Source organism: Streptomyces sp. (assembly GCF_035645055.1).
In the GTDB taxonomy this organism is placed as follows: Bacteria; Actinomycetota; Actinomycetes; order Streptomycetales; family Streptomycetaceae; genus Streptomyces.
The window spans coordinates 55,737-168,470 of record NZ_DASQNH010000064.1 but is presented as its reverse complement, the minus strand read 5'-3'; the positions used below and the strand labels follow the sequence as shown (position 1 = coordinate 168,470).

Annotated in this window: 107 protein-coding genes and 1 riboswitch (1 of these 108 cut by a window edge); of the genes, 68 read left to right on the top strand and 39 right to left on the bottom strand. The window is 72.6% G+C overall.

Features of this window, described 5'->3' with window-relative positions:
- Positions 1-173, top strand: the end of a protein-coding gene (locus VE614_RS21530; RefSeq protein WP_043503454.1) for a cobalamin B12-binding domain-containing protein. 244 nt of this gene lie to the left of the window's left edge; 173 of the gene's 417 nt are visible here — the last part of the coding sequence; its start codon lies beyond the left edge, outside the window; it ends in the stop codon at positions 171-173.
- 154 nt (positions 174-327) lie between these two features.
- Here VE614_RS21530 and VE614_RS21525 read toward each other — a convergent pair whose 3' ends face one another.
- Together VE614_RS21525 and VE614_RS21520 are read right to left on the bottom strand one after the other, a co-directional pair.
- Positions 328-2,001, bottom strand: coding sequence for a DUF5691 domain-containing protein (locus VE614_RS21525; RefSeq protein WP_324939463.1), 1,674 nt, complete (start codon positions 1,999-2,001; stop codon positions 328-330).
- Between the two features lie 116 nt (positions 2,002-2,117).
- Positions 2,118-3,470, bottom strand: coding sequence for an SWIM zinc finger family protein (locus tag VE614_RS21520; RefSeq protein ID WP_324939460.1), 1,353 nt, complete (start codon positions 3,468-3,470; stop codon positions 2,118-2,120).
- A 144-nt stretch (positions 3,471-3,614) separates the two neighbouring features.
- Here VE614_RS21520 and VE614_RS21515 point away from each other — a divergent pair, with 144 nt between their 5' ends.
- The 8 genes from VE614_RS21515 to sucD all read left to right on the top strand — a co-directional run bounded on the left by VE614_RS21515 (position 3,615) and on the right by sucD (position 14,751).
- On the top strand, positions 3,615-4,736 hold the full coding sequence (locus VE614_RS21515) for an ATP-binding protein (RefSeq protein ID WP_324939585.1): 1,122 nt from the start codon (positions 3,615-3,617) through the stop codon (positions 4,734-4,736).
- Entirely contained in the window at positions 4,733-4,906 is a 174-nt protein-coding gene (locus VE614_RS21510) for a hypothetical protein (protein WP_324939457.1), read from the top strand. Before VE614_RS21515 ends, VE614_RS21510 begins: the two co-directional genes overlap by 4 nt.
- Entirely contained in the window at positions 4,884-7,301 is a 2,418-nt protein-coding gene (locus VE614_RS21505) for a DUF5682 family protein (RefSeq protein WP_324939453.1), read from the top strand. The genes VE614_RS21510 and VE614_RS21505 overlap by 23 nt, the downstream gene beginning before the upstream one ends.
- Before the next feature lie 209 nt (positions 7,302-7,510).
- Positions 7,511-8,749 carry a VWA domain-containing protein gene (locus VE614_RS21500; RefSeq protein WP_324939450.1) on the top strand — a complete coding sequence of 413 codons (1,239 nt, stop codon included), beginning with the start codon at positions 7,511-7,513 and terminating at the stop codon, positions 8,747-8,749.
- Positions 8,750-8,903: 154 nt separating this feature from the next.
- Complete coding sequence (locus tag VE614_RS21495) at positions 8,904-9,926, top strand: hypothetical protein (RefSeq protein ID WP_324939447.1); 1,023 nt, start codon at positions 8,904-8,906, stop codon at positions 9,924-9,926.
- A 150-nt stretch (positions 9,927-10,076) separates the two neighbouring features.
- The gene (locus VE614_RS21490; RefSeq protein WP_324939444.1) at positions 10,077-12,215 is read left to right on the top strand and encodes a hypothetical protein; all 2,139 of its coding nucleotides are present in this window, start codon (positions 10,077-10,079) and stop codon (positions 12,213-12,215) included.
- Positions 12,216-12,657: 442 nt separating this feature from the next.
- Positions 12,658-13,839, top strand: a complete 1,182-nt coding sequence (gene sucC / locus VE614_RS21485) for an ADP-forming succinate--CoA ligase subunit beta (RefSeq protein WP_324939441.1) — start codon at positions 12,658-12,660, stop codon at positions 13,837-13,839.
- A gap of 27 nt (positions 13,840-13,866) precedes the next feature.
- Positions 13,867-14,751: a succinate--CoA ligase subunit alpha gene (sucD, locus tag VE614_RS21480; RefSeq protein WP_324939438.1), complete on the top strand. Its 885-nt coding sequence runs from the start codon at positions 13,867-13,869 to the stop codon at positions 14,749-14,751.
- A 70-nt stretch (positions 14,752-14,821) separates the two neighbouring features.
- On the opposite strand, the gene VE614_RS21475 is transcribed toward sucD, so the two are convergent.
- On the bottom strand, positions 14,822-16,063 hold the full coding sequence (locus VE614_RS21475; RefSeq protein ID WP_324939435.1) for a helix-turn-helix domain-containing protein: 1,242 nt from the start codon (positions 16,061-16,063) through the stop codon (positions 14,822-14,824).
- Positions 16,064-16,159: 96 nt separating this feature from the next.
- On the opposite strand from VE614_RS21475, the gene VE614_RS21470 reads away from it, so the two are divergent.
- On the top strand, positions 16,160-18,253 hold the full coding sequence (locus VE614_RS21470; RefSeq protein ID WP_324939431.1) for a DUF6350 family protein: 2,094 nt from the start codon (positions 16,160-16,162) through the stop codon (positions 18,251-18,253).
- Between the two features lie 21 nt (positions 18,254-18,274).
- Here VE614_RS21470 and VE614_RS21465 read toward each other — a convergent pair whose 3' ends face one another.
- Positions 18,275-19,054 carry a hypothetical protein gene (locus tag VE614_RS21465; RefSeq protein WP_324939428.1) on the bottom strand — a complete coding sequence of 260 codons (780 nt, stop codon included), beginning with the start codon at positions 19,052-19,054 and terminating at the stop codon, positions 18,275-18,277.
- A gap of 317 nt (positions 19,055-19,371) precedes the next feature.
- On the opposite strand from VE614_RS21465, the gene purN reads away from it, so the two are divergent.
- Together purN and purH are read left to right on the top strand one after the other, a co-directional pair.
- Positions 19,372-20,001, top strand: coding sequence for a phosphoribosylglycinamide formyltransferase (gene purN, locus VE614_RS21460; RefSeq protein WP_324939425.1), 630 nt, complete (start codon positions 19,372-19,374; stop codon positions 19,999-20,001).
- A complete protein-coding gene (gene purH, locus VE614_RS21455) occupies positions 19,998-21,563 on the top strand; it encodes a bifunctional phosphoribosylaminoimidazolecarboxamide formyltransferase/IMP cyclohydrolase (protein WP_324939422.1) in 1,566 nt (521 codons plus the stop codon). The genes purN and purH overlap by 4 nt, the downstream gene beginning before the upstream one ends.
- A gap of 243 nt (positions 21,564-21,806) precedes the next feature.
- Here purH and VE614_RS21450 read toward each other — a convergent pair whose 3' ends face one another.
- Complete coding sequence (locus VE614_RS21450; protein ID WP_324939419.1) at positions 21,807-22,172, bottom strand: ATP-binding protein; 366 nt, start codon at positions 22,170-22,172, stop codon at positions 21,807-21,809.
- Positions 22,169-22,375 carry a hypothetical protein gene (locus VE614_RS21445; RefSeq protein WP_414719624.1) on the bottom strand — a complete coding sequence of 69 codons (207 nt, stop codon included), beginning with the start codon at positions 22,373-22,375 and terminating at the stop codon, positions 22,169-22,171. Before VE614_RS21445 ends, VE614_RS21450 begins: the two co-directional genes overlap by 4 nt.
- Before the next feature lie 123 nt (positions 22,376-22,498).
- Here VE614_RS21445 and VE614_RS21440 point away from each other — a divergent pair, with 123 nt between their 5' ends.
- Complete coding sequence (locus tag VE614_RS21440) at positions 22,499-23,353, top strand: helix-turn-helix transcriptional regulator (protein WP_324939413.1); 855 nt, start codon at positions 22,499-22,501, stop codon at positions 23,351-23,353.
- The gene (locus VE614_RS21435) at positions 23,331-23,528 is read left to right on the top strand and encodes a DUF397 domain-containing protein (protein WP_324939411.1); all 198 of its coding nucleotides are present in this window, start codon (positions 23,331-23,333) and stop codon (positions 23,526-23,528) included. Before VE614_RS21440 ends, VE614_RS21435 begins: the two co-directional genes overlap by 23 nt.
- Positions 23,529-23,631: 103 nt before the next feature.
- Here the strand turns inward: VE614_RS21435 and VE614_RS21430 are convergent, their stop codons facing one another.
- The 4 genes from VE614_RS21430 to VE614_RS21415 form a co-directional block, all read right to left on the bottom strand.
- A complete protein-coding gene (locus VE614_RS21430; RefSeq protein ID WP_324939408.1) occupies positions 23,632-23,991 on the bottom strand; it encodes a hypothetical protein in 360 nt (119 codons plus the stop codon).
- A 132-nt stretch (positions 23,992-24,123) separates the two neighbouring features.
- Complete coding sequence (locus tag VE614_RS21425) at positions 24,124-25,686, bottom strand: protein kinase domain-containing protein (RefSeq protein ID WP_324939405.1); 1,563 nt, start codon at positions 25,684-25,686, stop codon at positions 24,124-24,126.
- Positions 25,683-26,450, bottom strand: a complete 768-nt coding sequence (locus VE614_RS21420) for an FHA domain-containing protein (RefSeq protein ID WP_324939403.1) — start codon at positions 26,448-26,450, stop codon at positions 25,683-25,685. Before VE614_RS21420 ends, VE614_RS21425 begins: the two co-directional genes overlap by 4 nt.
- Positions 26,451-26,597: 147 nt before the next feature.
- Positions 26,598-27,227 carry a hypothetical protein gene (locus VE614_RS21415; protein WP_324939400.1) on the bottom strand — a complete coding sequence of 210 codons (630 nt, stop codon included), beginning with the start codon at positions 27,225-27,227 and terminating at the stop codon, positions 26,598-26,600.
- A gap of 240 nt (positions 27,228-27,467) precedes the next feature.
- Between VE614_RS21415 and VE614_RS21410 the strand changes: the two genes are divergently transcribed.
- The 4 genes from VE614_RS21410 to VE614_RS21395 all read left to right on the top strand — a co-directional run bounded on the left by VE614_RS21410 (position 27,468) and on the right by VE614_RS21395 (position 31,904).
- On the top strand, positions 27,468-28,322 hold the full coding sequence (locus VE614_RS21410; protein WP_324939397.1) for a bifunctional methylenetetrahydrofolate dehydrogenase/methenyltetrahydrofolate cyclohydrolase: 855 nt from the start codon (positions 27,468-27,470) through the stop codon (positions 28,320-28,322).
- Positions 28,323-28,425: 103 nt separating this feature from the next.
- A complete protein-coding gene (locus tag VE614_RS21405; protein WP_414719623.1) occupies positions 28,426-28,866 on the top strand; it encodes a DUF3017 domain-containing protein in 441 nt (146 codons plus the stop codon).
- A 461-nt stretch (positions 28,867-29,327) separates the two neighbouring features.
- On the top strand, positions 29,328-30,539 hold the full coding sequence (locus VE614_RS21400) for a helix-turn-helix domain-containing protein (protein WP_324939391.1): 1,212 nt from the start codon (positions 29,328-29,330) through the stop codon (positions 30,537-30,539).
- Positions 30,540-30,914: 375 nt separating this feature from the next.
- Positions 30,915-31,904 (top strand): malate dehydrogenase, encoded by a 990-nt coding sequence (locus VE614_RS21395; protein ID WP_324939388.1) that lies wholly within the window; start codon positions 30,915-30,917, stop codon positions 31,902-31,904.
- Positions 31,905-31,983: 79 nt separating this feature from the next.
- On the opposite strand, the gene VE614_RS21390 is transcribed toward VE614_RS21395, so the two are convergent.
- On the bottom strand, positions 31,984-32,775 hold the full coding sequence (locus VE614_RS21390) for a hypothetical protein (protein WP_324939386.1): 792 nt from the start codon (positions 32,773-32,775) through the stop codon (positions 31,984-31,986).
- Positions 32,776-32,969: 194 nt separating this feature from the next.
- On the opposite strand from VE614_RS21390, the gene VE614_RS21385 reads away from it, so the two are divergent.
- From VE614_RS21385 to VE614_RS21365, 5 genes are all read left to right on the top strand, one after another.
- Positions 32,970-34,496 carry an aldehyde dehydrogenase family protein gene (locus tag VE614_RS21385; protein WP_324939384.1) on the top strand — a complete coding sequence of 509 codons (1,527 nt, stop codon included), beginning with the start codon at positions 32,970-32,972 and terminating at the stop codon, positions 34,494-34,496.
- Between the two features lie 66 nt (positions 34,497-34,562).
- Entirely contained in the window at positions 34,563-36,095 is a 1,533-nt protein-coding gene (locus VE614_RS21380) for a GMC family oxidoreductase (protein ID WP_324939381.1), read from the top strand.
- Entirely contained in the window at positions 36,092-37,309 is a 1,218-nt protein-coding gene (locus VE614_RS21375) for a glycine betaine/L-proline ABC transporter ATP-binding protein (RefSeq protein WP_324939378.1), read from the top strand. The genes VE614_RS21380 and VE614_RS21375 overlap by 4 nt, the downstream gene beginning before the upstream one ends.
- The gene (locus tag VE614_RS21370; protein WP_324939375.1) at positions 37,309-39,255 is read left to right on the top strand and encodes an ABC transporter permease; all 1,947 of its coding nucleotides are present in this window, start codon (positions 37,309-37,311) and stop codon (positions 39,253-39,255) included. Before VE614_RS21375 ends, VE614_RS21370 begins: the two co-directional genes overlap by 1 nt.
- Position 39,256: 1 nt before the next feature.
- The gene (locus VE614_RS21365; protein ID WP_324939372.1) at positions 39,257-40,246 is read left to right on the top strand and encodes an ABC transporter substrate-binding protein; all 990 of its coding nucleotides are present in this window, start codon (positions 39,257-39,259) and stop codon (positions 40,244-40,246) included.
- Positions 40,247-40,256: 10 nt separating this feature from the next.
- Here VE614_RS21365 and VE614_RS21360 read toward each other — a convergent pair whose 3' ends face one another.
- The 3 genes from VE614_RS21360 to VE614_RS21350 are packed head-to-tail and all read right to left on the bottom strand — an operon-like array spanning position 40,257 to position 41,925.
- Complete coding sequence (locus VE614_RS21360) at positions 40,257-40,976, bottom strand: isocitrate lyase/phosphoenolpyruvate mutase family protein (RefSeq protein WP_324939370.1); 720 nt, start codon at positions 40,974-40,976, stop codon at positions 40,257-40,259.
- Positions 40,973-41,422, bottom strand: coding sequence for a carboxymuconolactone decarboxylase family protein (locus VE614_RS21355; RefSeq protein WP_324939366.1), 450 nt, complete (start codon positions 41,420-41,422; stop codon positions 40,973-40,975). Before VE614_RS21355 ends, VE614_RS21360 begins: the two co-directional genes overlap by 4 nt.
- Complete coding sequence (locus tag VE614_RS21350) at positions 41,419-41,925, bottom strand: carboxymuconolactone decarboxylase family protein (protein WP_324939363.1); 507 nt, start codon at positions 41,923-41,925, stop codon at positions 41,419-41,421. Before VE614_RS21350 ends, VE614_RS21355 begins: the two co-directional genes overlap by 4 nt.
- A 46-nt stretch (positions 41,926-41,971) precedes the next feature.
- Between VE614_RS21350 and VE614_RS21345 the strand changes: the two genes are divergently transcribed.
- From VE614_RS21345 to VE614_RS21335, 3 genes are all read left to right on the top strand, one after another.
- A complete protein-coding gene (locus VE614_RS21345) occupies positions 41,972-43,354 on the top strand; it encodes a PLP-dependent aminotransferase family protein (RefSeq protein ID WP_324939360.1) in 1,383 nt (460 codons plus the stop codon).
- A gap of 82 nt (positions 43,355-43,436) precedes the next feature.
- Positions 43,437-43,808, top strand: a complete 372-nt coding sequence (locus VE614_RS21340; protein WP_324939356.1) for a hypothetical protein — start codon at positions 43,437-43,439, stop codon at positions 43,806-43,808.
- A gap of 15 nt (positions 43,809-43,823) precedes the next feature.
- Complete coding sequence (locus VE614_RS21335) at positions 43,824-45,008, top strand: glutathionylspermidine synthase family protein (protein ID WP_324939353.1); 1,185 nt, start codon at positions 43,824-43,826, stop codon at positions 45,006-45,008.
- A gap of 16 nt (positions 45,009-45,024) precedes the next feature.
- On the opposite strand, the gene rocD is transcribed toward VE614_RS21335, so the two are convergent.
- Positions 45,025-46,230, bottom strand: coding sequence for an ornithine--oxo-acid transaminase (gene rocD / locus VE614_RS21330; RefSeq protein WP_324939350.1), 1,206 nt, complete (start codon positions 46,228-46,230; stop codon positions 45,025-45,027).
- Between the two features lie 101 nt (positions 46,231-46,331).
- A riboswitch (ZMP/ZTP riboswitch) is annotated at positions 46,332-46,421 on the top strand.
- Between the two features lie 32 nt (positions 46,422-46,453).
- On the opposite strand from rocD, the gene VE614_RS21325 reads away from it, so the two are divergent.
- Positions 46,454-47,908 (top strand): glycine hydroxymethyltransferase, encoded by a 1,455-nt coding sequence (locus tag VE614_RS21325; RefSeq protein WP_086168013.1) that lies wholly within the window; start codon positions 46,454-46,456, stop codon positions 47,906-47,908.
- A 12-nt stretch (positions 47,909-47,920) separates the two neighbouring features.
- Here the strand turns inward: VE614_RS21325 and VE614_RS21320 are convergent, their stop codons facing one another.
- From VE614_RS21320 to VE614_RS21310, 3 genes are all read right to left on the bottom strand, one after another.
- A complete protein-coding gene (locus tag VE614_RS21320; protein ID WP_324939346.1) occupies positions 47,921-48,667 on the bottom strand; it encodes a hypothetical protein in 747 nt (248 codons plus the stop codon).
- 127 nt (positions 48,668-48,794) lie between these two features.
- Positions 48,795-49,652 carry a hypothetical protein gene (locus tag VE614_RS21315; protein WP_324939343.1) on the bottom strand — a complete coding sequence of 286 codons (858 nt, stop codon included), beginning with the start codon at positions 49,650-49,652 and terminating at the stop codon, positions 48,795-48,797.
- A complete protein-coding gene (locus VE614_RS21310) occupies positions 49,645-50,205 on the bottom strand; it encodes an RNA polymerase sigma factor (RefSeq protein WP_324939340.1) in 561 nt (186 codons plus the stop codon). Before VE614_RS21310 ends, VE614_RS21315 begins: the two co-directional genes overlap by 8 nt.
- 131 nt (positions 50,206-50,336) lie before the next feature.
- Between VE614_RS21310 and trpS the strand changes: the two genes are divergently transcribed.
- Together trpS and VE614_RS21300 are read left to right on the top strand one after the other, a co-directional pair.
- Entirely contained in the window at positions 50,337-51,350 is a 1,014-nt protein-coding gene (trpS, locus tag VE614_RS21305) for a tryptophan--tRNA ligase (protein ID WP_324939337.1), read from the top strand.
- A gap of 242 nt (positions 51,351-51,592) precedes the next feature.
- Entirely contained in the window at positions 51,593-52,168 is a 576-nt protein-coding gene (locus VE614_RS21300) for a 2'-5' RNA ligase family protein (protein WP_324939334.1), read from the top strand.
- 40 nt (positions 52,169-52,208) lie between these two features.
- Here the strand turns inward: VE614_RS21300 and VE614_RS21295 are convergent, their stop codons facing one another.
- The gene (locus VE614_RS21295; protein WP_324939331.1) at positions 52,209-52,964 is read right to left on the bottom strand and encodes a decaprenylphospho-beta-D-erythro-pentofuranosid-2-ulose 2-reductase; all 756 of its coding nucleotides are present in this window, start codon (positions 52,962-52,964) and stop codon (positions 52,209-52,211) included.
- A gap of 8 nt (positions 52,965-52,972) precedes the next feature.
- Positions 52,973-54,328 (bottom strand): FAD-binding oxidoreductase, encoded by a 1,356-nt coding sequence (locus tag VE614_RS21290; protein WP_324939328.1) that lies wholly within the window; start codon positions 54,326-54,328, stop codon positions 52,973-52,975.
- 133 nt (positions 54,329-54,461) lie between these two features.
- On the opposite strand from VE614_RS21290, the gene VE614_RS21285 reads away from it, so the two are divergent.
- The 4 genes from VE614_RS21285 (at position 54,462) to VE614_RS21270 (ending at position 57,433) form a co-directional block, all read left to right on the top strand.
- Positions 54,462-55,025, top strand: a complete 564-nt coding sequence (locus tag VE614_RS21285; protein WP_324939326.1) for a phosphatase PAP2 family protein — start codon at positions 54,462-54,464, stop codon at positions 55,023-55,025.
- Positions 55,026-55,035: 10 nt separating this feature from the next.
- Entirely contained in the window at positions 55,036-56,028 is a 993-nt protein-coding gene (locus tag VE614_RS21280; protein WP_324939582.1) for a decaprenyl-phosphate phosphoribosyltransferase, read from the top strand.
- Positions 56,029-56,150: 122 nt separating this feature from the next.
- Positions 56,151-56,540, top strand: coding sequence for a GtrA family protein (locus VE614_RS21275; protein ID WP_324939578.1), 390 nt, complete (start codon positions 56,151-56,153; stop codon positions 56,538-56,540).
- Complete coding sequence (locus tag VE614_RS21270; protein ID WP_324939323.1) at positions 56,528-57,433, top strand: YihY/virulence factor BrkB family protein; 906 nt, start codon at positions 56,528-56,530, stop codon at positions 57,431-57,433. The genes VE614_RS21275 and VE614_RS21270 overlap by 13 nt, the downstream gene beginning before the upstream one ends.
- On the opposite strand, the gene VE614_RS21265 is transcribed toward VE614_RS21270, so the two are convergent.
- Positions 57,387-58,700, bottom strand: coding sequence for a D-alanyl-D-alanine carboxypeptidase (locus VE614_RS21265; protein WP_324939320.1), 1,314 nt, complete (start codon positions 58,698-58,700; stop codon positions 57,387-57,389). The genes VE614_RS21270 and VE614_RS21265 overlap by 47 nt on opposite strands.
- A gap of 91 nt (positions 58,701-58,791) precedes the next feature.
- Here VE614_RS21265 and VE614_RS21260 point away from each other — a divergent pair, with 91 nt between their 5' ends.
- The 3 genes from VE614_RS21260 to VE614_RS21250 all read left to right on the top strand — a co-directional run bounded on the left by VE614_RS21260 (position 58,792) and on the right by VE614_RS21250 (position 60,947).
- Positions 58,792-59,031 (top strand): SCO4848 family membrane protein, encoded by a 240-nt coding sequence (locus VE614_RS21260; protein ID WP_324939317.1) that lies wholly within the window; start codon positions 58,792-58,794, stop codon positions 59,029-59,031.
- 47 nt (positions 59,032-59,078) lie between these two features.
- Positions 59,079-60,368: a metallophosphoesterase gene (locus tag VE614_RS21255; RefSeq protein WP_324939315.1), complete on the top strand. Its 1,290-nt coding sequence runs from the start codon at positions 59,079-59,081 to the stop codon at positions 60,366-60,368.
- Between the two features lie 174 nt (positions 60,369-60,542).
- Positions 60,543-60,947: an ATP-binding protein gene (locus VE614_RS21250; protein ID WP_324939312.1), complete on the top strand. Its 405-nt coding sequence runs from the start codon at positions 60,543-60,545 to the stop codon at positions 60,945-60,947.
- A gap of 31 nt (positions 60,948-60,978) precedes the next feature.
- Here VE614_RS21250 and VE614_RS21245 read toward each other — a convergent pair whose 3' ends face one another.
- The 4 genes from VE614_RS21245 to VE614_RS21230 form a co-directional block, all read right to left on the bottom strand.
- Entirely contained in the window at positions 60,979-61,722 is a 744-nt protein-coding gene (locus VE614_RS21245; RefSeq protein WP_324939308.1) for a TetR/AcrR family transcriptional regulator, read from the bottom strand.
- A gap of 31 nt (positions 61,723-61,753) precedes the next feature.
- On the bottom strand, positions 61,754-62,263 hold the full coding sequence (locus VE614_RS21240; RefSeq protein WP_324939306.1) for a thiol-disulfide oxidoreductase DCC family protein: 510 nt from the start codon (positions 62,261-62,263) through the stop codon (positions 61,754-61,756).
- Between the two features lie 5 nt (positions 62,264-62,268).
- Positions 62,269-62,676, bottom strand: a complete 408-nt coding sequence (locus VE614_RS21235; RefSeq protein ID WP_324939303.1) for a hypothetical protein — start codon at positions 62,674-62,676, stop codon at positions 62,269-62,271.
- Positions 62,677-62,797: 121 nt separating this feature from the next.
- Positions 62,798-63,208 carry a VOC family protein gene (locus VE614_RS21230; protein ID WP_324939300.1) on the bottom strand — a complete coding sequence of 137 codons (411 nt, stop codon included), beginning with the start codon at positions 63,206-63,208 and terminating at the stop codon, positions 62,798-62,800.
- 68 nt (positions 63,209-63,276) lie between these two features.
- On the opposite strand from VE614_RS21230, the gene VE614_RS21225 reads away from it, so the two are divergent.
- The gene (locus VE614_RS21225) at positions 63,277-63,606 is read left to right on the top strand and encodes a hypothetical protein (RefSeq protein WP_324939297.1); all 330 of its coding nucleotides are present in this window, start codon (positions 63,277-63,279) and stop codon (positions 63,604-63,606) included.
- Positions 63,606-66,101 (top strand): DUF4132 domain-containing protein, encoded by a 2,496-nt coding sequence (locus VE614_RS21220; RefSeq protein WP_324939294.1) that lies wholly within the window; start codon positions 63,606-63,608, stop codon positions 66,099-66,101. The genes VE614_RS21225 and VE614_RS21220 overlap by 1 nt, the downstream gene beginning before the upstream one ends.
- Positions 66,102-66,191: 90 nt before the next feature.
- Here VE614_RS21220 and VE614_RS21215 read toward each other — a convergent pair whose 3' ends face one another.
- From VE614_RS21215 to VE614_RS21195, 5 genes are all read right to left on the bottom strand, one after another.
- Complete coding sequence (locus VE614_RS21215; RefSeq protein WP_324939291.1) at positions 66,192-66,953, bottom strand: succinate dehydrogenase iron-sulfur subunit; 762 nt, start codon at positions 66,951-66,953, stop codon at positions 66,192-66,194.
- Complete coding sequence (gene sdhA / locus VE614_RS21210) at positions 66,953-68,707, bottom strand: succinate dehydrogenase flavoprotein subunit (protein ID WP_324939288.1); 1,755 nt, start codon at positions 68,705-68,707, stop codon at positions 66,953-66,955. Before sdhA ends, VE614_RS21215 begins: the two co-directional genes overlap by 1 nt.
- A gap of 19 nt (positions 68,708-68,726) precedes the next feature.
- Complete coding sequence (locus VE614_RS21205; protein ID WP_324939286.1) at positions 68,727-69,203, bottom strand: succinate dehydrogenase hydrophobic membrane anchor subunit; 477 nt, start codon at positions 69,201-69,203, stop codon at positions 68,727-68,729.
- Between the two features lie 5 nt (positions 69,204-69,208).
- Positions 69,209-69,589, bottom strand: coding sequence for a succinate dehydrogenase, cytochrome b556 subunit (sdhC, locus tag VE614_RS21200; protein ID WP_324939283.1), 381 nt, complete (start codon positions 69,587-69,589; stop codon positions 69,209-69,211).
- 253 nt (positions 69,590-69,842) lie between these two features.
- On the bottom strand, positions 69,843-70,256 hold the full coding sequence (locus tag VE614_RS21195) for a 2-oxo-4-hydroxy-4-carboxy-5-ureidoimidazoline decarboxylase (RefSeq protein WP_414719622.1): 414 nt from the start codon (positions 70,254-70,256) through the stop codon (positions 69,843-69,845).
- A 333-nt stretch (positions 70,257-70,589) separates the two neighbouring features.
- On the opposite strand from VE614_RS21195, the gene VE614_RS21190 reads away from it, so the two are divergent.
- The 8 genes from VE614_RS21190 to VE614_RS21155 all read left to right on the top strand — a co-directional run bounded on the left by VE614_RS21190 (position 70,590) and on the right by VE614_RS21155 (position 78,381).
- Entirely contained in the window at positions 70,590-72,188 is a 1,599-nt protein-coding gene (locus VE614_RS21190; RefSeq protein ID WP_324939572.1) for a glycoside hydrolase family 20 protein, read from the top strand.
- Between the two features lie 315 nt (positions 72,189-72,503).
- Positions 72,504-73,070 carry a hypothetical protein gene (locus VE614_RS21185; protein WP_324939280.1) on the top strand — a complete coding sequence of 189 codons (567 nt, stop codon included), beginning with the start codon at positions 72,504-72,506 and terminating at the stop codon, positions 73,068-73,070.
- Between the two features lie 120 nt (positions 73,071-73,190).
- On the top strand, positions 73,191-73,589 hold the full coding sequence (locus VE614_RS21180) for a hypothetical protein (protein ID WP_324939277.1): 399 nt from the start codon (positions 73,191-73,193) through the stop codon (positions 73,587-73,589).
- A 235-nt stretch (positions 73,590-73,824) separates the two neighbouring features.
- A complete protein-coding gene (locus VE614_RS21175) occupies positions 73,825-74,217 on the top strand; it encodes a hypothetical protein (protein ID WP_324939274.1) in 393 nt (130 codons plus the stop codon).
- Between the two features lie 232 nt (positions 74,218-74,449).
- Complete coding sequence (locus VE614_RS21170; RefSeq protein WP_324939271.1) at positions 74,450-75,067, top strand: RNA polymerase sigma factor; 618 nt, start codon at positions 74,450-74,452, stop codon at positions 75,065-75,067.
- Between the two features lie 142 nt (positions 75,068-75,209).
- The gene (locus tag VE614_RS21165; RefSeq protein WP_324939268.1) at positions 75,210-76,139 is read left to right on the top strand and encodes a hypothetical protein; all 930 of its coding nucleotides are present in this window, start codon (positions 75,210-75,212) and stop codon (positions 76,137-76,139) included.
- Between the two features lie 386 nt (positions 76,140-76,525).
- The gene (locus VE614_RS21160; RefSeq protein WP_324939265.1) at positions 76,526-77,200 is read left to right on the top strand and encodes an RNA polymerase sigma factor; all 675 of its coding nucleotides are present in this window, start codon (positions 76,526-76,528) and stop codon (positions 77,198-77,200) included.
- The gene (locus VE614_RS21155) at positions 77,200-78,381 is read left to right on the top strand and encodes a hypothetical protein (RefSeq protein WP_324939262.1); all 1,182 of its coding nucleotides are present in this window, start codon (positions 77,200-77,202) and stop codon (positions 78,379-78,381) included. The genes VE614_RS21160 and VE614_RS21155 overlap by 1 nt, the downstream gene beginning before the upstream one ends.
- A gap of 216 nt (positions 78,382-78,597) precedes the next feature.
- Here the strand turns inward: VE614_RS21155 and VE614_RS21150 are convergent, their stop codons facing one another.
- Complete coding sequence (locus VE614_RS21150; RefSeq protein WP_324939259.1) at positions 78,598-79,506, bottom strand: L,D-transpeptidase family protein; 909 nt, start codon at positions 79,504-79,506, stop codon at positions 78,598-78,600.
- Positions 79,507-79,714: 208 nt separating this feature from the next.
- On the opposite strand from VE614_RS21150, the gene VE614_RS21145 reads away from it, so the two are divergent.
- Together VE614_RS21145 and leuE are read left to right on the top strand one after the other, a co-directional pair.
- Positions 79,715-81,295: an acyl-CoA mutase large subunit family protein gene (locus VE614_RS21145; RefSeq protein WP_324939256.1), complete on the top strand. Its 1,581-nt coding sequence runs from the start codon at positions 79,715-79,717 to the stop codon at positions 81,293-81,295.
- 51 nt (positions 81,296-81,346) lie between these two features.
- Positions 81,347-82,003: a leucine efflux protein LeuE gene (gene leuE, locus VE614_RS21140; RefSeq protein ID WP_324939253.1), complete on the top strand. Its 657-nt coding sequence runs from the start codon at positions 81,347-81,349 to the stop codon at positions 82,001-82,003.
- A gap of 74 nt (positions 82,004-82,077) precedes the next feature.
- Here leuE and VE614_RS21135 read toward each other — a convergent pair whose 3' ends face one another.
- A complete protein-coding gene (locus VE614_RS21135; protein WP_324939250.1) occupies positions 82,078-83,193 on the bottom strand; it encodes an acyltransferase in 1,116 nt (371 codons plus the stop codon).
- Between the two features lie 166 nt (positions 83,194-83,359).
- Here VE614_RS21135 and VE614_RS21130 point away from each other — a divergent pair, with 166 nt between their 5' ends.
- On the top strand, positions 83,360-84,868 hold the full coding sequence (locus VE614_RS21130) for a hypothetical protein (protein WP_324939247.1): 1,509 nt from the start codon (positions 83,360-83,362) through the stop codon (positions 84,866-84,868).
- Positions 84,865-87,198, top strand: coding sequence for a glycosyltransferase (locus VE614_RS21125; RefSeq protein ID WP_324939244.1), 2,334 nt, complete (start codon positions 84,865-84,867; stop codon positions 87,196-87,198). The genes VE614_RS21130 and VE614_RS21125 overlap by 4 nt, the downstream gene beginning before the upstream one ends.
- Positions 87,199-87,239: 41 nt before the next feature.
- On the opposite strand, the gene VE614_RS21120 is transcribed toward VE614_RS21125, so the two are convergent.
- The 3 genes from VE614_RS21120 to VE614_RS21110 form a co-directional block, all read right to left on the bottom strand.
- Positions 87,240-88,208, bottom strand: a complete 969-nt coding sequence (locus tag VE614_RS21120) for a hypothetical protein (RefSeq protein ID WP_324939241.1) — start codon at positions 88,206-88,208, stop codon at positions 87,240-87,242.
- A 136-nt stretch (positions 88,209-88,344) separates the two neighbouring features.
- Positions 88,345-89,670, bottom strand: coding sequence for an alpha-2,8-polysialyltransferase family protein (locus tag VE614_RS21115; RefSeq protein WP_324939238.1), 1,326 nt, complete (start codon positions 89,668-89,670; stop codon positions 88,345-88,347).
- The gene (locus tag VE614_RS21110) at positions 89,670-90,656 is read right to left on the bottom strand and encodes a glycosyltransferase family 2 protein (protein ID WP_324939236.1); all 987 of its coding nucleotides are present in this window, start codon (positions 90,654-90,656) and stop codon (positions 89,670-89,672) included. Before VE614_RS21110 ends, VE614_RS21115 begins: the two co-directional genes overlap by 1 nt.
- Before the next feature lie 198 nt (positions 90,657-90,854).
- On the opposite strand from VE614_RS21110, the gene VE614_RS21105 reads away from it, so the two are divergent.
- The 14 genes from VE614_RS21105 (at position 90,855) to VE614_RS21040 (ending at position 107,290) form a co-directional block, all read left to right on the top strand.
- Positions 90,855-92,198 carry a DUF6716 putative glycosyltransferase gene (locus tag VE614_RS21105; RefSeq protein WP_324939233.1) on the top strand — a complete coding sequence of 448 codons (1,344 nt, stop codon included), beginning with the start codon at positions 90,855-90,857 and terminating at the stop codon, positions 92,196-92,198.
- A gap of 32 nt (positions 92,199-92,230) precedes the next feature.
- Positions 92,231-93,478: an N-acylneuraminate cytidylyltransferase gene (locus VE614_RS21100; RefSeq protein ID WP_324939230.1), complete on the top strand. Its 1,248-nt coding sequence runs from the start codon at positions 92,231-92,233 to the stop codon at positions 93,476-93,478.
- A gap of 14 nt (positions 93,479-93,492) precedes the next feature.
- Positions 93,493-94,431: an N-acetylneuraminate synthase family protein gene (locus VE614_RS21095; protein WP_324939228.1), complete on the top strand. Its 939-nt coding sequence runs from the start codon at positions 93,493-93,495 to the stop codon at positions 94,429-94,431.
- 44 nt (positions 94,432-94,475) lie between these two features.
- Positions 94,476-95,561, top strand: coding sequence for a hypothetical protein (locus tag VE614_RS21090; RefSeq protein ID WP_324939225.1), 1,086 nt, complete (start codon positions 94,476-94,478; stop codon positions 95,559-95,561).
- A 90-nt stretch (positions 95,562-95,651) separates the two neighbouring features.
- Positions 95,652-95,993, top strand: a complete 342-nt coding sequence (locus VE614_RS21085) for a DUF1330 domain-containing protein (protein ID WP_324939222.1) — start codon at positions 95,652-95,654, stop codon at positions 95,991-95,993.
- Between the two features lie 244 nt (positions 95,994-96,237).
- On the top strand, positions 96,238-97,473 hold the full coding sequence (locus tag VE614_RS21080; RefSeq protein ID WP_324939569.1) for a M20 family metallopeptidase: 1,236 nt from the start codon (positions 96,238-96,240) through the stop codon (positions 97,471-97,473).
- An 831-nt stretch (positions 97,474-98,304) separates the two neighbouring features.
- On the top strand, positions 98,305-99,351 hold the full coding sequence (locus VE614_RS21075) for a BMP family ABC transporter substrate-binding protein (protein ID WP_324939219.1): 1,047 nt from the start codon (positions 98,305-98,307) through the stop codon (positions 99,349-99,351).
- Positions 99,352-99,648: 297 nt separating this feature from the next.
- Complete coding sequence (locus tag VE614_RS21070; protein ID WP_324939216.1) at positions 99,649-100,695, top strand: BMP family ABC transporter substrate-binding protein; 1,047 nt, start codon at positions 99,649-99,651, stop codon at positions 100,693-100,695.
- A gap of 163 nt (positions 100,696-100,858) precedes the next feature.
- A complete protein-coding gene (locus VE614_RS21065; RefSeq protein ID WP_324939566.1) occupies positions 100,859-102,472 on the top strand; it encodes an ABC transporter ATP-binding protein in 1,614 nt (537 codons plus the stop codon).
- On the top strand, positions 102,472-103,593 hold the full coding sequence (locus VE614_RS21060; RefSeq protein WP_324939213.1) for an ABC transporter permease: 1,122 nt from the start codon (positions 102,472-102,474) through the stop codon (positions 103,591-103,593). Before VE614_RS21065 ends, VE614_RS21060 begins: the two co-directional genes overlap by 1 nt.
- Positions 103,590-104,855, top strand: coding sequence for an ABC transporter permease (locus tag VE614_RS21055; protein ID WP_324939210.1), 1,266 nt, complete (start codon positions 103,590-103,592; stop codon positions 104,853-104,855). The genes VE614_RS21060 and VE614_RS21055 overlap by 4 nt, the downstream gene beginning before the upstream one ends.
- Positions 104,852-105,241, top strand: a complete 390-nt coding sequence (locus VE614_RS21050) for a cytidine deaminase (protein WP_324939207.1) — start codon at positions 104,852-104,854, stop codon at positions 105,239-105,241. Before VE614_RS21055 ends, VE614_RS21050 begins: the two co-directional genes overlap by 4 nt.
- Before the next feature lie 91 nt (positions 105,242-105,332).
- The gene (locus VE614_RS21045) at positions 105,333-106,610 is read left to right on the top strand and encodes a thymidine phosphorylase (RefSeq protein ID WP_324939204.1); all 1,278 of its coding nucleotides are present in this window, start codon (positions 105,333-105,335) and stop codon (positions 106,608-106,610) included.
- A 95-nt stretch (positions 106,611-106,705) separates the two neighbouring features.
- Complete coding sequence (locus VE614_RS21040; protein WP_324939201.1) at positions 106,706-107,290, top strand: Uma2 family endonuclease; 585 nt, start codon at positions 106,706-106,708, stop codon at positions 107,288-107,290.
- Between the two features lie 7 nt (positions 107,291-107,297).
- Here the strand turns inward: VE614_RS21040 and VE614_RS21035 are convergent, their stop codons facing one another.
- Positions 107,298-108,218, bottom strand: a complete 921-nt coding sequence (locus VE614_RS21035) for an AEC family transporter (protein WP_086741169.1) — start codon at positions 108,216-108,218, stop codon at positions 107,298-107,300.
- A 137-nt stretch (positions 108,219-108,355) separates the two neighbouring features.
- On the opposite strand from VE614_RS21035, the gene VE614_RS21030 reads away from it, so the two are divergent.
- A complete protein-coding gene (locus tag VE614_RS21030; RefSeq protein ID WP_324939196.1) occupies positions 108,356-108,742 on the top strand; it encodes an STAS domain-containing protein in 387 nt (128 codons plus the stop codon).
- On the opposite strand, the gene VE614_RS21025 is transcribed toward VE614_RS21030, so the two are convergent.
- The 3 genes from VE614_RS21025 to VE614_RS21015 form a co-directional block, all read right to left on the bottom strand.
- Positions 108,635-109,639 carry a sigma-70 family RNA polymerase sigma factor gene (locus tag VE614_RS21025; RefSeq protein WP_086168489.1) on the bottom strand — a complete coding sequence of 335 codons (1,005 nt, stop codon included), beginning with the start codon at positions 109,637-109,639 and terminating at the stop codon, positions 108,635-108,637. The two genes, VE614_RS21030 and VE614_RS21025, sit on opposite strands and share 108 nt — an antisense overlap.
- 272 nt (positions 109,640-109,911) lie before the next feature.
- Positions 109,912-110,157 (bottom strand): hypothetical protein, encoded by a 246-nt coding sequence (locus tag VE614_RS21020; RefSeq protein WP_324939191.1) that lies wholly within the window; start codon positions 110,155-110,157, stop codon positions 109,912-109,914.
- Positions 110,158-110,198: 41 nt separating this feature from the next.
- Positions 110,199-111,368: a helix-turn-helix domain-containing protein gene (locus tag VE614_RS21015; protein WP_324939188.1), complete on the bottom strand. Its 1,170-nt coding sequence runs from the start codon at positions 111,366-111,368 to the stop codon at positions 110,199-110,201.
- A gap of 155 nt (positions 111,369-111,523) precedes the next feature.
- Between VE614_RS21015 and VE614_RS21010 the strand changes: the two genes are divergently transcribed.
- The 3 genes from VE614_RS21010 to VE614_RS21000 all read left to right on the top strand — a co-directional run bounded on the left by VE614_RS21010 (position 111,524) and on the right by VE614_RS21000 (position 112,586).
- The gene (locus tag VE614_RS21010; RefSeq protein WP_324939185.1) at positions 111,524-111,766 is read left to right on the top strand and encodes a hypothetical protein; all 243 of its coding nucleotides are present in this window, start codon (positions 111,524-111,526) and stop codon (positions 111,764-111,766) included.
- Between the two features lie 41 nt (positions 111,767-111,807).
- Entirely contained in the window at positions 111,808-111,981 is a 174-nt protein-coding gene (locus VE614_RS21005; RefSeq protein WP_324939182.1) for a hypothetical protein, read from the top strand.
- A gap of 374 nt (positions 111,982-112,355) precedes the next feature.
- On the top strand, positions 112,356-112,586 hold the full coding sequence (locus tag VE614_RS21000; protein WP_324939179.1) for a hypothetical protein: 231 nt from the start codon (positions 112,356-112,358) through the stop codon (positions 112,584-112,586).
- Positions 112,587-112,734 lie beyond the last annotated feature (148 nt).

Below are 112,734 nucleotides of genomic sequence, written 5' to 3'. Positions count from 1 at the left end.
TCAAGGAGCGTGACGCGGCGGACATCCTGGTCTTCGGCGGCGGGATCATCCCGGAGGCCGACATCCCGCCGCTGAAGGAGAAGGGCGTCGCCGAGATCTTCACGCCCGGCGCGACGACCGCGTCGATCGTGGACTGGGTGCGGGCCAACGTGCGGCAGCCGGCCGGGGCATAGGGGCCCGGACGACCGGGGCGGGGCGATGGGTGTCGCCGTCGCCACCGTGGCCCGCCGCGGACGGCCCCCGCGCGTGTGGGGGGAGTGCGGCCGCTGTGACCCATGCGGCCAGGTGACCGCCGGTGTGACCGGGCTGTGCCGCGGGCCCGGTGGGCTAGGCCGCCGGGCCCAGGGCCGCCGCTGCCGCCCCGCCGGTGCCGGCGTCCGGTGCCCGTCTCAGCTCCTCGGCCATCGCCGCGCGCAACCGCAAGGTGGTCACCAGCCGCTGGAACGCCTCGGCCCAGTACCCGCCCGCCCCCGGTGACGCGTCCTCCGCTTCCTCCGGCGCTGCCAGCAAACCGTCGAGACGACCGGCCTCGGACGGGTCCAGGCAGCGCTCGGCCAGTCCCATCACCCCGCTGAAACTCCACGGATAACTCCCGGCGTCGCGAGCGATGTTGAGCGCGTCGACGACCGCCCGGCCCAGCGGCGGCGCCCACGGAACCGCGCACACCCCCAGCAACTGGAACGCCTCCGACAGGCCGTGCGCCGCGATGAACCCGGCCACCCACGCGGCCCGTTCCCCCGCGCCCAGCGTGCCCAGCAGCTTGGCCCGCTCGGCCAGCGACACCGCTCCCGGGCCGCCCGCCTCCGGTGACGAGGGCGTGCCGAGGAGCGCCCGCGCCCACTCCGCGTCCCGCTGCCGCACCGCCGCCCGGCACCAGGCCGCGTGCAGTTCGCTCCGCCAGTCGTCGGCCACCGGCAGGGCCAGGATCTCCCGCGGCGTACGGCCGCCCAGCCGGGCCGGCCAGGTCGCGAGCGGTGCCGCCTCCACCAGCTGACCGAACCACCAGGACCGTTCGCCCCGCCCCGCCGGGGCCTTGGCGATCACACCGTCGCGCGCCATGCCCGCGTCGCACTCGTGCGGCGCCTCGACGACGAGCCGCGGGCCGTCCCCGGTGTGGTCGACGGCGACGCAGGCCGCCGCCCGGACCGCCATCCGCCCGGCCAGTGCCGACCCCGGCAGCGCCGACAGCAGCTCGGCCGCCGTCGCCCGGACGTTGCGGCTGCGGTCGGCGAGCGCCTGCTCCAGGAAGGGCTCGTCTTCAGGGCTCAGCCCGGTGCGCAGCGAGTCCAGGAACATCAGCCGGTCCTCGGCGCGCTCCGCCGGCCAGCTGCCCGCCAGCAGCCCGCGGCCGGCGGCCGGATCGTGCGCGCGGACCGCCGCCAGCAGGGCGACCCGTTCCGCGAACAGGCCCTCCTGCCATAGCCGGCGCACGCGTTCCGCGTCCTCCGGCCGGGGCAGCGCGGCGTCGCCGCCCGGCGCGGAACGCAGCGCGAACCGCCAGTCCGGGTTGAACCGGGCGAGCCACAGGGCGCGCGGGCCGGCGAACGCCAGCGCGGCGGGCCGCAGATCGGTCCGCCCCCGGGCCGCGTCCAGCAGCGCGGGCAGCGCCTGCGGGGGCGCCGCGAAGCCATGGGCGTTGGCCATCGCCAGCCACTGGGGCAGCAGCTCCATCAGGTCCGGCGCGGTACCTCTGCGCCCGCCGCCCGCCGTGCCCGACCGGTCGGCCAGCAGCATCGCGAGCCTGCGGGCCGCCGCGGCGGGCAGCGCCGGCCGCGGATCCCCGGGCGCCGGGTCGGGGCGTCGCGCCGCGCGCGCGGGACGCAACCCCGCACGGCGCCGTACGGTCTCCGCCGCGGCCGCGTCCAGCAGCGCCGCCGGTGCCCGAGAGCCCGGCGGGACGCCGGGCGGCGTGCGCCGATCCGTGCCGAGCAGAGCGGCGGTGACGAGCTCCTCCCAGGCGCCCGGGGCGGGCGCACGCACAGGAGCGGAGGTCCTGGTCACGAGGTTCCTTTCCTCCGAGCGCTTGCCGGAGTGGTCGAAGGCTCATCGGTGGCGGGTGTCCCGTGGGGCGGGACGGACGCGCGTCGGACAGAGGGAAGCCGGGGGCCTCGTCGGGGTCAGTGCAGCGGCACCGCCTCGCCCTTGCCCTGCGGCCAGGCCGTCAGCGGGGTGAAGCCCTGGTGGCCGCACTCCCCGAAGACCGTGACGGGGGCCCCGCCCGACAGCGCGACCAGGCGCCACAGCCCCGGCCGTGAGCGGGCCGCGGGTGTCAGCGGCAGAGCCGTGTCCTCGTCGGCGTCCGCCAGTTGCCAGGAGTCGCCGTCCGGGGTGGGCACGACCCGGTCCAGCGTCACCGGGACCGCGTCCAGCCACGGGTCGTCCCGCAGCGCTTCGCCGTATCGGGCCGCCGCCTGGCTCGTCGTCACCCCGGGCGGCCGTATCGCCGTGGGTGCGGGGGGCGCGAACTGCTCGCCGAGAGCCGCTCGCTGCTGACCCGCGCCCGGGTAGGCGGCGACCTCCGCCTCCAGGGCCAGGCCGACCGGCAGCGCCAGATCCGGGGCGCGGCCTCCGGCGCCGTACGACAGGAGGAGCGCGGTGCGGTGCGACTCCGTGCCGTACAGCCAGATCCGGCGGGTGGTCAGACGGGGGTCCGTCAGGTCGTACTGGGCGAGGACCAGCCAGCGGTCACGCACGGGCGGGCCGTCCGCCGAGGCGGGCAGACCGACCCGGGAACGGACCGTCGCCGCCAGGGCGTCCGGCAGCCGCTCACGGCGCAGCCAGCCCTGGTCGAGCAGGTGCAGCAGCGCGCACTCCTCCAGCAGGCGCACCGGCCAGCCGGGACCCGACGCCGGGATCGCGCCCAGTTCCCGGACCCGCGAGGCGAGGCCCGGGGCCTGCGCGTCGACCATCCGGGCGGCCGTCTCCTCCCACAGGCCGTACCCCGCCCGCTCGGCCGTGGCCAGGCCGCCGCGCAGCAGGTCGGCCAGCCGCTGCTCCAGCTCCGTCGCGCCCGCGGTGATCCGCGCCGCCCGGCGCTCCGCCCGGCGGCGCGCCGCCTCCGGGCCGGCCGGACCCGGCGAGGAACCGCCCGCGTCCGCCGTCCGCTGCCGCGCCGCGCGCTCCTTCCTCTCCGCCAGCCATTCCCCCGCCCAGAGCGGCACCCGCTCCGGCGCCGCCGGGACCTCGCCGCCGGACCACAGCAGGAGCAGACCGAGCGCGTGCTTGCACGGGAACTTGCGGCTCGGACAACTGCACTTGTACGCGGGGCCGGACGCGTCCGCGACATCCACGACCGTCTGATACGGCTTGCTGCCGCTGCCCCTGCACAGTCCCCACACCGCCTCCTCGTCCGTCCCCGTCCCGGACCACGGCCCGGCCGCCGCGAGTTTGCCGCCCGCTTGGCGTGACGCGGCATCAGGCGCCAGTGCCAGCACCTGGTCCGCCGTCCAGCGCACCCCCTGCTGAGTCATGTCCCCGAAGGTAGATCCCCCCACTGACAATCGGTCCGGCGAACGCCGCCCGGAGCGCGTTCGCGCAGGTCGGAACGGATTGTCAGTGGGGTGGTGCACGGTTGGTGCCAGACCGAACCGGCCCAGCTGGAGGGGGACTTCGCCATGTCCGTGTCCGTGGAACCGACATCCGTGCAACCGACCGCGAGCGAGGCGTTGCGCCCGCACGCCGAGGACGCCTTCGCGGACGAACTCGCGGCGCTGGCGGCACAGGACGACCGTCCGCGTCCGGCCCGCTGGAAGCTGTCGCCGTGGGCCGTCGCGACGTATCTGCTCGGCGGCACCCTGCCGGACGGCACGGTGATCACACCGAAGTACGTGGGCCCGCGCCGCCTCGTCGAGGTCGCCGTCACCACCCTCGCCACCGACCGCGCCCTGCTCCTGCTCGGCGTGCCCGGCACCGCGAAGACCTGGGTCTCCGAGCATCTGGCCGCGGCGGTCAGCGGGGACTCCACCCTGCTGGTGCAGGGGACGGCCGGCACACCGGAGGAGGCGATCCGCTACGGCTGGAACTACGCGCAGTTGCTCGCCCACGGCCCGAGTCGCGACGCGCTGGTGCCCAGCCCCGTCATGCGGGCCATGGCCGAGGGGATGACCGCCCGCGTCGAGGAACTGACCCGGATCCCGGCCGATGTGCAGGACACCCTCATCACCATCCTGTCGGAGAAGACGCTGCCGATACCGGAGCTGGGCCAGGAGGTGCAGGCGGTCCGCGGTTTCAATTTGATCGCCACGGCCAACGACCGCGACCGCGGGGTCAACGACCTCTCCAGCGCCCTGCGCCGCCGGTTCAACACGGTGGTGCTGCCGCTGCCGGAGAGCGTCGAGGCCGAGGTCGACATCGTCTCGCGGCGCGTCGACCAGATCGGCCGGTCCCTCGACCTGCCGGCCGTGCCCGACGGGATCGACGAGATCCGCCGTGTCGTGACCGTCTTCCGCGAACTGCGCGACGGGGTGACCGCCGACGGCCGGACGAAGGTGAAGTCGCCGAGCGGCACGCTGTCCACCGCCGAGGCGATCTCGGTCGTGACCAACGGCCTCGCGCTCGCCGCCCACTTCGGCGACGGCGTGCTGCGGGCGGGCGACGTCGCCGCGGGCGTCCTCGGCGCCGTGGTCCGCGATCCGGCGGCGGACCGGGTCGTCTGGCAGGAGTACCTGGAGGCGGTGGTCCGCGAACGTGACGGCTGGACCGATTTCTACCGGGCGTGCCGGGAGGTGAGCGCGTGAACATCAAGGGCTACGGCAAGCGCAACGGCAACGGCGATGGCAGTGACAGCGGATGGAACGTGGTGGACGGTGGTCCGGGGGACGGGGTGATCGAGCGCGCGGGGTCCGACGACGACCTGGGGTGGCCGCGGCGGCGAGGGGGACGGGATGACCGGCGCCGGCAAGACTGAGCCCCGTGCCGGGGAGCCGCTGCTGCTCGGCGTACGGCATCACGGGCCGGGGTCGGCGCGGGCCGTGCGAGCGGCGCTGGACGCGGCGCTGCCCCGGGTGGTGCTGATCGAGGGCCCGCCCGAGGCCGACGCGCTGATCCCGCTGGCCGCCGACGAGGAGATGCGGCCGCCGGTCGCCCTCCTCGCCCACGCCGTGGACGAACCCGGACGGTCGGCGTTCTGGCCGCTGGCCGAGTTCTCCCCGGAGTGGGTGGCGCTCCGCTGGGCCCTGGACCACGGCGTCCCCGCCCGCTTCATCGATCTCCCGGCGACGCACACGCTGGTGTGGGGCTGGGCGGCCGCCGGACCCGGGGAGGAGGCAACCGAGGAGCCGGTGCCCGGTGCCGATGGGGACGAGCCGGTTCTCGGAGCCGGTGGGGAGGAGCAGGTATCCGGTGCCGATGTGCGGGTCGATCCGCTCGCGGTGCTCGCCGGGATCGCCGGATACGACGACCCCGAGCGCTGGTGGGAGGACGTGGTCGAGCACCGGGGCGCCGGCGCCGGGGACCCGTTCGCGCCGTTCGCCGCGCTGGAGGAGGCCATGGGGTCGCTGCGGGAGGTGTACGGCAGCGCAGGCCATGACCGGGATCTCGTGCGGGAGGCGTACATGCGGCTCCAGGTGCGCACCGCGCAGCGCGAGTTCGGGGGCGAGGTGGCCGTGGTCTGCGGGGCCTGGCACGTGCCGGCGCTGCGGCGGAAGGCCACCGTCGCCGCCGACCGGGCGACGCTGAGAGGGCTGCCCAGGACCAAGACGGACCTGACCTGGGTGCCGTGGACCTACCGTCGGCTCGCGAGAGCCGGGGGGTACGGGGCGGGCATCGAGTCGCCGGGGTGGTACGGGCATCTGTTCGCCGCGCCCGACCGGCCCGTCGAACGGTGGCTGACCAAGGTGGCCGGGCTGCTGCGGGACGAGGGCCGGATGGTCTCGGCGGCGCACGTCATCGAGGCGGTCCGGCTCGCGGACACGCTCGCCGCGCTGCGCGGGCGCCCGCTGCCCGGACTCGGCGAGACCACCGACGCCGTACGGGCGGTGATGTGCGACGGCTCGGATGTGCCGCTGGCGCTGGTGCGCGACCGGCTGGTGGTGGGGGACGCCATGGGCGAGGTGCCGCCTTCGGCGCCCGCGGTGCCGTTGCAGCGGGACCTCGCCCGGCTCCAGCGCCGGCTGCGGCTCAAGCCGGAAGCGCTGGAGCGCGAGCTGGAGCTGGACCTGCGCAAGGAGACCGACGCCGGGCGGAGCAGGCTGCTGCACCGGCTGCGGCTGCTGGGCGTGCCCTGGGGCGAGCCGGCCGTCTCGCGCGGCAGCACCGGTACGTTCCGGGAGACCTGGCGGCTGCGCTGGGAGCCGGAGCTGGCCGTGCGGGTCGCCGAGGCGGGCGGATGGGGGACGACGGTGCTCGGCGCGGCGGGCGCGAAGGCGCGGGCCGACGCCGTCGCCGCGCGGAGCCTCGCCGAGGTCACCGCGCTGGCCGAACACTGTCTGCTGGCCGACCTGCCGGACGCCCTGCCGACGGTGATGCGGGCCCTCGCCGACCGCGCGGCGCTCGACACCGACGTCGGCCATCTCGCGCAGGCGCTCCCGGCGCTGGTCCGTTCCCTGCGCTACGGCGATGTGCGCCGCACGGACACCGGGGCGCTGGCCGAGGTCGCCGCCGGGCTCGCCGAACGGGTCTTCGTCGGCCTGCCCCCGGCCTGCATCGCGCTCGACGCCGACGCGGCGGGGGAGATGCGGCGCCATCTGGACGCGGTGCACGGCGCGGTCGGCCTGCTCGGCGAGACGCGGGCACCGGCTCAGGGCGGACTGCGCGGTCGCTGGCAGGCCGTGCTGGGGGTGCTGTCCGCGCGGGACAGCGTGCCCGGTGTCCTCCGGGGCCGCTCGGCGCGGCTGCTGCTGGACGACGGGGTGCTGGACCAGGAGGAGGCGGCGCGGCTCATGGGACTCGCGCTGTCACCGGGGACACCGCCGGGTGACGCGGCGGCGTGGATCGAGGGCTTCGTCGGAGGCGGCGGTGGCGGAATGCTGCTGGTGCACGACGAGCGGCTGCTCGGCCTGGTCGACGGCTGGCTGACCCGGGTGCCGGCGGAGGCGTTCACGGATGTGCTGCCGCTGCTGCGGCGCACCTTCTCGGCGTACGAGCCGGGCGTGCGCAGAACCTTGGGCGAGCTGGTCCGGCGCGGTTCCGGGGCACGGGGGAGCGTGGCCGGGACGGGGGCCGGGCTCCCCGGCTTCGCCCCGGACCCGGACACCGAGCGGGCGGACGCCGTGCTGCCCGTGGTGCGGCTGCTGCTGGGACTGGACGAGGACGGCAGCCAGGCCGGCATCGAGGACAACCGGCGTGTGGAGGTGGGGACATGAGGACCGGGGCGGGGGACACCGGCCTGCCGGGGGAGACCAGGCTGCCCGGAGGCACCGGATTGCCCGGGGAGGCCGGGCTGTCAGGGGACACCGGCCTGCCGGGGGACAGCGGGCTGCCGGGGGACAGCGGGTTGCCGAGGGGTGTGGTCGAGCCGGAGGACACGGTTGATCCGGTGGGCGCGCCTGTTCTGAGGGGGGTGGTTGATCCGATGGACGCGACTGGTCCGAAGGACGCTGCTGATCCGAAGGACGCGGCTGATCCGGTGGGCGCCGCGGAGCCGGTGGACACGGCTGATCCGGCGGGCGTCGCTCAGGAGCGGCTGCGGCGCTGGCGGCTGGTGCTCGGCGGCGACGCGGCCGACGGCACCGGGCGCGCTCTCGCCGGGCGGGACGCCGCGATGGACGGCGCGCTGGCCGCGCTGTACGGCAAGGGGGACAAGCCGGCGGCCGGGAAGGAGCGGGCGGCCGGGCTCGGGGCGTCGGCGCCGGCCGTGGCGCGCTGGCTCGGGGACATCCGGACGTACTTCCCGTCCTCCGTCGTCCAGGTGATGCAGCGGGACGCCATCGACCGGCTCGGGCTGTCCACGCTGCTGCTGGAGCCGGAGATGCTGGAGGCGGTGCAGGCCGATGTGCACCTCGTCGGCACCCTGCTCTCGCTGAACAAGGCGATGCCCGAGACGACGAAGGAGACGGCACGGGCGGTCGTGCGCAAGGTCGTCGAGGACCTGGAGAAGCGGCTCGCCACCCGCACCCGGGCCACCCTGACCGGGGCGCTCGACCGCAGCGCGCGGGTCCACCGGCCGCGCCACCACGACATCGACTGGAACCGCACGATCGCGGCCAACCTCAAGCACTACCTGCCGGAGCACCGGACGGTCGTGCCCGAGCGGCTGATCGGGTACGGGCGGGCGTCGCGGTCCGTGAGGAAGGACGTCGTCCTGTGCGTCGACCAGTCGGGCTCGATGGCGGCGTCCGTCGTCCACGCCTCGGTGTTCGGGGCGGTGCTGGCGTCCATGCGGTCGATCAGCACCCGGCTCGTCGTCTTCGACACGGCGGTCGTCGACCTCACCGACCAGCTCGACGACCCGGTCGACGTGCTGTTCGGCACCCAGCTGGGCGGCGGCACGGACATCAACCGGGCGCTGGCCTACTGCCAGTCGCGGATCACCCGCCCCACGGAGACGGTGATGGTGCTGATCAGCGACCTCTACGAAGGGGGGATACGCGACGAGATGCTGAAGCGGGTCGCGGCGATGAAGGCGTCGGGGGTGCAGTTCGTGACGCTGCTCGCGCTGTCCGACGAGGGGACGCCCGCGTACGACCGGGACCACGCGGCGGCGCTCGCGGCGCTCGGCGCACCGGCCTTCGCCTGCACGCCCGATCTGTTCCCGGAGGTGATGGCGGCGGCGATCGAGAAGCGTCCGCTGCCGATACCGGACACGGCGTGACGTCCGGGAACTCCCGGAGGAGACCGGTTGTAAACGGGACATGACTACCCATCGGTAACAGGGGGCTTGCGTAACCTCCCGAGTCGCGTGCAAGGATCGACGCCGCTCACCCATGACATTGCCCAGTCCCCTCGCACGGAGGAACCGCCCCCTCTTGACTTGGTCAGCAGCCCTGCCCGGTGTACCCGGTGCCGCCGCGCGCGTGTTGCGCGCGGCGGCCGGGCGGCGTGCGCTGCAGCTGGCCCTGCTGGTGGGCGGGCTGTTCGTGCTCGGGGCGCTCTGCGGGGCGCGGGCGGAGGCGGCCGAGGGCTCCCCCGCAGGTGCCGGGAGGGTCACCGGGACACCCACGGAGGCCAGACCCGAGTCGGTGACTTCGGCGTCGGTGACTGCGAAGTCGGTGACTTCGGCGTCGGCGGCTCACAAGTCGAGTACGCCGGAGCCGCCGGCGTCCGACGCCGGGCCGGGGCCGGTCACCGAGTACGGCTCCGTCCCGCGGCCCCAGCCGATCGTCGAGGCCGTACGCGACCGGGTCGGCGGGCCGGTCGGGGACGCCGTGGAGTCGGTGACGCGGGGGCTGTCCGAGGACCCTTCGGCCGAACGGCCGCTGCCCTCGCTGCCCCCCTTGCCCTCATTCCCCGGCCTCCCGGACGGCGACTCGTCCCTCCCGGACCTTCCCGGCCTCCCGCCGAAGACCCTTCCGGCACCGGACGCCGCCACCCCGCTGCCCCTGCCCATGCCCCTGCCCCTCCCGGGGCCGGAGACGCGGCAGCCGGGGATGCCGGCCGGTCCCTCCCTCGGTGAGCCCGCGCAGGCGGACCCGCGCACGGCGGCCGACTCCGACGCCCAGGCCCCGCACGGGCCGCACCGCGTCACCCCGCTCACCCCGACCGCGGCCCACGCGACCACCGCGTCCGCCGCGACCCCCGCACCGGCCCACCTCACCACCCTCCGCACCGGCACCGGCCACGCCCCCGCCCACCCCGCACCCACGGGTGGCGACAGCGGCGTGCTCGGCAGCCGGACGGCCGCCGACAACGGCAGCTCGCGGCACGGTGACGCGTGCGCGGTGGCTGGGGAGCAGCGTGCTCCGCTGCGGCCCGTGCCCGGCGTCGCCGCCTGGGCCGCCACGGGCGAGACCCGGGACCGGTTCCGGGACATTCCCGTATTCCCCGGATAGGGCAGCCCTTTCCCCCGCCCGACCTGCCGCGCGGGGGCGGATCAGGTCTGCCCACCCACCCGGAGTTCCCACCTCCGGAATGTCCCCAAGCCCGGAGTCCCCCGACGGATTCCCCGGCGTCTCGGAACCCCAAAGGATCAGACGCACCCCATGAACAAGAACATCCGCCGATCGATCGTCATAGCCGCCGGCGTCACCGGCGCCTGGGCACTCGGCTCCACCTACGCCAGCGCCGACGAACTGCCCGCCTCCTCCCTCTCGGCGCCGGACGCGGCCGACGCCGAGGGCACGCTCGCCTCGGTCACCGGCGACCTCGCCGACACGGTGGAAGGCACCGTCTCCGGCGTCACCGGCGGCGGTGCCGTGCGCGGCGTGACCGCCACGGTCGCCGACACCCCGAACACGGCCGGCGACACGGTGGAGGGCACCCTCGCCCGGACCACCGGCACCGCCTCCCGGGCGGCCACCACGGTCACCACCGCCGGCACCGACCAGGTGCCGACCGCCTCCGCCGCCGACCAGGCCCGCCGGTACATCGACGCCAAGGTCTCCGTCCCGAAGACCGCCAAGGCCACCAAGGTCCGCGGCGCCCAGGCCATCCACGGCGCCCACGCCGCCCGCGCCACCGTGAAGGCCCAGGCGAGCGCCACCGTCGACGCGACCGCGGAAGTGGGCCGGGACGCGCTCCCGGACGCCCCCTCGTCCCCCCAGGACGTGATCGACTACCTCTTCGGCCCCCTCTCCGCCTTCGCGCCCGAGCTGGAGCAGGCCCTGGCCGCCGCCCAGACGCGGCTGCACGGCGCGCAGTCGGCGGCGCGTACCCAGGCGCAGGGCGTCGAGGGAGTCGTACGGACGAAGGCGCAGCACGCGGTCGCGGGCGCGGGCCGCACGGCCGCCGGGGCGCAGGGCGCCGGGCAGGCCACGCTCTCCGGCGCCCAGTCCCGGGCCGCCGGCGCGGCGGCCGTCGCCCAGGGCGAGGCGGGCACGGTGCGGACGGCCGCCGAGGCCTCCGTCTCGTCCGTGCCGGGCCATGTCACCGGGACCGCCGACGGTGTCGAGCAGCGGGTCGTCGGCACGGTCAGCACCGTCTCCGGCAAGGTGAGCACCGTCCGCGCGGCGGCGGCCGGCACCGTGGACGCGGCCTCCGGCACGGTCCAGGGCCTCCCCGGCCGCCTCGCCCCGGTCGTCGAGGAGACGGCCGCCGCCGCGGTGCCGCCGCTCGCCGCCTCCGCGGTCCGGGGCGCGCAGCCGGTCGTCGGTGACGCGGTGCACGGGGTCCACCCGGTCGTCACGGACGCGGTCCACGGTGTCGTCCCGGTCGCCGAGCGGGCCGTGGGCGGTGTGGCGCCGGTCGCCACGGGTGCGGTCGCCGGTCTCACCCCGGTCGCCGGTGAGGCCGTGGCCGGTGTCGCCGCCACCGCGGGGCACACCGTCGACGCCGCGACCGCCCTCGCGCACGGCGTCGTCGCCGATGTCCAGCCGGTCGCGTACGGGGTTGTGCAGGGGGTCCGGCCGGTCGCCGCCGACGCGGTGCACGGGGTCCACCCGGTCGTCACCGGAGCGGTGCGCGGAGTCGCGCCCGTCGCCGGGCAGGCCGTGAGCGGCGTGACGCCGGTCGCCGCCGGGGTCGTCGCGGACCTGCCGCCGTACGCCACCGGGCTGGCCGGCGAGGCGGTCGCGGACGCGACCGGCGCCGTGCTGCCGCCGGTCGCGCACACGGTCGTGCACGGGGTGGTGCCGGTCGCCGGGCAGGCCGTCGCGGACGCGGGCGGGCTGGCGTACGGCGTGACGGGCGATGTGCGCTCCTTCGGGGCGGGTGTCGCCGCCGACGTGGCGCCGTTCGGATACGGCGTGGCCGGGCAGGCCGGCGGCTTCGCGGAGGGCGTGGCGGACGAGGTGCCGCCGTTCGCCCAGGGCGTCACGGGCGCCGTCCAGCCGGTCGTGGACACCGTCTACCGGACCGTGCGGCCGGTCGTCGACGGCGTCGGCGGCAGCGCCGCCGGGCTGGCGTACGGCGTCACCGGCGAGGTCGCCCCGTTCGGGTACGGCGTGGCGGGCGAGGCGGTCCCGTTCGCGCACGGGGTGGCGGGCGACGTCGCCCCGTTCGCCGGGGACCTGGCCGGCACCGCGCACTCCACCGGCGGCTCCCTCGCCGGTCACGCGGTCACCGGTGCCGAGGGGGTGGCCGGATCGGTCACCCCGGGCTGGGCGCCGGACGCCGATGACCTGGACACCCCGCACACCCCGCACACCTGGCAGAACGGCTCGTACGGCCCGTACGGCGTGTGACCTTCGCGGGGCGCGGCCCGGACCGCCGAGAACCGTCGGCGGGTCCGGCCGTGTCCCCGCGGAGAGGGCCCGGCGGTCCCCATTGGGGTGAGGACCGCCGCGGCCCGGACCCCGGCGGGCGGCTCCCGGGACGCCCGTTCGCCCCCGTCGGGGCCGCACCAGGGACCTCATCGGGCCGACCCCAACCCGGTGAGGTTCCGCCCCGCTCGCACAGGTCCCGACACTGCGTGCCACGGATCCCGGCATCATGTGACAGGTATCACCGCTCGGGTGTGACCCGCGATTTAGAACGCCCCCGCAACCGGCGATAACCTGCGAGACGGACATGCCGCGCGCTCGGACACCGTGTGCGCCTCCCTTGTGACAGCGGACGTCACGTTGCCCTTCGCGGCACGCCCACGCATCCAACGAACCGCGAGATCACTGATAGGGACGGAAGCGCGTGGACCTGTTCGAGTACCAGGCGAGGGACCTCTTCGCCAAGCACGATGTACCGGTGCTGGCCGGTGAAGTCATCGACACGCCTGAGGCGGCGCGCGAGATCACCGAGCGGCTGGGCGGCAAGTCCGTCGTCAAGGCGCAGGTGAAGGTCGGTGGTCGCGGCAAGGCCGGTGGCGTGAAGCTGGCCGCCACTCCGGACGAGGCCGTCGCCCGTTCGACGGACATCCTCGGCATGGACATCAAGGGCCACACGGTCCACAAGGTCATGATCGCCGAGACCGCTCCGGAGATCGTCGAGGAGTACTACGTCTCCTTCCTCCTCGACCGTGCCAACCGGACCTTCCTGTCCATCGCCTCCGTCGAGGGCGGCATGGACATCGAGGAGGTGGCGGCCACCCGTCCGGAGGCCGTCGCCAAGACGCCGATCGACGCGATCGACGGCGTGACCGCCGAGAAGGCCCGCGAGATCGTCGAGGCCGCGAAGTTCCCGGCCGAGGTGGCCGACAAGGTCGCCGACGTGCTGGTCAAGCTGTGGGACGTCTTCATCAAGGAGGACGCCCTCCTCGTCGAGGTGAACCCGCTGGCCAAGGTCGCCTCCGGTGACGTCATCGCCCTCGACGGCAAGGTGTCGCTGGACGACAACGCCGAGTTCCGCCACCCGGACTTCGAGGAGCTGCACGACAAGGCTGCGGCCAACCCGCTCGAGGCCGCCGCCAAGGAGAAGAACCTCAACTACGTCAAGCTCGACGGCGAGGTCGGCATCATCGGCAACGGCGCGGGCCTGGTCATGTCGACCCTGGACGTCGTCGCGTACGCCGGTGAGAAGCACGGCAACGTCAAGCCGGCCAACTTCCTGGACATCGGCGGCGGCGCCTCCGCCCAGGTCATGGCCAACGGTCTGGAGATCATCCTCGGCGACCCGGACGTCAAGTCCGTCTTCGTCAACGTCTTCGGTGGCATCACCGCCTGTGACGAGGTCGCCAACGGCATCGTCCAGGCCCTGAAGCTGCTCGAGGACCGCGGCGAGCAGGTCACCAAGCCGCTGGTCGTCCGCCTCGACGGCAACAACGCCGAGCTGGGCCGCCAGATCCTCACCGACGCCGACCACCCGCTGGTCCAGCGCGTCGACACCATGGACGGCGCGGCCGACAAGGCCGCCGAGCTGGCCCACGCCGCCAAGTAAGCACCGAGGACGAGGACACCACACACCATGGCTATCTGGCTCAACAAGGACAGCAAGGTCATCGTCCAGGGCATGACCGGTGCCACCGGCATGAAGCACACCAAGCTCATGCTGGGTGACGGCACCAACGTCGTGGGCGGCGTGAACCCGCGCAAGGCGGGTCAGACCGTGGACTTCGACGGTACCGAGGTACCCGTCTTCGGCACCGTCAAGGAGGCCATCGAGAAGACCGGCGCCAACGTCTCCGTCATCTTCGTGCCGGAGAAGTTCACCAAGGACGCGGTCGTCGAGGCCATCGACGCCGAGATCCCGCTGGCCGTCGTGATCACCGAGGGCATCGCCGTGCACGACTCGGCGTCCTTCTGGGCGTACGCCGGCAAGAAGGGCAACAAGACCCGCATCATCGGCCCGAACTGCCCCGGCATCATCACCCCGGGCCAGTCCAACGTCGGCATCATCCCGGGCGACATCACCAAGCCGGGCCGCATCGGCCTGGTCTCGAAGTCCGGCACGCTGACGTACCAGATGATGTACGAGCTGCGCGACATCGGCTTCTCGACGGCCGTCGGCATCGGCGGTGACCCGATCATCGGCACCACGCACATCGACGCGCTCGCCGCGTTCGAGGCCGACCCCGAGACCGACCTGATCGTCATGATCGGCGAGATCGGCGGCGACGCCGAGGAGCGGGCCGCGGACTTCATCGCGAAGAACGTGACCAAGCCGGTCGTCGGCTACGTCGCGGGCTTCACGGCGCCCGAGGGCAAGACCATGGGCCACGCGGGCGCCATCGTCTCCGGCTCTTCCGGCACCGCGCAGGCCAAGAAGGAGGCCCTGGAGGCCGCCGGCGTCAAGGTCGGCAAGACGCCGACCGAGACGGCGAAGCTGGCCCGTGAGATCCTGGCCGGCTGACGGCTGACACCGGTCCGCAGTCATCGGAAGGGCCCGCACCCGCTCAGGGTGCGGGCCCTTCCGCGTACGCTCACTCCGGCTTCGGGACCAGTCGCGCGGGTCCGTTCACCATCTCCTCGCGCAGCTTCGCGCGCAGCTCCAGCTCCCGCTCCGACAGCGGCCCCGGCGCCGCCCGCGGCGGCACCCCGCGCACCGTCTCACCCGGCGGCACCGGCGGTTCGTACCGCGTGGGGGCCGTCCGCAGCGTCAGCGCGGTCGCGCCGATCAGGGTGACCGTGAAGGCGATGGCGGCCCGGGTCCAGAACCGTGCCCGGCGCTCGCTGCCGCCGCGCACCACCGGCGGCCGGGCGGCGCGCAGCCGCTCGGTGGACGCCAGCTCGGCGAGCCGCTGGTGCAGTACGGCCGGATCCGACAGCTCCGGCAGCCGCTCGGCCACCGCCTCGCGCGCGTGCAGCAGCCGGTTCGCCGCCGCCGGAGTGCTTGCCTCCGTCTCCGCCGCGGTCTCCGGCAGCCCGAGCCCGACCCCGTCGTACAGCACCAGCGTGCGGCGGTACGGCGGCGGAAGGGCCAGCAGGATGTCGAGCAGGGCCCGGTCGGAGGCGTCCGCGGGGGGCGGTTCGGGATGGCGGTAGCGGGGGCGGAAGCGGTGCCAGGGGGAGAGGGCGTACTCGTACGCCGCCGCCCGCACCCACCCCGCCGGATCGCGGTCGACGGCCACCTCCGGCCAGCGCTGCCAGGCCAGCTGGAAGGCCCGCTCCACGGACTCCCGGGCGAGTTCCCGCCGCCCGGTCAGAAGGTAGGCCTGACGGACGAGCGCGGGCGCGCAGAAGGCGTAGAGGGCGTCGAAGGCCTGGTCGGGGGTGAGCGGGGCGGGGACGCCGGCCTGTTCGGAGACTGCGGCGAGGGGCACCGGCTCCCCCTCCGGGACCTCCTGACTGTTGGTCAGCGCCGGTGGGGTGACGGCGATGTCCACAGGCTCGATGGCGGCCGGGCTCGTGACGACGGGGCTCGTGACGACGGGATCCCTGACGACGGGGTCGTTGGCGGGACGTTCCGTGGTGACGGGTGAGGGCTCGGGCGTGGCTCCCGGAGCCGGCTCGGACGTCGCCGGTTTCGCCAGCTGGGCCAGCAGTTTCGCGTACGCGTCGCGTCTGCGGTCGCGGGGAGTGGTGCGGCCGGACTCCCACGCCCGCACGGTCTCCCGGCTGACGCCCAGCCGGGAGGCGAGCTGAGCCTGCGTCAGGGAAGCGGCCTCCCGCAGCCGTCGGCGCTCCTTGGGCGGGGGAAGCGGGGTTGCAGGACGCTGCGTCACCGGTCGCCCCTCCGTACGAAAAAGCACATAAGCACATATTGAGCGACACAGCGGAGGTTCGCCTGTTACGACGGAAAAGCGCGTGTCGTTGGGAGCATGACGGGCGTGAACCGGATGACCGACCTCCGACCGTCGTTGTCGCCCCTGATCACCCCGCTGCGGGGCCGCTCGCCCGGACTCGCCGCGGGCCTGCTGAACGGCGCCCTCGCGGCCGGGCTGGGCCTCGGCTCGCTCACCGTCCTGGTGATGCTGCTGTGGATCAGCTCGCCCTACCCCGACAGCGGGCCCGGCGGCGCGCTGCATGTCGCCGCCGCCCTCTGGCTGCTGGCGCACGGCGCCGAACTGGTCCGTACCGACACCCTCTCCGGCGTCCCCGCCCCGGTCGGCGTCACCCCGCTGCTGCTGCTCCTGCTGCCGGCCTGGCTGCTGCACCGGGCGGCGCGCGACGCGGTGGAGGGCGAACCGGAGGAGGACGAGGGGCCGGTCGCGGGGGCGCGCACGGCGTGGGCCGGGGTGGTGCTGGGCTATCTGACCGTCGGCGCCGGAGTCGTGCTGTACGCGGCGGGCGGCGCGCTGCGGCCCTCGTGGCTGTGGACGGGAGTGAGCCTGCCGCTGGTCGCCGCGGTGGCGGCCGGGGCCGGGGTGTGGTCGGCGTACGGCCGTCCCCTCGGCGCGCTGGACGGCGCGCACGGCGCGTACCGGGTGCTGGCGCTGCTGCCGGGCGCCCCCCGCTTCCTCCGCGAGCCCGGGGCGGAGGCGCGCCGGGAACCAGGCCGGTCGCGGCTGGAGGTCGCGGCCCGGGCCGCCGCGGCCGGGACCGCCGCGTACGTCGGAGGCGGGGCGCTGCTGGTGGCGGTGTCGCTGGTGTGGCACGGCGGGGCGGCAAGGGTGGCGTTCGCGCAGCTCACGGAGGGCTGGTCGGGCCGGTTCGCGGTGCTGCTGCTCTGTCTCGCGCTGATGCCGAACGCGGCGGTGTGGGGTGCGGCCTACGCCCTCGGCCCCGGTTTCGCCCTCGGTGTCGGCCGGGTCACGGGCCCGCTGTCCGCCGCACCCGCCCCGTTGCTGCCGCCGTTCCCGCTGCTGGCGGCCGTGCCGGAGGCCGGGCCCGGGACACCGCTGCACTGGGCGGCGGGGGCGGTGCCGGTGGCGGCCGGGGTGATGGTGGGCTGGTTCGTGGCCCGGGCGGAGGACGGCTGGTCGTGGGGGCGGACCGCGCTGGGCGCGCTGCTCGCCGCCGGGCTGTGCGCGGTGGCGCTGGCCGTGCTGGCCGGGCTGGCGGGCGGCCCGCTCGGCGCCGGGAGGCTGGCCCGCTTCGGGCCGGTGTGGTGGCAGACCGGGATCGCCGGGCTGCTGTGGACGGCGGTCGTGGGGGTGCCGGTGGCGCTGGGGGCGCGGTGGTGGCGGAGGCGGGGCGCGCGGTCGCGGGACACCCGGGAGCCGGGGACCGGCGCGTCGGTGCCCGCGCCGTCCGCTCCCGTGTCCCCACCGCCCGCGCCGGCCCCCGACCAGCCTTCGGACCCGTCCTCCGACGAGCTGTACGACCAGGACGGCCCGGCCGCACTCCCGGCCGAGGACGGCCCGGCCCCTGCTTCCGGCAAGAGGGCCGCGCCCTGGTTCTCCGGCAGGGATCCCTCGGCCCGGTCCTCCGCGGAGGAGGCCCCGGCTCAGTCCTCCGGCGAGAAGGCCGCGCCCTGGTTCTCGGTCGAGGAACCTTCGGCCCGGTCCTCCGGCCAGGATGCCTCCGCTCAGTCCTCCGGCCAGGAGACCGCGCCCTGGTCCTCCGGCAAGGAGGCCGCGATCTGGTTCTCGGTCGAGGAAGCCGCAGCCTGGTTCTCCGACGAGGAGGCCCCAGCTCGGCCCTCCGGCAATGCCGCGCCCCGGTCCTCCGGCGAGGATGCCCCCGCCCGGTCCTCCGGCGAGGAGGCCTCGCCCCGGTCCTCCGGCGAGGATGACCCCGCTTCCGGTCGGCAGACCCCGGGCGGCGGTTCCCGCGTCGGCGAGATCACCCCCGGCCGGACCGCCGACGACGTCGACTTCGAGCCGTACGACTTCCCGCCCGCCGAAGCCTGGCGCGCCCGCGACGAGGGCACCGCGAGCGACTCCCACCGGGTGACCCTGCCGCACACTCCGGAGGCCCCGGCGAACCCGCCGGAAACAGAGCCGCCGGCGGTCTCACGGGCGCCCCGCTGACCCGGCTCCGTCGCGCCGGCCTCAGCCGTCGCCGTCGAGCACCCCGCGCAGCTCCTGCGGAAGGAGTTCGCCGCAGGCCTGCTTGGCCTGGTGGGTGAGGGCGTCGTTGGTGCAGGTGTAGTAGTCGCGGTAGACCAGCTGGGCGGTGAAGGACGCCGCGACCAGGGCGATGGCGAGGGACGCGGTGACGAGGCCGCTGATCGCGGCGGCGGTCTGCGGGCGGGCGTTCGACACGGGGGCCGGGGAGTCGGGGTCGGGGGTGCGGGGCTTGGCGCGCAGCGCGCTGATGCCCCAGTAGAGGGCGAGGGCGCCGAGCAGAAGGGCAACGTACGCCCAGGAGAAGAGCGCGAAGAAGAACGCCCACATACCGGACAGCAGGGCGTAGCGCGCGCGGCGCTGGGTCGGGTCCGTGGGGTCCCAGCGCATACCGCCGGGGCCGGGGCCGCCCTGCTTCTCTGGCCCGCCGCCGGGTCGCTCGCCGAAACCACCGGGGGAGCGGCCGGGCTGGCGGTCGCTCCACTGACGGCCCCAGCCGGGACGGCCGCCGCCCTCGCCCTGCCCGCCCTCGTCCTGCCCGCCGGCCGGCGGGCGCGGCTGCCAGGGCCGGTCCGGGGTGCCCTCGGGCGGCGGGGCGAACGGGTTGTCGTCCTGGCCGGCGCTTCCGCGCCCGCCGCCGTCGGGGCTGCCCGAGGGCGCGTCGGGCGGCGAGCTGGGGCGCTCCCGCAGCAGCACGCCGCTGCGCTGCCCTCCCTGCGCCGACTGCGGGGTGAGCGTGAGGAGTCGCAGGCTGCGGTCCGGCATCAAGTGAGCGTCTTCCCCTGGTGAGTACGGCTGACGGAATGCGTGACGGCGGGCGACGGCAAGCTGTCGAGGCCCGGGCCCGTCACTGTACGAACGTGCCGTGGCCGCGGTGCGTTCCCGGCCCGGCTTCCCCCAGACGCTACCTTCCGGCCCCGCCCCCGTCCCGTGGGGGCCGTCCGGAGTGCCGGTATCGTTGCTGACGGTCGGCCGCTTCGTAGGCTTCCCCGTATCCGGGGGCGTGAAGCATTCGTACGAACGCACATACGGCGGCGTACCCGGCCGACCGTACCGTCGTACCCCCGAGAAAGGGCCCCACCGTGGCCGCCAAGCCCGTGGCCAAGCGCCTCGTCGTGCTGGTCTCCGGATCCGGCACCAATCTGCAGGCGCTCCTCGACGCCATCGCAACCACCGGCGCCGAGGCGTACGGAGCCGAGATCGTGGCCGTCGGCGCCGACCGTGACGGCATCGAGGGGCTGGCGCGGGCCGAGCGCGCCGGGCTGCCCACCTTCGTGTGCAGGGTCAAGGACCACGACAGCCGCGAGGCGTGGGACGCCGCGCTCGCCGAGGCCGTCGCCGCGTACGAGCCCGACCTGGTGATCTCCGCCGGGTTCATGAAGATCGTGGGCAAGGAGTTCCTGGCCCGCTTCGGCGGGCGGTTCGTGAACACCCACCCCGCCCTGCTCCCCAGTTTTCCCGGCGCCCACGGCGTCCGTGACGCGCTCGCGTACGGCGCCAAGGTCACCGGCTGCACCGTCCACTTCGTCGACGACGGCGTCGACACCGGGCCGATCATCGCGCAGGGCGTGGTCGAGGTCCGGGACGAGGACGACGAGAGCGCGCTGCACGAGCGCATCAAGGAAGTCGAGCGAAGGCTGCTCGTCGAGGTCGTGGGGCGGCTCGCCCGCAACGGCTATCGCATTGAGGGACGAAAGGTAGTTATCCAGTGACCGCCGAGAGCAACAAGCGGCCCCTTCGCCGGGCGCTCGTCAGCGTCTACGACAAGACGGGCCTCGAAGACCTCGCGCGCGGCCTGCACGAGGCGGGCGTCGCCCTCGTCTCCACCGGGTCCACCGCCGCCCGCATCGCCGACGCCGGCGTCCCCGTCACCAAGGTCGAGGAGCTGACCGGCTTCCCCGAGTGCCTGGACGGCCGGGTCAAGACCCTGCACCCCCGGGTGCACGCGGGCATCCTCGCCGACCTGCGCCTGGAGGACCACCAGCGGCAGCTCGCCGAGCTGGGCGTGGAGCCGTTCGACCTGGTCGTGGTGAACCTCTACCCGTTCCGCGAGACCGTCGCCTCCGGCGCCTCGCCCGACGAGTGCGTCGAGCAGATCGACATCGGCGGCCCGTCCATGGTCCGCGCCGCCGCCAAGAACCACCCGTCGGTCGCCGTGGTCACCAGCCCGGCCCGCTACGCCGACGTCCTCGACGCGGCGAAGAACGGCGGCTTCGACCTGGCCACCCGCAAGCGGCTCGCCGCGGAGGCCTTCCAGCACACCGCCGCCTACGACGTGGCCGTGGCGAGCTGGTTCGCGAGCGAGTACGCCCCCGTCGACGACTCGGCGTTCCCCGACTTCCTGGGCGCCACCTGGGAGCGCAAGAGCACCCTGCGCTACGGCGAGAACCCGCACCAGCCCGCCGCGCTCTACGTCACCGGTGCCGGCGGCGGCCTCGCCGAGGCCGAGCAGCTGCACGGCAAGGAGATGTCGTACAACAACTACACGGACACGGACGCCGCCCGCCGTGCCGCGTACGACCACGACGAGCCGTGCGTCGCGATCATCAAGCACGCCAACCCGTGCGGCATCGCCGTCGGCGCGGACGTCGCCGAGGCGCACCGCAAGGCGCACGCCTGCGACCCGCTGTCCGCGTTCGGCGGTGTGATCGCCGTCAACCGCCCGGTGTCGAAGGAGATGGCCGAGCAGGTCGCCGAGATCTTCACCGAGGTCATCGTCGCGCCGGACTACGAGGAGGGCGCCCTCGAAGCGCTCACCAAGAAGAAGAACATCCGCGTCCTGCGCTGCCCCGAGGGCCCGGCGAACCCGGTCGAGGTCAAGCCGGTCGACGGCGGCGTCCTGCTCCAGGAGACCGACCGCCTCCAGGCCGCCGGCGACGACCCGGCGAGCTGGACCCTGGCGACCGGCGAGGCCCTGTCCGAGGACGAGCTGAAGGACCTGGCCTTCGCGTGGAAGGCGTGCCGCGCGGTCAAGTCCAACGCGATCCTGCTCGCCAAGGACGGCGCCTCCGTCGGCGTCGGCATGGGCCAGGTCAACCGCGTGGACTCCGCGAAGCTGGCCGTCGAGCGCGCGGGCGCCGAGCGCGCCCAGGGCTCGTACGCCGCCTCCGACGCCTTCTTCCCCTTCCCCGACGGCCTGGAGATCCTCACCGCGGCCGGGGTCAAGGCGGTCGTCCAGCCGGGCGGCTCGGTCCGCGACGAGCTGGTCGTGGAGGCCGCGCAGAAGGCGGGCGTCACCATGTACTTCACGGGGACGCGGCACTTCTTCCACTGACCTGTGCGTGAGGGCGCGGTGTTTCACGGCCACAGCGTGAAACACCGCGTCACCCGGCCACGTCAGGCGGCGTAGGAGCCCGACGCCGAGCCGGCGCTCCCGGAGCTTGCGGCAGACCTTCACGTAGCGGCCGGAGTCGCTCGTCCCGAGGTCGGTGTCGTCGCACCGGCGTGGGTTCCCCCCTGGGACTGGTTCGCGGGCACCAGACCGGGGCCGGCGAGGGAGGTGCGGTACCTCGAAGGTTCAGGGGCGCAGTTCGCACCACACGGTCTTGCCGCGCGCGCACTGTTCCACACCCCAGCGCACCGTGACCGCGTCGAGCAGGAGGAGGCCACGGCCCGTCTCGTCGTCCTCGCCCGGTCTGCGCAGGATGAGCCAGGTGTACGGGTCGGGATCGGTGACCTCCAGACGAGTACGGCCCGCCGCGCGGCTCAGGCGTACGGTCACGGGGGCGCACTCTCCGACATGCGCGATGACGTTGGTCAGCAACTCGCTGACGACCAGCTCGGCATCGGGGCACGGCCCGCCCAGGTGCTCGCGCACGGCCCGGCGGACCTCCGGGACGGCCTTGGGAAGGGCGAGAAGTTCCAGGATGAGCGGTCGGTTCACTCGCCGGCCGCCTTGCGCAGCGCCGTTGCCAGGGCACGGGCCGTCTCCATGGTGCAGTTCCCGAGCGCGATGAGGGGCGGGGCGTACGCGCCGACGGCCGAGGGCAGTTGGAGCCCGAGCGAGGGGAGCGTGATGCCGTTCGCGTCGAGGGCGGTGCGCAGCTCCTCGACGTAGGTGTCGGCCAGGTGGGTGTGGGGGTGCAGCACGGGCGTCCGCCTTTCTGTGTGTGCGGGCTGTGACGAATCGCTCACACAGTGGCGTGGATCGGCGTACCGTGGAAGGCGTTTGAGTTGCGCACGGTAACTGGCAAACGGTGGTGGTGAGTCGTGCCCGCACGCAAGGACCCCGACGCGTCGACGAGCGTCCCCAGCTTCTACGGCGCCGAGTTGCGCTTCAAGCGCGAGCAGGCGGGACTGACGCTGGAGCAGTTGGCGGAGGGGAGCTTCCGGGGGATCTCGTTCCTCAGCCAGATCGAGCGGGGCGAGCGGCGGATGCCGATGGATCTCGCCAGGCATGTGGACGAACGACTCGGGACGGACGGCTTCTTCCAGCGGCGCTGCGACGACGCGGCGAAGGCGCGGAACCTCGGGCATCCGCTGTACTTCCAGGATGTGCCGGACCTGGAGAAGCAGGCGGAGACGCTGGAGGAGTGGCAGCCCCATGTCATTCCGGGACTCCTGCAGACCGCGGAGTACATGCGGGGTCTCATTCGGTACGAAGCGCCGTTCACGCCGCCAGAGGTGGCCGAGCAGCGGGTCAGCGCCCGGATTGCGCGTGGCGACTTGTGGAAACGGGAGGACCGTCCTTCCTACTGGGCGATTCTGCGTGAGTCGCTCATCCGGAGAACACCGCTGCCACCGGCGGTGATGGCCGGGCAGTTGGAGCACATCGTCGAGGTGATCCGGTCCACGCAGAGCGTTCTGCAGATTGTTCCGGACACAACTCGCTGGCACCCGTTGCAGCACGGCATGGCCAAGATCATGACGTTCGCGGACGCTCCGCCGTTGGTGTGGTCCGACACCAACTTCAACGGACAGATCATCGACTTCCCGAGCCGTGTCAAGGAGTACCGCAGGGACTACGATCTGCTCAGGGCCGTCGCACTCCCACCGGAGACGTCCCTGGACCTGGTCGAAGAAGCAGCGAGGACCTATAGACATGAAGCCCAGCTGGAGGCTTGACCTGACCTCTGCCGCTTGGCGGAAGAGCAGCTACAGCGACGCGCAGGGCGCCGACTGCGTCGAAGTGGCCGACAGCCTCCCCGGCATCGTCCCTGTCCGCGACTCCAAGAACCCCACCGGCCCTGTCCTCCTCGTCCCCGCCCATGCCTGGGAGCCCTTCGTCCGGGCTCTCTAGACGCGGGCGGGACGAGCGGGTCCCGTGGCCGTGTGGCGGCCGGCACGGCGAGTCGGCCGCCCGCAGCATGTGCGAGCGGCCGATCAGCGCTCCCGGCGGTGGCTCAGCAGGACGGCAGCGGGTTCGTCTCCGAGGAGATGTCGTTGTCGCTCATCCAGCCCCACTGCCCGTTGTCCGCCTGGGTGTAGACCCAGCGGGTGGGGTGCGGGCCGCCGTGGTTCTGGCCGCCGTCGAACTTGCAGACGAAGAAGGACGGGTTGGAGTACATCCGGCCGACGACCTGGTTGCTGTTCGCACCCGCGTAGACCTTGGCGCCGGTGGCGTTGTTGCAGTACCAGACGGAGCCGTCCTGCCAGCAGGGCGCGGCGGCCTGGGCGCCGGCGGCCGAGGCCAGGGTGAGCGCGGCGCCGGCGGTGACGGTGGCGGCGCCGAGGGCGAGGGCCTTGCGAAGGGTGGTGCTCATGACTGTTCCCCCAGTCGTGTGCGGTGGTGCGGCGGGCCCCGGCTCTCCCCACGGGGGAGTCGGGGCACCGCCCTTGGTCGTGTTCCACCGTGCCGTCCGGCAGCCCGCGCCGGTACCTCGGACTTCAGAGGGTCACAGCAGCGCGGGGGCCGGGGTGTACTCCTGGAGGTAGCGGGCGACGCGGTCGGCGTAGGCGCGGTATGTCGCGGGCACCCCGCCCGTCCTGTTCACCGTCCCGTACGACGTCCGGTACGCGGCGGCGACCAGCAGGCGGCGGTCGCCCGGCAGGGACCGGTGCAGACGCGGTTCGATCGCGCAGAGGTAGCGGCCCATCGCCGGGATCGACTCGGCGGGGGTGAACGGCGGCTCGGGGATCTCGTCGGCGGGGAGGCCGTCCGCCCGGATCCACCAGCGCAGCACGCGCGGGGTCCAGCGGGCGATGCCGTACTCGTCCCGGGCGGGATCGGCGAGGCCGGGGTCGAAGTCGCTCTCCGCCTTCAGCATCGCCGCGATGAGCGCCGGGCTGATCAGCGGCCGGACACAGGCGTGCGCCGAGTCGACGATGAGCCGGCGGTAGGCGACCGGGATGCCCTTGTCGGTACGGAGTTCGTCGGCGCCGTAGGTGGCGGCCGACGCGGTGGCGGGCGAGGTGGCCGACGCGGTGGTCCCCGCGCGGCCCGGTCCGGCGGCGCCCTCGTCCCCCGTCCGGGCGGTGACGCCGTAGCCGAGCACCACCGCCGCCGTGGCGACCGCCGCGGTCAGGACGGCCGTACGGCGGCGCGGGCGGTGCGGTCCGGACTCGCCCGCCGCTTCCCGCACCCGCCGCAGCAGTGCCTCGGCGCCGATCCGCTCCTCGTGCGTACGGGTCAGGCAGGCCCGGACGATCTCCCGCCAGCGCTCCGGCAGTTCGGGGGAGAGGCGCAGCTCCTCCGTGCCCCGGGCGTACGCGGCGGCCGCGTCCCGGCGGGCCGTCGGGGTGCCGCCGGGCAGCGGGAAGGCGCCGGTGAGCGCGAGGTGGGCGAGGACGCCGAAGGCCCAGATGTCGGCGGACGGGCGGATCCGGCGCCCGCGTTCGCCGATCTCCGACCACAGCAGTTCGGGCGGGGTGTAGTCGGGGGTGGCGAAGGCGGACGTGTAGGCGTGGGTGCCCTCCAGCTCGGCGGCCATGTTGAAGTCGGCGAGGCGGGCCGAACCGTCGTCCATCAGCAGCACGTTGGCCGGTTTGAGGTCGCCGTGCACCCAGCCCGCGCCGTGCAGCTGGTGCAGGCCCTCGCAGATCTGCGCGAGCACGGCCGGACCGTGGGACGGGCGGGGCGCGCGGGCGAGCAGGGACGCCAGGGAGCCCTCCGCCTTCTCCAGGACGAGGACCGTGGCGCCGTCGAGGCCGGGGCGGCCCGGGTCGTCGACCGTCAGCGTCTCGTACATCCGGATCAGCCGGGACCGGGACACCCGGCGGTGCAGCTCGACCTCGCGGTCGGTCAGCTCGCGCAGATGGGCCAGGTGGCGCGGGGTGCTGGTGCCGGTGGGCAGGAACTTCAGGGCGGCGGTGCGGGGCAGCCCGTCACCGTCTCCGACACGGCGCCCTTCGTACACGCTTCCGAACGCGCCGGTCGCGATCGGCGCCCGCACCTCCCACGCGCCCACCCGGTACCCGCGCGGCACCGGTACCGCGTACGGCCCGTCCCGTCCGTTCACCCGGTCACCCGGTCCGTGGCCGGGCGCTCCGTGGCCGGCCGCTCCGGGGCGAGGACGCTCAGGTCTTCCTCCCGGACCAGGTCGAAGCGGAGCGCCAGCGACACCAGGGACTCCTTCTTGCCGTTGAGCCGGGGCCCGGCGTCGGCGCTCTCCGGGCCCGGCTTCAGCCGGAGCTTCACCGCCAGGTAGTCGATGTTCCACTGCACCGAGGTGCGTGACGCGGCCGGCCAGCCGGGACGCAACCGGTCGACGACCTGGTCCACCGTGGGCAGCGCGGCGTGCGGCGCGCCGCGCAGCCGGGGCTCGCACAGGGCGGCCAGCACCGCGAAGTAGCGCTTGGTGGGGTCCAGGGAGAAGGCGGGCGCGGTGGTGACGCCGTCGAGCCCGGACTCGGGGCGCAGGTAGTCGTGGCGCGGCGCCCACACCTCGACCGGCAGCAGGTCACCGGCGGCGGGCAGCACGATCCGGGAGAACTCGAAGGGCACGGGCGCGTCGAGGCGTCCCGGCGCGACCTTGATGTGCTCGCCGGCCCCCTCCGGGTTCTCCACGACGTACGTCTGTTCCCGGCTGAGGTTGCTCAGTATCCAGAAGGCGCCCTGCGCGGCGATCTCGCCCGCCCTGCGGGAGACCCCGTCGTGGGCGATCACGAGGCCGTTGCCGGCACCGCGTCCGAAGGCCAGCCGCTCACCGGGGGCGAGCCTGAGCTGAGGGCCGCGGGGTGCGTCCGCGCCGGCCGGCGGAGGTACCACGATGATGCTGTACAAGGTGCGTCTCCCGTGCCCGACCCGTGCCCGACGGCTCCTCGGGAACCGAGAGCTACCCAGCGGGGGCCGGGGCGACGCACCAGGGCCGTGTCCCCCCTCGATCGGGTGAGACACGGCCCTTGGGTGTGAACGGTGCCGGACGTGCGCTCAGTAGCGCGGGCGGGCGAACCAGGCGGTGCCGCTGGGGACGACCGGAGCCGCCGCGATGATGCCGCCGAAGACCAGCCACAGCAGCGGGCCGATGACCGACGAGGCCATACCGGTGTCCAGGCCGACGAACAGCCCGATCAGGCCCACGATCGCGCCGAGCGCGCCGTAGATCACCGTGGTGATGCGGATGCCCTGGCCGCCCCGGCCGAACTTGACGCCGAGGGTGATGGAGAGCGCTGCCAGCGCCGCGGCGATCAGGGCGAATATGGCGAAGACGCCGGCCGCCGCGTCACCGCCGTCGCCGACCGAGCCGAAGCCCAGCTCGTCCGCGCCGTCGGAGACGTCGCTCGCGAAGGCCGCGAAGTACAGGAACGCCAGCGCGCCCAGGATCTGCACCGCGGAGATGATGAAGAGGAAGACACGGGCGGTGACCAGCAGGCCCGGCATGGACTGCGGGAGCATCATGTTGCCGCCCGGGTAGCCGGGGTACGCCGGCTGCTGCGGGTAGCCGTAGTTCGCCTGCGGGGGAACGCCGGGGGGCTGCTGCGGGTAGCCGTAGCCGGGAGCGCCGGCCGGCGGCTGCTGGGGCGGCTGCCCGTAGGGGTTGTTCGGGTCGCCGAAACTCATGGCGGTCTTTCCTCCGTTTGCCTGGGGTGCGGGGACGACGCGGCGCGATGCGGAGGAAGGTTCTACAGATGCGGTTCGTCCCCCCGGTACTGCCCGCGGCACTGTGGCCTCAATCGTTCTTCAGCGACGGGCGGATTGTCCAGCCGGGTTTCCAGGTGTTGTGCAAGTGCAACAAGGTCACGGCTCGGGAACGGCGGCCCGGATTGGAACCGGGGGCCGGTCATCCGGGAGGATGGGGCCATGACCGCCCAGATTCTCGATGGCAAGGCCACCGCAGCCGCGATCAAGTCCGATCTGACCGCCCGCGTGGCGGCGCTGAAGGAGAAGGGCGTCACGCCCGGCCTCGGCACGATCCTCGTCGGGGACGACCCCGGCAGCCAGAAGTACGTCGCCGGCAAGCACCGCGACTGCGCCGAGGTCGGCATCGCCTCCATCCAGCGCGAACTGCCGGGCACCGCGACGCAGGAGGAGATCGAGGCGGTCGTCCGGGAGCTGAACGAGGACCCGGCCTGCACCGGTTACATCGTCCAGCTGCCGCTGCCCAAGGGCATCGACGAGAACCGGATCCTGGAACTCATGGACCCGGACAAGGACGCCGACGGCCTGCACCCGATGAACCTCGGCCGGCTGGTCCTGAACGAGCCCGCCCCGCTGCCCTGCACCCCCAACGGCGTGCTCACCCTGCTGCGCCGCTACGGCGTCGAGATCAAGGGCGCCGAGGTCGTGGTCGTCGGCCGCGGTGTGACCATCGGCCGCCCGATGCCGCTGCTGCTCACCCGGCGCAGCGAGAACGCGACGGTGACCCAGTGCCACACCGGCACCCGTGACCTCTCCGCGCACCTGCGCCGCGCGGACATCATCGTCGCCGCCGCCGGGTCCGCCCATCTGATCCGCCCGGAGGACGTCAAGCCGGGCGCGGCCGTCCTCGACGTCGGGGTCTCCCGCAACGCCGAGGGCAGGATCGTCGGGGATGTGCACCCCGGTGTCGCCGAGGTGGCCGGCTGGATCTCCCCGAACCCGGGCGGTGTCGGCCCGATGACCCGGGCCCAGCTGCTGGTCAACGTGGTCGAGGCGGCGGAGCGCGGTGTCGGCTGAGGACCACGAGGCGATCGGCACCGCGGCGGGCGCCGGGCCCCGCGACGCGCGGAACGCCGACGACGACGGCGAGCCGCGGGTCACGGGGACCACGCCGGAGACCATCGAGGTGCGGGACCCGGTCAGCGCGCCGGACGTCGACGGCGTACCGCGCCGGACCACCCGCCGCTTTCCGCTGTTCACCCGGGACACCGCCCGCCCGGAGGGCGGCGGCCGGGCCGCCTCGGGCGCCGCTCCGGCGCCCGCCCGGCAGTGGCCGACGCTCGCCGTGCTGGGCACGGTCGGCCTCGGGCTGCTGCTGACCGCGTTCGACCTGTTCCGGATCGGCACGCTGCTGGTGGGCGTCGCGCTGCTCGGCGGTGCGGTGCTGCGCTGGCTGCTGCCCGGCGTCGGGATGCTCGCGGTGCGGTCCCGGTTCACGGACATCGCGACGTACGGCATGCTCGGCACGGCGATCGTGCTGCTGGCGCTGATGGTGCAGCCGAATCCCTGGCTGGAGATCCCGTTCCTGAAGGACACCCTGCACTTCACGGTCAGCGGCTGACCGGCTGACCGGTTGACCGGCTGACCGGTTGACGGCTGACCGGAGGAGCGGCGGCCCGTCCTCACCCCCGTGAGAGGACGGGCCGCCGCCCACGACCAGCCTTCCGCACGTCGAACGGCCGGTTCAACGTCTGTCAGTTCGCTGTGGCACGGAAGTGACCGTTCCGCTACGGTGTCCGCGCGTTGTCGCGTATCGGCACGACGGTGTCGGTGAGCGATCGGAAAACGCCTGATACGGACGAGACAGTACATGTGTCCCCGTTGTGTCGAAGTGTTGACAAGCTCGGGGATGTGTAGCCAAGGCGCTGCACAGTGTGGCTAATGTGTCTCATCAGGCGGCAGACCGGGCAATCAGGACGATGCGGGGGTGCGCCGCCGCCGGGGGAACTGAGATCCTGACGACGCGCATCCCAGTGGGCGGGGGACCAGCAAGCACGTACCGGGGGGAAGAGGGGGGAAGCAATGCCTCGATGGAAGGCCTTGCCGGAGGAACTCGATCCGCAGATCAGGGAGTTCACCAGCCAGCTGCGGCGGCTCGTGGACCGCAGCGGCCTGAGCGTCGCCGCGGTCGCCGACCGCACCGGCTACAGCAAGACGTCCTGGGAGCGCTACCTGGGCGGCCGGCTGCTCGCGCCCAAGGGCGCGATCGTGGCCCTGGCCGAGGTCACCGGCACCAATCCGGTCCACCTGACCACCATGTGGGAGCTGGCCGAACGCGCCTGGAGCCGTTCGGAGATGCGCCACGACATGACCATGGAGGCCATCCGGATCTCCCAGGCGCGCGCCGCGCTCAGCGAGTTCGGCCCGCCGCCCGCGAACGCCAAGGGCAAGACCGCCCGCCGCGGCGGCAGCGCCACGGCGACGCCCGGCATCGCGGGCCCGGCCGGGGTGGCCCCCACGGTGCCGGCGCAGCCGACCGCGTCGGACGCGGACGCCCGGACCCCGTCGGCCGGTCAGCGTGCCACCGGCGGCAACTCCTGGGGTATGGCCGGATACGCCGGCCCGTCCCCGGCGGGCGGCCGCAGGCCGGGCGCCGCCGCGGGCGGTGCGGGAGCCCGGGGCGCGGGAGCCGGTGCCGTAACGGGAGGGGGCGCCGGTGCGGGAGCCGCCGGCGCGGGCTCGGGCGGCAGAGCGTCCGGGGGCGCGTCCACCGCGCCCGCCGCCCCCGCGGGCGGCGGCAAGCGCCGGACGGGCATGTTCCTCGCGGGTGTCGCCGGCGTGCTGGTCGTGGCCGCCGGGGCGTTCTGGGTCACCAACGGGGCCGGGGGTGACGGCGGGACCGGCGCGAAGGCCTCACCGTCGCCCACCGTCACCACCGACGCCGCGCTGCCGCCCGGCGTGAAGTGCAGCGGTGACGGCTGCACCGGCAAGGACGCGGAGAGCATGGGGTGCAGCGGCGAACTGGTGACCACCGCCCAGACCGCCCTCGTCGGCACCACGGTCGTCGAGGTCCGTTACAGCCGGACCTGCGGTGCCGCCTGGGGCCGGATCACCCAGGCCGCGCAGGGCGACCGGGTCGAGGTGTCCACGGGCAGGTCCCGGCAGCAGGGCTCCGTCACCGTGGCCGGCGACACCATCGCGTACACCCCGATGGTGGCCGTCGAGGACGCCGGAGAGGCGAACGCGTGCGTGACGCTGGCCTCGGGCGAGAAGGGCTGCACCCAGCAGCCGTAACCGGTCGGTTCCGGCATTTGCGAATCGCCCCGGAGGGGGAAGGCAGGCCCGGAAAAAACGGCCGCGGAAAAGACGTATGGCCGCCGGGATCCGGGGCAGGCGGACAGTACCCCCACGGGAGTCCGGCACAACTCGGTACCCCCGCACGGCGGCCGCCTCCGTCCCCCTCTCCCGGACGGGCGGCCGCCTTTTCTGCGTAGGGGGTGCGGAACGTGGCACTCGGGCGGTCTGTGGGCTGGGCCACACGGACCCGGACGTCCGTGATCCCGGATGCGCGATAGCCTGACCCGCGGATATCTCTTGACGCCGAGAGATCGATCATCCGAACCCCCGGGGCAGGGACGCCCCACCGCCAGCTGTCATACGGAGAACGCCATGACCCGCACTCCCGTGAACGTCACCGTCACCGGCGCGGCCGGCCAGATCGGTTACGCCCTGCTCTTCCGCATCGCCTCCGGCCAGCTGCTCGGCGCGGACGTGCCGGTCCGCCTGCGCCTCCTGGAGATCACCCCGGCCCTCAAGGCCGCCGAGGGCACCGCGATGGAGCTGGACGACTGCGCGTTCCCGCTGCTCCAGGGCATCGACATCACCGACGACCCGAACGTGGCCTTCGACGGCGCCAACGTCGCGCTGCTGGTGGGCGCCCGCCCGCGCACCAAGGGCATGGAGCGCGGTGACCTGCTGGAGGCCAACGGCGGCATCTTCAAGCCGCAGGGTCAGGCCATCAACGCCCACGCCGCGGACGACATCAAGGTCCTCGTCGTCGGCAACCCGGCCAACACCAACGCGCTCATCGCGCAGGCCGCCGCCCCGGACGTACCGGCCGAGCGCTTCACCGCGATGACCCGCCTGGACCACAACCGCGCGCTGACCCAGCTCGCGAAGAAGACGGGTTCGACGGTCTCCGACATCAAGCGCCTGACCATCTGGGGCAACCACTCCGCCACCCAGTACCCGGACATCTTCCACGCCACCATCGCCGGCAAGAACGCCGCCGAGGTCGTGAACGACGAGCAGTGGCTGGCCGACGACTTCATCCCGACCGTCGCCAAGCGCGGCGCCGCCATCATCGAGGCCCGCGGTGCCTCCTCGGCCGCCTCCGCCGCCAACGCCGCCATCGACCACGTCCACTCCTGGGTCAACGGCACCCCGGAGGGCGACTGGGTCTCCATGGGCATCCCGTCCGACGGCTCCTACGGCGTCCCGGAGGGCCTGATCTCCTCCTTCCCGGTCACCTGCAAGGACGGCAAGTACGAGATCGTCCAGGGCCTGGAGATCAACGAGTTCTCCCGCACCCGCATCGACGCCTCCGTCAAGGAGCTGGCGGAGGAGCGCGAGGCGGTCCGTTCCCTCGGCCTGATCTGAGCCACCCCGTTCCACCGGTGATCCCCGGGCCGCCCGCGCGGTCCGGGGATCACCGCGTTCCGGGGTCCGGCCCCGCGCCTCACACGTCCAGCAGCTCCTCCTCGAGCTTGCCGATGTCCACCGTCTCGGCCGGGCGCGGGGTGCCGGCCGGCACCGGCTTGTCGTAGTCCTCGAAGGTCAGCGTCAGGTCCGTGTCGTCGCCCCGCTGGTCCGCCTCGATCAGCCGGTGCGGGGCGTCGGCGGTGACGTACAGGGTCGTCCGCTCGCCGCCCTCCTCGCTCGTCAGCGGCACGACCGCGGTGTCCTGCCGGTTCGTCTCCTCGCCCTTGGTCAGGGCGGCGTCCCCGGAGCCGCCCGTGTCGATGTCCCGCTGGAACGCGGCCAGATCGCAGACGTCGGCCATGCCCTGGAGGGCGGGGTCGTCCGTGGTGCCGTGCAGATAGCGGCCCTTGAGCAGCTCGGCCACCGCCTCGCCCTCGCCGCCGGGTACCTGGGCCTTCCAGAACGCGGCGTCCGGTTTCATCCACACCTCTTCGCCGCGTTTGACGATCTCCACGCGGCCATCGCCCTCACCGCCCGTCTCGATCGTGCCGACGCAGTTGCCGTCCCGGTCCAGGGCGAGGTCCATCGCGGACGGCTCGGTCGCGGCGCCCTCGGCCTCGGCGATCCGGTCGGTCATGGTCATGCGGACCGAGTCGGCGTCGAGGAGGTTGTCCTCCGCCTGCTCGGCGAGTTCCGCGGCGGTGCGGCCGTCGGCGTCGCTCGCGACGGCCGGGACCGAGGAGAACGGAGAGACGGGGGAGAGCGGAGAGACGGCTGAGAGAAGCAGCACCGCGCTCGCCAGGGCACCGGTCAGCGCCTTCCGGGCCATGGCGTTACCTCCGTGGCCATGGCGTCACCTCCGTGGTGCGCATCACCTTTCAGCTTACGGTTTCGCCCCATATGCCCGCATGGTCAGTGACGCAGCGCACTTTCAGCCATCGATCACGCATGTATCGAGGGGGCAAGGGCAGGCGCTCCCGGTCCTGAACGGGGGACGCACAGGAACGGAAGGCAGCACCAGGCATGGCGGACAGTACGGAACTCCAGGCTCGGAAGAGCATCCACGTGGCGGGCGAATGGCGGCACGCCGTCTCCGGAGCCACGCGCGCGATCCTCGACCCCGCGGACGCCGCGCCGTTCGCCCTGGTCGCCGAGGGCGACGAGAAGGACACGGACCTCGCGGTCGAGGCGGCCCGCGCCGCCTTCGACGGCGGCGCCGGCGCCTGGCCGCGCACCCCCGCCGCCGAGCGCGCCGCCCTGCTGCGCCGCGTCGCCGACCTCCTCGTGCGCGACCGCGAGCGGCTGGGCCTGCTGGAGAGCCGCGACGCGGGCAAGACCGTGGAGGAGGGCCGGGTCGACATCGACTGCGTGGCCGACGCCTTCCGCTACTTCGCCGACCTCGTCGCCGCGGAGGCCCCCGGCCGGGTCGTCGACGCCGGCTCGCCGGACATCCACAGTGTCGTCGTGCACGAGCCGGTCGGCGTCTGCGCGCTGATCACCCCCTGGAATTACCCGCTGCTCCAGGCCAGTTGGAAGATCGCCCCGGCGCTCGCCGCCGGCAACACCTTCGTGGCCAAGCCGAGCGAGATCACCCCCATGACCACGATCGCGCTGCTCGACCTGCTGGCCGAGGCCGGGCTTCCCGCGGGCGTCGCCAACCTCGTCACCGGCCCCGGCCACACCGTCGGCGCCCGCCTCGCCGAGCACCCCGACGTCGACCTGGTCTCCTTCACCGGCGGCCTGGCCAGCGGCACCAAGGTGGCCCAGGCGGCGGCCCCCACCGTGAAGAAGGTGGCCCTGGAACTCGGCGGCAAGAACCCCAACGTGGTCTTCGCCGACGCCTGCGCCACCGAGGAGGGCTTCGACACCGCCGTCGACCAGGCGCTCAACGCCGCCTTCATCCACAGCGGCCAGGTCTGCTCGGCGGGCGCCCGGCTCATCGTCGAGGAGTCCGTCCGGGACCGCTTCGTCACCGAACTCGCCCGCCGGGCCGCCCGGATCCGCCTCGGCCGCGGCACCGCCGACGGCGTGGAGTGCGGTCCGCTCGTCTCCGAGCAGCACCGCGCGAAGGTCGAGGCCTACGTCGCCTCCGCGCTGGCGGAGGGCGCCGTGCTGCGGTGCGGCGGCAAGCGGCCCGAGCCCGCGCCGGAGCGCCCGGAGAGCGGCTGGTTCTACGAGCCGACCGTCCTCGACCACTGCCACCGCGAGATGCGGGTGGTGCGCGAGGAGGTCTTCGGCCCGGTCCTCACCGTCGAGACGTTCCGCACCGAGGACGAGGCCGTCGCCCTGGCCAACGACACCGAGTACGGTCTCGCGGGCGCCGTCTGGACCGCCGACGCGGGCCGGGCCCGCCGGGTCGCGGGCCGGCTGCGGCACGGCACCGTCTGGATCAACGACTTCCACCCCTACCTCCCGCAGGCGGAGTGGGGCGGCTTCGGAAAGAGCGGGACGGGCCGCGAACTCGGCCCCGCCGGGCTCGCCGAGTACCGCGAGACCAAGCACGTCTACCAGAACCTCGCCCCGAAGCCCGTCCGCTGGTTCGCCGGCTGACCCCCCTCACCCTCCCTCACCCTTCTTCGGCGCCTCTTCGCGCACAGCCCCACCTGGAGTACCCCCATGCCCGAGACCCACCACGTCTACGACTACGTCGTCATCGGCGGCGGCACGGCAGGCTCCGTCATCGCCTCCCGGCTGACCGAGAACCCCGACGTCACCGTCGCCGTCATCGAGGGCGGCCCCAGCGACGTCGGCCGCGACGACGTGCTCACCCTGCGCCGCTGGATGGGCCTGCTCGGCGGCGAACTGGACTACGACTACCCCACCGTGGAACAGCCCCGCGGCAACTCCCACATCCGGCACAGCCGCGCCCGCGTCCTCGGCGGCTGCTCCTCCCACAACACGCTGATCGCGTTCAAGCCGCTGCCGTCCGACTGGGACGAGTGGGAGGAGGCGGGCGCCAAGGGCTGGGGCTCGGTGCCCATGGAGGCGTACTTCGCGCGCCTGAAGAACAACATCGTCCCGGTCGACGAGAAGGACCGGAACGCCATCGCCCGCGACTTCGTCGACGCCGCGCAGGCCGCGCTCGGCGTGCCGCGCGTCGAGGGCTTCAACGAGCAGCCGTTCACCGAGGGCGCCGGCTTCTTCGACCTGGCCTACCACCCGGAGGACAACAAGCGGTCGTCCGCGTCCGTGGCGTACCTGCACCCCGTGATGGACGAGCGCCCCAACCTCCACCTCCTGCTGGAGACCTGGGCGTACCGGCTGGAGCTGGCCGGCACCCGCGCCGAGGGCGTCCACGTGCGCACCAAGGACGGCGAGGAACTGCTGATCCGGGCGCGCAACGAGGTCGTGCTGTGCGCGGGCGCGATCGACTCCCCGCGGCTGCTGCTGCACTCCGGCATCGGTCCCCAGGACGACCTCGCCGCGCTGGGCATACCCGTGGTCCACGACCTGCCGGGCGTCGGCGAGAACCTGCTCGACCACCCCGAATCGGTGATCGTCTGGGAGACCCACGGCCCCATCCCGGAGAACTCCGCGATGGACTCCGACGCGGGCCTGTTCGTGCGCCGCGACCCCGAACACCAGGGCCCCGACCTGATGTTCCACTTCTACCAGATCCCCTTCACGGACAACCCGGAGCGCCTGGGCTACGAGCGGCCGCCGTACGGGGTGTCCATGACCCCGAACATCCCCAAGCCGAAGAGCCGCGGCCGGCTGTACCTGACCAGCCCCGACCCGGCCGTGAAGCCCGCCCTCGACTTCCGCTACTTCACCGACGAGGACGACTACGACGGCCGCACCCTCGTCGACGGCATCCGCATCGCCCGCGAGATCGCCAAGACCGAGCCGCTGGCCGGCTGGCTCAAGCGCGAGGTGTGCCCCGGGCCCGAGGTCGTCGGCGACGCCGAGCTGAGCGAGTACGCCCGCAAGGCCGCCCACACCGTCTACCACCCGGCCGGCACCTGCAAGATGGGCGCGGCCGACGACGACACGGCCGTCGTCGACCCCGAGCTGCGCGTCCGCGGCCTGGAGGGCATCCGGATCGCCGACGCCTCCGTCTTCCCGACCATGACCGCCGTCAACCCGATGATCGGGGTGCTGATGGTCGGGGAGCGCGCCGCCGACCTGATCGGTGGTGAGGCCCGATGAGTACCGCCAGCCCCGCCCCCGAAACCCTCACGCCGCCCGTCTTCTCGGTCGACGGCCTGTGGAAGGTGTTCGGCCCCAAGGCCGACCGCGTCCCCGCCGACCCCGAGCTGGCCGCCCTCACCGCCGCCGAACTGCGTGCCCGCACCGGATGCACGGCGGCCGTCCGGGACGTCACCTTCGACGTCCGCAAGGGCGAGGTCTTCGTCGTCATGGGGCTGTCCGGCTCCGGCAAGTCCACACTGGTGCGCTGTCTGACCCGGCTGATCGAACCGACGGCCGGCACCATCGCCATCGACGGCGAGGACGTCCGCGCCATGGACAAGACGCGTTTGCGCGAGCTGCGCCGGCACCGGGCGGCAATGGTCTTCCAGCACTTCGGGCTGCTCCCGCACCGCACGGTCCTCGACAACGTGGCCTACGGTCTGGAGATCCAGGGCATGGGCAGGGCCGAGCGGCGCGCCAAGGCCGCCGAGGTCATCGCCAAGGTCGGCCTGGACGGCATGGAGCAGCGGCGGCCGGGCCAGCTCTCCGGCGGCCAGCAGCAGCGCGTCGGTCTGGCGCGGGCCCTGGCCGTGGACCCCGAGGTGCTGCTCTTCGACGAGCCGTTCAGCGCCCTCGACCCGCTGATCCGGCGGGACATGCAGGAGGAGGTCGTCCGGCTGCACCGCGAGGAGGGCCGCACGATGGTCTTCATCACCCATGACCTCAGCGAGGCGCTGAAGCTGGGCGACCGGATCGCGCTGATGCGCGACGGGCGGGTCGTGCAGCTCGGCACGCCCGAGGAGATCGTCGGCTCCCCGGCCGACGACTACGTCCGCGAGTTCGTCCGCGACGTGCCGCGCGAACAGGTCATGACCGTGCGCACGGCCATGCGGCCCGTGACCGCGGAGGAGGCGACGACGGGACCCGCGGTGTCCCCGCGCGCGACCGTGGCGGAGGCCATCGAGGCCGTCGCCCGCAGCGGCGAACCCGCGCGGGTGATGGACGGCCCGCGCTGCCTGGGGGTCGTGGACCACGAGGTGCTGCTGGACGTCGTCGCGGGCGTGGCCCCCGCCGGCCGCACCGACGTGGGCGCGGACGAGGGCGCCGGCCCTGTCGCCGACGCGGCCGCGGGCACCCGTGCCGCCAGGGCGGCACGGGTGGGCGCCGCGGCCCCCCGCCCGCGGGGGCAGGCGAAGCGCTCCGGCGCCAGCCCCCACCCGGAGGCGGTCTGATGGCGACGATCACCGCGGCCCCCGCCCGCACCCTTCCCGCGTTCCTGAGAAGCCGCGCCGCGGCCAAGCTGGCGACGCTCGCGCTCGCCGCGCTGGTCCTCGTCCCGCTGGCCCACGCCCGCTGGTCGAGCGGCAGCTGGCCCGCCGCGCTGACCGTCGACCTCACCGGCCCCCTCACGAGCGCCAGTGACTGGATCATCGACAACCGGGACAGCCACCCGCTGTTCCTGTACTTCTTCGGGCACGTCAGCAACGCGGTCGTGCTCTGCGTCCGCGCCGTCTACCTCGCGCTCCTCGCCGTGGGCTGGGCGGGCGTGACGGCGCTCGGCGCCTTCGTCGCCTGGCGGGTCGCGGGTCCGCGTCTGGCGCTGGGCACGGCGACCGCATTCCTCGCCTGCGGGCTGCTCGGCATGTGGGTGCCGACCATGCAGACGCTGGCCCTGATGGCGGTCGCGGTGCTCACGTCGGTCGCGGTGGGCGCCCTGCTGGGGCTCGCCGCCGGGCTGTCGGACCGGCTGGACCGGATGCTGCGGCCCGTCCTGGACACCATGCAGGTGCTCCCGGCGTTCGCCTACCTCCTGCCGGTCGTGCTGGTCTTCGGCATCGGCGTGCCCGCCGCCGTCCTCGCCACCGTCGTCTACGCCGCCCCGCCCATGGCCCGGCTCACCGCGCTCGGGCTGCGCGGCGCCGACCGGGGCGTCCTGGAGGCGGTGGAATCGCTGGGCGCGACCGCCCGGCAGCGGCTGCTGACCGCCCGCATCCCGCTGGCCCGCAAGGAACTGCTGCTCGGCGTCAACCAGACGATCATGATGGCGCTGTCCATGGCGGTGATCGCCTCGGTGATCGGCGCCGGCGGTCTCGGCGACCGCGTCTACCAGGCGCTGGCCTCGGTCGACGTGGGCGCCGCGCTGGCGGCGGGCATCCCGATCGTGCTGCTGGCGGTCGTGCTCGACCGGGTGACGGGCGCGGCGGGCGAGGGTGCGGGTGCGGGTGCCGCCTCGCCCGGCCGGAGGGTGTGGCCGTACGCGCTGGGCGCCGCCGCGGCCGTGGCCGTCGCCGGGCGCCTGGCGGGCCGTACCGAATGGCCCGACGCGTGGACGGTGAACATCGCCGGGCCGGTCAACCGGGCCGTCGACTGGATGACCGGGCACCTCTACACCGGGGTCCCCGTCATCGGCGGCACCGCCGACTGGGCGGGCCGCTTCACCACCTGGGTGCTCGACCCGCTCCGGGACGGCCTGCAGTGGCTGCCCTGGTGGTCGGTGCTGCTGGTGGTCGCCGCGCTGGCCTGGCTGATCGGCACCTGGCGCACCGCGCTGACCGCCGTGCTCGCGATGGCCGCGATCGGTGTCCTCGGGGTGTGGGAGCCGTCGCTGGACACGCTGTCGCAGGTGCTGGCCGCGGTCGCCGTCACCCTCGTGCTGGGCGTGGCGACCGGTGTCGCGGCGGCGCGCAGTGGCCGCGTCGAACGGCTGCTGCGGCCGGTCCTGGACGTCTGCCAGACGATGCCGCAGTTCGTGTACCTGATCCCGGTCGTCGCGCTCGCCGGTGTCGGCCGTGCCCCGGCCGTCGCCGCGGCCGTCGTCTACGCGCTGCCGGCCGTCGTCCGCATCACCGCGCAGGGCCTGCGCCAGGTCGACCCGGCCGCGCTGGAGTCGGCCCGCTCGCTCGGCGCGACCAGCGGCCAGCAGCTGCGGCAGGTGCAACTCCCGCTCGCCCGCCGCTCCTTGTTGCTCGCGGTCAACCAGGGTGTGGTGCTCGTCCTCGCCGTCGTCATCATCGGCGGCCTGGTCGGCGGTGGCGCGCTCGGCTACGACGTCGTCTTCGGTCTCGCCCAGGGCGACCTCGCGACCGGCCTGGTCGCCGGTGCCGCGATCGTCTGCCTGGGGCTGATGCTCGACCGGGTGACCCAGCCCACCGACCGCCGTACGACGAAGGGAGCGTGACATGTTCCGCCGTACGACCCGGCGAACGACCCGGCGAACGAACCGCCGTACGGCCCTGATCGCTTCGGCGGCCGTGCTGACGCTGGCCACCGGCTGCGGCGCCGCCGACATGACCAAGCAGGCCTCGCCGTTCGCGAACGCCCGGGGCACGAAGACCGTGACCCTGTCCGTGCAGTCCTGGGTGGGCGCGCAGGCCAATGTGGCCGTCGCCCAGTACCTGCTGGAGCACGAACTCGGCTACCGCGTCGACACCGTGCAGGTCGACGAGGTCCCCGCCTGGGACGCCCTCAGCCAGGGCCGCGTCGACGCGCTCCTGGAGGACTGGGGGCACCCCGAGCAGGAACAGCGGTACGTCAAGGACAAGAAGACCGTCACCCTGGCGGGCGAACTCGGGGTGACCGGGCACATCGGCTGGTACGTGCCCACGTACTTCGCCGAGCGGCACCCGGACATCAAGGACTGGCGGAACCTGAACAAGTACGCCGACGCGTTCCGCACCCCGGAGAGCGGCAGCAAGGGCCAGCTGATGGACGGCTCGCCGTCCTACGTCACCAACGACGAGGCACTGGTGAAGAACCTGGACCTGGACTACCAGGTCGTCTTCGCCGGCTCCGAGGCCGCGCAGATCACCCAGATCAAGCAGTTCGCCAAGGAGGAGAAGCCCTTCCTGACGTACTGGTACTCCCCGCAGTGGCTGTTCGAGAAGGTCCCGATGACCGAGGTGAAACTGCCGCCCCACAAGGCGGGCTGCGACGCGGAACCGGCGAAGGTCGCCTGCGCCTACCCGCACACCCCCCTGCGGAAGTACCTCAACACCGACTTCGCCGAGAACGGCGGCAAGGCGGCGGCCTTCCTGAAGAACTTCAGGTGGACCACCGAGGACCAGAACGAGGTCTCCCTGATGATCGCCGAGCAGAAGCTCAGCCCTGAGGAGGCGGCAAGGAAGTGGGTGGAACGGCACGAGCCGACGTGGCGGGCATGGCTGCCGTGACGTACCTCCGCTAGCGGCGCAAGGCTTCGGCGATCTCCCGCAGCGCGGCCGTCGCCCGCTGCTGGAGACCCGGCCCGAAGGTGATCCGGGTGGCCCCTCGCACACCGAGTTCGGCGGGCGAGGGGCCCTCGCCCACCTTCGCGATCGCGTTGAGCGGCCCCTCGATCCCGGCCCGCAGCAGCGGCAGCGCGTCCACCGGGGCGAGGATCGGGTACACGCAGTCGGCGCCCGCGGCGACGTAGAGCCGCGCCCGCTCGATCGTCTCCGCCACGTCCGGCACCCGTCGTACGAACGTGTCCACCCGCGCGTTGACGAACAGCAGGTCACCCGCCGCCGCCCGCACCTCGGCCAGCCGGCCGGCGTGCTCGTGCGGGTCCTTCAGCACCCCGTGCGCGGAGTCCTCCAGGTTGCAGCCCACGGCCCCCGCCTCCAGCAGCCGCTCCACCAGCTCCTTGGGCGCCAGCCCGTACCCGTCCTCCACATCCGCCGACACCGGCACGTCCACCGCCCGCGCGATCCGGGCGACCGCGGCGAACATCTCGTCGACCGGGGTCTGCCCGTCCGCGTAGCCGAGGGCGGCGGCCACCCCGGCGCTCGGTATGGCCATCGCCGGGAAACCGGCGTCGGCGAGGGCGCGGGCGGAGGCGGCGTCCCACGGCCCCGGCAGGACCAGGGGGTCGCCGGGGGCGCGGCCGTGGTGGAGGGCACGGAAGGTGCCGGCCTTGCTCACCAGGCCGTCCCTCCGGGCGGGATCCGCCGGCTCACCATCAGCCGGTTCCAGCTGTTGATGACGGTGATCAGGGCGATGAGGTGGGCGAGCCGGGCGTCCTCGAAGTGCTTGGCCGCCGTGGCGTACACCTCGTCCGGGACGAACCTGTCGGTCAGAACGGTCACCGCCTCCGTGAGCGCCAGCGCGGCCCGCTCCCGCTCGTCGAAGACATCGTCCCCCGCCTCCCGCCAGACGGCGAGCAGATCGAGCTGACGGTCACTCACCCCCTGCTCGCGGGCGATCACCAGATGCATGTCCAGGCAGAACGCGCACCGGTTGAGCTGCGAGGCGCGGATCTGGACCAGCTCGGCGAGGCCGGGGTCCCCGAGGCCGCGCTTGGCGGCGGCGCTCAGGGACTGCATCGCGGTGCGGACCTCGGGGGCGAGGAGGGTGGTGCGGGCGGTCACTTGTGGCCGTCCGGCTGGTAGTGGCCGGGCGTCATCCGGCAGGTCACGCCGAACCGGTTCCACGCGTTGATCACCGTGATCGCGGCGATCAGCTGGGCCAGCTCGGCTTCCTCGAAAAGCCTGGCGGCCTTCTCGTAGACCTCGTCCGGCACGAACCCGTCCGTCAGGACGGTCACCGCCTCCGTCAGCTCCAGCGCGGCGAGTTCCTTCTCCGTGTAGAAGTGCCGCGACTCGTCCCACGCGCTGAGCTGGATGATCCGCTCCACACTCTCACCGGCCGCGAGCGCGTCCTTGCTGTGCATGTCGATACACAGGGCGCAGTGGTTGATCTGGGAGGCACGGATCTTCACCAGCTCGTACAGCTTGTGGTCCAGTCCCTGCCGGGCGGCCGTGTCGAGCCTGATCATCGCCTTGTAGACGTCGGGGGCGAGCTTGGCCCACTCCAGCCGCGGGGTGGGCTCGGGGGCGTACGTGACGGTCTCGGTGGTGGTCTCTGCGGTCATGCCCCCGACCCTAGGGAGGAGCTGCCCAGGCGTATGGTCCATTTCCATGCCGAAACCGTGGGCCACTCCGGGTATCGACCTCCATCTGCAACCGGCCGGCGGCGGGGTGCGCCGCGGTCTCACCGACGCCCTGCGCGACGCCGTCCGCACCGGCCGGCTCGCCCCCGGCACCCGGCTGCCCTCCTCCCGCTCGCTCGCCACCGACCTCGGCCTCGCCCGCAACACCGTCGCCGGCGCCTACGCCGATCTGGTCGCCGAGGGCTGGCTCACCGCCCGCCAAGGCTCCGGCACCCGGGTCGCCGACCGCCCCGTACCACCGCCCGCCCGGCGCCCGGCCCCCACCCCGAGCCGCACCGGCCGCCCCGCGTACAGCCTGGTCCCCGGCAGTCCCGACCTCGCCTCCTTTCCGCGCACCCAGTGGCTCAAGGCCGCCCGCAAGGCCCTGACCGCCGCCCCGAACGACGCCCTCGACTACGGCGACCACCGCGGCCGCGTCGAACTGCGCACCGCCCTCGCCGACTACCTCGCCCGCGCCCGGGGCGTGCGCACCGACCCGGACCGGATCGTGGTCAGCGCCGGCTTCTCCCACGCGCTGGGCCTGCTCGCCCAGGTCCTGCGCGCCCGCGGCCTGCACACCCTGGCCGTCGAGTCCTACGGCCTCGACGCGCACTGGGGGCTGGCCGAACGGGCGGGCCTGCGGACCCGGCCGCTGCCGTTCGACGTGTCCGGCACCGACCCGGACGGCCTCGCCGACGCCCGCGCCGTCCTGCTGACCCCCTCCCACCAGTTCCCCATGGGGGTGTCCCTGCGTCCCGAGCGGCGGGCGGCGGTCGTCGACTGGGCCCGCCGCACCGGCGGACTGATCCTGGAGGACGACTACGACGGCGAGTTCCGCTACGACCGCCAGCCCGTCGGCGCCCTCCAGGACCTCGACCCCGAGCACGTCGTCTACCTGGGCACCGCCAGCAAGTCCCTCGCCCCCGGGCTCCGGCTCGGCTGGATGGTGCTGCCGCCGTCGCTGGTGGACGAGGTGCGCGGGCCCGGCAGCTCCTCCGTGGCCGTCCTCGACCAGCTCACCCTCGCCGAGTTCCTCACCTCCGGCGCCTACGACCGGCATGTCCGCGCCGCCCGGCAGCGCTACCGGCGCCGCCGGGACGCCCTGGTCGCCGCCGTCACCGCCCGCGCCCCCGAGGTGACCGTCACCGGCATCGCGGCCGGACTGCACCTGCTGCTCCAACTCCCGCCCGGCACCGAGGAGTCCGTGGTCCGCGCGGCCACCTGGCAGGGCCTCGCCGTGCACGGCCTCGCCCGCTACCGCCATCCCCGGGCCACCACCCGCCCGGTCGACGCCCTGGTCGTCGGCTACGGCACCCCACCCGACCACGCGTGGGCGGGAACCCTGGAGGCCCTGTGCAACGTCCTGCCCTAGTGTGACCGGTCCCTGTCAGCCCCGTATGATCGCGGCCGACGCCACGGACACGCAGCACACGGGCAACGGGGAGAAGAACGGCATGGCAGAGAACCGGCGACGGCTGCGCTCCAGCACCGTCGTGCTCGGCGGGATGGGCGTGGTCGCCGCGGCCCTCACGTCCTGCGGCTCCGACCCCGACCGCCGCTGTGTCGACCGCGACAGCTACGACTACATCAACGGCTACAAGATCATCGCCGACAGGAACTGCAAGTCCGGCTCCTCCTCGTCCACCGGCAAGGGCGGCAAGTCCGGCAAGGGCAGGAACACCGGCAGCGGCGACCGCGCCGACGCCGCCTGGTACTACGACGCCGAAGTCAGCGGCGGCTACGCCGACCACGGCACCTTCAGCCGCGACGAGGCCGTCGACCGCGGCGGCTTCGGCTGCTCCGGCTCCGGCAGCGGCGGCGGCTGAGCGGAACCCCCTGCCATGGAACGCCGCACCATCGACCCCCGCCCCGGCTGGCAGCAGACCGTCGAGGAGCAGGGCCTGATCTACCCGCTCACCCGCTACCCCGACGATTCCCTGCGCCCCTACTGGGACGAGAGCGCCTACTACGTCTTCTCCCTGGAGGAGATCGAGGCCCTCGAAGAGGTCGTCGAGGAACTGCACCGCATGTGCCTGGCGGCCGCCGACCACATCGTCACCGCCGGCCGCTTCGCCGACCTCGGCATCACCGACCCGCGCCTCGCCCGCGCCGTCGCCGAGGCCTGGCACCGCCGCGCCGAACTCCCCTCCGTCTACGGCCGCTTCGACCTGCGCTACGACGGACGCGGCCCCGCCAAGCTGCTCGAATACAACGCCGACACCCCCACCTCCCTCGTCGAGGCCGCCTCCCCCCAGTGGTTCTGGATGGAGGAGCGCTTCCCCGGCGCCGACCAGTGGAACTCCCTCCACGAACGCCTCGTCGACGCCTGGCGCGAGCAGGCCCGCCTCCTCCCGCCCGGCAGCCCCCTCTACTTCGCCCACTCCAGCGCCGACGAACTCGGCGAGGACCTGATGACGGTCGCCTACCTCAAGGAGACCGCCGAACAGGCCGGCCTCGACACCGACTGGATCTCCATGGAGGAGATCGGCTGGGACCGTCTCTCCGGCCGCTTCGTCGACCAGCGGCTCCGCTTCATCCGCAGCTGCTTCAAGCTCTACCCCTGGGAATGGCTCACCACCGACCGCTTCGCCGACCACGTCCTCGACACCCTCGACAACGGCGGCGGCACCGGCACCACCCTGTGGATCGAGCCCGCCTGGAAGATGCTGCTCAGCAACAAGGCCCTCCTCGCCATCCTCTGGGAGCTGTACCCCGGCCACCCCAACCTCCTCCCCTCCTACCTCGACGGCCCCCGCGACCTGGCCACCACCACCGGCTATGTCGCCAAGCCCCTGCTCGGCCGGGAAGGCGCCGGCGTCACCGTCCACGCCCCCGGCACCGCCCCCGCCGGCCGCGACGAGTCCTGCTGCTACCAGCAACTCGCCCCCCTGCCCGACTTCGACGGCAACCACGTCGTCCTCGGCGCCTGGGTCGTCGACGGCGCGTCCGCGGGTCTCGGCATCCGCGAGTCGTCCGGCCTGATCACGGACGAGTACGCCCGCTTCCTGCCGCACGTGATCCTCTAGGGCCCGCACACACCCCCTAGACGTCCAGCACCGCCCGCAGCTGCGCCAGCCCCCAGCCCAGGTCCTCCTCCGAGACGACCAGCGGCGGCGCGATCCGGAGCGTCGTGCCGTGGGTGTCCTTCACCAGCACACCCCGGTCCATCAGCCTCTCGGACAGCTCCCGCCCCGTGCCGTACCGCGGATGCACATCCACCCCCGCCCACAGGCCCCGCCCGCGCACCCCGGTCACCCGGCCCGTCCCGGCCAGCTCCGCCAGCTCCCGGTGCAGCAGCCCGCCCAGCTCCGCCGCCCGCGCCTGGTACTCGCCCGACCGCAGCATCGCGATGACCTCCAGCGCCACCGCGCACGCCAGCGGATTCCCGCCGAACGTCGACCCGTGCTCCCCGGGCCGGAACACCCCCAGCACCTCGGCCGACGACACCACCGCCGACACCGGCACGATCCCGCCGCCCAGCGCCTTGCCCAGCACATACGCGTCCGGCACCACCCCCTCGTGCTCACAGGCGAACGTCCGCCCCGTCCGCCCCAGCCCCGACTGGATCTCGTCCGCGACGAGCAGCACATTCCGCTCCCGCGTCAGCTCCCGCACCCCCGGCAGATAACCGGCCGGCGGCACCACCACCCCCGCCTCGCCCTGGATGGGCTCGATCAGCACCGCGACCGTGTTCTCCGTCAGCGCCTGGCGCATCGCCGTCAGATCGCCGTACGGCACGATCTCGAATCCCGGCGTGTACGGGCCGTAGTCCGCCCGGGCCTCCGGATCGGTGGAGAAGCTGATGACCGTCGTCGTCCGCCCGTGGAAGTTGCCGCCCGCGACCACGATCTTCGCCATCTCCGCGGGCACCCCCTTCACCCGGTACCCCCACTTGCGCGCGGTCTTCACCGCCGTCTCCACCGCCTCCGCGCCGGTGTTCATCGGCAGCACCATCTCCATCCCGCACAGCTCCGCAAGCTGAGCGCAGAAGGCACCGAACCGGTCGTGGTGGAACGCCCGGGACGTCAGCGTCACCCGCTCCAGCTGCGCCTTCGCCGCATCGATCAGCCGCCGGTTGCCGTGCCCGAAGTTGAGCGCCGAGTAACCGGCCAGCAGATCCAGATAGCGACGGCCCTCCACGTCCGTCATCCACGCCCCTTCGGCGCTCGCCACCACCACCGGCAGCGGGTGATAGGTGTGCGCGCTGTGGGCCTCGGCGGTGGCGATCAGGTCGTCGGTGGTGGTCATGGCACCTCCAGAAGGTGAACCAGATGAGGGCGCCCCCCTTCCTATCCCCGCTCGGATCCCGGACGCGGGATCTTCGCTCCCCGGCGCGCCCGGTAGGCTGAGGGCCGGGTCGTGACTGGCGCGCTTGGGATGGGACCGACCATCGGGGAGCGGCCCGAGGGGAAACTGTGCCGTGCGCCTGGGCCGAACCGTGTACGCCGAACGCCACGTCCGGAGGTCCCTGATGACTGACACGCCTGCGCCCCTTTCCACCGAGTCCACCGCCTTCCGAGCCGCCCTCGACGTGATCCGCGCCGTCGAGCCGCGCGTGGCCGACGCCATCGGCCAGGAGGTCGCCGACCAGCGCGAGATGCTCAAGCTGATCGCCTCCGAGAACTACGCCTCCCCGGCCACCCTGCTGGCCATGGGCAACTGGTTCAGCGACAAGTACGCCGAGGGCACCGTCGGCCGCCGCTTCTACGCCGGCTGCCGCAACGTCGACACCGTCGAGTCGCTGGCCGCCGAGCACGCCAAGGAACTCTTCGGCGCCCGCCACGCGTACGTCCAGCCGCACTCCGGCATCGACGCCAACCTCGTCGCCTTCTGGTCCGTCCTCGCCCAGCGCGTCGAGGTCCCCGCCCTGGAGAAGGCGGGCGTCCGCCAGGTCAACGACCTCTCCGACGCCGACTGGGCCGAGCTGCGCCAGGCCTTCGGCAACCAGCGCATGCTCGGCATGTCCCTGGACGCCGGCGGCCACCTCACCCACGGCTTCCGCCCCAACATCTCCGGCAAGATGTTCGACCAGCGGTCCTACGGCACCGACCCCGCCACCGGCCTCCTCGACTACGAGGCACTGCGCGCCACCGCCCGCGAGTTCAAGCCGCTGATCATCGTCGCCGGCTACTCCGCCTACCCCCGTCTGGTGAACTTCCGCATCATGCGGGAGATCGCCGACGAGGTCGGCGCGACCCTGATGGTCGACATGGCCCACTTCGCCGGTCTCGTCGCCGGCAAGGTCCTCACCGGCGACTTCGACCCGGTCCCGCACGCCCAGATCGTCACCACCACCACCCACAAGTCGCTGCGCGGCCCGCGCGGCGGCATGGTCCTGTGCGACGACTCCCTCAAGGACCAGGTCGACCGCGGCTGCCCGATGGTCCTCGGCGGCCCGCTCCCGCACGTCATGGCCGCCAAGGCCGTCGCCTTCGCCGAGGCCCGCCAGCCCTCCTTCCGCGACTACGCCCAGCGCATCGTGGACAACTCCCGCGCCCTCGCCGAGGGCCTGATGCGCCGCGGCGCCACCCTGGTCACCGGCGGCACCGACAACCACCTCAACCTGATCGACGTCGCCTCCTCCTACGGCCTCACCGGCCGCCAGGCCGAGGCCGCCCTGCTGGAGTCGGGCATCGTCACCAACCGCAACGCCATCCCGGCCGACCCCAACGGTGCCTGGTACACCTCCGGCATTCGCATCGGCACCCCCGCCCTGACCACCCGCGGTCTGGGCACCGCCGAGATGGACGAGGTCGCCGCCCTCATCGACCGCGTCCTCACCACCACCGAGCCCGGCACCACCAAGTCCGGCGCGCCCTCCAAGGCCGCCCACGTGCTCGACCCGAAGATCGCGGACGAGATCTCCCGCCGTGCCACCGACCTCGTGGCCGGCTTCCCGCTGTACCCGGAGGTCGACCTCGGCTGACCCGGCCCCGGTTCAGAGGTCGATCAGCTCCTGACGCGGCTCCCCGTGCGGCGGCCCGGCTTCGCGCCGGGCCGCCGCACGGCGTATCAGCACCGAGCCGCCCGCCCCGAGGGCCAGCCCGGCGGCCAGCCCCGCCGTCGCCCGGCTCCAGCCGCTGTCGCCGTCCGGCGAGGGGGACGCTGCGGCCGCCTCGGCCCGGGAGGGGCCGGGTCCGGCGTCGGGCCGGGCGTCGGGCCGGGCGTCGGGACCGGCCGTGCCGGCTTCCGCGGGTGTGCGCGTCAGGGAGCGCCCCATCACTCCCAGCTCCTTCAACAGGGCGCGCAGCGCGGTCGGCTGCTCGGCTCGATGCCAGTAGCCGTTCCTCGACCGCGGCAGGTCCGTCGCCGTGTGGATCCAGACCGCCGTGGAGTCGGTGTCCACATAGACCTGGTTCAGGCGCCAGGGGTCCACATCGTGCAGCAGCCAGGTGACGTTGATCTGCCGTGCGCCGACCAGACCGGTCTCCGGCGCCTTGGTGCGGCTGCCCACGCCCGGCCGGCCGAGCAGCCGCTCCAGGTCGTCGTACTTATCGTCGAAGTAGGTCAGTCCGGCCGCCTCCGACGTGGCCGTGGCGACCACCAGCACGCTCGTCGGCCCTCCGGCCGAAGCGGACGGCGCGTCCCACAGCAACAGCGTCAGCGCCATCACCGTCCCCAGCCCCGCCGCCGACGCCACCCGGCCGCGACAGCCGCCCTTGCCCCGCTCGATCTCCGTGCGCATCCGAACCCCCAGCCCAGTGATCTCCGTGCGGCCCGTCCCCGAGCCGCGTGTCACTTCTGGTACACCGCCCGGCCCGCCGGGGTTCCCGCTTTCCGCGCACTTTTCCCGAGATCTCCGGCGGCTTCGATCACCGCCCCGGCGACCGGGCGATCCCCACCGCCCGCTCCTTCTCCGCCACCCCCTCCAGCCGCAGCGTCACCGTGCTCCGGCCGGTTCCGAGGGTCCACAGCAGCGTCGGCCCGGCCGTGCGCTGCTCGCGGGTGAAACGGATGCCGTCCGCGTCCACCAGCCACAGCTCCAGCAGATGCGGCTCCGCGAACCACAGCGCCGGATCCGGCACCCCGTCCCGGCCCGGGGCTCGCAGCGGCACCCACTCCGGCTGCCGCGGCACGGTCTTCACGAAGCCGACGTCCAGCCGAGCCGGATACTCGTCCAGCCGTATCGTCCCGCCGTCCGCCCGCCAGCACAGGCTCACCAGGAAACGGCCCCGCGGCTCGGCGGTCACCGTCACCGCGTCCGGGCTGCCCAGAGCCGTCGGCACCAGCGGCCGGAAACCCGCTCGCCGCTCCGCCTGCGCGAGCGACACCAGGTCGCGACCGCAGCCCGGGACACGGGCGCCGGCCGAGGGGGTCGCCGACGGGTCGTACCGCACCTCCACCCCGCCGAAGCCGAACCAGTCGACGACCGCGGCGCGCACCGGGGGCGTGAGCGCGAGTACCGCCAGCAGCCCGCACAGCGTCGCGGTCAGCGCCCGCCACCGAGCCCGCGCCCAGCGGCGCACCGCCCGCAGCCGCCCGGCGGCGCCCGGCGGCTCGGGCACGGGCACCGGCAACCGCTCGGCCAGTATCTGCCCCAGCACCCGCTCGACCATGGTCTCGGCGCCGTCCGCCGCGCCGGACGCGTCCAGCGAACGCCCGAGGGCCCGCAGCTCGTCGGGCAGCCGCCCGGCACGGGCGTCCTCGGCCGGCTCCCGTCCCTCACGCACGCTCCTCACCCCCTTCCCGAGGCCGAAAATCCGGCAGCAGCCGGCCCAGCTTCCGCAGCGCCCGACTGAGCCGGGACTTCACCGTCCCCCGGGGCCAGCCCAGCGCCTGGGCGGTCTCCGGTTCGTCCATCTCCAGCAGATAGCGGTAGGTGACGACCAGGCGGTGCTCCTCGCTCAGCTTCTCCAGGGCGGCCAGCAGGGCCGCGCGGCGCTCGCTCTCCAGCGTCGCCACCGCGGGGTCCGCCGATTCCGGTATCGAAGGCTCGGCCTCGGCGAACGCCGCCTCCCGGCCGGCGAGCGTCCGCTGGCGCGCCGCCGTCCGCACTGTGTTCCTCGTCTCATTGGCGACGATCGACAGCAGCCACGGCTTGAACGCCGAGCCCTCCTTGAAGCGGCCCAGCGCGCAGTACGCCTTCACGAAGGCCTGCTGCACCACGTCCTCCGCGTCCGCACCGGCGCCCAGCGCGGCGGCCGCCCGCAGGGCGATGCCCGTGTGGGCCCGCACCAGCTCCGCGTACGCCTCCGGCTCTCCGGCGCGTACGCGTGCGATCACCGCGGACTCATCGACGATGCGGCCCCCCTCCCGCGTCCTCACACCTTTGTTACACCGCCGGGGACGGATCGGTTCCCACCTGTTTCCCGCCAGTTCCGGACCGCCTCCGGTGACCTGAGAGAATGGGGGGCATGGCCTCTGATCGACCCCGCGTGCTCTCCGGAATCCAGCCCACCGCAGGCTCGTTCCACCTCGGCAACTACCTCGGCGCCGTCCGCCAGTGGGTGGCCCTGCAGGAGTCCCACGACGCGTTCTACATGGTCGTCGACCTGCACGCGATCACGGTCCCGCAGGACCCGAAGGAGCTGCGCGCCAACACCCGGCTCGCCGCCGCGCAGCTGCTCGCGGCCGGGCTCGACCCGGATCGCTGCACGCTGTTCGTCCAGAGCCACGTCCCCGAGCACGCGCAGCTCGGCTGGGTCATGAACTGCCTCACCGGCTTCGGCGAGGCGTCCCGTATGACGCAGTTCAAGGACAAGTCCGCGAAGCAGGGCGCCGACCGGGCCTCCGTCGGCCTGTTCACGTACCCGGTCCTCCAGGTCGCGGACATCCTGCTCTACCAGGCGCACGAGGTGCCGGTCGGCGAGGACCAGCGCCAGCACATCGAGCTGACCCGCGACCTGGCGGAGCGTTTCAACGGCCGCTTCGGCCAGACGTTCACGGTCCCGAAGCCGTACATCCTCAAGGAGACGGCGAAGATCTACGACCTTCAGGACCCGGCGATCAAGATGAGCAAGTCGGCGTCCACGCCGAAGGGCCTGATCAACCTGCTCGACGAGCCGAAGACCACCGCCAAGAAGGTCAAGAGCGCGGTCACCGACACCGACACCGTCGTCCGCTTCGACGCGGAGAACAAGCCGGGTGTCAGCAACCTCCTCACCATCTACTCGACCCTCACCGGGGCGGGAATCGGGGAACTGGAGGAGAAGTACGCCGGCAAGGGCTACGGTGCGCTCAAGACCGACCTCGCCGAGGTCATGGTCGAGTTCGTGACGCCGTTCCGGGAGCGCACCCAGCAGTACCTGGACGACCCGGAGACGCTCGACTCGATCCTGGCCAAGGGCGCGGAGAAGGCCCGCGCCGTCGCCGCGGAGACGCTGGCGCAGGCCTACGACCGGGTGGGTTTCCTGCCGGCCAAGCACTGAACCGGGACACCGAGCCGGGTGCGGGGGCGCGTAGTGCGCCGCGTACATGGCGGAGTGCCGCGCCGCGTGCGGGCCGTGCACGGAAGATCCGGTTCGGTCCGCACCACGCACAGCGCTGCACATCACTACGGCTGCGCCTGCCCACGGCCCGGCCGTGGTCGTACAGTCGATAGCCGGACGGCCGCACGCGCAGCCGTCCGCGCACTCGCAGACGACGTACCGACACGACGACAGGAGACGACGTGGGGACCGTAACGATCGGAGTGTCGATCGCGGTCCCGGAGCCCCACGGCAGCCTGCTCCAGGAGCGGCGCGCGGGCTTCGGCGACGCCGCGGCTCACGGCATCCCCACGCATGTCACCCTGCTGCCGCCGACCGAGGTGGACGACGCGCTGCTGCCCGCGATCGAGACGCATCTCGCGGAGGTCGCGGCGGCGGGGCGGCCGTTCCCCATGCGGCTGTCCGGCACGGGGACGTTCCGCCCGCTGTCGCCCGTCGTCTTCGTCCGGGTGGCCGAGGGGGCGGAAGCGTGCACCTGGCTGCAGAAGCAGGTCCGCGACGCCTCCGGCCCGGTGGCCCGCGAACTGCAGTTCCCGTACCACCCGCATGTCACCGTCGCGCACGGCATCGACGAGGCGGCGATGGACCGGGCCTTCGAGGAGCTGGCCGACTACGAGGCCGAGTGGCCGTGCACCGGGTTCGCGCTCTACGAGCAGGGCGCGGACGGGGTCTGGCGCAAGCTGCGGGAGTTCGCCTTCGGCAGCACCGTGGTGCCGCCGCAGGCGTCGGCCCCGGCGCAGCAGGGCACGCTGCACTGAGCGAGCCCCCGCGCGGTCATCGCCCCCGCGAGGGCGCGGCTCAGATCGGCAGCCTGCGGAACACCGCCCTGGGCACATGCCGCATCGCCGACATGACCAGGCGCAGCGCCCCCGGCACCCACACCGTCTCCGAGCGGCGGCGCAGGCCCCCCTCGACGGCCGCCGCGACCGCTTCGGGCGTCGTCGCGAGCGGGGCCTCGTCCAGGCCCGCCGTCATCCGCGAGCGGACGAAGCCCGGGCGTACGACCATGACGTGGACGCCCGTGCCGTGCAGCGCATCGCCGAGGCCCTGCGCGAAGGCGTCCAGGCCCGCCTTGCTGGAGCCGTAGATGAAGTTCGAGCGGCGGGCGCGTTCGCCGGCGACCGAGGAGAGCACCACCAGCGAGCCATGGCCCTGGGCTTGCAGCGCGCGGGCGCTGACCAGGCCCGCCGACACCGCGCCGGTGTAGTTGGTCTGCGCCACGCGCACCGCGCTCACCGGCTCCCGCTCGTCGCGGGCCTGGTCGCCGAGGACGCCGAAGGCGAGCAGCACCATGTCGATGTCGCCCTCGGCGAAGACCTTGCCGAGGACCGTCTCGTGCGACTCGGGGTCGAGCGCGTCGAAGGCGACGGTGTGCACGTCGGCGCCGCGGGCGCGCAGGTCCTCGGCGGCCTGCTCCAGGCGGGGCGAGGGGCGGCCCGCCAGCCAGACGGCGCGGGTGCGACGGGTGATCAGCCGGCGGGCGGTGGCCAGGGCGATCTCGGACGTACCGCCGAGGATCAGCAGGGACTGGGGGAGGCCGAAGGCGTCCTTCACAGTGGCTCCTAGAGGGTGAGTCGACGGGCGAGATCGGAGACGAACACCCCGTGCGGGTCGAGTTCGGCGCGCAGCGCGCGGAAGTCGTCCAGGCGCGGGTACATCGCGGAGAGCAGGTCGGGCCGCAGCCGGGAGTCCTTGGCGAGGTAGACGCGTCCGCCCGCCGCGGCGACCTCCTCGTCCAGTTCGTCGAGGAAGGCGTCGAGGCCGGGCAGCGCGGCCGGGATGTCCAGGGCCAGCGTCCAGCCGGGCGCCGGGAAGGAGAGCCAGCCCGGGTCGGCTTCCCCGAAGCGCTTGAGGACGGCCAGGAAGGACGGGCAGCGGCGCTCGGAGATCCGGTGCACGATCCGGCGCAGGGCCTCCTCCTGGCCGTACCCGACGACGAACTGGTACTGCACGAAGCCGCCGCGGCCGTAGATCCGGTTCCAGTGCGGCACTCCGTCCAGCGGGTGGAAGAAGGTGGAGATCTTCTGCAGTTCACCGGTACGCGCGCGTGGGGCCCTGCGGTACCAGAGTTCGTTGAACAGGCCGACGGTCCGCCGGGTGAGCAGGCCCTCGGGGAGGAACGCCGGGGCGGCCGGCAGCCGGGAGGGGCGGAAGGCGAGCGGGTCCCTGCGCGCGCGTGTGCCTCCCGGCAGCGCCTCCAGGGGCGCGTGGTCGCCGCGGGTGAGCACCGCGCGGCCGGTCGCCGCGCCGCGCGCCAGCAGGTCGATCCAGGCGACCGAGTAGCGGTAGCGGTGGTCGGTGGCGGTCAGCCGGGCCATCAGGTCGTCGAGGTCGGCCGCGCGTTCGGTGTCGACGGACATCAACGCGGTCTCGACCGGGTGGAGCTGGATCGTCGCGGTCAGGATCACCCCGGTGAGGCCCATGCCGCCCGCGGTCGCGTCGAACAGCGGGGTGCCACGGCTGACGCTGTGCACGCCGCCGTCGGCGGTGAGGAGTTCCAGGGACAGCACGTGGCGGGAGAAGGACCCGGAGACGTGGTGGTTCTTGCCGTGGATGTCGGCGCCGATCGCGCCGCCGACGGTCACATAGCGGGTCCCGGGGGTCACCGGCACGAACCAGCCGAGCGGCAGCAGGATCTGCATCAGCCGGTGCAGGGAGACGCCCGCGTCGCACAGCACGGTGCCGTCCACGGCGTCGATCGCGTGGATCCGGTCCAGGCCGGTCATGTCGAGGACCGCGCCGCCCGCGTTCTGCGCCGCGTCCCCGTACGCCCGTCCCAGGCCCCGCGGAATGCCCCCGCGGGCCCCGCAGTCCCGGACGGCGGCCACGGCCTCCTCGTACGTCCGTGGGCGGATCAGACGGGCGGTGGTGGGGGCGGTGCGGCCCCACCCCGTGACGGAAACGGTCTCGGCAGGCATGTCGGTGACCGTATCGCCCTTATGCAAGCGATTGGTTTGGGAACATCCCACCCCTCCCCGAAATGGGTGATTAATGGGATGTCGCTCAATATTGCCGGTGTTCCAGCGGTGTCGGCGTGAACAGTGAGTCCACATGGACGACCTCGACGACATGGACCACCGAATCCTTTCGGCGCTCCGGGCCTACGGCTCCGACCCGCGCGTCGCGGCCGGCGCGCGCGCCCTGTCCTGGGCCGGCGAGCACGGGGCGCTGTGGCTCGCGGCGGGTCTCGTGGGAGCCGCCGCGGATCGTGCGCGGCGCGACGCCTGGTTGCGCGGAACGGCGCTCATCGCGGGCGCGCACCTCACCAGCATGGGTGTGAAACGGATCGTGCGCCGTCCGCGCCCCGCACATGTCGAACCCCTGGTGCGCACCGCTGGGCGGCACTCCTTCCCCAGCTCCCACGCCACCTCCGCCGCCGCCGCGGCCGTCGCCTACAGCGCGCTCGGCCCCCTCGGCGCGCAGGCGGTCCCGCCGCTCGCCGCCGCGATGTGCCTCTCACGCCTGGTCGTGGGCGTCCACTACCCCTCCGACGTGGCGGCCGGCGCGGCGCTGGGGGCGCTGACGGCGTGCGCCGGAGCGCGCTGGGTCCGGCAGGGCGTGCGCAGCGGCGTACCCGGGGGTGCTCGCGACGTGACGAGGGGCGCTCATGACTGAGGCCGCACCCATGACGAACGGCACCCGCCACGAGGAAGCGGCCAACGGCCCCCGCTCCCCGGAGACCGCCCTCCTGGAGCAGCGCCCGCCCCGTCCCCGGCCCCCCGAGCAGCCACGCGAAGGCACCCTCCTGGGTGGCCTGGTCCGGACCGCGCGGCCCAAGCAGTGGGTCAAGAACATCCTGGTCGTCGCCGCCCCGGCCGCCGCCGGCCAGCTCTTCTCCCGGCACGCCCTCGGCCAGCTGGCGCTCGTCTTCGCGCTGTTCACCGCGTGCGCGGCCGCCGTCTACCTGATCAACGACGCGCGCGACGCCGACGCCGACCGCGCGCACCCGACCAAGCGGCACCGCCCGGTCGCCGCCGGACAGGTCCCCGTGCCGGTCGCCTACGCGGCCGGCGGCTCGCTCGCCGTCCTCGCCCCGGCCACCGCGGCATGGCTGACATCACCGTCGGTCGCGGCGCTGCTGACCGCGTACCTCGGCATGCAACTGGCGTACTGCGTCAGCCTCAAGCACATCCTGGTCGTCGACCTCGCCGTCGTCACGACCGGGTTCCTGATGCGGGCGATGGCCGGCGGGCTCGCGCTCGGCATTCCGCTGTCACGCTGGTTCCTGATCACAACCGGGTTCGGGGCGCTGTTCATGGTCTCGGCGAAGCGGTACTCCGAGGCCGTGCAGATGGCCGGAAAGGGCGGCGCCACGCGCGCGTTGCTCACCGAGTACACCACCGGCTACCTGCGCTTCGTGTGGCAGCTGGCCGCCGGGGTCGCCGTGCTGGCGTACTGCTTGTGGGCGCTGGAGGAGGGCGGCGACCCGCACACGGGACTGCTGCCCTGGCGGCAGCTGTCGATGGTCGCGTTCATCCTGGCGATCCTGCGCTACGCCGTGTTCGCCGACCGGGGCACCGCGGGCGAACCCGAGGAGGTGGTGCTGCGCGACCGCGCACTCGCCCTCATCGGGCTGGTCTGGCTCGCGATGTACGGCCTGGCGGTGGCCGATTGGTGATCCGGGCGACCTCCCGCGCGGGCACCCGGCTCCCGCCCCGCACCCGGGACGCCCTCCGCACCCGGGACGCCCTCCGCTCCCGGGCATCCCCACGCTCCCGGGAACTCCTCTCCTTCGCCGCCGTGGGCCTGCTCGCCTACGCCACCGACCTGGCCCTGTTCACCTGGCTGCGCGGCCCCGCGGCCCTGGACCCCCTCACCGCCAAGGCGCTCTCCTTCGTGGTCGGCTGCACGGTGGCCTACGCGGGCAACGCGCTCGGCACCTACCGGGACCGCGCGGGAGGCACCTCCTGGCGCCGGTACGCGGCGTTCTTCGCGGTGAACGTCGCCGGTGCCCTCGTCCAGCTCCTCTGCCTCGCCGTCAGCCACTACGGCCTCGGCTTCACCTCGCAGCGCGCGGACACGGTCTCCGGCGCGGGAATCGGCATGGCGCTGGCCACGATCCTCCGGTTCTGGGGCACTAGAACATGGGTGTTCCCCAGCGAGGGCAAGGTCGGATCATGGACTGGCTGAAGAACCTCCCGGTCGTCGGGCCGTGGGCGGCCCGGCTGATGACCACGCACGCCTGGCGCTCCTACGAGCGCCTGGACCGCGTGCACTGGTCCCGGCTGGCCGCGGCGATGACGTTCACCAGCTTCGTGGCGCTGTTCCCGCTGCTGACCGTGGCCGCCGTGACCGGCGCCGCCGCGCTCAGCGCCGGCCGGCAGAAGGAGCTGGAGGACCGGATCGCCGAGCAGATCCCCGGCATCTCCGACCAGCTGGACATCGCCGGTCTGGTCGACAACGCCGGCACCGTCGGGATCATCGCCGGTGCCGTGCTGCTGTTCACCGGCATCGGCTGGGTCGGCTCCATGCGGGAGTGCCTGCGCGCGGTGTGGGAGCTGCCGGACGACGAGGAGAACCCGATCCTGCGCAAGGTCAAGGACGGCGGTGTCCTGATCGGCCTCGGCGGCGCGGTCCTGGTCACCCTCGTCGCCTCCACGGTCGCCTCGGCGGCGGTCGGCTGGACCGCCCGCCACCTCGGCCTGGACGAACAGGGCTGGAGCAGCGCGCTGTTGCGGATCGCCGCGCTCGCCGTGGCGGTCCTCGCCGACTTCATGGTGCTGCTGTACGTCCTGACGCTGCTGCCCGGCGTCGAGCCGACCAGGCACCGTCTGGTGGTCGGCGCGCTGGTCGGCGCCCTCGGGTTCGAGCTGCTGAAGCTGCTGCTGAGCGGCTATATGCAGGGCGTGGCGGCGAAGAGCATGTACGGCGCCTTCGGCGTGCCGGTCGCCCTGCTGCTGTGGATCAACCTCACCTGCAGGCTGGTGCTGTTCTGCGCCGCCTGGACGGCGACGCCCAGCAAGGAGGCGGACGGGGTCACCGTCGGCGGCGTACCAGATCCGGCAGCGGCCAGCGGCGGTTGACCAGGAACCCGGCCCCGCCGAGCAGCACCAGCAGCCCGCCCGCGATCCCCAGGGCGATCCCCATGCCGGTGGAGCCGCTCTCGGTCGTGGCGCTCGCCACCGGTGCCTCGGAGGTACCGCCGACCGCGGCGCCCCCGGCCTCACCCGCGTCCGCGGCGGCGGAGGCCGTGGCACCGGGCTGGGCGCCGGGCCGGCCGGCGCCCTTGGGCGGCACCAGCTCGCCGACCGGCTCGACCTTCCCGGCCGCCTGGAAGCCCCAGTCGAAGAGCCGCGCGGTCTCCTTGTAGACCTCGTTGTGGTCGTCCTTCTGCGGATTCATGACCGTGACGAGCAGCACCTTGCCGTCGCGTTCGGCGACCCCCGTGAAGGTGGCTCCCGCGTTGGTGGTGTTGCCGTTCTTGACGCCCGCGATGCCCTGGTACTGGGAGATGTCGTAGTCGCCGGTGAGCAGCCGGTTGGTGTTCTGGATCTCGAAGGTCTCGCGGACCGTCCTGCCCTTCTTGTTCTTCTTCGTCTCGCCGGGGAACTTCGCGCTCAGCGTCGAGCAGTACTCCCGGAAGTCCTTCTTCTGCAGCCCGGAGCGGGCGATCAGGGTCAGGTCGTACGCGGAGGAGACCTGGCCGGGAGCGTCGTAGCCGTCGGGGCTGACCACATGGGTGTCGAGGGCCTGCAGCTCCTCGGCGTGCGCGTTCATCTCCCGGACCGTCTTGGCGACGCCGTCGTTCATCGCGGACAGCACGTGCACCGCGTCGTTGCCGGACCGCAGGAAGACGCCGAGCCAGAGGTCGTGGACGGTGTAGGTCTCGTCCTCCTTTATGCCGACCATGCTGGAGCCGGTGCCGACGTCCGCCAGGTCCTCGGTCGCGACCTTGTACTTCATGGTCCTGGGGAACTTCGGCAGCAGGGTGTCGGCGAACAGCATCTTCAGCGTGCTGGCCGGGGCGAGCCGCCAGTGCGCGTTGTGCGCGGCCAGCACCTCGCCGGATTCGGCGTCGGCGACGATCCACGACCGCGCGGTGACGTCCTTCGGCAGCACCGGGACCCCGCCCGCCAGGTTCACCTGGGTGCCCGGCTGCCCGAGCCGCGCCCCGCCGACGGTCGACATGTTCGCCGGGGGAGTGGCCGACGGACTGGCACTGGCACCGGCGCTCGCCGACGGGCTGGGGACCGGGGCCGCGAGGGCCGCGGGAGCGGTCAGCGAGAGGGACAACAGGGTCGCGGAAACGACCAGCAGGGATCGCCTGGCGGTCTTCTTGGGTGCGGGCACGAGCGAGAAAGTACAGGGCAGCCGCGCGGAAGTCCCGCCCTCCTCCCCACCCCGTCCGGGGAACCGGACCCCGGGCGGCGATACTGAACGCATGAAACTCAGCCGCCCGATCTCCTGGTTCCTGCTCGCCTTCGGGGTATGGAGCTGGGTCATCTGGGTCACTTTCGTCAAAAACCTGATCAAGGACGGCAGCGGGCTCGCGTTCGACGACGGTGACCCGACGGCGTATTTCTGGGTGCACCTGCTGCTCGCGGTCGTCTCCTTCGTATTGGGGACGGTCATCGGGGTCATCGGGTTGCGCGGACTGCGCGCACTGCGCCGTACGTCATAGCGGCCGCCGGACCGCGACCGCCCCCGCCTCCTGGAGAGAGCATCGGCATGGTGATCGTCTTCCTGCTCGTCACGGTGAGCGTCCTCGTGGCGGCCAACTGGTACGTGTGGCGCCGCCTGTTCCGCGACACCACCCGCACCCCGGGTGCCGTGCGCCGCGCGGGCGCGGTGCTGATCGCCGGCGGCTGGGTGCTGGCGGTGGGCGCGCTGGTCGCCGAACGCGCCGGCGCCCCGTTCTGGCTCCAGCGCACCCTGGCCTGGCCGGGCTTCCTCTGGATGGCCCTGTCGATCTACCTGCTGCTCGCCCTGGTGGTGGGTGAGGCCGTACGGCCGCTGCTGCGCCGCCACCTGGAGCGCCGGGACCGCGCGCGGACGCCCGCCGCGGCCGAGGTGCGGCAGCCGGAGCCGATACCGGCCGGCGCGCCGCCCAGGGAGGCGGACTCCGCCGGGACGCCGGACGAGATCGAGCGGACAGAGGAGACCGAGGGGCCGCGGCAGCCCGCCCCCGCGGGTCCCTCCCGCCGGCTCTTCGTCTCCCGCGTGGTGGCCGGTACCGCCGCCGCGGCGGCCGTCGGCACGGTCGGCTACGGCTCCTACGGCGTGCTGCGCGGCCCGCGGGTGAAGCGGGTCACCGTCCCGCTGGCCAAGCTCCCGCGCGGGGCGCACGGTTTCCGGATCGCGGTCGTCAGCGACATCCACCTGGGCCCGGTGCTCGGCCGCGGCTTCGCGCAGAGGGTCGTCGACACGATCAACGCGACCCAGCCCGACCTCATCGCGGTCGTCGGCGACCTCGTCGACGGCAGTGTGAAGGACCTCGGGCCCGCGGCGGCCCCGCTGGCCCAGCTGAAGGCCCGTCACGGGGCGTACTTCGTCACCGGCAACCACGAGTACTTCTCCGGCGCCGGGCAGTGGGTCGAGGAGGTACGGCGGCTGGGCCTGCGCCCGCTGGAGAACGCCCGGACGGAGCTGCCCTTCTTCGACCTCGCGGGCGTCAACGACGTGGCGGGCGAGGACGAGGGGCAGGGCCCCGACTTCGGCAAGGCGCTCGGCGACCGGGACACCGCACGCGCGTGCGTGCTGCTCGCCCACCAGCCGGTGCAGATCCACGACGCCGTCGAGCACGGCGTCGACCTCCAGCTCTCCGGCCACACCCACGGCGGCCAGCTCTGGCCCGGCAGCCTCCTGGCGGCCGCCGCGAACCCGACCGTGGCGGGCCTGGAGCGGTACGGCGACACCCAGCTGTACGTCAGCCGGGGCGCGGGCGCGTGGGGGCCGCCCACCCGGGTGGGGGCACCGTCGGACATCACCGTCGTGGAACTGGCCTCCCGCCAGGCGTGAACGGCGCGCGTTCTCCCGCGCGGTCCGCGGCCCCTCGCGCGCGGCAGTAGCCGAGCCGTGGCCTGATCTCGCTGTCCGGCCCGCCCCCCGCACGCCGCATCCGTCCAACCGGCACCAGGCGACCGCTCCGCACCGCACCATGTGTCTGAGGTGTGCGGGGGGTGAGGAGCAGCAGTGGTGAGGCGCTACGCGTTCCGGCTGCCCCGGCACCCGGCGTCCGTCGGTCTCGCCCGGCGGCGGGTGCGGGACCATCTGGCCGCCTGGGGGCACGGCCCGGACGACCCGGCGCTCGCGGACGCCGCGCTGCTGGTGTCCGAACTCGCCACCAACGCGCTGCGCCACGGCCCGCGCGCGGAGAGCGAGTTCGAGGTCGCGGTCACCGCGCTGGCCGACGGCTCCTGTCTCCTGGAGGTCTCCGACGAGGGACGGGCGGCCCCCCGGACGCGGGCCCCGGAGCCCTGGGAGGAGAGCGGCCGGGGCCTGCACCTGGTGGAGCACCTCGCCACCGCGTGGGGCGTGTGGAGCCGGGGCGGCCACGGGAAGACGGTGTGGGCCCTGGTCGCCCCCGCCCGCTCCTGAGGAGGGACCGGTGTGCGCGGGCGTACGCCGGTCAGGAACCCGCCGTCTTGCGGCCGGGGTCGGGGAGCGCCCGGGTCATGCCCGGGAGGAAGTCCGTGAACAGCTCGTGCACCTCCCGCACCAGCGGGCGCAGCACCCGGAACCGGGCCAGCGACACTCCCCGCGCGGTGAGCCGGGCACCGCGCTCGGCGAGCCGGTAGCTGCGCTCCCGGCCCTCGGTGCGGTCGAAGATCCAGTACAGGCAGAGGCCCATCTGGGACAGCCACATCAGCTCGGGCAGGATGTCCCGCAACTCCTCGGGGACCTTGGTCTTCGTCGCCCCGGCCAGCACGTCCCGGTGGACGCTGATGGCCTCCGCGCGCGCGTGCTCCGACTCCGGGGAGAACGGGCTGAGCGGGCTGTCGGGGTCGGCGGCGTTCTTGAAGAACTGCACCGCGAACTCGTGGTACGGCGAGGCCACGTCCAGCCACGCCTTCAGCACGCCCGCGAGACGCGCCTCCAGGTCGTTCTCCCTGGCCAGGATCTCCCGGACCGCCGCCTGGTGATCGGCGGCGATCCGGTCGTAGAAGCCCTGGATCAGGTGCTCCTTGCCGGCGAAGTAGTAGTAGGCGTTGCCGACCGAGACCCCGGCCTCCTGGGCGATGGCCCGCATGGTCGTCTTGTCGTAGCCGCGCTCCTGGAACAGCCGCATGGCCGTCTCCAGGATCAGCGCACGGGTCTGCTCGGACTTGCTGGGCGCGTCGCCCGCACCGGGGGTGTCGTTCATCGCAGGCACGGTAGGAGAGCCTAGTCAGTGGGCGAGCGGCCTATGGACCGGTGGGGCGGGCCCCGCCGGCGCAGCCGGGAGGGTGGTACGTCCAGCCGAAGCCGGGGTCGTACACCCACCCGTCCGCGCGGCGGTCGGCCCGCCCGCCCCGCTGCGCACCCCGCCACTTCGCGGCGGCCAGCGTCGCTCCCCTGGCCAGCCGCGCCCCGGTCGGGGTGCTGAGGCGATGCGCGAGTCCCCTGTGCTCGCGCAGCGCCCACAACGTCACGATCCACGCGGCCGTCCCCTGATACACCTGCCCGGCGTCTCCGACGACGGTGATCTCGTCGAGGGTGGCGCCGTGGTCCAGGCCGGGGAAGCGCCGCCGGGCCTCGGCGGAGGCCGCGGGCAGCAGTTCCAGGGGGACCAGCTGCGGCTGCCGGACCAGCCAGTCGCGCAGGAAGGAGCACAGGCCGCACTCGGCGTCGTACAGGACGGTGAGCCGGCGGACGGGGACGCGCGAGGCGTCCCGGTCGGCGGCGGTCGCCGTTCCCCCCACGGCGGTGTTCACCGCGCTCACACCCCGGCCGTCGGAGCGGCCCAGCCCTGCGGCGGGACGGGCGGGAGCTGCTCGCGCTCCATCACCCCGCGCCGCCGGATGCGGTTGAGCACGTACACGTTGCCCAGGTGCATGACCCCCAGCACCAGCAGCACCACGCCCAGCTTGGTCGACAGCGCCTCGAAGATCCCGCGCGTGTCGGTGAGGGTCTCCTCGTCACCCAGGTAGAGGGCCACGAAGCCCAGGTTGACCAGGTAGAAGCCGACCACGAGCAGGTGGTTGACGGCGTCGGCGAGCTTCTCGTCGCCGTGCAGCACGTCGCCGAGGAAGACCCGCCCGTTGCGGCTCAGCGTGCGGGCCACCCAGACGGTCAGGGCGATGCTCACCAGCAGGTAGATGACGTAGGCGACGACCGTACGGTCCATGTCCCCCCACCTTTCTTGAACGCGTTCAAAACGCTGACGAGGGAGACTGTAGACCTATTTTTGAACACGTTCAACCGAGTGGGGGCTCCTTGCCGGTGTGCCCCCGCCTCGGGGGTGGCGTTCAGGGTCTGCGGCCCAGCTCCGGCCGTTTGCTGTAGTCCGTGAACCCGAGGACGTTGCCCCACGGATCGGCGATCTCCACCGTCCATCCCGTGACCACGGAGCAGGGCTCGTCGAGCAGTGCGATGCCCGCGCGGGCCAGCGCCCGCGCCGCGACCCGCGCGTCCGGCACCTCCAGCCACACCCGCGGCGACGGCCACGGCGGCGGCCGGTGCCCGAACTCCTCCTCCCGGCGCAGCAGCAGGCCGGGCGTCTCGCCCCCGACCTTCAGCAGCGCGATCCCGGCCTCGTCGAGCCGGAAGGCGGTGGTGAACCCGGCGCGCTCGTAGAACGCCACCGCCTCGGCGAGGTCGCCGACGGGCAGCAGCACGTTGTCGAAACCGAGCAGCTCGTACGACTGGTCATCTGACATACCGTCAGAATAAGTCGGGCGGCGGCCGGATCCCGGCATTGTCAGTGGCGGCCCGTACTGTCGTCGGCATGGCAGTGGTGACGTTCGTCGACGAGACGACAACGGGAGAGCGAAGCGCCGTCCGGGCGCTCGGCATCGCCGAGGAGCGGCTGACCGTGCGGGCGCTGATCGGGCGCCGGGTGGCCGCGGAGACGGCCGCGCACAACGCGCGTACGACCCGCGAGGAGGACCGCCTGGACCCCGCGCACCGGACCGAGCTGGCCCTGCGCGCCTTCGCGGGGAACGGGCTGCTCGTGCTGGTGGGCGACCGTCAGGTCACCGACCCCGACGAGGAGATAGACCTGGCGCCCGGCATCGAGGTCACCTTCCTGAAGCTCGTCCCGCTGGTGGGTGGCTGATGATCACCTCACCCGCCGAGTACGCCCGGCTCATGCGCGACGTGGTCGCGCTGATCGCCGCCGAGGACACCGAGCCGCTGGTGCCCGAGCTGGTCACCCTCGGCGAGATGATCGGCGGAATCTGGGGCAGCCCGGAGGGCAGCAGGGCCGTCGAGGCCCTGCGCACCACGTCCGTCCCCTTCCGGACCGCGCTGCTGCGTGCCCTCCTCGACCGCTGCGACGCGCCGGACACGGCCCCGGCCGCCCGCCGGGCCCTCGTCGTCCTGCTCGGCAACATCGCGAACATGACACCGGCCACGGGCGGATCGCCCGAGACCCGTGCCGCCCTGATCGCCCTGTACTCCCGGCAGGACTCGGTGTACGACACCCGGCAGCTGGTCCACCTCGCCGAGCGGGAACTCGCCGACGGCCGCGACCTGCCGGGCGAGTTCGTCGCCGTGCTGCGCCGCACGCGGATGCTGGTCTGGCAGAAGTCGAGCGAACTGGACGACCTCCTCCAGCGGATCCCGGCACCCGTCGTGAATCCCGGCGAGGCCTGGGCCGACCGGGCGCTGGCCGACCTGGCCGGGCTCGGCCCGGACTGGCGGCGGCTGCTCGCCCACGCCGCCACCGCCACCGCCTCACGGCCGTCCGCGACGTGGGAGCGGACCGGCCGCGCGCTGATCGACGCCCTCGGCGCCGACACGGTGCGCGAGCGGCTGCTCTCCTGGCTGCCCCTGGTGGGCCGCCCGCGCACCTTCCCCCTGCTGGTGGCGTTCGAGGGCTCGACCCTCAACGACACCTTCGACGCGTTCAACGCCACGGCCCTGCGCGGTCTGGCCTGGCTGCTGTCGTTCCTGCCCGCGCACCCCGGCACCGCCCGCGCGCTCGGCGCCCTGGCCGAGACGACCCTGCGCAAGGTCCCCGGCCACGGCCCGGTCAACCCCAAGGCCGCCAACGCCGCCGTCACCGCCCTCGCCCGCATCGACGCCGAGCCGGCCCTCGCCGAACTGGCCCGCCTCGCCGCCCGCGTCACCTACAAGGGCACCCTCAAGCTGCTCGACAAGGCGCTGGAGGACCGCGCGCGGGCGCTGGGCCTGAGCCGGGAGGAGATCGAGGAGCTGGCCGTGCCGACGTACGGCCTGACCGAGGTCGGCCGCGCAGAGCACCGGCTCGGCGAGACGACCGCCCGCCTGGAGGTGCGCGGCACCAAGGCCGTCCTCACCTGGACCAACTCCGCCGGAAAGCCGGTCAGGACCGTGCCCGCCACCGTCCGCCGCGACCACCCGGACGAGCTGAAGGAACTGAAGGCGGCCGTCAAGGACATCGAGAAGATGCTCGCCGCCCAGAGCGAGCGCCTGGACCGCCAGTTCCTCGCCCGCCGCACCTGGCCGTACGCGGCCTGGCGCGAGCGCTGTCTGGACCACCCCCTGGTCGGCACCCTCGCCCGCCGCCTGCTGTGGACGGTCGACGGCACCCCGGTCGGGTACGCGGACGGCGCCCTGCGCGCTCTCGACGGCACCCCCGTCACCGACGGCCGCGAGGTGGAGCTGTGGCACCCCGTCGGCCGTGAGCCCGCCGAGATCGCCGCCTGGCGGGACCGGCTGGAGGAGCACGGCATCACCCAGCCGTTCAAGCAGGCCCACCGCGAGGTGTACGTCCTCACGGACGCCGAGCGCGCCACCGGCACCTACTCCAACCGGTTCGCGGCCCACATCCTGCGCCAGCACCAGTTCCACGCCCTCGCCGCGGTCCGCGGCTGGCGCAACAAGCTCCGCCTGTACGTCGACGACGAGGCCCCGCCGGCCACCCGTGAGCTGCCCGAGTGGGGCCTGCGCGCCGAGTTCTGGATCCAGGGGGAGGGCTCGTCGGAGACCTACGACACCGACTTCACCGGCAGCGGAAGCTATCTGCGGCTGAGCACCGACCAGGTCCGCTTCTACCCGATCGACGCTCCGGAGAACTCCGCGCACGTCTGCGGCGGCCCGTACCGCATGTGGCCGCGCGACGGGACGGCCCCGGCCGACCCGCTGCCCCTCACCGGCATCCCGCCCCTCGTCCTCTCCGAAGTCCTCCGCGATGTCGATCTGTTCGTCGGCGTGACCAGCGTCGGCAACGACCCGGCCTGGCAGGACGGCGGCCCCGCCGGCCGCTACCGGGAGTACTGGACGTCGTACGGCTTCGGCGAGCTGAGCCAGAGCGCCGAGACCCGGCGCGCGCTGCTGGAACGGCTCGTGCCGAGGCTCGCGACAGCGGATCGCTGTACCGTCGACGGCCGCTTCCTCCAGGTCAGGGGCGACCGGCACACCTACCGGATCCACCTGGGCTCGGGCAACGTCCTGCGCACGCCCAACGACCAGTACGTGTGCATCGTCCCGAAGGCGGACCCGGCCGCCCCGCGGGCCGGCCATCTGCCCTTCGAGGGCGACCGGATGCTGGCGGTGATCCTCAGCAAGGCGCTGCTGCTGGCGAACGACACGAAGATCACGGATCCGGCCATCCTCAGCCAGCTCTGACCGGCCGGCCGGGACACGGCGCGGACACGACGCGGGCCCCGCACTCCCCGAGGGGAGACGGGGCCCGTGGAAGGCGGTCCGGCCGGAGGGTCAGTAGCGGCGCGTGATCAGCGCGCGCTTCACTTCCTGGATCGCCTTGGTGACCTCGATACCGCGCGGGCAGGCGTCCGTGCAGTTGAAGGTCGTACGGCAGCGCCAGACGCCGTCCTTGTCGTTCAGGATCTCCAGGCGCTGCTCGCCGGCCTCGTCACGCGAGTCGAAGATGAAGCGGTGCGCGTTGACGATGGCGGCCGGGCCGAAGTACTGGCCGTCGTTCCAGAACACCGGGCACGAGGAGGTGCAGGCGGCGCACAGGATGCACTTCGTGGTGTCGTCGAATCGCTCGCGGTCCTCGGCCGACTGCAGCCGCTCACGGGTCGGCTCGTTGGTGTCCTTCGTGATCAGGAAGGGCATCACGTCCCGGTACGCCTGGAAGAACGGCTCCATGTCGACGACCAGGTCCTTCAGGACCGTCAGGCCCTTGATGGGCTCGACCGTGATCGGCTTCTCCGGGTTGATGTCCTTGATCAGCGTCTTGCAGGCCAGCCGGTTCTTGCCGTTGATCCGCATGGCGTCCGAGCCGCAGATGCCGTGGGCGCAGGAGCGGCGGAAGGTGAGCGTGCCGTCCAGGTCCCACTTGATCTTGTGCAGCCCGTCGAGGACGCGCTCCTTGGGGTCGATCTCCAGCTGGAAGTCTTCCCAGGCCGCCTCCGCCGAGATCTCCGGGTTGAACCGGCGGACCCGGAAGGTGACGGTGATGTACGGGGAGGCGGCGGAGTCCGCCTCGACCTTGTCCAGAACAGGGGTAGCCATCAGTACTTACGCTCCATCGGCTGGTAGCGGGTCTGGACGACCGGCTTGTAGTCGAGACGGACGGTTTCGGACCCGTCGGCGCCGACCTCGCGGTACGCCATGGTGTGGCGCATGAAGTTGACGTCGTCACGGTTCGGGTAGTCCTCGCGGTAGTGACCGCCGCGGGACTCCTTGCGGGCCAGGGCGGAGACCGCCATGACCTCGGCCAGGTCGAGCAGGTTGCCCAGCTCGATGGCCTCCAGCAGGTCCGTGTTGAACCGCTTGCCCTTGTCCTGGATCGCCACGTTCTTGTAGCGCTCGCGCAGCTCGGCGATCTTCTCGACCGCCGTCTTGATCGTCTGCTCGGTGCGGAACACCATGACGTTGGCGTCCATCGTCTCCTGCAGCTCGCGGCGCAGCTCGGCCACCCGCTCGTTGCCGGTGGAGCTGCGCAGCCGCTCGATCTGCTCGACGACGAACGACTCCGGGTTCTCCGGCAGCTCGACGAAGTCCGCCTTCTGCGAGTACTCCGCCGCCGCGATGCCGGCCCGCTTGCCGAACACGTTGATGTCCAGCAGCGAGTTGGTGCCCAGACGGTTGGCGCCGTGCACCGACACGCAGGCGACCTCGCCGGCGGCGTACAGGCCCGGGACGACGGTGGTGTTGTCGGCCAGGACCTCACCCTCGACGTTGGTGGGGATGCCGCCCATGGCGTAGTGCGCGGTCGGCTGGATCGGGATCGGGTCCGTGTAGGGCTCGATGCCGAGGTAGGTCCGCGCGAACTCGGTGATGTCCGGGAGCTTGGCGTCCAGCTGCTCCGGCGGCAGGTGGGTGAGGTCCAGGTAGACGTGGTCGCCCTCGGGACCGCAGCCGCGGCCCTCCCGGATCTCGGTGTAGATGGAGCGGGACACGACGTCACGGGACGCCAGGTCCTTCATGACGGGCGCGTACTTCTCCATGAAGCGCTCGCCGTCCTTGTTGCGGAGGATGCCGCCCTCACCTCGGGCGCCCTCCGTGAGGAGGATGCCCATGCGCCAGATGCCGGTCGGGTGGAACTGGAAGAACTCCATGTCCTCCAGCGGGATGCCCCGCCGGTACACGGCCGCCTGGCCGTCACCGGTCAGCGTGTGCGCGTTGGAGGTCACCTTGAAGAACTTGCCGCAGCCGCCGGAGGCGTAGATCACGGACTTCGCCTGGAAGACGTGGATCTCACCGGTCGCCAGCTCGTAGGCGACGACACCGGCGGACTTCTTGACGCCGTTCACCTCGGTGATCAGCTGGTCCAGGACGTAGAACTCGTTGAAGAACTCCACGCCGTGCTTGACGCAGTTCTGGTACAGCGTCTGGAGGATCATGTGGCCGGTGCGGTCGGCCGCGTAGCAGGACCGGCGGACCGGGGCCTCGCCGTGGTTGCGGCTGTGACCGCCGAAGCGGCGCTGGTCGATGGTGCCGTTCGGGGTCCGGTTGAACGGCAGGCCCATCTTCTCCAGGTCGAGGACCGAGTCGATGGCCTCCTTCGCCAGGATCTCGGCGGCGTCCTGGTCGACCAGGTAGTCACCGCCCTTGACCGTGTCGAAGGTGTGCCACTCCCAGTTGTCCTCCTCCACGTTGGCCAGCGCGGCGGCCATGCCGCCCTGCGCGGCGCCCGTGTGGGAGCGGGTGGGGTAGAGCTTGGTGAGCACGGCGGTGCGGCTGCGCTTCGTCGACTCGATGGCCGCGCGCATACCGGCGCCACCGGCGCCGACGATGACGGTGTCGTACTTGTGGATCTTCATGATTCTCGCAGCCCCGTGCCTAGCGGATGTTCGGGTCGAAGGTGAAGATCACCAGCGTGCCCAGCAGGATGGTGAACACCGTGGCGGTGTAGAGCAGGCCCTTGAGCCACAGCCGGGTGTTCGCGCGTTCCGCGTAGTCGTTGATGACCGTGCGCAGGCCGTTGGCGCCGTGCAGCATCGCCAGCCACAGCATGAGCAGGTCCCAGACCTGCCAGAACGGGGAGGCCCAGCGGCCGGCCACGAAGGCGAAGCCGATCTTGGAGACACCGCCGTCGAGCACGAGCTGGATCAGCAGGTGGCCGAGGACCAGGACGACCAGCACCACGCCGGACAGGCGCATGAAGAGCCAGGCCGCCATCTCGAAGTTGCCCCGGGTCGGCTTCGGGGTCTTCTTGGTGCGCTGGCGCGGGGCCTCGATGTAGGGCGCGGGGTTGTCGACGCTGTAGCCGCCCTCGACGGGGCCAACGCCGGAAGCGGTGGTCTCAGTGGTGGACATGGGCGTCAGCTCCCGAACAGTTCACGAGCGGCGTGGCCGAGGACGGGGTAGATCGCCCCGAGCATCAGCACGACCCAGATGCCAACGACGGTCCAGAGCATCTGCTTCTGGTAGCGCGGGCCGTTCGACCAGAAGTCGACGGCGATGACGCGGAGGCCGTTGAGCGCGTGGAAGAGGATGGCGGCGACGAGGCCGTACTCCAGCACGGCGACGATCGGCGTCTTGTAGGTGGCTACGACCTTGTCGTACGCCTCGGGGGAGACACGGACGAGTGCAGTGTCCAGCACGTGCACGAACAGGAAGAAGAAAATGAGGACGCCGGTGACTCGGTGAGCCACCCAGGACCACATTCCTTCCCGTCCGCGGTACAGCGTTCCAGCCGGCACGGAAGAACCCTCCGGGAGCGGGATTGGGGCCTGCCGGCTTCGGTGTCGGACGGGCCCGGCCGGGTACGGTCCACCGGCCCCCAGCATCGTAGCGACGGTTGCCTGCGGCGCTTACACGGGGCCTATCGGTGTGATCAAACTGGCACGCGTATGGGTGAGGATTTGCGGCATCTGCGGTGGGATGTGTCGTTCCGTGCCGGGTGCGGTGCCGTTGCGGCCGGTCGCGCCCGGCACGGCGGTAGCCGCGGGCCGGTCACGGCCCCGCGCCCCTGAGCAGCTCCATCAGGCGTCCCTTCGCCAGCCGCCGGAGTTCCTCCGCCGTCACCTGACGTTCGTCTTCCGGATCGTTGGTCAATCGTGACCGGATGGCCGTCAGTACGTGATCGAGGGCTTCGTCCGGAGATGTGTCGTTCACGTGGATGACGAAGACATGCCCGAACCTGGCCTCGTACGCGGCATAGGCCGCGTTCAGTGCTGTGTGGGCGACCTCGTACGTGCCGTCGGGAAGTTCCGGCAGGGACTCCTGCGTCAGCGCCTCCGTCACGTCCCCCGGGGTCAGGTCGTACGCCGCCTCGTCGGCCGCGGCCAGGAGTGAGGGGAGGTCGGGGTAGGGGCGGTGGGCCTCGATCCGGGCCGCCCAGCGGAGGCTGTGCAGGCATCCGAGCAGGGTCTGCCGGGCGGATTCCGCGGAGGCGGTGTTGAAGGCGTCCAGCGGGGCACAGGTGCCGCGGGACTGTCCCGGTATGGCGAGCCGGCCGGGGAGGTCGGGGAGACGGTGCGCGGGCAGCGTGGATCCTCGAAGAAAGGTGTGAAAGTTGTGCCCTCACGTTATCGAGAGTGGTCACGGTGTGTCCGACGGATGCCTGAATTTCACTCGAACGGGGAGGTTTAAGGACCTCTCGCGGACGTACGCCGTCCGTTCCGGGCGTACGTTGACGGCGTGAGCCAGCACAGGCGCCGCGCGTCGGCGACTCAGGCGGGACGGAGGCGGGCGGCCGCGATGGCCGCCGGGGTCGCCGCCGTGGTCGTCGCGGCCGGAGTGGGTCTGGGACTGTGGGCCGGCGGAGGCGACGGGGGCGGCGGTGAGCCGGTGGGCTCCGCGCGGCGGACCCCGGCCGGGGAGTCCGCCCTCCGGGCGCCCACCTCGCCGGAGCCGACGCCCAGCCGGAGCTACCCGCTCTCCTCCGCGCCGCGCACCATCCCCGCCGTCCGGGCGCACACTCCGGCGCGCGGGCCCGGATGGCGGCCCGAGCCCGGGCACCGGGTGGTGGTCAGCGACGCGGACCTCGCCGACGAGGGGCGGCTGATCGCCGGTGAGCTGGGGATGACGTACGGCGGGCAGAACGGGGAGGTGCGGGCCGGGGACGTCCGGCTGGCGCTGGGCGACGACGAGGGCGCGGACCCGGAGTCGTACACCATGACCGTGCGCGGCGGGCGGGTCACCATCAGCGCCTCCGACGACGCGGGCGTCTTCTACGGCACCCGCACCCTGAAGCAGGCCGTGCGTGGCGGTGGCAGCGCCCCGGAGGGCGTGGTGCGCGACGACCCCGCCAAACCGCAGCGCGGGTTCATGCTGGACATCGCGCGCAAGCACTTCGACGCGGGCTGGATCGAGGACCGGGTGCGGGAGCTGGGGGACCTGAAGTTCAACCAGCTGGGCCTGCACTTCTCCGACGACCAGGGGTTCCGGATCGAGTCCGACACGCATCCGGAGATCGTGTCGAAGGACCATCTGACCAAGGCGCAGGTGCGTCGGATCGTCGAGCTGGCCGAGAGCCGGCACATCACCGTGGTGCCGGAGATCGACTCGCCGGGGCACCTCGGGGCCGTCATCGCCGCCCACCCCGATCTCCAGCTGCGCAACGCGCAGGGCGTCGCGGCGAGCGGCGCCGTCGACATCTCCGACCCGAACGCCGCCGAGATCGTCGACGACCTGCTGAACGAGTACGCCGATCTCTTCCCCGGTGCCCCGTGGCATCTGGGCGGCGACGAGTACCGGGCGCTCACCGTCGCCGACCCCGAGGCGTCGTATCCGCAGCTGGCCACCGCCGCGCGGAAGGCGTACGGCGCGGGCGGCACCGTCGCCGACCTCGCCACCGGGTGGCTCAACGACCGCGCGGAGACCGTCCGCGCGCAGCGCAAGATCCCGCGCGCGTGGAACGACGGTTTCTACGAGGGCGCCTCCGTGCGGGCCGACGAACGGATCCAGGTCGCGTACTGGACCGGCAAGGAGATCGGGGCCCGGCAGCCGGAGGAGTATCTGAGCGCCGGACGCCAGGTGATCAACTACAACGACGAGTTCCTCTACTACGTGCTCGGCGAACCGCAGACCTTCGTCTACCCGACCGGGCAGCGGATCTACGAGCAGTGGACGCCCCGGGTGCTGCGCGGGACGGAGGCCGTGCCCGCGCGGTACGACGGGCAGATCCTCGGCGGCACGTTCGCCGTCTGGTGCGACCTGGCCGGCGCGCAGACCCAGCAGCAGGTCGCGGCGGGCATCCGCATGCCCCTGCGCGCCACCGCGCAGAAGCTCTGGAATCCGGGCGAACCGTCGCTTTCCTGGCCGGAGTTCAGGACACTGGCGGACAAGCTGGGCTGACACGGGACGGGGCGGCCGGACATGGGCTACTGGGGGTACGTCGTCGTGGGCCGCGCCGATCCCGGGACGCCGCCGAACGGGCGGTCGCCTGGGCGGCGGCGGCCGGCCGGACCGTCCCCGTGGAACCGCTGTACGACGTCCTGTCCGCCGACCCGGATCCCTGGCCGAAAACCTTCTGTTCCGCCTCCTCGAGCGACTGGGTGTCGTCCCGCTGTGACAGAACTCGGCGGTCGCACGCAGTAGGGGGAAGTGCGGGCTCCGTCAAGGTCGGCGCCCATTGCAGGCCTCAGAACAGGCCCGGACAGGGAGACGTGGATGAGCCTGGTGGAACTGATCGCACAGGCCGATGAACGCGGACTGGCCGCCAGCGGACTGGCTTGTTTGGATCGGTGCGTGCCGCTGCTGGGCGGTGACGACGAGGTGCTGCGCCCGCTGTGGGCGAACCTCGTCGACGGCGGTGACGCCGGTGCCTGGGGCGGTCTGCTGGACCAGGTGCGCGCCCGGCTGGGCGGCGCGGACGTCATGGCCGCGGAGGACGTCGAGGACGAGGCCGCCCTGCTCGTCCGGCGGATGCTGGCCGCCGCCCCGGCCCTCCGGTCCGCCCCGGAGACCCGGGTGTGGGCCGACGCCTGCTCCGTCGCCGCGCTCCAGATCCACCGGCTGCTCGACCTGGCCGACGACGCCGACTCCGTCGAAGCCCGCCGCACCGGCCGCACCGAGGGCATGTCCCCGCTGGTCGCCGCCGAGCTGCGCCGTCAGATCACCGTCCTGGAACTCCTCGCCGAGCACGGCACCGGCGGCCTGCGCCGCGCCCTCGACGTCTCCACCGAGGGACGCCGGGTGCTGCGCGCGGTCGTGTCGCGACGGGCCCGGCAGGCGTAAACCCCCGGCGGGGCGGAAATCCTGTGACCGTTCCGGGGGCGAGTGGGGCGGTCCTGCGCCGGTTGCGGGAAGCCACCGGATCCGGGTGACGGATCGCCCGCCCGGAGCGCTCTTGACGATGTGACGACGACACAGCAGGAGATCAGGCCCTCCGCCGCGGCCAAGCCGGTGCGATGGGCGGCGGACGCGGTCGCGGCGATGCGGGAGGGGGCGCGGATCCGCCTCGACTACTCCGCGCAGAGCCTGTGGCGCGTCGACCGGTTCATCGACGAGCTGCGCCGCGAGGGCACCCCGTACGCCGCCGCGCAGACGGTGCTGCGCGGATTCGGCGCGTACGCCGGTGAGGTGATCGTCCGGCAGACCGGCGCCGAGTGGTGGGCGAGCGGCGGCGACCACTGGGTGCGCACCCCGGACGGCCGCCTCTGGGACCCCGTCGACGAGGCCCGCCGCTGCTTCACCGGCGACGGCTCGCTGCGGCTGCTCTGCCGGGACGCGACCACGGGCGCGCCCCGGAGTTAGGCACCACGGCCGGAGCCCGGCGCCTGTCGCGGGCCAGAACGACGCGCGAGAGGCGAAAAGGTTGTACGGGGGCTGTGAGGTGCCTGTGTGTGAAGGGACACGTCCGCCACCCGTGATGTTCGTGACGGACCGTCCGCTTGGTCATCCGGGAGAGCCGGAGGGGAATCTCCCACCTGGGCGAAGGGACGGGCTCATGGACCGGGCGGACCACACCACACGACCGTGCGCGAGAGGGATGCGCCCGTACACCACCGCCTTCGTGGCGCGCGTCACCGCCCGCAACCGGCTGCCGCTGGACTTCTCCGTGGCCAGCCTGCGGGTGGTCGACTTCCTCATCGACGGCATGCGCAAGGGCGGGGCCGAACGGGAACGGGTGGCCGAGACGCTGTTCGGGCTCGGCGCCTACGTCGGCGAGGTGCTGGTGCGCCGCGCGGGCGCGGTGTGGGTGGACTTCGACGCCCACCAGCGCGCGTACTTCGGGCAGCAGGTCGGCGTCCGGATGCCGGACGGCCGGGTCTGGAACCCGCTCGGCAAGGTCCACAACCGCTTCGACACCGGCGGTCCCGAGGAGTCCCTCCAGACCTTCTACCTGACACTGCACGGCCGGGCGCGGAAGGCCGTGGCCTGAACCCGTCGCCCGGTCCGGCCCCGCGCCGTGGGCGACAGCGAGGAACTGGTCCTCCAGGGGCAGCGCAGCGCCCGACCCGGCTTCGCGGAGCGGGCCGAGGCCCCGGTCACCGCCTGACCCGCTGTGACATTTCTGTGCGGACCGGCGCTGATGACCGTGGGGGATGTGGGCAAGGGCGGTCGTGTCTCCCGGTTCGGATCCGCCACAGACCGGTTAAGGGCGAGGACAGTTCTTGGGCCAGGGAGGGGAACCCCGCCGCGCGCAGGCGTACGACGGGGAACTGGGCGCGGCCGTCGCGCGGGCCCAGGAGGGTGACGAGGCCGCCTTCGCGGTCGCCTACCGGCTGGTGCAGCCCGGGCTGCTCGGCTATGTGCGCGGACTGGTCGGCGACGACGCCGAGGACGTGACGTCCGACGCCTGGCTGGAGATCGCCCGCGACCTCGGGCGGTTCAAGGGGGACGGAGCGGGCTTCCGCGGCTGGACCGCCACCATCGCCCGGCACCGGGCACTGGACCATCTGCGCCGGCAGCGGGTACGGCCCCGCTCGTCGGCGCTGGAGCAGGACGTCCTCGACCTGCCCGGCCGGCACAGCACGCACGACCAGGCCCTGGAGTCCCTCTCCACCAGGCAGGCCCTGGAGCTGGTGCGGGCGCTGCCCCGGGACCAGGCCGAGGCGGTGCTGCTGAGGGTCGTCGTCGGCCTCGACGGCCCGGCCGCCGCCCGCGTCCTCGGCAAGCGCCCCGGCGCGGTGCGCACCGCCGCGTACCGGGGACTGAAGCGGCTGGCCCGGCAACTGGGCGACCGGGGTGTGACGGATGGCGGGCCCGGGACGCTGGGGGAGTCGAAATGAACGTCGACGGGCACGTCGGCTTGGACATGTGAGAAGAACGGCGAAGTGAACCATGAACGCCGAATTGAACAGTGACGACGACAGCGAGGACGACAGATCCGGCCGAGGGCGGGGCAGTGGTCGGACGGGACGGGAAGCGGACATGGGTGAACGGCTGAACGGCGACGGAGCGCCCGCCCGCCACCCCGAGCCCCCCGCGCACCCCGACGCGGCGACTCCGGACGGTGCCTCTCCCGCCTCTCCGGCCTCTCCCGCCTCTCCGGTCACCCCCGTCTCCGCCGCCTCGTCGGCCCCGGCCGGGATCCTCGACGAAGCCGGGGTACGGGCACTGCTCGCCGCCGCGGTCCGCGTGGAGCCGGTGGACGCCGAGGGCGAGCTGCGGGCCGTGACCGCCTTCCGGGCCGCGCGGGACGCCGGGGCGCACCGGGCCCGTACCCGGCGCCGGGACGACTGGCGGCCCCGCGGGCAGCGCTGGTCGGCGCGCCCGGTGAAGACCGCGCTGTCCCTGTTCGCCGCGAGCCTCACCCTGGGCGGCGTCGCGGTCGCCGCGATCGGCTCGGGCGGCTCCGCCCCGGAGGATTCCGCCGAGGACCGCCGCCGCACCGCCCCGTCCGGCGTCGCCTCGTCCGGCACCGCCTCGTCCGGCAGCGCCCCGGCCCCGGCCACCGACGGGCCGACCGCCCAGGCCCCCGGCACCGGCTCAACGCGGTCGGACCGCCCGCTCACCGCCGCGGACGCCGACGCCCACTGCCGCGCCTTGGAGCGGGTCGAGGGCCATGGCCGGGCAATGGCGGCGACGGCCTGGCAGCGACTGATCGCGGCGGCGGGCGGCGCGGACGAGGTCGCCGGGTACTGCGCGCGGCGCCGGACGGACGACCGGGCGGACCCGGAGAACCCGGCGAGCCCCGCGAATCCGGGTGACCCGGAGAACCCGCAGGACGCGGGCAAGCAGGAGAGTCCGTCCAAGCCGGAGGCGCCGGTCACCCCGCCGGCCCGCCCGGCGGACCCCGGCGGCCGGGCGGAGGAGCACGGGCCGGAACGGGACACCGGCAAGCGGCAGGAGCGGAACTGAGAGGGCAGGCGAACCGTCGCCGCGTGTGTCGCGTCAGCCTCACGGGCCCGGCGAACGCCGCCAAGGCAACGGCCGGGGCCGCCACCCCCCACAGGAGAGGCCCCGGCCGTCGCGCGGCACGGGCCGCGCGGCGACCCGTACTTCCTACAGCGCCAGGGGCGCGGTTCGTGTCACACCCCGGCTTCCGCCCACCCTGCCCCGGCTCCGCCGGGGAAACGTTGCGTCACGAGTTAGTTGCAGCTTCTGGGTATCTCCCGTGGACGTGGACGGGGAGCGGTTTCAGGTCGTAACGTGCCATTCGCACCGGACCGCGGCCAGTGGAAGACAGAACGAACGTGGCAGACGCCCGCGCGAAAGCGGCGCCGGTGAGGCGCAGAGGGAGTGCGGTGCTGGGGGACGACGCCGAGCTGACGGCAGCGGTGCTTGCGGCACAGGACGGGGACGAGACCGCGTTCCGTACTGTGTACCGCGCGGTGCACCCGCGCCTCCTCGGATACGTACGGACGCTGGTCGGCGAACCCGACGCCGAGGACGTGGCGTCCGAGGCCTGGCTGCAGATAGCCCGGGACCTCGAACGGTTCAGCGGCGACGCGGACCGCTTCCGCGGCTGGGCCGCCCGGATCGCCCGCAACCGCGCCCTGGACCACATACGCATGCGCGGCCGCCGTCCCGCCATCGGCGGCGACGAGACCGAACTGACCGGCAGGCCCGCCGAGTCCGACACCGCGGGCGAGGCCATCGAGGCGCTGGCCACCGACCGCACCCTCTCCCTGATCGCCCGGCTCCCGCAGGACCAGGCCGAGGCCGTCGTACTGCGCGTGGTCGTCGGCCTCGACGCCAAGACCGCCGCCGAGACGCTCGGCAAGCGGGCCGGCGCGGTCCGCACGGCGGCGCACCGCGGGCTCAAGCGGCTCGCCGAACTCCTCGGCGAACCCGGCGGCGGCGATCCGGAATCGGCCGGGGTGCTCGACGCCCTGCCACCCCCGCGAGAACCGCGCGGACGCGCGGTGACGTCCGCGAGTGTGACGCATACGCGCGCGCGGACGCAGAAGGACATGTGATGGCCGACGAGCAGTACAGGTGGCTGGACCGTGAGACAGCGGAGCGTTTGCTGCGCGGCGAGTCACCGGACGCCGTCGACCCCGCCGCCCGGGACCAGGCCGAACAACTCGCCGAAGCGCTCGGCGCGCTCTCCACGACACCCCCGCTGACCAGCGAGGAACTCCCCGGCGAGGCCGCCGCGCTGGCCGCCTTCCGCAAGGTCCGCGCGGAGCGGGACGAGGAACGCGCGGCGCTCTCCGACCCCGCCCGCTCCCGTCCGGCCGACGCCGGGCTGATCCGTATCGGCGCCCGCGCGGGCGACCGCGCGACGGACGGCCGCCGCCCGCGACGGCCCCGCGCGCTGCGCCTCGGACTGGCCGCCGCGCTGGCCGCCGGCATGGTCGGCGGAGTCGCCTTCGCGGCCGGAACCGGAGCGCTGCCGTCGCCCTTCGACGACTCCCGGCCGCGTCCCGGCGCCTCGGTGTCGGCCGCACCCTCGGGCCGCCCGCTCGCCACCCCGTCCCCGGAGGGCGCCCACGGTGGCGGCTCCGCCGGGCCCGACGGCGGCCGGCCCTCGCGCGACGTGGCCGAGGAGGACGCCCAGGGCCGGGACCCCGAGGACCGGGCCGCCCCGTCCGGCGGGGCCGGCCGCTCGTGGACCGAGGTCGCCTCGTCCTGCCGGGCCGTGCGGGACGGTCGCGGCCTGGACGCCGACCGCCGCCGCGCCCTGGAGGGAGCGGCGGGCGGTTCCACGCGGGTGGACCGGTACTGCGACGGCGTGCTGCGGAACACGAACACCAACTCCGGGTCCACCGGCGGATCCGCAGCGTCCGGCCTGGGGCAGAGCCAGGGCAAGGGCGAGGGCAAGGGCGACAACGACAACGCCAACGGCACCACCGGCGACGGCGCGGGCGGCGACGGCAAGGGCAACGACGGCCAGGGGGACGACGGCAAGGGGGACGGCAACGGCAATGGCGCCGACGACGGCCACGGCATAGGCCGCCCCGGCGGCCACGGCCACGGACAGGGCCACCCCGACGGCAACGGCGGTGGCGGCAACGACGGTGGCGGCAACGGCGGTGGCAAGGGCCACGGTGAGGGGCACGCCGCCGGGCAGGACGCTTCCGACCACGCGCACCGTGAGGTCCGGACCTCCCCGTCGCCTGAGCCCTCCTTCACCCCGCCGTACACAACGCGCTGACCTGCGGTTTTTTCATGCGCTCAAGATTTTTCCGGCTGGGTGTGACGTTTTCGGCCCCCGGGGCGCAGTACAGAGTGAGCCGACTGGTCATCGGCCGTCGCATGGAGCCGGGGTTCCCCCCGTACCCACGGCTCGTGCACACGGCGCGGGCGGGACACGTTCCCCCGGTCCCGCCCGCGCCCCGCATCCCCCCAGTTCGCCGCGCCGCCGCGCGCCTCACCAGTGGACGACGACCTTGTCCCCGGTGCGCACCTGGGCGAACACCTCCGCGATCGCCGTCTCGTCCCGGACGTTGACACAGCCGTGCGAGGCGCCCGCGTAACCGCGCGCCGCGAAGTCCGCCGAGTAGTGCACCGCCTGGCCGCCGCTGAAGAACATCGCGTACGGCATCGGCGCGTCGTACAGCGTGGAGTGGTGGTGGCGGGACTTCCAGTAGACCTGGAACTCGCCCTCGCGGGTCGGGGTGTACTCCGACCCGAAGCGGACCGGCAGGGTCGTCACCGTCCGCGCGTCGACCATCCAGCGCAGCGTCCGGCTCGACTTGCTGACGCAGAGCACCCGCCCGGTCAGACAGCGCGGGTCGGGCGCGTCGGCGGGCTGGCCGCCCATCAGATACAGCTCCCACCGCCCCGGTTCACGGGTCATCCCCAGCAGCCGCTGCCAGGTCACGGTGTCCGTCTCGCCGGTTGGCGGGAGCCCGCGCTTGCCCTGGAAGCCCCGGACGGCCCGTTCGGTCAGATCGTCGTACGTCCCGGTCGGGCCGTCGAACAGCCAGGCGACCTGCCGCAGCCGGGCCTGGAGTTCCCGGACGTCACGGCCGGTGTCGCCGCGGGACCACAGGACGAGCGGCGGCACGCTCGGCTTGTCGTCGGCCGGGGTGGAGGCAGCGGGGGCGGAGGCAGCGGGCGCCGAGGGGGCCGGGGCGGCCGGGGCCGGGGTGGCGGGAGCGGCCGGTGCCGTGCTGGTGATCTCGATGTGCACCGGGCCGCGCGGCTCGCCGTCCGCGTCGACCGCCTGGGCCGTGCAGCCGCAGACCGCCGCCAGCGTCAGCGCCGCCAGCACCACCAGTGTCTTCGGCGCCTTCGGTGTCCCCGTCGCCCGTCCCGCGTCCTTCGCCGTCCGCATGACCGCCCCCTCGTCGCCGCACCGCGGCCGTCGCGCCGCGCCGGTGTCATCCGGGAGTGTTCCCCGCGCGTGACGGGTCGCGAACGGCGCGGCATCGTTGTGAGGAAGGTCCCAGCGTGGGGGCCTCCACCGGGCGCACGGCCGTCGCTACAGTCCGTGGCGAGGGTTGGTTGTACTGGCGAGTAAAGAAGTAGTGCGGAGGCACACCATGGCACGCGAGTCGGAGTCCGGACTGCCCATCGAGCCGGTGTACGGGCCGGAGGCGCTGGAGGGCTGGGACCCGGCGGAAAAGCTGGGTGAGCCGGGCACGTATCCCTTCACCCGGGGCGTGTACCCGACGATGTACACCGGCCGCCCCTGGACCATGCGCCAGTACGCCGGCTTCGGAACGGCCACCGAGTCCAACGCCCGCTACAAGCAGCTGATCGCCAACGGCACCATGGGCCTGTCGGTCGCCTTCGACCTGCCCACCCAGATGGGCCACGACTCGGACGCGCCCATCGCGCACGGCGAGGTCGGCAAGGTCGGCGTGGCGATCGACTCGGTCGACGACATGCGGGTGCTGTTCGGCGGGATCCCGCTGGACAAGGTGTCGACGTCGATGACGATCAACGCCCCGGCCGCCCTGCTGCTGCTCCTCTACCAACTCGTCGCCGAGGAGCAGGGCGTCAGCGCCGACAAGCTCACGGGCACCATCCAGAACGACGTGCTGAAGGAGTACATCGCGCGCGGGACGTACATCTTCCCGCCCAAGCCCTCGCTGCGCCTGATCGCCGACATCTTCAAGTACTGCAAGGCCGAGATCCCGAAGTGGAACACCATCTCGATCTCCGGCTACCACATGGCGGAGGCGGGCGCGTCCCCCGCGCAGGAGATCGCCTTCACCCTCGCCGACGGCATCGAGTACGTCCGTACGGCCGTCGCGGCCGGCATGGACGTCGACGACTTCGCCCCCCGCCTGTCCTTCTTCTTCGTCGCCCGGACGACGATCCTGGAGGAGGTCGCCAAGTTCCGCGCCGCCCGCCGGATCTGGGCGAAGGTGATGAGGGAGGAGTTCGGCGCGAAGAACCCCAAGTCGATGATGCTGCGCTTCCACACCCAGACCGCGGGCGTGCAGCTGACCGCCCAGCAGCCCGAGGTGAACCTGGTGCGGGTCGCGGTGCAGGGCCTGGCCGCGGTGCTCGGCGGCACCCAGTCGCTGCACACCAACTCCTTCGACGAGGCGATCGCCCTGCCGACGGACAAGTCCGCGCGGCTCGCCCTGCGCACCCAGCAGGTGCTGGCGTACGAGACGGACGTGACGGCGACGGTCGACCCGTTCGCCGGCTCCTACGTCATCGAGCAGATGACCGACGAGGTCGAGGCGGCGGCCGTCGAGCTGATGCGGAAGGTCGAGGACCTCGGCGGCGCGGTCTCCGCGATCGAACGCGGCTTCCAGAAGAACGAGATCGAGCGCAACGCCTACCGGATCGCCCAGGAGACCGACTCCGGCGAGCGGGTCGTGGTCGGCGTCAACCGCTTCCAGCTCGACGAGGAGGAGCCGTACGAGCCGCTGCGCGTCGACCCCGCGATCGAGGCGCAGCAGGCGGAGCGCCTGGCCAGGCTGCGCGCGGAGCGCGACCAGGCGGCGGTGGACTCGGCCCTGGCCGAGCTGAAGAAGGCCGCCGAGGGCGAGGACAACGTCCTGTACCCGATGAAGGACGCCCTGCGGGCCCGGGCCACGGTCGGCGAGGTGTGCAACGCGCTGCGCGAGGTCTGGGGGACGTACGTCCCGTCGGACGCGTTCTGACCTTCGAGACGCCGGCGAGGAGTGTCGTACCCCCGTGCGACACTCCTCTCCATGCTCGGCGTCATCGACCTCCCCACCTACCTGGCAGGCCTCGTCCTGATCGTCCTGCTCCCCGGGCCCAACTCGCTGTACGTCCTGTCCGTGGCCGCCCGCAAGGGCATCCGGACCGGGTACGCGGCGGCGGCCGGGGTCTTCACCGGTGACACGATCCTGATGACGCTGGCGGCGCTCGGCGCGGCCAGCGTGCTGACCACGACGCCGCTGTTGTTCCTGGTGGTGAAGTACGCCGGTGCCGCCTATCTGGCGTGGATGGCCTACGGCATGCTGCGCTCGGCGTGGGCGCTGTGGAAGGCGCGCGGCGAGGAGCGGACGGCGGCCGCGGCGCCGGCCGTCGCGCAGTCCGCCGAGGAGCGCCCGTACCGCCGGGCCCTGGTGGTCTCCCTGCTCAACCCGAAGGCGATCCTGTTCCTGATCTCCTTCTTCGTGCAGTTCGTCGACCCGGACTACGCCTATCCGGCGCTCTCCTTCCTCGTCCTGGGCGCGCTGCTGCAGACGGCGAGCTTCCTCTACCTGTCGCTGCTGATATTCGGCGGCACCCGCCTGGCCGACGCGTTCCGTCGCAGGCGGCGCCTCGCCGCGGGCGCCACGTCCGTCGCGGGCGGACTGTTCCTCGGCTTCGCGGTGAAGCTGTCCCTGGCGGGCACCTGACCGGTCCCGCCCCGGGACACCGGCGCGGGTGACACGGCCGGACGCGCGCCGTGCGGGTGAGAGACCGCCAGGGGTCAGCCCAGCGCGCGCCGCAGCCGCGGTGTCGCCCACCGCTCCACGTACCGGTTGAACAGCCGCGCCAGCACCAGCATCGTCACCAGCGTGGCCGTCAGCGTCAGCCACGACGGCAGCGCCAGGTCCTGGTGGAAGACCTCGACGGCGACCCAGCCCAGATGCTCGTGGACGAGGTAGAAGGGGTACGTCAGCGCGCCCGCGGTGGTCAGCCACGGCCAGTCGGCCCGACGCAGCCAGCCCAGCGCGACCGCCAGGACGGCGAGGAAGCCCGCGGTGACGATCAGGATGATCACGGAGGCCGAGCGGTAGGAGAAGTGGCCGGGGCCGGGGCTGTGCCACAGGTCGGCGACCGCGTAGTGCTGCCCGGTCAGCCAGCTCACCGCGACGATGCCCCACGCGATGGCGTCCCGCCGGTCGCGGTGCAGCAGATACAGGCCGATACCGCCGATGAAGAACGGCGCGTACTCCGGCATCAGCACCAGGTCGAGCAGCGGCTCGCCGGCGGCGTCGGCGATCGCCGCCGCCAGCGTCCACACCGCGCAGAACAGCACCACCCGCCGCCGGCTCGCGCCCGGCAGCACGACGCACAGGGCGAACAGCGCGTAGAAGCGGATCTCCACCCACAGCGTCCAGCACACGCCGAGCACCCGGTCGGCGCCCAGCGGCTGCTGAAGCAGGGTCAGGTTCACCAGCGCGTCACTCGGCGAGACCGCCGCGAACGCCACGCCCGGCAGCGCGAACACCGCCGTCACCAGCACCACGGCCACCCAGTAGGAGGGCATCAGCCGGGCCGCGCGGGAGGCGAAGAAGGAGCGCAGCGGCCGTCCCCAGCCGCTCATGCAGATGACGAATCCGCTGATCACGAAGAAGACCTGGACACCGAGACAGCCATAGGCGAACCACGAGTGCAGCGTGGGGAACTGCTGTTTCGGCGAGGACCCCCAGGCGTTGGTGATCTCGCCGCCCCGGCCGCCGTAGTGATAGAGCGCCACCATCAGCGCCGCCACCAGCCGCAGCCCGTCCAGGGCGCGCAATCGGCCCGCCCCGCCGGCGGCCCGTGGTTTCTCAAGAGCCGCGGAGGAGGACCGAGTTGGGCTGACGAACGTTTCGACCACGGCGCCACCCTAAGGTGTGCTTCTCGGTAATTCCGTTCGAGGCAAACACGATTTGCCTGCATGACCCGAACGGTTCACCTGTGCTTCGTCTTGGTTTCTTAGCGTTCTCCAACCTTCCCCATTTTCCTTGGCAGATCCTTGCCTTTCTTTTTCCAGCAGGAGCACCATGACGAGGGTTCGCAGCAGATGGTCACGTCCCCGGACGGGGGACCTGGCATCCGCGCCCACGGACGGCGGACCACCCACCGCCCAGGTCACCCCGGCCGAGCTGGAGGACTGCCTGCGGGCCTGCGCCGTGCACAGCGGCAAGCTGGTCGGCAGCCTCGACAACCGCCGGATCGCGCTGGCCGAACAGCTGCGCAAGCTGCTCGCCCTGTGGGCGCAGGAGCAGCCCCAGCCCGCTCCGGCGGGCGGCGCCGGCAGCCTGATCCGCCGGGGCGCCAAGGCGGTCGCGGGCGGCGGTCTGAGCAACGACCTGCTCGACGCCCTCCTCGCGGTCGCCAACAAGTGCCTCGACTGCGGCTACGACGACGAGCTGAACCTGGCCCTGCTGATCAGCGACACCGTGCTCACCCAGCGCAGGAACTCCCGCGCGGGCTGGCGGCTGCGCGGCCGGCTGCTGGAGGCGATGGGCCGCCCGGCCGCCGCCGTCGAGGCCTTCGAGCGCTACCTCGCCCTCACCGAGGAGGACGGCTTCGGCGTGCGCGCCAAGGTCGCCGGACTGCGCACCGCCACCGAGCGCCGCGCCGACCTGCTCGCCCTGCTCCAGCGCACCGTCCCCGACGCCGCCCGCCACGCCGGCGGCCCCGCGACCGACGTGTGGGCCGACGGTCTCGCCGCGCACGCCGACGGCGACGGGGAGCGGGCACGGGCCCTGCTGGTCGGCGCCCTGGTCGCGCTGGACCGCGCCGAGGCCCCGGAACAGGAGTTCCAGGAGGCGCTCAGCCACTACCTGGACCTGTGCACCGGCGCCCGGGCCCGCCCGACCCCCGAACTGGCCGAGGTCATCGCCCTCTTCGCCGAGCAGCGCCGCAACCGGATGCGCGGCCCGCTGCCCGACCCGCTCTTCGGCGGGGTGCAGTGGATCGGCCTCGGCGAGTTCCGCAACCGGATCGCCGGGAAGTCGGTCTGCCTGATCGCCAACTCCGGCAAGGTCGGCGAGAGCGGCATGGGCGCCGAGATCGACGGCTACGACCTGGTCGTCCGCTTCAACTCGTACAAGATCGATCCGGCGCACACCGGCAGGCGGACCGACATCCACGCCACCATCCACAAGCACGGCTTCAACTGGGACCAGCCCGTCGACACCCGCCTGGTCTTCGGCGGCATCTCCGGCGACTGGAAGTACTCGCTGCGCAACCGGCTGGTGCCGGGCGCCCAGCAGTACCTCGGCGACGAGTCGCTGCGCTGGCCGGTGCGCAACATCGGCAAGTGGGGCACCGACCGCTGGCCGTCCATCCCCACCTCCGGCTTCAACATGCTCTTCCTGCTCGACTTCCTCGACGTCAGCCCGGTCCTCGACCTGATCGGGTTCGACTTCTACGAGTCCGGCGCCTACCGCCTCGCCGAGGCGATGAAGATGCCCATCACGTCCGTGCACGAATACACCAGCGAGAAGGCGTGGGTCATGGAACGGGCCCAGAGCGTCTCCGGCATGAGGATTTCCCTGCGATGACCCCTGCACCCGCAGCCATAGCCCAGGCCGCCACGGCCCCGGTCACCGACGCCCGCGCCCTCACCGGCAAGCGCAAGATCGCCTTCGCCAGCTTCGTCGACGAGAACTACCTGCCCGGTTTCCTCGTCCTGCTGCGCTCCCTCGCCCTGACCAACCCGGGCGTCTGCGAGGACTTCATCGTCCTCCACGACGATCTGCGCCCGGCCTCCGTCGCGAAGATCCGCGCCCTGCACCCGCGGATCACCTTCCGCCGGGTCGACGCCGGCCACTACGACTCCTACGTCAAGGGCGACCAGGACAACTACCTGGTCCGCAAGGCGTACTTCATCCTCGACGTCTTCAAGATCCGCGACTACGACACCGTGATCACCCTGGACACCGACATGGTGGTCCTCGGCTCGATCGCCGAGCTGCTCTCCCTGCGCGAGGGACTGGCCGCCGTACCGCAGTTCTTCTACGGCCAGCACAAGCTCAACAGCGGCCTGCTCGTCATCCAGAAGGAGTACCTGACCGACGAGTTCTGCGCCCGCATCGACGAGATCGGCCGCTCCGGCGCCTACGAGCTGGACAAGCACGACCAGGGCATCCTCAACGCCCTCCTCGACGGCGACTTCGTCCGCCTCGACGCGAAGTACAACTTCGTCAAGCGGCGTCTCTCCGGCGACCTCCCGGTCCCCGACGACACCGCGATTCTGCACTTCACCGGCCGCCACAAGCCCTGGCAGGGCGGTGAGGCCGGCTACGAGCAGGCGCAGGAGCGCTGGCGCGAGTACCGGATGAGCGACGCCGACCTCCAGGCCGCCTTCGTCGCCCGCGGCGGCTCCGCGCACCGCGACCTGCTGATCCACTTCGGCACCCCGCACGTGGAGCGCACCGGCGACGTCGACACCGCCCGCAAGGTCGCCCTCGCGCACATCGGCAACGGCGACTACCAGGCCGCCGTCGACATCATGGAGCGCGTCCACATCCCCGTCGACGAGGCCTGGCCGCACGAGGTCTACGGGCACGCGCTGATGAGCGTCTCCCGCTACGAGGAGGCCCGCGCCCAGCTGCTGCTGGCCACCGCCGCGCCCAACCGCGCCGCCACCGCCTTCGCCCGGCTCGCCCAGATCGCCTGGGTGCACGGCGACGACGCGACCGCGCAGAAGTACGCCCTCCAGGGCCTCACGGTCGACCCCACCCACCGGGCCAGCCGCATCTGGCACCAGCGCACCCTCGGCATGCCCGTCCAGCAGCAGGGCAGCCCCGCCGAGCAGTTCGCGCACGTCGCGTTCTACATGGACCGGCAGGGCAACGCGGGCGACAAGCTGCTCCCGGAGTCCGTCCGGCTCGCCTTCGACCCGGACACCACGGGCCGCCGCTGGCTCTCGGTGCACGCCCACCGCCTGTTCGACGAGGCGGCCCTGGAGCGGGTCAACGCCCGGCGCGGCCTGGTCATCGGCGGTGGCGGTCTGTTCATCCCGGACACCATGCCCAACGGCAACAGCGCCTGGCAGTGGAACGTCCCGGACGACCTGCTGGAGCGCGTCGAGGTGCCGATCGCGGTGTACGCCGTCGGCTTCAACGCCTTCGACGGCCAGTCCTACCGGGCGAACCGGTTCCGCGAGTCGCTGCGCAAGCTGGTGGAGAAGTCGGCCTTCTTCGGGCTGCGCAACCACGGCTCGATCGAGAAGGTGCGGGCCATGCTCCCGGCCCACCTGCACGACAAGGTGCGCTTCCAGCCCTGCCCCACCACGGTCACCCGGCAGCTGGTCGACGGCTGGCGGGACCCGGCGACCCGCGACGACACCATCCTGATCAACGCCGCCTACGACCGCGCGGGCCTGCGCTTCGGCCACGACTACGGCTACTTCCTGGCCCAGATGGCCCAGGCGGTGCGGGACCTCGGTGAACTGGCCGAGGTGCAGTGTGTCGCCCACTCGCTGGACGACGAGCGGATCGCCTTCGACCTGCGGCGCGAGCACGGCATCTCGCTGCCGGTCATCCCGATGTACGACTTCGGCAACGACGAGATCCGCGAGCTGTACGCGCGGACCAAGCTGGTCATCGGCATGCGCGGCCACGCGGGCATGATCCCGTTCGGCTGCGGCACGCCCATCATCAGCCTGATCTCGCACCCGAAGATGGCGTACTTCCTGCGCGACATCGAGCGCCCGGAGTGGGGCGTCTCCGTCCACGACCGCAACCTGGCGGCGATCCTCGTGGAGCGCTCCCGCGAGCTGCTCGCGGACCACGCGAAGACGGTGGCCGACGTGCACGGCCGCCAGCAGGAGCTGTGGAGGATCACCCAGGCGAACGCGGCCGAGCTGCGGACCATCCTGGGGAGCTGACCAAGGGCCGGGGCGGGCCCCCACGTCCGTGGGGGCCCGGCTCAGCGCCCGACGGCCTTGCGCACCAGCTTGGCCAGCGGCGAGCCCTCCTTGTCGTACGCCGTCCGCAGCTGCTTGAAATGATCGGCGCGGGTGCGGGCCAGGTACTCGTCGCCGGTCAGCTTCCGCGCGATCGACCAGGCCTGCCGGTGCCGGCCGTCGTAGTGGGCGACGTACGCCTTGGCCAGCTCCAGCACCGACCTGAACGGAATGCCGCCGGTGTGGTCGCGGTCGATCCGCTCCCGCACGGCCGAGATCAGCTCCAGCTTCCGCTCGTACGAGAAGGAGTCCTCGGCGATGGCGGTCAGCACCTCCGCGGGGATCGGCCGGGTCACCTCGAAGGCGAGGGTGGAGCGGACGGGCGGCCCGGCGATCTCGATGTACGGCAGCAGCGCGCCGGTGCTGTAGTGCAGCCACGGCAGCCGAGGCCCGGCGAAGTCCTGGTGCAGCACGACGGAGCCCGGCCGCAGCCGGGTGAGGAACCGCTCGGAGACACAGCGGAAGACCCGCGCCGTCTTGGCTATGTCGATGTGCAGGAACTCGACGGGGGAGTGGTCGTCCGGGTCGGAGGTCTGCCACAGGTCGCCGGCGTGGATCTCCAGGAACGGCAGGAACGGCTCCAGGCGGCTCTTGAAGTCGTCGAGGAAGGAGTTGTCGCCGGCGGGCCTGGCGCCACCGGTGAAGAACTTCTCGGTGGCGAAGGTGCCCTTGCCGACGCGGAAGAAGTCGTACGCGTGCAGCCGGCCCGTCTTCGCGTCGAACACCGGCGACTCGTGCAGCCCGAGTGCGAGCGCGTACGTCGATCCGCCGCCGCCGGAGCCCAGTTCGACGATCCGGTCGTCCCCCGTGAGGACGTGGCGGCCGACCAGGTACAGGAACTGCAGCTCCCAGGTGCTCACCTGGGTGTAGGGCAGGTTGTCCGGCAGCTTGACGCTGTCCAGCATCGGGTAGAGCCGGCCGAGCTTGGTCATGAGTGCCTCACGGGGTCGGTGGGACGGCGTCCCGATCCTAGGGACAGGCACGCCGCCTCACCATGGAATCAAGGGAGTGAACCGGCCGTTCGCCATCGTTTCACCGCCCTTATCCCGACGTTCACCTCTGATTTGCCTACCGGCGGACCGCCTTCTTCAGCGCCCGCGCCCGGCGCACGACCCGCCGCGCGGCCGCGTTGTTCGGCAGGAACGACAACCGCTCCGGGATACCGCCCGGCAGACCCAGCGCGGTGAGCCGCTTGCGCTTGAAGTAGCGCCGCACGCCCGGCCCGTAATGCGCCGCGAGGAACCGCTCCGCCGCCGGACGCAGGCCCGCCTGGAGCTGCGGCTGCATGGTGAAGCCGACGGCCGTGATCAGCCCCGTCAGCAGATCCTCGGCCAGGGGACCCGCCTCGCCCTCCAGCGGCGGCAGCAGCGCGTCGGCCAGCGTCACCGGCACCCGGTTGCTGTTCTGGTACGGCGTGAGCCGGTCCAGCAGCGGCTCGGTGCCGATCCGGGCCACCGCCAGGCCGTAGAACGTGGCGGCCGTGAACAGCGCGGTCGAGAAGCAGCCCACCACCAGCGCGGGCGCCGCCTTCTCGAACAGCACCTCCGCGAGCACCGGCGTGTCCAGCACGGTCAGCGAGACCCCCAGCCGCTCCGCCTCCGTCTCCAGCGCGCGGCTGTAGCTCGCCGGGGCGGTCGGATGCGGCTTGAAGACGATCGTCCGGTGCCCGCGCGCCACCGCGCCGCGCAGCATCCGCACGTGCAGGTCCTCCTCCTCCCCGGGGGAGAGGATCTTCAGCGCGGACAGATACTGGCCGAGCAGCAGCGCCGCGCCCGACGGCACCTCCGGAAGCTCCGGGACGACGCCGGTGAGACCGCTCAGCACCTTCAGGAACGCCTGCGTCGGCACGACCTGCGCGGGAACGCCGAACTCGGTCAGCAGCAGCGGCGCGAGGCCCGGCACCAGATCCAGGTGGAGCAGGCGCCGCACCCGGGTGCCGACCAGCGGATCGAGCTTGTTGCGGGTCGGGCCGTAGCTCATCAGGCCGTCGGCGTAGACGTCGATCGGTGCCCCGGTGAAGATCTGCGCCACCGTGAGCGCCGGGCTGACCTGGAGCGACTCCAGGACCAGCGCCACCCGGTCCTCGCCCAGGCCCCACAGCAGCCGCAGATAGCGCTCGAACAGCGGCAGGTCGTCGGGGCGGGGCTGCCAGGCGCCCGGGTGGAAGGGGCTGATCGCCTCGTTGAAGGAGATCACGTCGTCGAAGTGCTCGCGGAGCGGCTCGAAGCCCGGCATCTCGTCGACCGCCGGGGTGGTCTCCGGGGTCATGGCGTTGTTGAAGACCAGCAGGATCCGGCGGTCCGCCGCGTCGAAGCAGTCCGACTCGATCGCGGCGGCCAGGGTGGCCGCGCCGTACAGCGTGGAGACGCAGAAGATCTGGGTGGTCCGGGACATCAGGCGGCCGCCTTCGCTGGGGTGACCCGGCGCCGCAGCCGCCGCAGCGTCGAGGCGCGGCGCAGGTCCATGGTGTCGAGCACGTCGCCGAGCGCGTCCTGAGGCATCCGCTTGATCGCCGCCGCGCTCATCGCGCGCAACCGCTTGGCCACCGTCGGCTCGAACTTGTCGATCTCCGACAGATGGTGGGCGATGATCGCGCAGTAGGTGCGCACCGCCTTCGGCAGCAGCCGGTCGGCGTCCCGGTCCGCGGCGGTCTCCCCGATCACCTGGTCGAAGGCGCGGATGAAGTCCAGCTGGCGGACATCACCGATCTGGGTGAGGGAACCGGCGACCCCGCGCCGGTAGAAGACGCCGAGCAGGCCCACCACGGCGAACGACTCCGCCTCCCGGTGCAGCTTCCAGATCCACGGCCGGTCCTCGGCGGTGCGCAGCCCGTCGGTGAAGTGGAGCAGCCCCCGGTCGAGCAGCCGCCGGTGGAAGACGCCGGCCCAGGCGTAGGGGTAGTCCACCGAGGTGGAGCGGTCGGCGGGCAGGATCGCCTCGCGCGGGTTCAGCACCTCCCCGCGCGGCCCGACCGGCACCCGGTGCACGGAGCGGGCCCGCGCGGTGGCCTGGACGTGGTCGGTGCGCACGAAGTCGCAGCCCAGCTCCTCGACGGCCGCGACCAGCTCGCTCAGATAGCCGGGCGCGAGCCAGTCGTCACCGTCCAGGAAGGCCAGGTACTCGCCGGTCGCCGCGTCGAGTCCGGTGTTGCGCGCGGTGGCGAGCCCGCCGTTCTCCTCACGGTGGATCAGGCGCACCCGCGCGACCTCGGAAAGTTCCTCGGCCGCGCGTTCGAGAATGACCGGCGTCTCATCCTTCGATTTGTCGTCGACCAGGATGAACTCGAAGTCGGCGCGGGCATTCGCGCGAAGGCTTCTGAGATTGTCCGGGGCGTATTGCTGAACGTTGTAGAACGGCACGATCACGGAAAGCTTTGGCACCCGAGAAAGCCTACGAGGCGGCCCGGCTGCGGAACTTTCCGCCGCCGGTACACCGGGTGAACTCCATGTGTCGGAAGAGTGCATGCCGTGTACTTTCCGGCCTGCGACAAGCCAGTTCGGCTCACGGTGGGGCGCTGTTAACTTTTTGTTGAGTCCCGGTTGGGCCATAACTCGGAATTGCTTCCTAGCGTCTTGGACGTGCCACCAAGTACAACGAAGCCTCCACGCATCGCCGTACTCGCGGACTCCGACACCCGATGGAAATGGGGTGCGCTGACCGCGAACCGCGTCGTCCCGGGCCCGTCCATGGGAACCGTCCCAGGGGAAGGGGCGCAAGCCGCGCCCGCCCTGGACGGATTCCTGCTGCGCGGCCGGGCCACTCCCACTCCGCGCCAGCTCGCCGAGGTCGGCGTGCGCGCCGACTCCCTGCGCGAGGTCACCGCCGTCGAGTTCCTGCGCGTCATGGCGCGGGAGCCGTACGACGTGCTCGTCCTCGCCCTGGTCGGCGGCGGTGTGCAGGCGATGCTGCACGGGCTGAAGCGGGTGTGGGAGGACCGGCGCTCCCGGCCCGTCGTCGTCACCGGCTACGTCGGCGTCGTCTACGAGAAGCTCGCCGACGGACTGCTGCTGCGACACGGCGCGGACCTCGTCCTCGCCAACTCCCGCCAGGACGCCGAACGCTTCCGGGCCGTGTACGACGGGGTCGGCGCCGACTCCTCCGCCGTGACCGAGGTGGCACTCCCGTTCCTCGGCGGACAGCCGTACACCGGTGAACACGACCCCTACACGGTCGTCTTCGCCGCCCAGCCGTCCGTCCCGGACAACCGCAAGGACCGCACCTACCTGCTCGACCGGCTCGTCCGGCACGCCCGGCGGCACCCCGAACGCGAGGTGCTGCTCAAACTCCGCTCCCGGCCCGGCGAACACACCACCCACATCGAGGAACTGCCCTACCAGAAGCTCGCCCAGCGCCTCGACCCGCCGCCCAACTTCCGTCTCGTCTACGGCAACATGGGCGAGGTCCTCGACCGCACCGACCTGCTGGTCACGGTCAGCTCCACCGCCGCCCTGGAGTCCCTGCACCGCCGGATCCCCACCGTCGTCCTCACCGACCTCGGCGTCCGCGAGGTGCTCGGCAACCACCACTTCGTGGGGTCCGGCTGCCTCGCCTCCTGGGACCAGCTCGACGCGGGCCACCGGCCGGTGCCGGACGAGGAGTGGGTGGCCCGGCAGGGTGTCGGGGTGGACGGCTCGTACGAGACCGCCTTCGACGCGGCCCGCGAACGCATCGCCAAGCTGCTCGCCTCCGACGCGCTGCCGCCGCTCACCCCCTACTACACCCCCGCGACCGCCCCCGGCTATCTGCCCGGCATCCTCGCCCGCCACCACCTCGGCCCCGACGGCACCCCGCTGCCCGGGGCCCCCGCCCACGACAGGGAGCCCGGCCCGGTCCGGCAGATCGTGCGCCGGGCGGCACGCGGCGCCTACCGGCACGGCGTGCAGCGCGTGGCCCCCGTGATCCGGCGGATGGGCGAGCTGTGAACCGCGCGACACCACCCCAAGGAGCAGAACCCATGTCCCACCCGCAGACGGGCCACGGCGTCACCGTGCGCCGGGTGCTCGCGGTGATCCCCGCGCGCGGCGGCTCCAAGGGCGTGCCCGCGAAGAACCTCGCCCCGGTCGGCGGTGTCCCGCTGGTCGCCCGCGCGGTCCGCGAATGCCGGGCCGGCCGGCTCGTCACCGACGTCGTGGTCTCCACGGACGACCAGGCCATCGCCGCCGCCGCCCGCGCGGCCGGCGCCGAGGTCGTGCTGCGCCCCGCCGCCATCGCCGGCGACACCGCGACCTCCGAGGCGGCCGTCCTGCACGCCATGGACGCCCACGAGGCGGTGCACGGCGCCCCGGTCGACGTGGTGCTGCTCGTCCAGTGCACCAGCCCCTTCCTGACCCGCGAGGACGTCGACGGGGTCGCGGCGGCCGTCGTGGAGAACGGCGCCGACACCGCCGTCACGGTGGCGCCCTTCCACGGCTTCATCTGGCGGGACGCCGAAGGCGCGGCCGCGGAGCAGGAGGGCGGCCACGGCGTCAACCACGACAAGGCGTACCGCCCCCGCCGCCAGGACCGCCCCCAGGACCTGCTGGAGACCGGCGCCGCCTACGCCATGGACGCGCCCGGCTTCCGCAAGCACCAGCACCGCTTCTTCGGCCGCACGGAACTCGTGCGCACCGACCCCGCGCGCGTGCTGGAGATCGACGACCCGCACGACCTCGCCCGGGCCCGCGCCCTCGCGCCGCTCTTCGACGCCGAACGGCCGGGCGCCCTCCCGACCGCCGCCGACATCGACGCGGTCGTCCTCGACTTCGACGGCACCCAGACCGACGACCGGGTGCTGATCGACTCCGACGGACGGGAGTTCGTCTCCGTGCACCGCGGCGACGGACTCGGCGTCGCGGCCCTGCGCAAGGCGGGCCTGAAGCTGCTGATCCTGTCCACGGAACAGAACCCGGTCGTCGCCGCCCGGGCCCGGAAGCTGAAGCTCCCGGTGCTGCACGGCATCGACCGCAAGGACCTCGCGCTCAAGCAGTGGTGCGAGGAACAGGGCATCGCGCCGGAGCGCGTGCTCTACGTCGGCAACGACGTCAACGACCTGGGCTGCTTCGCCCTCGTCGGCTGGCCGGTCGCGGTCGCGAGCGCCCATGACGTCGTACGCGGCGCCGCACGCGCGGTCACCGCCCTCCCCGGTGGCGACGGCGCGATCCGAGAGATCGCCGGCTGGATCCTCGGACCCTCTCTCGACTCTCCCGCCCCCCTCACCAAGTAAGGAACGTTCCTGCCATGAGCACCAACTCCCGCCTGCGCACCCTCGGCTCCCGCGAGGTCGGCCCCGGCCGCCCCGTCTACATCACCGGCGAGATCGGCATCAACCACAACGGCGACCTCGAGAACGCCTTCAAGCTGATCGACGCCGCCGCCGAGGCCGGCTGCGACGCGGTCAAGTTCCAGAAGCGCACGCCGGAGATCTGCACCCCGCGCGACCAGTGGGACATCGAGCGCGACACCCCGTGGGGCCGGATGACCTACATCGACTACCGCCACCGCGTGGAGTTCGGCGAGGACGAGTACCGGCAGATCGACGAGTACTGCAAGGCCAGGAACATCGACTGGTTCGCCTCCCCGTGGGACACCGAGGCCGTCGCCTTCCTGGAGAAGTTCGACGTCCCCGCCCACAAGGTGGCCTCCGCCTCCCTCACCGACGACGAGCTGCTGCGCGAGCTGCGCGCCACCGGCCGCACGATCATCCTCTCCACCGGCATGTCCACCCCGAAGCAGATCCGCCACGCGGTCGAGGTCCTGGGCAGCGACAACATCCTGCTCTGCCACGCCACCTCCACCTACCCGGCCAAGGCCGAGGAACTGAACCTCCGCGTGATCAACACGCTGGAGAAGGAGTACCCGAACGTCCCGATCGGCTACTCCGGCCACGAGACCGGCCTGCAGACCACCCTCGCCGCCGTCGCCCTCGGCGCCGTCTTCGTCGAGCGTCACATCACCCTCGACCGCGCCATGTGGGGCTCCGACCAGGCCGCCTCCGTCGAGCCGCAGGGCCTCACCCGTCTCGTCCGTGACATCCGCACCATCGAGGCCTCCCTCGGCGACGGCGTGAAGAAGGTCTACGACTCCGAACTGGCCCCGATGAAGAAGCTGCGCCGCGTCACCGGCGTGATCGCCGAGGCGGAGATCGCCGCGGCGGCGGGCGAGCCGGTCACCGTCTGACCACCCACCCCTGCCACCCCTTACGACGGGACGGTCGTACGCCGATGAGCCCCCGCGCCGGGAAAGCCGGCCAGAACGCCGGTCCGGGCCCCCTCGACACCCTCGCCTTCGTCGAGAGCCCGGTACAGCTGCTGAACGTGCTGGAGTGGGCGCACGCCCACGCACCCGGCGCGGGGCTCACCCTGGTGGTCCTCTCGCCCCTCGACCCGATGACCCGCGGCCAGCTGCGCCGGATGGCCGAGCTGGCCCGGCGGGAGGGCCACCAGGTCCGCTGGGAGGAGGCACGCGGCGGCGCGCTGGCCCCCTTCCAGACGGTCGGCGGACTGACCGGGCCGCTGCGCCGCGCCCGCCGGATCGTCATGGGGGACCCCTTCTCCCGCTACGTCCAGCTGCTGCTGACCATCACCCGCGCCCGTGACCTGGTCGTCGTCGACGACGGCACGGCCACGATGGAGTTCGTCACCCAGCTCGCCCGCGGCGAACGCCTGGTCCGCTGGCACCGCAAGGGCGCCCGCCGCGGCCCGCGCGACCTGGCCTTCGCCCCCGTCTCCTCCTCGGCCCGGCGCCGCCTCACCCCGGCCGGGGACCGCCGCGTCGAGATCTTCTCCTCCATGCCCATCGAGGAGACCCCGGGCGGCGTGACCGTCCGGGCCAACGACTTCTCCTGGACCCGGGCCCGCTTCGGCCCGCCCCGCATCACCCGGGGCGCGGACATGGTGGGCACCTCCCTCGTGGAGACCGGCGTCGTCGACGGCGACCGCTATCTGGCCGCCGTGCGCTCCCTCGCGCACACCCACGGCGCCCGGCGCTACTTCGCCCACCGCCGTGAGAGCACCCGGAAACTCCACCGGCTGGCCGTGGAGACCGGACTGGAGGTGGTCCGCCCCGACCTGCCGCTGGAGCTGATAGCCCGCAGGGGCCCGATCGGCCGTACGGTCCTCAGCTTTCCCTCCACGGTCGTCCACACCCTGCCCCTCGCCCTCGCCGGCACCGACGTCCGGGTCGCGGTCTGCGACATCGACCCCGCCTGGCTCACCCGCACCGCCTCCCCACGCGCCCAGGGTTTCCTGAACGGCGTCACCGGCACGGCCCGCGACGTGCACCGGCTCTCGGCGGTACGGGCCGTGTAGGGCGGCGGGCGCTTGCCTCCGGGGTAATCGCGGCGGTGCGGCTCCCTGGCTACGGTCGGGCGGACCACCCGTTCGGACGAAGGAGGACACGTGCCCGCCTACGGTCTCGCCCATCTGCGCAGCCGCCGGCACCACCCCGACATCCTGGAGTACCTGCGCCGCATCCAGGACACCCTCGACCCGTTCCAGGGCCGTTTCGTCGTCCACGGCCCGCCGGCGGAGGTGCTGGAGGGCAGCTGGCCCGGGAGCATGGTGCTGATCGGGTTCCCGGACCTCGACACGGCCCGCGCCTGGTACGCCTCCCCCGCCTACCAGGCGATTCTCCGGCTGCGCACCGACCACATCCAGGGCGACGTCGTCCTGGTCGACGGCGTGGGACCGGCCTACGACCCCGCCGCGCGGGCGGAAAAGCTGCGCGCGGAGCTGCCGTAGTCGCGTTCCGGTAGGTGAACGGATAAGCGTGGGTGGGGGAGGGCGTGGTATCCGTGGAGAAGTGGGTGGGTCTTGCGCCGGCCCGGACGCCGTCACGGGCGGCCGAGCCGCGCGAGTTTACCCACCCAACCCGGTACCTATGCGTTCGGCGGCCAGGATTTCTTCCCCTAAGGGGTTGAACTTTTGTTGATCTCGGGACAGTTGGCCGTCCGGGCGTCCTACCCTTCAGAGGGTGAAGCAACTGATGTCACTGGAGTCCGAGGCCGATCTCTCCGAGGAAGCGATGCTCCCCGGCATCGTGCCGGATCCGCTGCGCGCGGAACTCGTCGCGTTCCGCCGGGACCTGCACATGCACCCCGAGCTGGGCTTTCAGGAGTTCCGCACGACCAAGGCGATCAAGACCCGGCTGGAGCAAGCCGGGCTCAAGCCCCGGGTCCTCCCGAGCGGCACCGGACTCGTCTGTGACATCGGCGCCGACGGCGGCCAGTGGAGCGGCGGCCCCGAGATGCTCGCCATGCGCGCCGACATCGACGCGCTGCCCATCCCCGACGCCAAGACGGAGTGCGCCTACCGCTCCACCGTGCCGGACCGCTGCCATGCCTGCGGCCACGACGTCCACACCACGGTGGTCCTCGGCGCCGGCCTCGTCCTCGCCGACCTGCACCGGCAGGGCCTGCTGCCGCGGCCCGTCCGGCTGCTCTTCCAGCCCGCCGAGGAAGTCCTCCCCGGCGGCGCCGCCGACGCCATCGAGAACGGCGGCGTCCTGGACGGCGTGGACCGGATCATCGCCGTGCACTGCGACCCCCGGGTCGACGCCGGACGCATCGGGCTGCGGCAAGGGCCGATCACCTCGGCCTGCGACCGGCTGGAGATCGCCCTCGACGGTCCCGGCGGCCACACCGCCCGCCCGCACCTGACCACCGACCTCGTCACGGCCGCGGCCCGGGTCGTCACCGACGTCCCCGCGATCGTCGCCCGCCGCGTCGACGCGCGCAGCGGCCTCTCCGTCACCTGGGGCCGTATCGAGTCGGGCCACGCGCCCAACGTCATCCCGCAGCACGCCGAGCTGTCCGGCACCGTGCGCTGCCTCGACCTGGAGGCCTGGCGGCAGGCACCCGACATCGTGCACGCCGTGATCGACGAGGTCGCGGGGCTGCACGGGGCCAAGTCCGAGATCAACTACGTCCGGGGCGTCCCGCCCGTCGTCAACGCCCCGGACGTGGCGGAGCTGCTCCGCGACGCCATGACCGTCCGCCGCGGTCTGGACTCCGTCGAGGGCACCGAGCAGAGCCTCGGCGGCGAGGACTTCTCCTGGTACCTGGAGCACGTCCCCGGCGCCATGGCCCGCCTCGGCGTCCGCACCCCCGGTGAGCGCACCGTCCGCGACCTCCACCAGGGCGACTTCGACGTCGACGAACACGCCATCACGGTCGGCGTGGAACTCTTCACGGCGGCGGCCCTCCTGAACACCGGCAGCTGACCGACTCCGCGTCGGCGACGGCCCCTGCGGCCTCGGCTTCGGCTTCGCCTTCACCCGGCCCGGGTTCCCACCCGCACCGCCGTGCGGCATCGCCGCCGGGTGCGGGTGGCTCCCCGGCGGGGGCCCCTCCCGCCGTCGGCGGCTGCCCGTCCGAGGCGGCCCCTGCGGCTTCGGCTTCGGCTTCGCCTCCGCCCGGTCCGGATTCGCACCCGCACTGCCCGTACGGGTCTCGTCGCCGGGTGCGGGTGGCGCCGGTGGGGGCACTCCCGCCGTCGGCGGCTGCCCGTCCCGTGCCCGCCTCGCCGTCGGCGGCTTCCCGCCTCGGGCCGCTCCCGCCCGGGCCGCTCCCTCCCTCGACGGCTGCTGCCCCTGCGCCGCCCAGCGGCCTCGGCTTGGCCTTCGGCCGCGACCGACCGGCCGGGCAGCGCCCACCCCCCGGGCTCCGTCTTCGCCTCGGCTGCCCCTCCGGCTGTCCCTCCGGCAGTCCTTCCACCCCGCACCACCCGCGCGTGCCGCTGCCGCCGGCGGCGATGGGGTCCCACGGGGGCCACCCGCACCCGGCGACGCCCCCGCAGGGGTCGTGCGGGTGGGAACACCCCCCGGCGAGGGCGAAGCCGAGCCGGGCTCCCGCTTGTGCCCGGCGCGGCGCCGATGCAGCCTGGATATGTCCTACAGCGCACCCTTCGATCCGGTGGTTCATCAGCACGTAACCGACCACCGGCACGAATGGATAACAGCCACGCGAAACCCCGTTCCCTGGAGTGTCTACGCGCGTTAATGTGCGCCGAACCGAGCACCCACTGCGGGGCTTTGGAGAATGGGGAACCTCAGATGCGTCGGATTTCCAAACTGACCCGCGTCGCGGTGGGGGTCGCGTCGCTCGCGCTCGCTGCCACGGCCTGCGGTGGTACCAGCGGCGGCAGCAACGGTGACGGTGACAAGAACCTCGGCCTCGCCATCGCGTACGACATCGGAGGCAAGGGCGACCAGTCCTTCAACGACGCCGCGTACGCCGGTCTGCAGAAGGCCAAGGACGAGTTCGGGTACGAGACCGCCGACATCGAGCCCACCGAGGGCGAGACGGACGCCGACAAGGAGCAGCGCCTGGCGTCGCTCGCGAAGCAGGGCTACAACCCGGTGATCGGCGTCGGCTTCGCCTACGGCCCGGCGATGGAGGCCGTGGCCAAGGACTACCCGGACACGACCTTCGGCATCGTGGACTCGGTCGTGGAGGGCGACAACGTCGCCTCCCTGGTCTTCGCCGAGGAGCAGGCCTCCTACCTGGCCGGTGTCGCCGCCGCGAAGGCCACGAAGACGAACACCGTCGGTTTCGTCGGCGGTGTGGACATCCCGCTGATCCACAAGTTCGAGGCCGGCTACCAGCAGGGCGTCGAGGACACCAGCGGCGGCAAGGTCAAGGTCATCTCGCAGTATCTGACCCAGACGGCCGAAGAGGGCGGCTTCTCCAGCCCGGACAAGGGCAAGGCCGCCGCCGAGGGCCAGATCGAGAAGAAGGCGGACGTCGTCTACCAGGCGGCGGGCCTGTCCGGCCAGGGCGTGATCGAGGCGGCCGCGAAGGCGAAGGTCTTCGCGATCGGCGTCGACTCCGACCAGTACAAGCAGGAAGCCCTCACCGCGTACAAGGAGTACATCCTCACCTCGGCCCTGAAGGACGTCGGTGGCGCGGTCTACGCCCTCGCCAAGTCCGTGGAGGACGGCAAGCCGCTGGCCGGCACGCAGACCTTCGACCTGAAGGTGAACGGTGTCGGGCTGTCGGAGAGCAATCCGCAGTACGCGAAGATCGCGGGTCTGAAGGACGCCGTGGAGAAGGCCAAGGAAGGCATCACCGGCGGCCAGATCAAGGTCAGGACGGAGTAACGGCACGCGTCTCGGCCGTACCGCCCATCTGAACGGGCGAACCCGGTCGTACCAACTCGAAGCGGGCGGGCGCCTCACGCGCCCGCCCGCTTCCTCGTTTCCCGCACAGGTCACCCACCGCCACCTCTTGTTTGCGGTCGGCAAGCCTGAGCCCGGGTGCCCGGTGGCGTTGGCCACGGGCGGATAACAAGGTGGACAGAAGGGGTTTTCAGGCAGGTCTACGCGCGTTAATCTGCGGCGAAGCCAGCGCCGATGCTGAACCTCTCGCGGCGCTTTGTACGACAGGAGCACCCCACCATGCGCCGGGTTTCCCGCATCGCGGTCGCAGGCGCAGCGACCGCCTCCCTCGCCCTCGCCCTGTCCGCCTGTGGCGGCACCTCGACCGAGGGCAGCTCGTCCTCCGACAGCGACAAGGGCCTCGCCATCGCGTACGACGTCGGCGGCAAGGGCGATCAGTCCTTCAACGACGCCGCGTACGCGGGCCTGGAGCAGTCGAAGAAGGAGTTCGGCTACGAGACGGCCGACATCGAGCCCACCGAGGGTGAGACGGACGCCGACAAGCAGCAGCGCCTGGAGTCGCTGGCCAAGCAGGGGTACAACCCGGTCGTGGGTGTCGGCTACGCGTACGCCGCCGCCGTCAAGGGCGCCGCGGAGAAGTACCCGGACACCACCTTCGGCATCGTCGACGACTCCACGGTCCAGGCGAAGAACGTCGCCGACCTGGTCTTCTCCGAGGAGGAGGCCTCCTACCTGGCCGGTGTCGCCGCCGCCAAGAGCACCAAGACCAACGTCGTCGGCTTCGTCGGCGGTGTGGACATCCCGCTGATCCACAAGTTCCAGGCGGGCTTCGAGCAGGGCGTCAAGGACACCAACCCCAAGGCCAAGGTGCTCTCCCAGTACCTCACCCAGACGGCCGAGGAGGGTGGCTTCTCCAGCCCGGACAAGGGCAAGACGGCCGCCGAGGGCCAGATAGAGAAGAAGGCCGACGTCGTCTACGCGGCCGCCGGTCTGTCGGGCCAGGGCGTGATCGAGGCCGCCGCCGCCAACAAGGTGTGGGCGATCGGTGTCGACTCCGACCAGTACAAGCAGGAAGCCCTCGCCAAGTACAAGGACTACATCCTCACCTCGGCGATGAAGGACGTCGCCAAGGCGGTCTACAACCTGGCGAAGTCGGTCGAGGACGGCAAGCCGCAGACCGGTATCGTTCGTGGCGATCTGAAGTCCGGCGAGGTGAGTCTGTCGAACTCCAACCCGAAGTTCGCGGGCGACGCCGACGTCCAGAAAGCCGTCGAAACCGCCAAGGAGAAGATCATCAGCGGCGACATCAAGGTCAAGAGCAGCTGATCATCAGCAACACCCTGAGCAGCGTGTAACCGCGGGGTTACGTCCGCTCAACGGGGTACGGGGGGCCGGCTCCCCGTACCCCGTTGTCGCGGTGCGTCGCCCTCTTTCGATGCCGTAGGGGCGCTACGCGCGTAGACGACCCCCGTCCCCAGGAGAGTGCGCCATCAACGCGTCCAGCAGCCCTCCGGCCGGAGCGGCGGTCAACGGTCAGGCGACCGCCGTCGAACTCGCCGGGATCACCAAGCGATTCCCCGGAGTCGTGGCCAACCACGACATCCACCTCACCGTCCGCAAGGGCACCGTCCACGCCCTCGTCGGCGAGAACGGCGCCGGCAAGTCGACGCTGATGAAGATCCTCTACGGCATGCAGAAGCCGGACGAGGGCACCATCGCGATCGACGGCGAGCAGGTCTCCTTCTCGTCCCCGGCCGACGCCATCGCCCGCGGCATCGGCATGGTCCACCAGCACTTCATGCTGGCCGACAACCTGACCGTGCTCGAGAACGTGGTGCTGGGCAGCGAGAAGCTGTACGGCATCGGCGGCAAGGCCCGCCGCAAGATCAAGGAGATCTCCGAGCGCTACGGCCTCGACGTACGCCCCGACCTGCTGGTCGAGGAACTCGGCGTCGCCGCCCGCCAGCGCGTGGAGATCCTCAAGGTCCTCTACCGCGGCGCCCGCACCCTGATCCTGGACGAGCCGACCGCCGTGCTCGTGCCGCAGGAGGTCGACGCGCTCTTCGCCAACCTGCGCGAGCTGAAGGCCGAGGGCCTGTCCGTCATCTTCATCTCCCACAAGCTGGGCGAGGTCCTCTCGGTCGCCGACGACATCACCGTCATCCGCCGCGGCACCACCGTCGGCACGGCCGTCCCCGCCGAGACCACCCCGCGCCAGCTCGCCGAGATGATGGTCGGCAGCGAACTGCCCACCCCGGAGACCGCCGAGTCCACGGTCACCGACCGCCCGGTGCTCACCGTCGACAAGCTGCGCCTCGCGGCCCCCGGCGGCAAGGCCGTCCTGGACGACATCAGCTTCACCATCCACGCGGGCGAGGTCCTGGGCATCGCCGGCGTCGAGGGCAACGGCCAGACCGAGCTGGTCGACGCGCTGATCGGCCTGCGGCACGCCGACTCCGGCACCATCGCGCTGGAGGGCGAGGAGATCACCGCCTGGGCCACCCGCAAGCGCCGCGAGCAGGGCATCGGCTACATCCCCGAGGACCGCCACCGCCACGGCCTGCTCCTGGAGGCCCCCCTCTGGGAGAACCGCATCCTCGGCCATGTCACGGAGCAGCCCAACGCCAAGGGCGTCTGGCTGGACCCGAAGGCGGCCCAGGACGACACCCGCCGGATCGTGACGGAGTACGACGTCCGCACCCCCGGCATCGACGTCACCGCGGCCTCCCTCTCCGGCGGCAACCAGCAGAAGCTGATCGTCGGCCGCGAGATGAGCCACCACCCCAAGTTCCTGATCGCCGCCCACCCCACCCGCGGTGTGGACGTCGGCGCGCAGGCCGCGATCTGGGACCACATCCGCGAGGCCCGCCGCGAGGGCCTGGCCGTGCTGCTGATCTCCGCCGACCTCGACGAGCTGATCGGCCTGTCCGACACCCTGCGGGTGATCTACAACGGCAAGCTGGTCGCGGACGCCGACCCGGCCGCGATCACCCCGGAGGAGCTGGGCTCGGCCATGACGGGTGCCGCCACCGGCCACCTGGAACACGAAGAGACCCCCGAGACCGGCAAGGCTCCCGAGTCTCCGGAAGACGAGGCCCGCTGATGAAGAAGTTCGACAAGGAGCGCGTGCTCCTCGCGGTGGCCGGACCGGTCATCGCGCTCGCCGTGGCCTTCGCGCTGAGCGCCATCGTGCTGATCGCCTCCGGCAAGAACCCGGTCGAGCCGTTCGCCGTGATGTTCGAGCAGCTCGGCTTCTCGGACATCCAGGTCCGGATCATCAACCAGGCCACGCTGTACTACATCGCGGCCCTCGCGGTGGCCATCGGCTTCCGGATGAACCTGTTCAACATCGGCGTCGACGGCCAGTACCAGCTCGCCGCCATGATGGCCGCCATCGTCGGCGCGCACGCCAACCTGCCGGCCGCCCTCCAGGTGCCGCTGCTGCTGCTCACCGCGATCCTCGTCGGCGCCTTCTGGTCCGGCATCGCCGGTGTCCTGAAGGTCACCCGGGGCGTCAGCGAGGTCGTCGCGACGATCATGCTCAACGCGATCGCCACCTCCGTCATCGCCTACCTGTGGCTGCCGGACGTCTTCGGCGTCAAGGTCGGCAACAACAACACCACCGGGGAGATGCACTCCTCCGGCTGGATCCCCGGCATCGACCTCGGCAAGTCCGGCGAGATCTACGGCCTGGTCGTCCTCGCCGTCCTCCTCGGCATCGGCTACTGGGTCGTCCTCAACCGCACCCGCTTCGGCTTCGACCTGCGTGCCTCCGGCGCCTCCGAGACCGCCGCCGCGGCCAGCGGCGTCGACCCCAAGCGCATGGTCCTCACCGCGATGCTGATCTCCGGCGGCATCGCCGGCCTCGCCGGTCTGCCCATCCTCATGGGCGACACCCACACGTACAGCCTGAACTTCCCCACCGGCATCGGCTTCCTCGGTATCGGCATCGCGCTTCTCGGCCGCAACAGCCCCGTCGGTATCGCCTTCGCCGCCCTGCTGTGGGCCTGGCTCGACAAGGCCTCGCCCGAGCTGGACTTCCACGGCTACGACAAGGAGATCGCGGTCATCATGCAGGGCCTGATCGTCCTCTCGGTCGTCGTCTCCTACGAGGCCGTCCGCGAGTGGGGCCTGCGCCGCCAGCAGCGCCGGGTCGGCGCGGAACTGGCCGCCGGTCACGTCCTCGGCGCCGACAACAACACGAAGGAGGCGGCAGGCCGATGACCACCGCGACCGACGTCAACCAGCCCACCCTCCAGCCCGCGGCGCCGACCGGCCGCCGGATGTCGTGGCCCGTACTGCTGCTGGTCATCGCCGGAGCCCTGGCGCTGACCTCACTCGTCCGGATCATCACCGGCGCCGACGGCATCACCAACGTCAGCCAGATGTCCACCGCGCTCCAGCTCGCCGTGCCGATCGGCCTCGCCGGTCTCGGCGGCCTGTGGGCCGAGCGCGCGGGCGTGGTGAACATCGGCCTCGAAGGCATGATGATCCTCGGCACCTGGTTCGGCGCCTGGGCCGGTTTCCAGTGGGGCCCGTGGACCGGTGTCCTGGTGGGCATCATCGGCGGCTGCCTCGGCGGCCTGCTGCACGCCTTCGTCACCGTCACCTTCAACGTGAACCACATCGTCTCCGGTGTGGCGATCAACATCCTCGCCCTCGGCGCCACCCGTTACCTGGCACCCCTCGCCTTCGTGGGCCACCAGGGCGGCTCCGCCAAGCAGTCCCCGGCGGTGGACCCGCTCGGCCACTTCACCGTGCCGGGCCTCTCCGACGGCCTGCGGGAGCTGAACGACAAGGGCTGGTTCCTGATCTCCGACCTCGCCGGCCTGCTCGGCGGCCTGGTCACCAACGTGTCCTGGCTGACCCTGATCGCCGTCGCCCTGGTCCCCGCCACCTGGTGGATCCTGTGGCGCACCGCGTTCGGCCTGCGACTGCGCTCCTGCGGCGAGAACCCGGTCGCGGCCGAATCCCTCGGCGTGAACGTCTACAAGTACAAGTACCTCGCCGTGATCATCTCCGGCGGCCTGGCCGGCCTCGGCGGCGCCTTCCTGTCCATCGTGGCCAACCCCTTCTACCTGGAGGGCCAGGTCTCCGGCCGCGGCTTCATCGGCCTCGCGGCGATGATCTTCGGCAACTGGATGCCGGGCGGCCTCGCCCTCGGCGCCGGACTGTTCGGTTACACCGACAGCCTCAACCTGCGCGGCGGCTCCGAGAACGTCCACGCGCTGCTGCTGCTCGGCGCGATCCTGCTGGTCGTCGGCGCGATCTGGCTGGCGATCCGCAAGAAGTACGTGCACGCCGTGATCACCCTGGTGGTCGGCGCCCTCGTCTTCGCCTGGTACGCCGGCACCAACGAGGTCCCGAACCAGGTCGTCTCCGCCACGCCGTACGTCATCACGCTGGTCGTCCTCGCCCTGTCGGCGCAGCGCCTGCGGATGCCGAAGGCGGACGGACTGCCGTACCGGAAGGGACAGGGCAAGTGACCGTCGACTGGGAGGCCCTGCGGGCACTGGCACGGGAGGCCATGACCCACGCCTACGCCCCCTACTCGGGCTACCCGGTCGGCGTCGCCGCCCTCGTCGACGACGGCCGCACGGTCTCCGGCTGCAACGTGGAGAACGCCTCCTACGGCCTCGGCCTGTGCGCCGAGTGCGGGCTGGTCTCCGAGCTGCAGCGCACCGGCGGCGGCCGGCTGACCCACTTCACCTGCGTGGACGGCAACGGCGACATCCTCGTCCCGTGCGGCCGGTGCCGGCAGCTGCTGTACGAGTTCGGCGGGCCGGACCTCCTGCTGGAGACCCCGGCCGGAATCCTCCGCCTCTCGGAGATGCTGCCCCAGGCCTTCGGCCCGGACCATCTCACCAAGTAACTCCCCGCCGCGGCCCCTCTGACCCGACACCCGAGCAGAGGGGCCGCGCACTTCCCGGACACTTCCCGGACCATCGGAAGGAAAGCCAGGCATGGACGTCATCTCCGTCATCCGCACCAAGCGGGACCGCGGTGAACTCAGCGACGAGCAGATCGACTGGGTCATCGACGCGTACACCCGCGGGGAGGTCGCCGACGAGCAGATGTCCGCGCTCGCCATGGCGATCCTGCTCAACGGCATGAACCGCCGCGAGATCGCCCGCTGGACCGCCGCGATGATCGCGTCCGGCGAGCGCATGGACTTCTCGTCCCTGTCCCGCCCGACCGCGGACAAGCACTCGACGGGCGGCGTCGGCGACAAGATCACCCTGCCGCTGGCCCCCCTGGTCGCGGCGTGCGGCGCGGCCGTCCCCCAGCTGTCGGGCCGCGGCCTCGGTCACACCGGCGGCACCCTGGACAAGCTGGAGTCGATCCCCGGCTGGCGGGCCCTGCTCTCCAACGAGGAGATGCTGCGCGTCCTGGACACCACGGGCGCGGTGATCTGCGCGGCGGGCGACGGCCTGGCCCCCGCGGACAAGAAGCTGTACGCCCTGCGCGACGTCACCGGCACGGTCGAGGCGATCCCCCTGATCGCCTCCTCCATCATGTCGAAGAAGATCGCCGAGGGCACGGGTTCCCTGGTCCTGGACGTGAAGGTCGGCACGGGCGCCTTCATGAAGACCATCGAGGACGCGCGGGAGCTGGCCTCGACCATGGTGGGCCTGGGCACGGACAGCGGCGTGAAGACGGTCGCCCTGCTGACCGACATGTCCACCCCCCTCGGCCTCACCGCGGGCAACGCCCTGGAGGTCCGCGAGTCGGTCGAGGTCCTGGCCGGCGGCGGCCCCGCGGACGTCGTGGAACTGACCGTCGCCCTGGCCCGCGAAATGCTCGACGCGGCGGGAGTGAAGGACGCCGACCCGGCGAAGGCCCTGGCCGACGGCTCGGCGATGGACGTCTGGCGCCGCATGATCGCGGCCCAGGGCGGCGACCCGGACGCCCCCCTGCCCACCTCCCGTGAGCAGCACGTGGTGAAGGCGTCCGCCTCCGGCGTCCTGACCCGCCTCGACGCCTACGACATCGGCATCGCCGCCTGGCGCCTCGGCGCGGGCCGCGCCCGCAAGGAGGACCCGGTCCAGGCGGCGGCGGGCGTGGAGATGCACGCCAAGCCCGGCGACACGGTCACCGAGGGCCAGCCCCTCCTGACCCTCCACACGGACACCCCGGAGCGCTTCGAGTACGCGCTGGAAGCGGTCCAGGGCTCCTACGACATCGCCGCCCCCGGCACGGACTTCACCCCGTCCCCCGTGGTGCTGGAGCGTATCGCCTGACCTGCGGTTTCCTCATTCGGGTGAACGGGATCGGTGGACCACCACCGGTCCCGTTCGGCATGCTGGGATCGGTGACGCACCGATTGGAGACCGCCATGAGCGCACTCACCGTCAGCCACGACCCCGGGCAGGGCTGGGACGACCTCGTCCGGTTCTGGGCGGAGGAGGAATGGCCTGAGGGCAGCAAGGTGGAGATCATTGAGGGAATCGTCACCGTGACACCTGCTCCCGCGTCCCGCCACAACCTGATCGCGGCTCGCATTCAGCGTCGCCTCTACTCCGTGCTTCCCGAGCACTTGGAGACGTCCCAGACCCAGGCTGTCGCCGTGCCGTCGCGGATGGGCATCTTCATTCCGGATCTGTTGGTGGCACCGGTGCGGGCATTCGAGGAAGCGGAATCCTGCATGTCAGCCGCCCTCGTCGAGCTCGTCGTCGAAGTCACCTCCCAGTCCAACGCCCGCCACGACCGCGTCAGCAAGCCCGCCGCCTACGCGATGGCCGGTATCCCGCTGTACCTCCTCGTCGACCGCTGGGCCCCTGGCGGCCCCACCGTGACGCTCTACGGCGAGCCGAAGGGCGAGGTCTACCGTGTCCTGAGCGCGGTCAAGTTCGGCGACCCGATCAAGCTGCCGGAACCGTTCGGCCTGACCCTCGACACCGGCGAGTTCCCCACCGACTGACCCGGACTCACCCCAGCACCGCCGCCACCACCACCAGCCCCGGCACCGACACCACCGTCGACAGCAGGATCGCCTCCCGCGCCAGCACCTCGCCCACCCGGTAGGTGCTCGCGTACGTGTACAGGTTCTGCGCGGCGGGCAGGGCCGACGTCACCACCACGTCCAGCAGTGCGGCGCCCCGCAGGCCGAAGACCCCCGCTGCCAGCGCCCAGGCGATCAGCGGCTGGGCGACGGTCTTGAGCCCCACCGCCAGCAGCACCGGCGCCCGCTCCCCGCCCCGCAGCGGCAGCGTGCTGCCCCGCAGGGAGATGCCGAAGGCGAGCAGCACCGCCGGGACCGACATGTTGCCGATCAGGGTCAGCGGGTCCATGACCGGCCCGGGCACGCGCACCCCCGCCGCCGACACCGCCACGCCCGCCAGCGAGCCCACCGCGATGGGGTTCCGCAACGGTGTGAGCAGCCGCTGCCACAGCGGGCGTTTCGACCCGCCCGTCGTCAGGTCCAGGATCGTCACCGCGATCGGCGTCACCCCGACCAGCTGGAACAGCAGCACCGGCGCCACGAGTGAGGCATCGCCGAGGACGTACACCGCGATCGGGATGCCGAGGTTGCCGGAGTTGACGTAACCGGCGCACAGCGCGCCGATCGTCGTACGGCCCACCCCCCAGCGGCGGACGACACCGACTGCGACGAACGCCCCCGCCACCGCCGCCGTGCCGAGCGCGGTGACCAGCAGCCGTGTCGAGAAGACCACCGACAGGTCGGCGCCCGCGAGCGTGGTGAACAGCAGCGCCGGGGACGCCACGTGGAAGGCGAGCTTGGTCAGGACCTCGCGGCCCTGTCCGCCGAGGTAGCCGCGCCGGCCGATCGCATAGCCGACGCCGATCACCACCGCGATCACCGCGAAGCCGCTCAGCACCCCCTGCACGGCGCCCCCTCGGCGAGGCGGGCCAGGAGCGGCACACGGGCGAGGAGGGCGGACGGCGATGATCGTTGGGGCATGCAAGGAACCCTGGTGGCGGGGCCGCCCCCGGTCAATGTGATGCCCATGACGCCGGGCCCGCGATGAATTCCGCCCGCCCGCCCGGTCTACCGCACGTGGACGCCATGACACCCGCGGAACTCGTGCTGGCCGGCCCCGTCACCCGGGACGAGGTGAGGGGCCTGTGCGAGGACGTGCGCGTCCTGCTGGAGAGGGGTGGGGCGGCGGTGGTGGTGTGCGACGTGGGCGGGCTCGGGCCGCCGGGGCTCGGTGTGGTCGATCTGCTCGCCCGGCTCCAGCTGGCCGCCCGGCGCGCCGGGGGCCGGATCCGGCTGCGGGACCCGGGTCCGGCGCTGCACGCCCTACTCGACCTGGTCGGCCTCCGCTTCGAGGTGGAGGGGCAGCCCGAACAGCGGGAACCAGCGCTTGGTGTCCAGGAAGAAGTGGAACCCGGTGATTCGGCCGTCTGAGATCTCCAGGACCTGCACCGCCCACGGCGTGTAGCCGCCCGTCTCCGGGTCCGGCTTGTAGTGCGCGAAGCCGGGCAGGCCGTTGACCTCGACGGGCCGCAGCCGCGAGTTCGCGCACGCGGAGCCGACCGTGGTCATGAAGCCGGTGATGTCGCCGGGGCCGCGCAGCCAGAGGTCGAACGGCGGCATCGTCATGACGGCGTCCTCGTGCAGCAACGCCGTCAGCGCTGTCATGTCATAGCCCTCGAAGGCCGCGACATAGCGCTCCAGGAGCTTCTGCTGCTTCTCGTCCAGCGGGTCCGACACCGCCGCGTCGGCGCCCGAGTCGCCCCGCTCGGCGAGGGTCGCGCGAGCCCGTTGGAGGGCGCTGTTGACGGAGGCGACCGAGGTGTCGAGCAGCTCGGCGACCTCACTCGCCTTCCAGGCCAGCACCTCGCGCAGGATCAGCACGGCCCGCTGCTTGGCGGGCAGCTGCTGGAGCGCCGCCATGAACGCGAGCCGCACCGACTCCTTGGCGACCGCGGCCTCCGCGGGGTCGGCGGTGGACGGCAGCACGCGCGAGTCCGGCATCGGCTCCAGCCAGGTGTGGTCCGGGCGGGGGGAGAGGGCGGCCTGGGCGAGCGGGGTCGCCTCGGTGAGGTCCATCGGCCGCGCCCGCTTGTTGCCGGCCGTCAGCATGTCCAGGCAGACGTTGGTCGCGATCCGGTAGAGCCAGGAGCGGAGGCTGGAGCGGCCTTCGAACTTCTCGTAGCTCCGCCAGGCGCGGACCAGGGTGTCCTGCACCGCGTCCTCGGCCTCGAAGGAGGAGCCGAGCATGCGGTAGCAGTAGCCGGTCAGTTCGACCCGGTGTTTCTCCAGTTCGACGTCGAGATCCGTCGTTGCCGTGCTGTTGCTCATCGTCCACCCACCCCTGTGGCCGTTCCGGTGCCGCGCCAGTGCGCTCCAGCACTTCGGAAGCTACCGCAGCCCACTGACAATGGCCCCCGGAGTGGGGAAAACCGCAGGTGGGGAAGGTGGACGAGACAAGCCCACCACCCCGAAGGGCCCGGCGTTCCTGTACGGCGGTGGTGTCTTCGGCGGGTCGCTGACGCTCTGCCTGGTGGTGCTCACGTCGCTCGGCGTGCTCTGAACGCATCGGGGCCCCGGGCAGCATCCCGGGGCCCCGCGTGCTACCCGGCGGGTGCCAGCCGGAACAGCCGAGGCACCCCTGAACCGAAGTACACACCGTGCGGCTCGGCGGTGGTCTCAAGCCAGAACGCCTCGGGGTACTCCTCCAGTAAGTCTTCGAGGCCCCGCAACAGGTTGTCGTCCGTGTCGCCGTCCTTGGGGGGCCGCCAGAACCTCTTCTTGCCGTCCAGAAGGGTGACCTGCTGCCACCCGTCGCCGATCCATACCTCAAGGTGTAATCGCTGCATGGCTTACAAGCTGCCCGCCTTGAGGCTCGCTGGAAACCCCGTCAGAAGGGCACCCCGGCGCGCTTGGCCAAGCGCGTGAGGCGGGGGTTGCTGCGGCGATGCAGCGAGGTCAAGACGCGCATCAGCTCCTGGCTGGTCGGGTGCACGCGCGCCATCTCGGGTGCGACGCTCCACGCCTCCTCCAGAGAGGCCAGTGCGGAGTCCCGGTCACCCAGGGCGAGGTGCGACCGGCCCAGGTTCATGTGCAGGGGGCCGATGCGGGTGGCGGGCAGGTCCGTGCCACCTCGGATCAGGTCGTCGGCGGTGTTCAGCGCACGGCGGTGCTGGTCCATGTCGGAGTACGTCGAGATGACGTGGGTGGCGGTCTGGTCCGGGCCGAAGTGGATGCCGTGCTCATCGGCGTCCTCGCCGTAGTCCTCGGCCGTGCGCCAGGCCGCCCTGATGTGCTCCTCGGCGGTGGCCTTGTCCTTGAGCCGGCCAGCCAACGTGAGGCCGCGCAGATGCAGGATGCCCAGGCCGAACGCGCGATCGCGTCCTTCAAGGTTGGACTCGGCCTCGACGATGGCGCGGTCCACGATGGCCAGCCCGCCCACGAAGTCACCCGAATTGAGGAAGGCCCCGGCCTCGTCGCGGGCGGCCACCGTGGCGGCGATCGGGTGAGCACGCTCGGCGGCCAACCGCTGCTTCATCACGGCCAGCTCGGCAAGATGCATCCAGCGGTGCCGGGCGGCCAGCCAGTAGACCACCGAGTACACGTCTGCGAGGCGGGTCCAGGCGTCCGGCGACTCGGTGGCGTGGGCGTAGTTGGTCGCGTCGGCCAGCACGCCCGGGAGTTTCTGCAACACCGCCGACAACTCGGTCCGGTAGCGGTGCTCGTTCAGCTCGGCGAGCTGGCGAGGCAGGTCTTCCGGGTGGGCCGGTGGGGCGTCGGGGATGTCGAACCGCCGGATGGCGTAGTTGAGGGCGGTCAAGCTGTTCTCGTCGGCGCGGTCGACCGGGGTCGTGCCCAGCAGCTCATCAAGCGCCAGCCCCATGGCCTGAGCGAGAGCGGCGGCGATGCCCTGGGTCAGCGCGCGGTCGCCCACCTCGATCTTGCTCAGCAGCGAGACCGACACGCCCGCCCGCCGGGCAAGGGCGACCTGGCTGAAGCCGCGCGCCTTGCGGCAGACGGCCACGTTCGCACCGGGTCCGGGAATCTTGGTCACGCTCATATCTGTGCGTCTTCCCCGCTCGACTTCCGTTACGTCCCATGGTCGCACCCTGGCCACTTCTGCGCCCTGGCGTTGTGCAAGAGCTGTGCAAGTTCGCCTTGCACGCCAGCAGTTGTCTTGTGTGAGTCACGTATGCCCAGGTGGGAAGAGGGTTCATGGCACTGACACACGAGAAGCCGCCGACGATGCTGAGTCACGGCAAGCTGCCCTACCCGAAAGGCACGCTCGTCGTCTACGACGAGACCGGGCGCAAGGGGGAGTTGCAAGGCGTGATCGAGGAGCGCACCAAGGAGGGCAACAAGCTGATCAGCCGGACGGCCTACATGCGCCCGAGAGGGGGTGGCATCGAGTGGGAGGCCCCTTTGAACCGCATCCGCCCCGCCGACGACGACGATTGAGCCACCCCACTAAGCGCGCGGCTCTGGTCAGCGAAGGAGACGTGATCGGCTACGAGGGCGAGTGGCGCACGGTCAGGGCCACCTCCACCGCCCGGGGACCGATGGGCGGGTTGGCCGTCGTCGTCACCTGGAAGGAGGGCGGCACGGCGCGCTTCCCAGCGGGTGACGAACTGCTGATCCGTCAGCCGGTGCCACCGACAACGGACGCGACCTGAACCACACTGTGAGCCCCATCCCAACTCAGCCGGGATGGGGCTCAGTTGGGCGCCTTGACGTTGCGCGCCGTGGTATTCTCTCCCCGATGGGTAGTAGTCGCACCAGGTGCGGCGAAGCACACTCATCGCAGGAGTGCTGACTGGAGACCGTTACGGCAATCGTGACGGTAACCGCATGACGTGAGTCGGCCACCTAAAGGGTTTGTGACCCAGAAGACTTTGGATGTTCGTACTGGCAGGCAACCGTCTGTCAGCACCGAGAACATTTGCGCACACGTCAGCGCAGGTGTCTCGGTCCGAACCGGGGGGTTCGGATCGAGGCTGCCTGCGCGCAGACCCACCGATCCGACCCATGACAGGGAAGGTAAGGGTTGGTGGACGGCACCGCCATCATCATCATTCTCGCCATCGCTGGCGTGGTTTCCGTGCTGCTTTTCGCGGTCAAGGGCATCCTTGACCAGCTCCCCGACGTCTTCGACTCGTTCCGCCGTGCGCGCGACGCGTGGAAGCAGCTCAAGGAGGAGCAGGACCAGGTGGCCAAGCCGAAGGAGACCGAGGAGCAGCCGCCCGTGGCGGACGACGAGGAGCCGCCGATGGCCGCGTAGGGCCGTCGTGGGGTCTCCGTCGCTCTCCCTGGACGCAGCAGACCGCCCCGGGGCATCCGGGCCCGGGGCGGTCTGCTGGGCGGCGGGAGGGTCGTCCGTGGGCTCAGGCGGCGATGGCCAGCCGGAACCGGATCGGAGCCAGAGCGGC

Excerpts from the sequence above, each read along its gene's own strand:
- VE614_RS21385 (WP_324939384.1), top strand. The coding sequence starts at position 32,970 with ATGGCGGACAGTACGGAACTCCAGGCTCGGAAGAGCATCCACGTGGCG.
- VE614_RS21165 (WP_324939268.1), top strand. The coding sequence starts at position 75,210 with ATGGGTGAACGGCTGAACGGCGACGGAGCGCCCGCCCGCCACCCCGAG.
- VE614_RS21415 (WP_324939400.1), bottom strand. The coding sequence starts at position 27,227 with ATGAGTTTCGGCGACCCGAACAACCCCTACGGGCAGCCGCCCCAGCAG.
- leuE (WP_324939253.1), top strand. The coding sequence starts at position 81,347 with ATGCTCGGCGTCATCGACCTCCCCACCTACCTGGCAGGCCTCGTCCTG.
- VE614_RS21220 (WP_324939294.1), top strand. The coding sequence starts at position 63,606 with ATGATCACCTCACCCGCCGAGTACGCCCGGCTCATGCGCGACGTGGTC.
- VE614_RS21260 (WP_324939317.1), top strand. The coding sequence starts at position 58,792 with ATGAAACTCAGCCGCCCGATCTCCTGGTTCCTGCTCGCCTTCGGGGTA.
- VE614_RS21190 (WP_324939572.1), top strand. The coding sequence starts at position 70,590 with ATGGCCGCCGGGGTCGCCGCCGTGGTCGTCGCGGCCGGAGTGGGTCTG.
- VE614_RS21270 (WP_324939323.1), top strand. The coding sequence starts at position 56,528 with ATGGACTGGCTGAAGAACCTCCCGGTCGTCGGGCCGTGGGCGGCCCGG.
- VE614_RS21010 (WP_324939185.1), top strand. The coding sequence starts at position 111,524 with ATGGCACTGACACACGAGAAGCCGCCGACGATGCTGAGTCACGGCAAG.
- VE614_RS21205 (WP_324939286.1), bottom strand. The coding sequence starts at position 69,203 with ATGTCCACCACTGAGACCACCGCTTCCGGCGTTGGCCCCGTCGAGGGC.
- VE614_RS21215 (WP_324939291.1), bottom strand. The coding sequence starts at position 66,953 with ATGGCTACCCCTGTTCTGGACAAGGTCGAGGCGGACTCCGCCGCCTCC.
- VE614_RS21145 (WP_324939256.1), top strand. The coding sequence starts at position 79,715 with ATGGCACGCGAGTCGGAGTCCGGACTGCCCATCGAGCCGGTGTACGGG.
- VE614_RS21515 (WP_324939585.1), top strand. The coding sequence starts at position 3,615 with ATGTCCGTGTCCGTGGAACCGACATCCGTGCAACCGACCGCGAGCGAG.
- VE614_RS21375 (WP_324939378.1), top strand. The coding sequence starts at position 36,092 with ATGAGTACCGCCAGCCCCGCCCCCGAAACCCTCACGCCGCCCGTCTTC.
- VE614_RS21370 (WP_324939375.1), top strand. The coding sequence starts at position 37,309 with ATGGCGACGATCACCGCGGCCCCCGCCCGCACCCTTCCCGCGTTCCTG.
- VE614_RS21390 (WP_324939386.1), bottom strand. The coding sequence starts at position 32,775 with ATGGCCCGGAAGGCGCTGACCGGTGCCCTGGCGAGCGCGGTGCTGCTT.
- sdhA (WP_324939288.1), bottom strand. The coding sequence starts at position 68,707 with ATGAAGATCCACAAGTACGACACCGTCATCGTCGGCGCCGGTGGCGCC.
- VE614_RS21185 (WP_324939280.1), top strand. The coding sequence starts at position 72,504 with ATGAGCCTGGTGGAACTGATCGCACAGGCCGATGAACGCGGACTGGCC.
- VE614_RS21280 (WP_324939582.1), top strand. The coding sequence starts at position 55,036 with ATGACGAACGGCACCCGCCACGAGGAAGCGGCCAACGGCCCCCGCTCC.
- VE614_RS21410 (WP_324939397.1), top strand. The coding sequence starts at position 27,468 with ATGACCGCCCAGATTCTCGATGGCAAGGCCACCGCAGCCGCGATCAAG.
- VE614_RS21025 (WP_086168489.1), bottom strand. The coding sequence starts at position 109,639 with ATGAGCAACAGCACGGCAACGACGGATCTCGACGTCGAACTGGAGAAA.
- VE614_RS21320 (WP_324939346.1), bottom strand. The coding sequence starts at position 48,667 with ATGCGCACGGAGATCGAGCGGGGCAAGGGCGGCTGTCGCGGCCGGGTG.
- rocD (WP_324939350.1), bottom strand. The coding sequence starts at position 46,230 with ATGACCACCACCGACGACCTGATCGCCACCGCCGAGGCCCACAGCGCG.
- VE614_RS21500 (WP_324939450.1), top strand. The coding sequence starts at position 7,511 with ATGGACGCGACTGGTCCGAAGGACGCTGCTGATCCGAAGGACGCGGCT.
- VE614_RS21380 (WP_324939381.1), top strand. The coding sequence starts at position 34,563 with ATGCCCGAGACCCACCACGTCTACGACTACGTCGTCATCGGCGGCGGC.
- VE614_RS21155 (WP_324939262.1), top strand. The coding sequence starts at position 77,200 with ATGGCCGACGAGCAGTACAGGTGGCTGGACCGTGAGACAGCGGAGCGT.
- VE614_RS21235 (WP_324939303.1), bottom strand. The coding sequence starts at position 62,676 with ATGGACCGTACGGTCGTCGCCTACGTCATCTACCTGCTGGTGAGCATC.
- VE614_RS21435 (WP_324939411.1), top strand. The coding sequence starts at position 23,331 with ATGAAGCCCAGCTGGAGGCTTGACCTGACCTCTGCCGCTTGGCGGAAG.
- VE614_RS21030 (WP_324939196.1), top strand. The coding sequence starts at position 108,356 with ATGAATTCCGCCCGCCCGCCCGGTCTACCGCACGTGGACGCCATGACA.
- VE614_RS21015 (WP_324939188.1), bottom strand. The coding sequence starts at position 111,368 with ATGAGCGTGACCAAGATTCCCGGACCCGGTGCGAACGTGGCCGTCTGC.
- VE614_RS21225 (WP_324939297.1), top strand. The coding sequence starts at position 63,277 with ATGGCAGTGGTGACGTTCGTCGACGAGACGACAACGGGAGAGCGAAGC.
- VE614_RS21125 (WP_324939244.1), top strand. The coding sequence starts at position 84,865 with ATGACCCCTGCACCCGCAGCCATAGCCCAGGCCGCCACGGCCCCGGTC.
- VE614_RS21230 (WP_324939300.1), bottom strand. The coding sequence starts at position 63,208 with ATGTCAGATGACCAGTCGTACGAGCTGCTCGGTTTCGACAACGTGCTG.
- VE614_RS21285 (WP_324939326.1), top strand. The coding sequence starts at position 54,462 with ATGGACGACCTCGACGACATGGACCACCGAATCCTTTCGGCGCTCCGG.
- VE614_RS21345 (WP_324939360.1), top strand. The coding sequence starts at position 41,972 with ATGCCGAAACCGTGGGCCACTCCGGGTATCGACCTCCATCTGCAACCG.
- VE614_RS21115 (WP_324939238.1), bottom strand. The coding sequence starts at position 89,670 with ATGTCCCGGACCACCCAGATCTTCTGCGTCTCCACGCTGTACGGCGCG.
- VE614_RS21055 (WP_324939210.1), top strand. The coding sequence starts at position 103,590 with ATGACCACCGCGACCGACGTCAACCAGCCCACCCTCCAGCCCGCGGCG.
- VE614_RS21070 (WP_324939216.1), top strand. The coding sequence starts at position 99,649 with ATGCGCCGGGTTTCCCGCATCGCGGTCGCAGGCGCAGCGACCGCCTCC.
- VE614_RS21395 (WP_324939388.1), top strand. The coding sequence starts at position 30,915 with ATGACCCGCACTCCCGTGAACGTCACCGTCACCGGCGCGGCCGGCCAG.
- VE614_RS21095 (WP_324939228.1), top strand. The coding sequence starts at position 93,493 with ATGAGCACCAACTCCCGCCTGCGCACCCTCGGCTCCCGCGAGGTCGGC.
- sucD (WP_324939438.1), top strand. The coding sequence starts at position 13,867 with ATGGCTATCTGGCTCAACAAGGACAGCAAGGTCATCGTCCAGGGCATG.
- VE614_RS21490 (WP_324939444.1), top strand. The coding sequence starts at position 10,077 with ATGAACAAGAACATCCGCCGATCGATCGTCATAGCCGCCGGCGTCACC.
- VE614_RS21100 (WP_324939230.1), top strand. The coding sequence starts at position 92,231 with ATGTCCCACCCGCAGACGGGCCACGGCGTCACCGTGCGCCGGGTGCTC.
- VE614_RS21075 (WP_324939219.1), top strand. The coding sequence starts at position 98,305 with ATGCGTCGGATTTCCAAACTGACCCGCGTCGCGGTGGGGGTCGCGTCG.
- VE614_RS21350 (WP_324939363.1), bottom strand. The coding sequence starts at position 41,925 with ATGACCGCAGAGACCACCACCGAGACCGTCACGTACGCCCCCGAGCCC.
- VE614_RS21130 (WP_324939247.1), top strand. The coding sequence starts at position 83,360 with ATGACGAGGGTTCGCAGCAGATGGTCACGTCCCCGGACGGGGGACCTG.
- VE614_RS21470 (WP_324939431.1), top strand. The coding sequence starts at position 16,160 with ATGACGGGCGTGAACCGGATGACCGACCTCCGACCGTCGTTGTCGCCC.
- VE614_RS21040 (WP_324939201.1), top strand. The coding sequence starts at position 106,706 with ATGAGCGCACTCACCGTCAGCCACGACCCCGGGCAGGGCTGGGACGAC.
- VE614_RS21080 (WP_324939569.1), top strand. The coding sequence starts at position 96,238 with ATGTCACTGGAGTCCGAGGCCGATCTCTCCGAGGAAGCGATGCTCCCC.
- VE614_RS21340 (WP_324939356.1), top strand. The coding sequence starts at position 43,437 with ATGGCAGAGAACCGGCGACGGCTGCGCTCCAGCACCGTCGTGCTCGGC.
- VE614_RS21150 (WP_324939259.1), bottom strand. The coding sequence starts at position 79,506 with ATGCGGACGGCGAAGGACGCGGGACGGGCGACGGGGACACCGAAGGCG.
- VE614_RS21060 (WP_324939213.1), top strand. The coding sequence starts at position 102,472 with ATGAAGAAGTTCGACAAGGAGCGCGTGCTCCTCGCGGTGGCCGGACCG.
- VE614_RS21505 (WP_324939453.1), top strand. The coding sequence starts at position 4,884 with ATGACCGGCGCCGGCAAGACTGAGCCCCGTGCCGGGGAGCCGCTGCTG.
- VE614_RS21400 (WP_324939391.1), top strand. The coding sequence starts at position 29,328 with ATGCCTCGATGGAAGGCCTTGCCGGAGGAACTCGATCCGCAGATCAGG.
- VE614_RS21430 (WP_324939408.1), bottom strand. The coding sequence starts at position 23,991 with ATGAGCACCACCCTTCGCAAGGCCCTCGCCCTCGGCGCCGCCACCGTC.
- VE614_RS21120 (WP_324939241.1), bottom strand. The coding sequence starts at position 88,208 with ATGACCAAGCTCGGCCGGCTCTACCCGATGCTGGACAGCGTCAAGCTG.
- VE614_RS21175 (WP_324939274.1), top strand. The coding sequence starts at position 73,825 with ATGCGCCCGTACACCACCGCCTTCGTGGCGCGCGTCACCGCCCGCAAC.
- VE614_RS21090 (WP_324939225.1), top strand. The coding sequence starts at position 94,476 with ATGAGCCCCCGCGCCGGGAAAGCCGGCCAGAACGCCGGTCCGGGCCCC.
- VE614_RS21045 (WP_324939204.1), top strand. The coding sequence starts at position 105,333 with ATGGACGTCATCTCCGTCATCCGCACCAAGCGGGACCGCGGTGAACTC.
- VE614_RS21335 (WP_324939353.1), top strand. The coding sequence starts at position 43,824 with ATGGAACGCCGCACCATCGACCCCCGCCCCGGCTGGCAGCAGACCGTC.
- VE614_RS21290 (WP_324939328.1), bottom strand. The coding sequence starts at position 54,328 with ATGCCTGCCGAGACCGTTTCCGTCACGGGGTGGGGCCGCACCGCCCCC.
- VE614_RS21020 (WP_324939191.1), bottom strand. The coding sequence starts at position 110,157 with ATGCAGCGATTACACCTTGAGGTATGGATCGGCGACGGGTGGCAGCAG.
- VE614_RS21255 (WP_324939315.1), top strand. The coding sequence starts at position 59,079 with ATGGTGATCGTCTTCCTGCTCGTCACGGTGAGCGTCCTCGTGGCGGCC.
- VE614_RS21465 (WP_324939428.1), bottom strand. The coding sequence starts at position 19,054 with ATGCCGGACCGCAGCCTGCGACTCCTCACGCTCACCCCGCAGTCGGCG.
- trpS (WP_324939337.1), top strand. The coding sequence starts at position 50,337 with ATGGCCTCTGATCGACCCCGCGTGCTCTCCGGAATCCAGCCCACCGCA.
- VE614_RS21365 (WP_324939372.1), top strand. The coding sequence starts at position 39,257 with ATGTTCCGCCGTACGACCCGGCGAACGACCCGGCGAACGAACCGCCGT.
- VE614_RS21520 (WP_324939460.1), bottom strand. The coding sequence starts at position 3,470 with ATGACTCAGCAGGGGGTGCGCTGGACGGCGGACCAGGTGCTGGCACTG.
- VE614_RS21325 (WP_086168013.1), top strand. The coding sequence starts at position 46,454 with ATGACTGACACGCCTGCGCCCCTTTCCACCGAGTCCACCGCCTTCCGA.